This window comes from Kordia sp. (assembly GCF_050633145.1).
Taxonomy (GTDB): domain Bacteria; phylum Bacteroidota; class Bacteroidia; order Flavobacteriales; family Flavobacteriaceae; genus Kordia.
Window position 1 is genome coordinate 1 of record NZ_JBOEFY010000029.1, and the last position, 111,772, is coordinate 111,772.

The window sequence follows — 111,772 nt, forward strand, 5'->3', positions numbered from 1 at the left end:
CCAAACACCAAACACCAAACAATATGAGCTTATTTGCCTTTATAAAAGATGTAGGAGATAAAATATTTGGCAGGAAGTCTACTGAAGACACCTCTGATAATACAGTAGAAGTAACTGAATCTGCGGTTGATGAAAAAGCAAAAGCAGAAAGTGCAATTACTGAAACTATATATGATTTAGACTTGCAAGTCGAAAATTTATGTGTTTCTCTAGATGGAGATACGGCAATTATTTTTGGAAAAGCAATAGATCAATCTACCAAAGAAAAAGTAATATTAGTTGTCGGAAATACAATGGGAATCGCAATGGTAGAAGATCAAATGGATGTTGAAGTACAAGCGCCAGAAGCGCAATTTCATACAGTAGCGAAAGGCGATACACTTGGAAAAATCGCAAAGCAATATTATGGAAACGCCATGAAATACCCAGAAATCTTTGAAGCCAACAAACCCATGCTAAAAGATCCAGACCGAATTTATCCTGGACAAGTACTCCGAATTCCTACATTAGACGATTAACAAAGCTTAAAAACCATTTTTGTAAAGAATTTATAGGTAGACTTTAGTGAAAAAACTATAAAAAAGGGGAAAAGTCCCCTTGTGTCGTATCTTGAAAACTTCCTAATATTGCTGTCTAAATAGTCAGTACTATGAGAAGTTATCGCCCTTTAATAATTATTCCGCTCTCTATCTTATTATTGATATTAATGGTTGTTACATCTTTTGTGACGCCAAAAAAGGAAATTCTTGGCGCTTGGGTATCTCAAGAAAATCCAGCAAACAAATTGGAATTTCATCAAAATGGTATAGGTACATTGTACTCCGAAAACAAAGAAAGCAAACCTTATCATTACACCGTTTCTACACAATGTGATGAGAACAGCGAATACAGCTCGTTATTTGTAAAGATTGTTGATGATGAAGCAAATTCTTCAAAATGTTATGAAGTTAAAGATGCCGACAATCAAGATGATGACATTTTAGTGTTGGTAGATATGGAAAATAACGAAGAGCATTTGTACACGAAAGTGTATTAGTTTTTAATTGAAAAATTACTCGAAATAACGTTTATAAACTTTTCAAGAGCTTATAATTCAAAAAACATCTCGCAATAGTAAGAAAAGTTTAAAAGAGCAACAGCACGTTCTAGCAGCATTCACACTGAGCCTGCCGAAGTGAAGCGAGTCTATTTCTTATAAAAATTCATTTCATCCACATATTTCCAAACATCGTTTGGTAACAAAGGCTTGATATTCTTTTTATCTTTAATCGCATTACGAATAAACGTAGAAGAAATCTCCATAATTGGTGCGGCAACTTTATGAATTTTCGGGTGATCCGTAAATTGATGTTCCGCCGTTCCTTCTGAAATACGCGGATATACATATACATCATGGTTTGCTAAAATCACTTCGTAATTTTTCCACTTGTGCAAACTCTTCAAGTTATCTTCACCCATAATAAGGCAAAACTCATCTTTCGGATACTTTTCTTTTAAATGCGCTAAGGTATTTACAGTATAATTTGGCTGCGGTAAGTTAAACTCTATTTTACTAGGTTTAATTTTTGGATACTCTTCAGTAGCTATCATCACCATTTCATAGCGATGATGATTGTCTAGCAAAGAACTTTTCTTCTTAAATGGATTATGTGGCGTAACAACCATCCAAATAGCGTCTAAGTCACTATATTCTGCCATGTGGTTGGCAATTGATAAATGTCCAATATGAATAGGATTGAACGTGCCAAAATACAAACCAACTTTCATCCGTATACCTTTATTTAGTTACTTTTTTCGAGTCCAATAAAATGAGCAACTACTTTTTCAGCTTCAGCTTTTGCTGTTTCCAAATCGTCATTCATAATTCTAACATCAAACTGTGGTGCGTTTGCCATTTCTGCAGGAGCTTTGGCAATGCGCATATTAATTTTTTCTTGACTTTCCGTTTTTCTGTTTTTTAGGCGAACAATCAATTCATTGATATGTGGCGGTTCAACAAAAACAGTTAAAGTTTCTTCTGGAAATTTTCCTTTAATTCGTAAAGCGCCAACGACATCAATATCAAAAATGACATTCTTTCCAGAATCACAAATACGATCTACTTCTGTTTGTAACGTTCCATAATAATTTTCAGGATACACTTCTTCCCACTCTAAAAACTCTTTATTTTTAATTTTCTGTCTAAAATCTTTCGGAGACAAAAAATAATAATCTTTTCCATCAACTTCCTCTCCTCGTCTTTCGCGAGAAGCTGCCGAAATAGAAAACTCTAAATTTAATTCAGGAATACCTAATAAATGGTGAACAATAGTGGTTTTTCCTGCGCCAGAAGGTGCAGCGAATACAATTAACTTCCCTCTTTTCATTTTACAACACGTTTAAAAGTTGTTCCTTAATTTTCTCCAACTCGTCTTTCATTTGCACAACCAATTGCTGCATAGGTGCGTAATTAGATTTAGAACCAATGGTATTGATTTCACGACCAATTTCTTGTGTGATGAAACCAAGCTTTTTTCCATTAGAATCTGAAGAATTTATAGATTTTGAAAAATAATCTAAGTGATTTGCTAGACGTACTTTTTCTTCTGTGATATCAAATTTTTCTAAGTAGTAAATTAATTCTTGCTCAAAACGATTTTCGTCTACTTGCTCTTTCAAATCATCTAAGGCACGACGCAAACGTACTTTCACAGAAGTCATACGCTCATCATCCATATCAATTACTTTTTGAAGCAATGTAGAAATATTTTCTATGCGAAATAAAAAGTCTTTCTCTAGTACTTTTCCTTCTGCAAGTCGGTATTCGTCCAATTGTGAGATAGCGTGTTGCAATGCTTTTGAAATTACATCAAATTCTTTTTCGTCAATCTCTTCACGCTCAGTTTTTAATGAATCTGGCATTCGTACCACCATTTTCAACAATTCTACATCATCTGCATTAGGTTCAATTTCACGAAGCTGATTCATGTATTCTTTCACAACAGCTTTATTAATTACCGTTGAGGTTTCTTCTGCGGTCATTTCCAAATACAAAGAAAAATCTACCTTTCCACGTAATAACGTCTTGGCAATTGTTTTGCGCATCATCAATTCTTTTTCTCGATAATACGAAGGAATTCGCGCATTCAAATCCAAACTCTTGCTGTTGAGTGATTTTAACTCAATCGTTATTTTTTTAGTCGGAAGTTGTTCTACAGACTTTCCGAATCCTGTCATAGATTTTATCATACGGCAAAAATAGTAAAATTAGTGACAAAGCTTGAATTTGTGAGTTGCTATTCTGTGTGTTTTCAAGACATTTATCAAAATTATTTGTTGGATTCCGCCAAATTTTTCAGTTGTAATTTATATGATTTGCCAATAGAAACGCATCATTTTTTAAGTTAAGCTTTCTCTTGAGCTTTCATATCTTTTATTTTTTTATTTTTGACAAAACTGCCTAATGCCATTAATATTAATATCCATTGCACCTGCGCTGTTAATTATACTCTATATTTATTATAGTGATAAATATGATAAAGAACCGCGACACCTCCTAATGATCTGTTTTTTATTAGGAGCTATTGGTAGTATTTTAATATCATCAGTTTCCCACTTTGTTACATCACGATATTTTCCAGAATTGGAAATGAAGATTTGGTGGGTTCAATTCTGTAAAGCATTTATAGTAGTAGCGTTGGTAGAAGAATTTAGTAAATATATTTTTGTACGTTATTTTGCGCAGCGACATAAGGAGTTTGATGAGCCGTATGATGGTATCATGTACGCAATTATGGTTTCCATGGGCTTTGCAGTAACCGAAAACTTAGCATACGCATTTCAAGACGGAATTGAAATTGCTATATACAGAGCATTTACAGCAGTTCCTGCGCATGCTACTTTTGGAATTATTATGGGATATTATATGGGGAAAGCCAAATTTTCCAGAAATCGTGTAAAATACAATCTTTTAGGATTGGCATTGGCTACTTGTTTCCACGGAACCTATGATTTCTTTCTCTTTATCAAGTATATTCCAGGTATTTCTATTGGTGCATTCGTGTCATTGGCAATTGGAATATTGCTATCACAAAAAGCCATATGGATTCATCAACGAAATTCACATTTTAAGCCAAAGTAGCAAAATCAAAGGCTCTTTTTTCGGTATAATAGACGTCGCCTCTATTAAAAAAACCAACATGTCCGCCGTATTTAGGCATTTCAAAATAAAAGTTTTCATTTTGTTCGGCTTCCTCTATAGGATAGCAGCTTTTAGATAAAAATGAATCGTTTTTTGCGCTGATTAATAAGGTTGGAATCTTAATATTTGGAATAAACTGTTTGGATGAACACTTTTTATAATAATCGGCAGCATCTTTATAACCATGCGCTTTAGAGGTGTACAAATTGTCAATGCGTAACATCGAATTTGCGTTTTTAATATCTTCTAATTTAATCAAACTAGGAAAAGCACTATGTTTATCTACTAATTTCTCTCGTAAACTTTTAACAAACATTCGGTTATACATATAGTTTTCTACACGTCCCATCTGCTTCAAAGAACCTTCTAATTGACATGGAACAGAAATCGCAATGGCAGCTTTTACTTCTTTCGGAACTCGAATAGGTTCACCCAAATACTTCAATAACAGGTTTCCACCCATACTAAATCCTTTCAAAACAATATGAGAATATTGTGGGTAGTTGGTCAAAATATATTCAATAACTTCTCTTAAATCTTCGGAAGCACCTGCATTGTAAGCTCTGTATAATCGGTTTGGTTCTCCGCTACAACTTCTAAGATTTATTCCAATGGCATCATATCCATTACGATTAAAAATCTTTGCGGTTCCTTTAATATACGAGCGTTGTGCATTGCCTTCCAAACCATGTAAAATAATAATAAGTTTAGATACATTTTTATGGTAGGCAGCGTAACTCCAATCTAAATCTAAAAAATCTTGATCACTTAACGTAATGCGTTCCCGCTTCTGATACACACCTGAAACATTTCTGTAAAGACCAGAGTGAATAGTAGAAAAATGACCATTTTTAAAAATAAGAGGTGGATTGTAATGACTTTTAACTATTGGCATGCTATTTTTGAAAATAAAAAATAAATATAATGTATTTTAAAGAATTTGACATCCGTTGGAGCGATTTAGATGCAAATCGTCATTTAGCAAACTCTGCATATATCAATTTTATGAGCCATACACGTATGGGATTTTTGATTGAAAACGGATTCACACAGAGAGAATTAGCTAAAAATAATATTGGCCCTGTAGTGTTTTATGAGCACATGTATTATTTTAAAGAAGCATTTTCAGGGAAGCCTGTAAAAGTCTCGTTAGAAGTTGCCGGATTAAGTGAAGATGGAATGTTCTTTGAATTTCTTCATAATTTTTATGATGCGAACGGAAAAAACTTTGCAAGCTGTGAAATGATGGGCGCTTGGATCGATTTAAAAACACGTCAATTAATAGGTTTGCCAGCACAATTCAATGAAGCTTTACGCAATGTACCACGAGCAAAAACGTTCAAAATATTAACCAAAGAAGACACGCGCCGATTTGGTAAAAAACCTGAAAATTTAGAGTAACTATTTGATTGTTAGTGAAAAAAAGGTACATTTAAGACACCTAAAAAACTTTATTAACTAACATCAAAATTATGGAAAACGTTAATTGGATTGCGCTCATTGTAGCTGCATTATCTACACTTGTCATTGGATTTCTATGGTATGGACCGTTATTCGGAAAAGCTTGGATGAAAGAAACAGGAATTACTGAAGAAAAGGCACAAAAAGGAATGATATTACGTTTTAGTATAAGCGTTGTATTAGCTTTTATAGCGGTATTCTTTATCTACGCAAATTCAGTAATAAGCGGAGGAATGCCTCCAGATTTACACGGCGTTGAAGTCACTAAATTTCACACATTTGGTCATGGTGTTGTACACGGAATCATGACTGCTTTATTTGTTGCAATGCCAGTTTTAGTAACCAATGCACTCTTTGAGCAAAAATCATTCAAATATATACTGATTAATGTCGGTTATTGGATTGTTACTTTTGCCATTATGGGCGGAATTGTCAATGCTTGGGTCTAAAAATAAAATATAAAAACACAAAAAAGAGGTTCAACTGAACCTCTTTTTTTATTTCATAAAAGTATCTAATTATCCTTTCCAAACAGAGCCCTGGAGTCCAATAATAAATGGAATACCCTGATGCACTGTAATATCTAATCCTTTTCCGCCACCACGATATTCAACCCAACGATTATATCTGTAGCGAAAGATTCCATTATTAACTCCAATAACCCAAACGGTTCCATCTCGGTCGGTCGCTATTTTTTGTCCAATTCCTCCTCCGCGAAGTTGCATCCAGCCCATTCCATTTCCACGCCAAATACTTCCATCTTCTCCTATGATATATGGAACTCCTCGATGTGCTGCAATATCAACTGCTTTTCCGCCACCAGGATATAAATTCCAGTTGCGACCATCAAACGAAAACACATTATTATTAACTCCAATTATCCACAACTGACCGTTGTCACTGTAAATCTTTTTTCCGAGTCCATTGCCAGGCATCGGAACCCAACCTGAGCCAGTTCCTTTCCAAATTCCGTTATTCAACCCAATAATATAAGGTGTTCCATTGTGTACGGCAATATCTAAGGCTTTTCCTCCACCAGGATATTCTCTCCATAAACGACCATTATGCGAGAAAACACTATTTCCTATACCAATCACCCAAACGGTTCCGTTGTCATTAGAAATAGCTTGTCCTTTTCCGCCACCGCGAAGTTGTTTCCAAGATTGTGCATTTACAGCAGTAAAACAAAACAATGATAAAACGAGTAGACACGTAATTTTTTTCATTATAAAATTATTAAAGGTTGCATCTAAAAATACAAATTTAATGCCATTCATGAACGATTGACGAATTACAATGTAAAAAAAGCCTTTGAAATACGTATTTCAAAGGCTTTTTTGTAGTTGTTATACTATAAATTGAACAATGATTCTTAATGTTCGTTCAATCTAAAATCTGGATAAGCATCCATTCTATGTTCGTGTGCATCAAGACCTTCTAATTCTTCTTTTTCGGAAACTCGAATACCTATTGTTTTTTTCAAGACAAATATGATTAAAAAGGAAGAAACCAAACATATTCCTGCATACGATGCTACACCAATTAATTGACTTAAAAATTGTGCGCCACCTGCTAAGTTTCCAAAGATTCCAACAGCTAAAGTTCCCCATATTCCACAAACTAAATGTACAGCAATAGCTCCAACAGGGTCATCTAACTTTAATCGATCAATAAGCGATACTGCAAATACAATAATTGCACCCGCTATTGCTCCAATAATAATAGCGTCAGTTGGACTCATTTGGTCAGCACCAGCAGTAATTCCTACCAATCCTCCTAAAATACCATTTAAAAACATAGTTAAGTCTAGGTTCTTAAACTTTAAGGTAGATACTAAAGCTGCCACAACACCACCAGCTGCAGCTGCCAAACAAGTTGTTGTTAAAGTTAAAGATGTAGCAGCAGGATCTGCAGATAAAACAGAACCGCCATTAAACCCAAACCAACCTAACCAAAGAATTAACACTCCGGCAGTTGCTAATGGAATATTATGTCCAGGAATAGCTTGTATTTTCCCTTCTTTAAATTTCCCAATTCTGGAGCCTAATAAACAAACTGCTACCAAAGCAGCCCAGCCACCAACAGAATGTACTAAAGTTGAACCAGCAAAATCATAAAATGGAGTATCTAAAGTTTGTAAAAATCCACCGCCCCATTTCCACGAACCAGCAATTGGATAAATAAATCCTACATATAAAATTGTAAAAATCATAAAAGGACCAATTTTCATTCGCTCAGCAACTGCACCAGAAACAATAGTAGCTGCTGTGGCTGCAAACATTCCTTGAAATAAAAAGTCAGTCCAATATGTATATCCTTGATTGTATGCAAGGTCTAAAGTGCCTTCGGTTAAAGGAGCATCTAATCCAAAACCAGCAAAACCAATGAATCCATTAAACTCTCCAGGGTACATTAAGTTAAACCCAACTATATAGTAGAGTAATAAACCAATCGTAATGATAAATATGTTTTTGAATAGAATGTTTATTGTGTTTTTTTGTCTTGTCAATCCTATCTCTAAAAATGCAAATCCTAAATGCATAAAGAAAACAAGTGCTGTACAGATCATCATCCATACATTATTGATAGTTAATAATTCCATAATTCTAATTTTGTAATTTATTTTAGTGTGTTTCCGCCCTTTTCTCCTGTTCGTATTCTGTAAACTTCTTCGATGTGTGAAACGAATATTTTACCATCACCAACTTCACCTGTAGCGGCAGCTTCTAGAATAGCTTTTATGGTAACTTCTTCAAAATCGTTGTTAACAACTATGGATAAATAGCGCCTTTGTATGTCGCTAGTGCTATAAGAAACACCTCTGTATACATGACCTTCTTTTTCATTTCCTAAGCCTGTAACATCCCAATAGGTAAAGAAATTCACACCTACTTCGTGCAGTGCTTTTTTTACTTTAGAAAATTTAGATTTTCTAATAATGGCTTCAATTTTTTTCATTGTATTTATGATTAGTTATTGCTTAATTAAAATTTGTAGATAGCGGCTAAAACGAAAGAACCTAAGCTTTTAGTAGCCATTAAATCTGTGTCAATAAAGATGTCTTCTGACCCACTATCAAATCGAAATTCAGGTTTGATAATTAAATCTTCGTCAACAACATAACTTCCTGTAAGTGTTACTGAAAAGACACTAGGATCATCACTTACAGCATCGCTTTGTGTTTGAAAATATTCTCCTCGCAAACCGATTGTTAGGGATTCGTTTGCACTATATTGAGGATAAATGTCTACGCCATAAAATCCTTCACCTTCATTGTCTGCGAAAGCGGCATTAATTCCAATGTAGAAATCTGCGGAAGCGTCAAAACCACCTGTGTAATCTATTTCAAAACCCAATCCAGCTTTGTCATAAAGGAGATTTAAGAATTGACTTTTATAACCTACTTGTGCACCAACAGCATAACTTCCGTCAGGATTAAACTCTGTAACATCTGTTTGATTAAAAACACCTAACATCAAGCTAAAATCTTCCGAAAGTGTAAAATCAGCTTTCAAACCAGTATGTGAAAAAGGACCGTTTGAAAACAAATAAGAAGTACTGTAATTGAAGTTTCCAGTTGGAGAAATAACTTCATACCCTAAAAAGGTGTTGAATTTACCAATAGTTAGTTTTGTGTTTTCGCTTATGTTGTAATAGGCAAATAACTGATTTAGTACTGTAGCACTTGCGGCTTCTCCTCTTGGACCGAAAACTAAATCGGCAACACCACCAACTTTGCCTTTCTCATAAGCAGCTATAATATTAGCCATGCCCAGTGAAAAACCAGCTGTGTCTGCAAAAGAAGTTGCAGGTGCAATTTGATCTGCGTCATTAGGGGCAGTAAGGTTTGTTCTGTGGTACGCATCAACGCTTCCTTCAAAAGAGAATTTTTTTTGAGGAACATCGGAGTTTTCTTGTGAACTCATAACTAAAGTTGTTAGAAGTAATGTTAGTGTAAAAAAACGTTTCATAAAGTTTATTGTTTTTGATTAGTCACCATCAAATCTATGTAAACTTTATCTAGACCCTAAAAAAAACAGGGGTAAAAAGTAAATTTTTATCAATATGAAAATTTACACCCTTATTTTTTTAGGGTATACTCTTTTTTTTATGTTTTTTTAATAATTCGATAATACGAATTTTGAGGAATCATCATTATTTTAAGAAAATCAATAATGTATTTTTAATAAAACAGTTTTTTCGCAAACGTTTTCGTAATTTTTACCATTTTACGGAGCGATTATTTTAAATGTATTATTGGTAGTTTTTGTGCTAAAAATTGCTAATTTTTCATTTAGAGAGCCTTTAATTATCGATTTGTGAAAAGTGTTTCTTCTTTTTTTATTATAAAATTCTTGATCCTATATTAGACAATAAATAAGGTGTAAAAAACCCCGAAAATTATTTGATAATGTTGAAGAAACAAGGACTCTATTTACCAGAATTTGAACATGACAATTGCGGAGCAGGATTTATATGTAGTTTAACAGGAAAACGTTCAAACGATATTATTCATAAAGCACTTGAGATTTTAGTGAAACTAGAACATCGTGGAGCTGTAAGTTCCGATGGTGTCACTGGTGATGGCGCAGGTATTTTAATAGACATTCCACATACATTTTTTGAGAAATCGTGTGATTTTAAATTACCAAACTCAGGTGAGTATGCGGTAAGTAATGTATTTCTTCCGCAAAAAGACAATCAACGTGCGTATTGTATCGATGTTTTTGAAAAGGAAATAAAAAACCAAGGTCTTACACTTATTGGATGGAGAAATGTACCTGTAAATAGTAAAATACTAGGTGAAATAGCAAAAGAAACAGAACCTTTTGTAAAACAACTATTTATAGGGAAATCTAATGCAAAACAATCGGATCAAGATTTCAACCTAAAACTATTTGCAGCTCGTAAAATAACGGAACACACAATATATAATTCTAAACTATCGGAATCAAAGTTCTTTTATGTGCCGAGCTTATCCACAAAGATTATCATTTTTAAAGGATTGCTAAAACCAGAACACATCAATGAATATTACTTAGATTTATTTGATACTGATTTAGATACGCGTTTGGCGTTAGTGCATCAGCGTTTTTCAACCAACACATTTCCAACCTGGGATTTAGCACAACCTTTCAGATACATCTGTCATAATGGAGAAATAAATACACTTCGTGGAAATGTTTCACGTATGTTTTCTCGCGAAGAAATCATGGAAAGTCCTTTATTCGGCGAAGACATTAAAAAAATAATTCCAACAATCTTAAAAGGAAAATCAGATTCAGCAACCTTAGATATGGTCGTGGAATTATTACTCATGACAGGTCGCTCATTGCCAGAAACAATGATGATGTTAGTGCCAGAAGCTTGGGAGAAAAACCCAAACATGTCTGATGCTAAAAAAGCGTTTTACGAATACAATTCTTGTTTAATGGAACCTTGGGACGGACCAGCTTCAATTCCGTTTACAGATGGTAATTATATTGGAGCCGTTTTGGATAGAAACGGATTGCGTCCATCACGATATACAGTAACAAAGCATGGAAATGTAATCATGTCTTCGGAAACTGGTGTTGTGGATATAAAACCAGAAAATGTAGCATTTCACGGGCGATTAGAACCTGGGAAAATGTTCTTAGTAAATATGAATGAAGGACGAATTGTAAACGATGAAGAACTTAAAGAATCCATCGCAGCAAAACATCCGTACAGAAAATGGTTGAATGAAAACTTGGTTCACTTACGAGATATTTCAGCAAAAAAAGGACCGATCAAATATGACGAAATTGAACTCAAAAAACGTGAAGTAGTTTTTGGCTATACGCAAGAAGATTTAAACACCATCATTCGCCCAATGGCACAATTGGCAAAAGAACCAATTGGATCTATGGGAAGCGACACGCCAATTGCCATTCTGTCGGAAAGACCGCAATTAATCTATAACTACTTCAAGCAACTATTCGCGCAGGTGACAAATCCGCCGTTAGATGGTGTTCGAGAAGAATTAATTACAGATATCAGTCTTACTTTAGGAAGCGATGTAAATCTTTTCGATATCAATGCGGAACACTGTAAAAAACTAAAAATTCAAAACCCAGTCATTTCAAAACACGATTTAGACAAAATTAGAAACTATGATAGCAATCCTAATTTCAAGGTAGAATCTATTTCGATGTTATATGAAGTAAATAGAGGGTTGAACGAATTAGAAATTGCGCTAGAAAACTTGAAGCACAAAGCGTCAAAAGCAATTGATAATGGTGCTAATATTATTATCCTTTCGGATAGATATGTAGATGAAAAGCATGCGCCAATTCCAGCATTATTGGCATGTTCGTATTTAAATCATGCGTTGCACAAACTCAAAAAACGTTCAAAAATAAGTCTGATCATTGAATCTGCTGAACCACGTGAAGTACATCATTTTGCCTTACTATTTGGTTTTGGAGCAAGTGCGGTAAATCCGTATATCGTAAATGAAATTGTTGAAAAGCAAGTGTTAGATGGTGATATTACAGAGTTAGAATATTTAGCCGCAATCAAAAACTACAACAAAGCGGTTGGAAAAGGGATTCTAAAAGTGATGAACAAAATCGGAATCTCAACACTAAATTCCTATCGCGGATCACAACTATTTGAATGTATCGGAATCAATTCGAACACAGTCAAAAAATATTTTCCAAACACACCAACACGAATTCAAGGAATTGGCTTGCGCGAAATAGAACAAGAAATTGTAAAACGTCACAAAAAAGCATTCCAAGTAAACGAAGTCAATGCAGATATTGAAGTTGGTGGTGAATACAGATGGCGACGCGGACAAGAAAAACATGTGTTCAATCCGTTAACGGTAGCAAAATTGCAAGAATCGGTAAGAACCAATAAAGCCTCTACTTTTAAGGAATATTCGGCATTAGTAAACAATCAATCTAAAAGTTTAATGACAATTAGAGGTTTGTTTGAATTCGATCAATACGATCCAATTCCGCTAGAAGAAGTAGAGCCTTGGACAGCAATTGTAAAACGTTTCAAAACGGGCGCCATGTCGTACGGTTCTATCAGTAAAGAAGCGCATGAAAATTTAGCCATTGCGATGAACAGAATTGGAGGAAAATCGAATTCTGGTGAAGGTGGAGAAGATCAAGAGCGTTTCTATAAAAGTTCGCAAGGTGACTGGAAAAATTCAGCTATCAAACAAGTGGCTTCTGGACGTTTTGGTGTGACTTCAAACTATCTCACAAGCGCAAACGAAATTCAAATCAAAATAGCACAAGGTGCAAAACCTGGTGAAGGTGGACAATTACCAGGTCCAAAAGTAAATCCGCAAATAGCAAAAACACGAAACTCAACGCCGTATGTCGGACTCATTTCGCCACCACCACATCACGATATTTATTCCATTGAAGATTTATCGCAATTGATTTATGATGTAAAATCTGCCAATCGAGAAGCGCGAATCAATGTAAAATTGGTTTCTGAAGTTGGTGTCGGAACAGTCGCGGCTGGAGTTGCCAAAGCAAAAGCCGATGTCGTTTTAATTTCTGGTTTTGATGGCGGAACAGGAGCTTCTCCGTTAACATCATTAAAACATGCAGGATTGCCTTGGGAGTTAGGAATCGCAGAAGCGCAACAAACCTTAGTCATGAACGATTTGCGTAACCGAATTGTCTTAGAATGTGACGGACAATTAAAAACAGGTCGCGATGTTGCGATTGCCTGTTTGCTTGGCGCAGAAGAATTCGGTTTTGCAACGGCACCGTTAGTGGCTTCGGGTTGTATTATGATGCGTGTGTGTCACTTAAATACCTGTCCTGTCGGAATTGCAACGCAGAATCCTGAATTGCGAAAAAAATTCAAAGGAAAGCCAGAACATGTAGTGAATTACATGTATTTCGTAGCGCAAGAATTACGAGAAATTATGGCAAAACTCGGATTCAAAACGGTGAACGAAATGGTTGGACAAGTGCAAAAACTCAACAGAAACAAAGCGATCGAACATTACAAAGCTTCGGGAATCGATTTAACACCAATTCTACACAAAGTAGAAGTTTCAGACGATGTCAAGCTATACAATACGGAAAAACAAGATCATAACTTAGAAACACATTTAGATTTCAAAATAATCAAGCAAGCGCATCAAGCATTGTTCAGAAGACAACGAACGGATTTGCAAATGAATATTACTAATATTGATAGAGCTGTTGGCGCAATTGTAAGTAACGAAATTTCAAAAATATATGGCGCAGAAGGTTTGCCTGAAGATACGATCAACATAGACTTTAAAGGTGCTGCAGGACAAAGTTTTGGTGCATTTGCCACAAAAGGAATCAGCATGACAGTCCACGGAAACACAAACGATTACTTGGGCAAAGGATTATCGGGCGCAAAGCTAATAATCAAAGTTCCATCTGCATCGACCATTATTCCAGAAGACAATGTTATCACAGGAAATGTAACCTTATATGGAGCAACTTCAGGAGAAGTATACATCAATGGAAAAGCTGGTGAGCGTTTTTGTGTGCGAAACTCAGGTGCAAAAGCGGTTGTAGAAGGAATTGGCGATCACGGATGCGAATATATGACTGGCGGAGTTGCAGTAATTCTTGGAAAAGTAGGGCGTAATTTTGGCGCAGGAATGAGTGGAGGAATCGCATATGTTTTAGCAGAAGACAATACATTTTTCAAAAACTGTAATTCGGAGAGCTTAAACGTTGATTTGATAGAATTGGAAGAAGACAAAACACAGTTAAAACAACTTATTGAAAATCATTATAAAGCTACGTCAAGTCCATTGGCAAAACGAATCCTAGAAAATTGGGAAGACTATCTACCAAAATTCATAAAAGTATTGCCAGAAGAATATAGAAAAGCATTAGTACGATTAGAACAAGAAAAACTTCAAACAGCGTAACACATGGGAAAAGTAACAGGATTTTTAGAACACAAACGTCAGGATGAAGCCTATGAAGTTCCAGCTGAACGTATCAAAAATTACAAAGAATTTACAATTGCACTTAAAACAGAGAAACTTCAAGAACAAGGTGCGCGCTGTATGGATTGCGGAATTCCGTTTTGTCACAGTGGTTGTCCGCTCGGAAACCTAATTCCAGATTTTAATGATAAAGTCTATCGAGGAAAATGGAAAGAAGCGGCAGAAATATTACATTCCACCAATAACTTTCCAGAGTTCACAGGTCGTTTATGTCCTGCTCCATGTGAAGAAGCTTGTGTATTAGGAATCAATGAAGATCCGGTAAGTATTGAAAACATTGAAAAAAATATTGTGGAAACCGCTTTTGCGGAAGGATGGATAGTAGCAAAACCACCAAAAGTACGAACCGAAAAATCAGTTGCTGTCATTGGTTCTGGACCAGCAGGTTTAGCAGCAGCACAACAACTCAATCGCGCAGGTCATACTGTAACTGTTTTTGAACGTGATGGAAAAGTTGGTGGTTTACTACGCTACGGAATTCCAGATTTCAAAATGGAAAAACAGGTTATAGACAGGCGTGTAGAAGTTCTAGAAAAAGAAGGAATTACATTCAAAACAAATGCACATGTTGGTGTAAATGTAAAAGCGAATCAACTAAAAGAAGACTTTGATGCGATTTTGCTTTGCGGCGGTGCAACTGTTCGAAGAAGCATTCCTATTGATGGTGCAGATGCAAAAGGTGTACATCAAGCAATGGATTTCTTAAAACAAAACAATCAATATGTAGATGGTTTGTTGAATTTTGATGAAATCATTTCAGCGAAAGACAAAAAAGTAATTGTCATTGGTGGTGGTGATACAGGTTCAGATTGTATCGGAACCAGCAATCGTCATGGTGCAACTTCGGTCACAAATTTTGAAATATTAAGCAAACCAACTATTGGTCGTCCTGCACATCAACCGTGGCCGTATTGGCCGATGAAACTCAAAGAAACATCATCACATCAAGAAGGTGTGGAGCGTTTTTTTAGTATCTCTACAAAGAAATTTATAAGTGATGCCAACGGAAATCTCACAGGTTTAAAAACGGTGGAAGTAGAATGGATTTTTAAAGAAGGAGAACGTCCACAACTCAAAGAAATTCCAAACACAGAAAAACATTGGGATTGCGATTTAGTATTGCTCGCGTTAGGTTTTACAGGTGCAGAAAAAACATTGGCAGAAGCATTTGAACTCGAAATGGATTTCAGAAGTAATATCAAAGCAACCACAAAAAACTATGCAACCAACCAATCGGGAATTTTTACGGCTGGTGATATGCGTAGAGGACAATCATTAATTGTTTGGGCAATCTCAGAAGGTCGCCAAGCGGCACATCATGTAGATGCGTATTTAATGGGGAAATCAAGTCTTCCATTAAAAGATGATAGCGATTTGCCGAGAGTGTAGGTTAAAATTCTCAAAACATACAGCAAGTATTAAAAATTAGATTAACACTTTGATTTCACATAAGATTCATTTAGCTTTAACTTCGGACAAGTTTACTTAAAAACGATCTAATACATATGGAACTCAGCAAGGAGAATTTTGATAAAGCGAGAGATTTTATCTTAGCAAATGCAAGAATGATAGAACGAAGACTGTATGATTTCCACTTTAATGGAGGTTCTGCAACTGGAGTTTTTCATTCAGTGTACGCATATCGAAATAATGATGGAGGTTTTGGTTTTGGAATGGAACCTGATACAGCTTCGCCCGAAAGTCAACCTCTTTTTAGCATTATGGCACTCGAAATCTTAGATGAAGTCAACTATCTAAATCAAGAATTAATCCTAAAAGATTTCATGCCGTATTTTGAAAGTATAACAACTGATAAAGGGGGAATTCCTTGGATGTTTAGACCTAAAAGCGAATATCCATGCGGCGGACACTTTAAAACAGTCAAAGAATGGGCGGCTTTAAGTACAACTTCATCACTATTAGGAATACTTGAAAAACACAAAATAGACATTCCTTGGATGAAAAATGCTGAAAAATTTGTTTGGTCAGAAATTGACAGAATACAAGAAAAACATGTTTTTTGTCACCTCTGTATTCCTAGGCGATTGCACTTTTTAGAACACACAAAAAATAGAAAAAAAGCAGCAATAGCCATTAACAATTTAAAAACATGGATAGCTGCTGACGGAGTATTAAGTCAAGACAGATTGGATGATGGTTGGGGACTTTATGGAAAACCTCACAGTTTAAGCTATTTTCCATATACTGAAAATATCTTGAATCCTATCTTTTCTAAAGAAACGATTGAGTCAGATATAAAAGGTTTAATTGATAAACAAAAAAATGATGGAAGGTGGGACACTTGGTATGGAATTAGTGAAGGGACAAAATTAGAATGGGCTGGTATACAGACGCTCTGGACGTTAAAAATCTTAAAATCATACGGAAGAATTAAACACTAAAAACAAACCCATTTCTCTGCAAAGACAGAAAACAACAACAACATTTTTCAATATTAAATTAGGATTCTAAAAAAACTTTTATAATATTTGATCTAACAAATGAACAAACAAATTATAAATATCATTTCTATCAATGTCATTGTGATTCGCTCACAACGATAAGGAACGCTATTTAAAATTTCACTATAAAATTTACAAGCCTTCCTTCATCGGGAAGGCTTTTTTTATTTAGTGAAACTCTGTTTTGACAAATCCGAAGGATGCAGTCAAAACAACAAACAACAAACAACAAACAACAAACAACAAACAACAAACAACAAACAACAAACAACAAACAACAATGAACCAAACTAGCATTATCATCATCGTCATTATTATTATGAACTCCTCCTGAGTTGATACGATTTGCTATATAAAAACAAAAAGCCTGTATCAATCGTGATACAGGCTTTTTTTTGTGAAACTCGGTTTTGAGAAGCCAGAATGGTGAACACAAAACTGTAAGCTGAATTAATTCTGATGAAGATCAAAATCTCATTATATGAAAACTAGGAGGTGAAATCAAAAAAATGGGTGCAAATCACAAATAAAAATGAGGTGTTGAGTGTTGTATTTGATAACATGTAAAATACTGAAAAACAATAATTTAAATCAAAAATTTAACAATTGGTTTTAGTGAAATAACCAAAACTGAACATAGAAAACAATACAATAAAATTAATTTCGAATCATAATAACTATAAAAATGTATTACAAAGAAGACAGTATCATCTACCATAACGGTACATACATGCATCCAGAAAAGGCTTCTGGAAACATGTACAGTCAAGCATTGCACTACGGGAATGGTGTTTTTGAAGGGATCAGAGCATACAAAACCAAATTTGGTGCAAAAATCTTCAAAGCAGAAGCCCATTACAAACGTCTAAAATATGGCGCTGAGGTCATGGGAATTTCGTGCGACTATCCTATCGAAGAACTCGTTGATATCACATACAAACTACTAGAAAAAAACAACTTACAAGACGCATACATAAGACCTATTATAACCACAGGCGCAAACATGAGTTTATTGACATCTGATGAATCAATACTTACAATCCAATGTTGGGAATGGGGAAAATATATGGGAGACAAACTCTTAAAAGTAAAGACATCTCAATTTCAAAGACCAAATCCAAAATCGTGTTTTGTAGAAGCAAAAGTTACAGGGCATTACATCAACTCAATCCTATCTACCAACGAAGCTAAAAATGCAGGATATGATGAAGCCTTATTGTTAGACATGAACGGAAATGTAGCAGAATGTTCTGGTGCTAACATATTCATGGAAAAAGATGGCAAGCTCTATACGCCAAAACGCGGACACATCATGGCAGGAATTACGCGTTCTACGATTATTGAAATCTGTAAAGAAGCAGGATTTTCAATAGAAGAAAAACATTTTACACTAGACGAATTAAAGCAAGCAGACAGCGCATTCTTTACAGGAACTGCCGCTGAAGTTGTTGGTTTGGAATCGTTGGACGAATATAAATTTCCACTTTCGTGGGAATCGTCACTTGGTTACAAACTGATGAAACTATATAAGCAAGAAGTGCTTTGTGAGCGCTCTAAAAATTTATCAAAAGCAGGATGAACAACTTAAATAAATACAGCAAAACAGTCACGCAAGATCCTACGCAACCAGCGGCGCAAGCCATGCTACATGCAATTGGATTAACGAAAGAAGACTTTTTTAAACCCATTATCGGAATTGCAAGTACTGGATACGAAGGAAATCCATGTAACATGCACTTAAACGATTTGGCAAAGCTGGCAAAACAAGGAACAAAAAACGAAGATGTAATTGGATTAATATTCAACACAATTGGCGTAAGTGACGGAATCTCTATGGGAACACCTGGAATGCGTTATTCGTTGCCTTCACGTGATATCATTGCCGATTCTATGGAAACGGTGGTGCAAGCAATGAGTTATGATGGACTCATCACGGTTGTTGGTTGTGATAAAAATATGCCTGGTGCATTAATGGCAATGATTCGCCTAAATCGTCCAAGCATTCTCGTATATGGAGGAACCATTGATTCTGGTTGTCACAATGGAAAAAAACTAGATGTCGTTTCAGCATTTGAAGCATGGGGAAGTAAAGTTGCTGGCACGATGGACGAAACAGAATACCAAAACATTGTTGAAAAAGCATGTCCTGGTGCTGGCGCTTGTGGCGGAATGTACACAGCAAACACAATGGCATCTGCAATAGAAGCATTGGGAATGACATTACCATTCAATTCGTCAAATCCTGCGTTGAGTGATGCAAAAAAGCAAGAATCAATTGCGGCTGGTGAAGCAATGCGTGTATTACTAGAAAAAGATATCAAACCATCGGATATCATCACGCGTAAATCTTTAGAAAATGCAGTGCGTTTGGTAACGATTCTTGGCGGATCAACCAATGCAGTATTACACTTCTTAGCAATTGCAAGAGCTGCACAAATAGACTTTACACTAAAAGACTTTCAAAAAATAAGTGACACAACACCATTCTTAGCAGACTTAAAACCAAGTGGAAAATATCTTATGGAAGATGTGCATGCGGTTGGAGGAATTCCTGCAGTATTAAAATATCTATTAAAAAAAGGATTGTTACATGGCGATTGTATGACTGTAACAGGAAAAACAATTGCAGAAAACTTATTAGATGTTGATGATTTAACGGAAGGTCAAGATGTCATCAAGCCAATTGAAAATCCAATAAAAATATCAGGACACTTGCGCATGTTATACGGAAACTTAGCAAGTGATGGAAGTGTTGCGAAAATCACAGGAAAAGAAGGCTTAAAATTCTCTGGAAAAGCAAAAGTATTTGAAGGTGAATACGAAGCAAATGATGGAATTCGTGATGGTAAAGTAGAAAAAGGAGATGTTGTCGTCATTCGTTATGAAGGACCAAAAGGCGGACCAGGAATGCCAGAAATGCTAAAGCCAACTGCCGCAATTATGGGTGCTGGTTTAGGAAAAGATGTTGCACTAATTACAGATGGACGTTTTTCAGGCGGAACACATGGTTTTGTCGTCGGACACATTACTCCAGAAGCACAAGAAGGCGGAACGCTAGCATTGGTAAAAGATGGTGATATCATCACAATTGATGCAGAAACGAACACAATACGATTGGAAGTCTATGAAGAAGAACTTCAAGAACGTAGAAAACAATGGAAAGCACCAGAACTCAAATTTGAACGCGGTGTATTATATAAATATGCAAAAACTGTTTCATCCGCATCAAAAGGTTGCGTAACGGATGAATTCTAAATAATCCTTTTTCGTTCCTGCACGCTCATTAAGCGGAGTCGAAATGAAAACGGGAACCTTATAAACACACAATTATGGAAACAAAAACCATACAAAAAACAAAACAAACACTTCAACAAACAGATCGTATCTCAGGAAGCGAAGCTATTGTACGTTGCTTATTAGCTGAAGGCGTAAACACATTATACGGATATCCTGGCGGAGCAATTATGCCAGTATATGACGAATTATACAAGTATCAAGATCAAATTCATCATGTATTAACACGTCACGAGCAAGGTGCTACACATGCCGCTCAAGGATATGCACGAATCTCTGGAGAAGTTGGTGTCGCAATTGCAACATCTGGTCCAGGAGCTACCAACTTAATTACAGGAATTGCTGATGCGCAAATCGATTCAACACCAATGGTGTGTATTACTGGACAAGTAGGTTCACATTTACTAGGAAGTGATGCATTTCAAGAAACGGATATTGTTGGAATTTCTACACCAGTAACAAAGTGGAATCATCAAATAACGAAAGCTTCTGAAATTCCAGAAGTCATGGCAAAAGCATTTTACATTGCCAGAAGTGGTCGTCCAGGTCCTGTGTTGATTGACATTACAAAAGATGCGCAATTTGAAGAATTTGACTTTGCATACGAAAAATGCACAGGAGTTCGCAGTTACAAAGCTGTGCCTGAAACGGATAAAAATGCTATTAGCGCTGCTGCAGAATTGATCAATAACGCTAAAAAACCAATGGTAGTTTGGGGACAAGGCGTGATTTTGAGTCAAGCTGAAGCTGAATTTAAAGCATTCATTGAAAAAGCAGGAATTCCATCAGCATGGACAATTTTAGGAGCTTCTGCAATTCCAACAGAGCATCCATTAAATGTAGGAATGGTTGGTATGCACGGAAACTATGCACCAAATGTATTAACAAACGAATGCGACTTGTTAATTGCTATCGGAATGCGTTTTGATGATCGTGTAACAGGTAATCTAGAAACGTATGCCAAACAAGCAAAAGTGATTCACTTCGAAATTGATCCTGCGGAAATTGATAAAAATGTAAAAACAGATGTGGCGGTTTTAGGTGATGCAAAAGCAAGCTTAGAAACAATTCTTCCATTCATACATAAAAATTCACATACAGAATGGCATCAAAAATTCAAGGATTTATATGCGATTGAGTATGAAAAAGTCATCAAAAATGATTTGCACCCAACGAAAGAAGGATTGACAATGGGTGAAGTGATGAAAGAAATCAACACGCAAAGCAAAGGTGAAGCAGCCATTGTTTCAGATGTTGGTCAACATCAAATGATTGCCTGTCGTTATGCAAACTTCAATCAGACTAAAAGTAACATTACTTCTGGCGGATTAGGAACGATGGGATTTGGTTTACCTGCTGCAATTGGTGCAAAAATGGCTGCGCCAGAACGCGAAGTAGTTTGTGTTTGTGGTGATGGTGGTTATCAAATGACAATTCAGGAATTAGGAACCATTTTTCAGCAAAAAGCAGCAGTTAAAATTGTGGTGTTAAACAATGATTTCTTAGGAATGGTACGTCAATGGCAACAATTATTTTTTGACAAGCGTTACGCTTCAACAGAAATGACCAATCCCGATTTTGTAGCAATTGCAAAAGGATATCACTTAAACGCTCGACGTGTAACAAAACGTTCAGAGTTAGCGGAAGCGATAAAAGAAATGATGGAAAGTAAAGAAGCATACTTCCTAGAAGTTTGTGTAGAAAAAGAAGATAACGTATTTCCAATGATTCCAACAGGAGCATCGGTTTCAGACATAAGATTAGCGTAATTATGGAACAAGAAAGCAAACAATTTACGATTTCGGTATATACCGAAAATAACATCGGATTGTTGAATAGAATTTCAGCGATCTTTCAGCGAAGGCATATCAATATCGAAAGCATGAATATCTCTGTTTCCGAAATTGAAGGTGTTTCTAGATTTACCATTGTTGTAATTATGACCGAAGAAAAGGTTAAGAAAATCATTGGGCAAATCGAAAAACAAGTAGAAGTTATCAAAGCGTATTATCACACAGAAGAAGAAATCATTTATCAAGAATCTTGCATCTTTAAAATGAAATCCGATTTACTGTTTGATGAGCGTCAAATTCAAAATATTATAAAAGATAGCAATGCCCGAATTGTGACAGTAAACAAGCAGTTTTTTGTCATAGAAAAATCAGGACGAAAAGAAGAAATAGAATTATTACATAGAGAACTTAGTGCCTTTGGAATCATGCAATTTACGCGTTCAGGAAGAATTGCAGTTTCCAAAGAAGAAATGAAAATATCAAACATGCTTAAAGCAATCAACAACTAAAAAAGATATTAGATGCTAGAATTTTGATTCTAGAGAAATTTAATTAAAACAAACAACAAACATAAGAGTAAGAAAGTCTTGACTCTTACTTCAAAAAAAAGGAAATCATGTCAAATTACTTTAATACATTACCATTAAGAGAACAACTAGCACAATTAGGAAAATGTAGATTTATGAATGCTTCAGAGTTTGAAGATGGCGTAAATGCATTGAAAGGAAAGAAAATTGTAATTGTTGGTTGTGGAGCCCAAGGTCTGAACCAAGGATTAAATATGCGCGATTCAGGATTGGATATCTCGTACGCATTACGTCAAGCTGCAATCGATGAAGAGCGCAATTCATATAAAAACGCAACATCTCATGGTTTCAAAGTAGGAACGTATGCTAATTTGATTCCAACGGCAGATTTAGTATTAAATCTTACGCCAGACAAACAACATACAAACGTTGTAAAATCAGTGATGCCTTTAATGAAAGAAGGCGCAACTTTAAGTTATTCACATGGTTTTAATATCGTAGAAGAAGGTACACAAATTCGTGAAGATATCACCGTAATCATGGTAGCGCCAAAATGCCCAGGAACGGAAGTTCGTGAAGAATATAAGCGTGGTTTTGGAGTACCAACATTAATTGCAGTACACCCAGAAAATGATCCAGAAAACAAAGGTTGGGATCAAGCAAAAGCCTATGCTGTTGCAACAGGAGGACACAAAGCAGGTGTATTAGAATCGTCATTTATTGCAGAAGTAAAAAGTGATTTAATGGGCGAGCAAACTATTTTATGTGGTGTGTTGCAAACAGGTTCTATTTTGGCTTTTGATAAAATGGTCGCAGATGGAGTTGATGCAAATTATGCTGCAAAACTCATTCAATTAGGTTGGGAAACAATTACAGAAGCCTTAAAACATGGAGGAATTACCAACATGATGGATCGTTTGTCAAACCCTGCAAAAATTAAAGCATTTGGATTGTCAGAACAATTAAAAGGTATCATGAAGCCATTATTTGAGAAGCACATGGACGATATTATTTCGGGACATTTTTCAAAAACAATGATGGAAGATTGGGCAAACGATGATAAAAACTTACTAACATGGCGTGCAGCAACAGGCGAAACTGCTTTTGAAAAAACTGCCTTAACAACGGATCATATTTCAGAACAAGAGTATTTTGATCATGGTGTGTTATTGGTCGCTTTTGTAAAATCGGGTGTAGAATTGGCGTTTGAAACAATGGTAAATGCTGGAATTATTGAAGATTCTGCTTATTACGAATCATTACACGAATTACCATTAATCGCAAATACGGTTGCTAGAAAAAAACTGTTTGAAATGAATCGAGTAATTTCTGACACTGCTGAATACGGTTGTTACTTATTTGACCATGCATGCAAACCATTGTTAACAAGCTTTATGGAAACGGTTGATACTTCTGTGATCGGAAAATCATTTTCAGCATCAAATGGAGTAGACAATCTAGATTTAATTGCAGTAAATGATTCCATAAGAAATCACCCAATTGAAGCGGTTGGAAAACGACTCAGAGCTGCAATGACGGCAATGAAAACGATCAAAACAACGGCTAAAAATGAAAAACCAGTTGCGGTTTAGTCAAAAAAAATACTAGTATCAAAGAGCTTCTCGATACTAAATTCTTCCAGGATTTCACTCGAAGTGACGCTTAGATATTCAAAATACGTAAACGTCAGTTCGAGTGGTTTTTGTCAGATTGACAAGGTCAAGAAGATAAAAATTGTATCGAGAACAGCTCAGAAAACTTAATTAAAAAAACATTTTGCAAACACCCACAAAAACATACGCTCCAACGTTAGCAGCAATTAAAACGGCTGCGAAAACACTCAAAGGCATTGCTTCGGTAACGCCTTTGAGTTACAATGATTATTATTCAAAACAATGGAATTGTAATGTCTACTTAAAACGAGAAGATTTACAACAAGTGCGTTCCTATAAAATTCGTGGTGCGTATAATAAAATTTCATCACTAACTGCTACACAAATAGAAAATGAAATTGTGTGTGCAAGTGCTGGAAATCATGCGCAAGGTGTAGCTTTGTCGTGTAAACTTTTACAAATAAAAGGCACGATATTTATGCCAACTCCAACGCCAAACCAAAAGATTGAACAAGTCAAAATGTTTGGTGAAGAATATGTTGAGGTTGTATTAATTGGCGATACTTTTGACGATGCGTATCATGCAGCAATAGAGCAATCAGAACGTTTAAACAAAACATTCATCCATCCATTTAATGACGAAAAAGTCATTGAAGGACAAGCAACCATCGGATTGGAAATTTTAAATCAACTTGAAACTCCAATTGATTATGTATTTGTGCCTGTTGGCGGTGGCGGATTGTCCGCAGGATTGTCTTCTGTGTTCAAAATGTTGTCTCCAACAACAAAGATTATTGGTGTAGAACCAAAAGGTGCGCCTTCTATGTCAACATCTATTCAAAAAGAAAGAAATACAACCTTAAAAAGTATTGAAAACTTTGTGGATGGTGCGGCGGTAAAACGTGTTGGTGATTTAAACTTTGCCATCTGTAAAGAAAATTTACACCAAATGATTACGGTAGATGAAGGCAATGTATGTCAAACTATTTTAGATTTATACAACCGACAGGCAATTGTGGTTGAACCTGCAGGAGCTCTAAGTATTAGTGCATTATCGCAATATGCAACTGAAATACAAGGAAAAAATGTAGTATGTGTAGTAAGTGGAAGTAACAATGACATTACACGAACTGCAGAAATTAAAGAACGTGCATTATTATATGCAAATTTAAAACACTACTTCATTATCAAATTTCCACAACGTGCAGGAGCTTTGCGCGAATTTGTAGCGGAAATTTTAGGACCTACAGATGATATTACTCATTTTGAATATACCAAAAAAACCAATCGTGAAAACGGTGCAGCAGTCGTAGGATTGCAATTAAAAAATGCTGAAGATTTAGAAGCATTGATTACTAAAATGAAATTAAGGAACTTTTATGGCGACTACCTAAATGATAAACCTGATTTATTTCAATTTTTAGTTTAAATAAAACATATTATGAAGATTCCCGAACAGTATCAAATTAAAAAAACAATAACTCAAAATACATATTTAGTAGGTGGCGAATTAAAAGAATGGAAAGGACAAACATCCGAAGTATATTCTACTATTTCTTCCACAGAAACATATCAACCAACATTACTAGGAACCATTCCAACGCTAGGCGAAACAGAAGCTATAGAAGCTTTAGATTCTGCTGTACTTGCGTATAACAAAGGGCAAGGTTCGTGGCCAACGATGAAAGTTGTTGACCGAATTGCGTGTATGGAAAAGTTTGTAACACAAATGAAAACCAAGCGTGATGAAGTAGTAAAATTATTGATGTGGGAAATAGGTAAAAACTTAGCAGATTCTGAAAAAGAATTTGACAGAACAGTCGAATATATTTACGATACCATTGAAGATTATACACAAATGGATCGTGATAGCGCGAAGTTTGAAAAATACGGCGGCGTAAATGCACATATTCGTCGTGGACCTCTTGGTGTAATTCTATGCCTCGGACCGTATAATTATCCGCTAAACGAAACATTTGCTTTGTTAATTCCAGCATTAATCATGGGAAATACGGCAATTTTCAAACCTGCAAAATTTGGCGTTTTATTACTATCGCCATTACTAGAAGCATTTCAAAATAGCTTTCCAAAAGGTGTTGTAAACATTATCTACGGACGTGGAAGAACCATTGCTACACCAATTATGAAAGATGGTAGAGTTGATGTGTTGGCTTTGATTGGAAATAGTAAATCTGCCAATGCGTTACAAAGTGTGCATCCAAAAAGTAACCGTTTGCGAATGGTATTAGGTTTGGAAGCTAAAAATCCAGCTATTGTGTTGAAAGATGCAGACTTAGACTTGGCGATTAACGAATGTATTGCAGGATCAACTTCTTTTAATGGTCAACGTTGTACAGCACTGAAAGTATTATATGTGCATGAGGATGTTGTGGACGAATTTAACAAACGTTTCTCTGAAAAAGTAGATGCGTTACAATTTGGAAACCCTTGGGAAGCTGGTGCAAAATTAACGCCATTACCTGAACCAGATAAGCCGGCATATATTCAGGAATTGATAGATGATGCTTCTGAAAAAGGTGCAAAAATCATCAATAAAAAAGGTGGAGAAACGACCGATAATTATATTTTCCCAGCAGTTTTATATCCTGTAACGAAAGATATGCGTGTATATAAAGAAGAGCAATTTGGACCAGTAATTCCAATAATTCCATTCTCAGATATTGAAGAGCCTTTGGATGATATGGCAGCTTCAAATTATGGACAACAAGTAAGTTTGTTTGGAAAAGACATCAATACCTTAGCGCCATTAATTGATACGTTGGTAAATTTAGTATGTCGTGTAAACCTAAACAGTTCGTGTCAACGTGGACCAGATGTATATCCGTTTACGGGAAGAAAAGATTCTGCAGTGGCAACTTTAAGTGTGCATGATGCATTGCGTTCGTTCTCTATAAGAACGTTTGTCGCTTCTAAAGACAATGATTATAACAATGCAATCTTAACGGAATTATTACAAGCCAGAGCTTCTAATTTCGTGAGTACAGATTATATTTTATAAAGACTTTTTATGTTGTAAAGTTTCCTTCAAGGTTAGTTCTTTGAAGGAAACTTTTACATTTAATTACTAAAACTTTTGCGTTTTTAATTATCTGTGATAGTGATTATCATTTGAAAATCTAAATAATTTTGATCTCCTCCATCTTCTGCCATAATTGTAATTACAGTGAGATCATCATTTACATTATCTGTATCAATATTTAGCTTGTCTGTTAATATAGTTTTTGAAGGATCTTTTTGATGCGTAAAGGCCAACTCCATACTTGTCATATTTGCTGTTGAAGGATTTGTACCTGTTGTTATAGTTCCATGTTTGGTTGTACTATTGATCAATTTAAAATGGTTTGATACTATATCTAGAGTTGTTTGATGCGCATACCATTCCCCAAGTGGATGATGATGAGGTGTAGCAGTAGGTTCGGATAGACTCCATTTCCCAGTCCAAACACAATAATTTGTCCACTGTGTTGTGCCACTTGTTTTCGGTTGTAAAACTATGTTTGATACATTTGAAGGTAATGTAATAGTGCATACTCCATCTTTAGATGATGCGGTTGCATTTGCCATGATATTTGTTGTTAAATAATTCCTACTCTATTTAATAATGGCTTTTCGGATTGCGCCTAAAAAACAAAAACAATAGGTAGCTACTAAATCGAATTGTTTGTTTTTGATTTCAATTCAAAATTGAGGAAATAATGCATTGATTTTTAAGAAAATACCATGAAGCAAATATATTTTGCTATGAGAGCAATTTTTAAGTGCATAACGATAAAGTGTAGATAAGAAGAATTTTAAGAACTCAAATCGTCTGATCGAGTGGAAAATGTGAACACATTTTTTGTATCGAGATCTCCTATGAAAAAACACTCGAAATAATGCTTTTGATGCACAAGAGACAGATTGCCACGCGTTTTTATCAAAACGCTCGCAAAGACGTTTCTAATAAATCTAAGAAGTCTAAGAGTGAAGCGAATCTAATTCAATTTGGTAATTCGTTAATTTGAAAAAGAAGTTTCATGCAAAAGTTTGCTTATCAAAATACCAAGAGCGAAGCGATCTAAAAGCATCAGCGATCCAAGCGCAAAGCGCGTCTAAATCAAAGTAGTTCTCGATACATTTTATCTCCATTTTATTTCGATAAAACACTCGAAGTGACGTTTGGGAAATTGAAGCTGAACTTGAAATTGAATTCGAAATACTAAGAGGCAAAGCCGCGTCTAACAGCAAAGCGCGTCTAATAATCTAAGAAGTCTAAGAGTGAAGCAAGTATAAATTATTTCTTAAAAGGAGCATGTTCTTTAAAAGACTTAATTTTAATTTTGCCAATAAAAGGTTTCAGTATACTGTTTAGAAACGGTCTTTTGTGTCGTGTATAGCAAGTTAGATCTTGTGGTTTGGCGCCTAATGTACTTTTAATTTCGGAAGCAGTTCTTCCTAAGTTGATGCGCTTTGCTCCGTATAAAATTCCGAAACGAACATAATCATTTAAAATTCGAGGGTAAATAGAATAGTCTTTATTTAAACCATAATTTAAACCGATAAAATGTGCATCTAAATTACCTCCGTTGCGCATGGCAGATAAAAATCCAACCAATTGATCATTTAAAAAATACCCTTTCACAATAAACTGATCGCCAAAGGTTTTTTTAAGTATTATATACGTGTCTAAATCGAGAATTTGTGCATTAAAATTTGCATTGGCAATAGTGTTTTCATACAAAGCCTGTAACTCACTTTTATGCTGATCAATTTCTTGATACGTAAATTCTTTTGCAACTAAATCGGAGCTCTTGCTATCCGCTCTATTTGCCTTCACTCTGTATTTAGATTTGAGCGCGTCTTTATAATCATCGAAGGATTTCCATTCGGGTTTGAGCGTAATAATCATATTTGGCTCTACCTTCATAGGTGCATATTGATAGTCTTTCAATTGATCGGTTAGCGGAAGCGACTTTTCTTTAAAATCTTTCACAAAAACGGCATGCAGCTTTTTTGTTTCTTTCATTACAATTTTCAATGCTGCTACCAATTCATGAAATACAGCATTTGTGTCTTCTCCTTCTTTAATGAATGTTCCGTATTCACCACTTAAAAAGATATTTCCGCAAAACATAATTTTAAGTGAGTTATTACAGAATAAACGGTTGATCATTTTTTTAAGTCGCTCCGAAATTTTGATATTTTGTGTGATGGTTTCTATCGGAATTGTCACCACTTGTGTCGCAGCAAATGCAACGGCTTCTTTCTGGGCATTTACAATCACAATATATCGAAACACAATATCATCATTGGCTACTTCATAAGCGCGTAAAAATTCGGGTGTATAATATGTATTTGTTCCACAACCTAACTGTTCCCAATATGTAGAAGGAATATCGTTTATAGTATTATAAAAAATAGGCGGAGCATAACTCATGCGCTTTTTTTGACTTTATTTAATGTAACCAGATATACTCCGGCAAAAATTAGAATTGCAGCTACAATTTTAATCAAATCAAGTGAATCACTACCTACGATCATAGCAAAAATCCCTGCAATTACAGGTTGAAGATATAAAAATGTGGTTACAGTTGAAGCTTTTAGTTCGCGCAATGCAAAAAGGTTTAGTAAATAAGTAGTAAAAGTGGCACCTACAATTACAAATCCAGCTTCAAAAAATACATAAGGTGTAAAAGTGCCCCAATCTACAGTTTCTAATTGTGGAAATCCGAACGGAAAAACTAAGATTGCTCCAAACAAAAACAACCATTTAATAAATGTAAAAGGATGATATTTAGAAGTTAATTTTTTAGTGATAATGATGTAAATACTATAAGAGACCGCATTGATAAACACTAATAAGTTTCCAAGCGGAATGTTTGCCGAATTTTCAGTAGGTTTCCCATAAAGACTGAGTACAACTGCGCCCGAAAGTCCTAAAATAATTCCAATAATTTTGGTGGGAATTACTTTTTCTTTCAAAAAAATGGTAGACAATATTAGTACTATAATTGGTACAACCACCATAATTACCGAAGCGTGAATTGGAGTTGTATATTCGAATCCTTTAAAAAAACAAAGCATGTTGATGGCAATACCAAAAACGGCTCCCAAAAAGATTGTAAAAAAATCTTTGCGTTCAATCTTTTCTTTCGGTCCTAAAAAGCTAAATAGCCAAAATAACAAACCAGCTCCAGCTACACGTAGTAATATAAATCCGAAAGGTTTTACGTAGCCACCTTTTATTACATCAGATGCAAATGTAAAAGTAACGCCATAAAAAACTTGCACCATAAAGGCAGCAATAAACGCATAGGTTTTTTTAGACATGATTAAGCGATTGCTTCTTTAGCAGCAGCGACTGTTTTTTTAGAATTTCCAATAAAAATTTGATCATCTACAATAATTACAGGACGTTTTAAAAACGTGTAATGTTCTAAAATATACTGTTTGTAATCTTGCTCGCTCAACTCCTGGTTTTTTAAATCCATTTCTTTGTAAAGCTTTGCGCGCTTACTAAACAATGCTTCATAACTTCCTGAAAGTGCATGCATTTCTTCCAGTTGCTTTACGGTAATTTCCTCTTCTTTAATTCCTTGTAAAATAAAATCGGGAGTTGGTTGAATCTCTTTAATAATTCGTTGACACGTATTACAAGTCTTTAAATGATATATTTTTTTCACGGGTTTCGAGTTTTAAAAAGAAGTTAGTTTATATTCGTTGTTATAAGTTTTACAAAGAAAATTCATTTCCATCAAAAATGAATACTTTTAATGAAAATATAGTGAAATATAGAAAATGAATTTTACAAGAACCGTTACTCAGAATAACAGAAATGTTATAAAACGAATTTTAAAAGAAACAAGTTTAAAAGATTTAAACACAGTTCCAGCAGGGTTTTCAAACAACATTATTTGGAATATTGGACACATTGTGGTTATACAACAATTGTTAGTATATAAATTGTCAGGTTTGCCTATGCATATTTCGGACGAACTCGTTTCAAAATATAGAAACAAAACAAAACCAGAAGGCGATGTTACGCAACAAGAAGTAGACGAAATATATGGTTTACTAGATAGCTTATTGGTAAAAACAGAAGAAGATTTAACTGCAGAAGTTTTTAAAAACTATACTGAATACACACTCAGTTTAGGAACTACGTTAAGTAATGTGCATGAAGCAATAGAATTTAATAACATACATGAAGGTATTCATTACGGATATATTTTAGCATTAAAAAAAGCAATTTAAGACATGGACTATTTTTTAATAATTACAATACTTGTATCCTTAGCGGCTGTTTTTGGATATATAAATGTGCGATTTTTAAAATTGCCAAACACAATTGGCTTAATGCTCATTACAATTGTTTTTACGCTTGCTGTTTTTGCATTGAGTTATGTAGATGCTACCTTGCTAAATGCCGAAAAATATATCATTACACAAATTGATTTTAGAAGTGTATTACTCGATATTATGCTGAGTTTTTTACTTTTTGCAGGTGCATTGCATACAAACTTTGAACAGCTCAAAGTACAACGTTGGCCAGTATTGGTCTTTGCAACTTTTGGCGTGTTACTCTCTACGTTTTTAGTCGGAATTGTAATGTATTATGTATTACAACTAACAGGATTAAATGTAGACTTTATTTATTGTTTACTCTTTGGAGCGTTGATTTCTCCAACAGATCCAATTGCGGTATTAGGAATCTTAAAAAAAGCAGGAGTTCCTAAAAAGCTAGAAGCCAAAATTGTAGGCGAATCTTTGTTTAATGATGGAGTTGGCGTTGTAATTTTCTTGACCATATTTCAAATTGCAAATTCAGGTTCTGAAAATACAGGCATCGCAGGCATTGCAAAACTATTCGGATTGGAAGTTATTGGCGGAATTGCACTTGGTGCTTTACTTGGTTGGATTACCTATAGGCTATTAAAATCAATTGATGATTATGATATTGAAGTCATCATCACATTGGCGGCGGTTATGGCAGGAACGGCTATTGCGCACAAACTACATGTATCGGCACCATTAGCGGTGGTAACTGCGGGATTAATTGTTGGAAATGATACCGTACGTGGAACTGCAATGTCTAAAGTCACAGAAACCTATGTAGATAAATTTTGGGAACTGATTGATATATTATTAAACACAATTTTATTTGTATTGATCGGAATGGAAATGCTTGTCATTGCCTTTGAAGTAAAATACATTGTTGCAGGATTAATAGCAATTCCTATTGTGCTTGCTTGTAGATACATATCCTTATTGCTCCCAATTAAATTCTTTGAAAAACGACTCGATTTTGTGCCTAAAACCAATCTTATTATGACTTGGGGTGGATTGCGTGGCGGAATTTCTATTGCACTTGCGCTAGGATTAACTGCTGAAATGCACCGCGATTTATTCTTGGTAATTACTTATGTTGTAGTTATATTTTCAATTTTGATTCAAGGATTAACTGTTGGAAAATTGGTAAAAAAATTGAAGAAAGAATAACTATTGAATACCATTGATTATAACTTAAAATGTTGAGTGTTTTTTAACATCACTTTTAGAAAGTATACAAACTTTAAAGCGACTCATATTATCTTAAAAAAAATCAATTATCGTATATTTACGAGCTATTTAAAGTAAAAATAATGGAAGGCAAGAAAGCACTCACATATATACAAAATGTCTTAGAAAACATGCCCGCTAGTTGGTTGCGCTTAACTACGCATCGATTAGATATTTACATTGAAAAACTGGCGAAAGTTCAATTTTTAGAACAGTTTAAAAATTTATATAACGACAATAATTTCGAAAAATCTGCATTGAGCGAATTGCCAACTGCGTACGATTATATCCGTTTAGGACATCCATTATCATGTGTGTTGGAATGGGGAATTGCAAAATTGAACGATCTAAAACCAGAAAATGTAATTAGTTTTCAATCGGCTACCATTCCTGTGATGGGAATTTTACGAAAAAACTTGATAGCAAATAGAAATACACGAATTGTGTATACAGACGAATTACCAGAAATTTTTAATTCAGATATATTAAAACGTGTCTACAATTATAATTTTGAATTGCAAAAGGTTGAAAAAATAACAGACGTTTCAGCATTTGACGGAAGCACTGTTTTTGTATCACAAGAAGATGAAATTCACATTGTAGATTTTACGTCAAATATTGATTTTATTGTCAATATGCATTCGAAATTAGGAAGTGTCTTAGCTGCAAATAATCAACAAGACGAAAGCTATATTTCAGAAATACAACACGTACGAAGAAGAGAAACGGTAGCAATGACGCCAGCCAATTGCTTGGTGGTTTTGAATGAATTGACAGCTATTTCTTCAGAAGAAAAGGAAAGTGCCAGAGCAAACGATAAAAAAATAGTTACAGATACCATTCGAGAAATTACCAATGTAAACACAAAAGCATTGGCAGGTTCTAGCGGATTGTCCATTCAATATGCTATTATGATGGGACTTGTGGACGATGCACTTGAAAACCATCCTGGAAAAGCAATCAAATTTGTGGTGCCGCCAAACTGTTATGGTGGAACAAACGATCAAGCAAGACGTGTAGCTGCTTGTATTGACAATGTTGAAGTAGTAGATTTACCTGTAGATGGTGATAATGATATGGTAAAAAGTGTGGAATTGGTTTTAAGTAAAATCGCTCAGGAAGATGCTATTCCTTATATCATTGCTGAAATTCCAACAAATCCACGAGTGGAAGTTCCCGATTTAATTCAACTAAAAGAAACCTTAGGTAAAAAACGTACAACGGTAACTGGTGAAACAGCAATTGCTCCTGTTTTTATTTTAGATCAAACTTTTTGTCCGAATGTGCACTTTTTAGGTGAAGGCGAAACGCTATCAACGGTACGCGCAATTTCGTATTCGAGCGGATCGAAATTTCCAAGTGGCGGTTTATGTACTGCCGGATACTGTATAGGAAATGAAAAAGCAGCAACATTGTTAGATGCAATAGAAAAGCACTTGATTCTTTGCGACAATGAAGCGACCGATTTGCAATATGAAATTCTAGCGCAACAAATGCCTTCTATGAACCAAAGAATTGCAGATGCATATAAAAACACACGTCAATTTGTAAGCTTTATAGAAACTACTTTGCCAACTGCAAAAATCAATTTTGTTTCAGAAGAATTGGCAGCACAAGGATTTACGCCATCAGTATTTTCATTAGATCTTCCGACAAAAGGAGAAACAGATGAAGAGCGAGAAACATACAAACGCGAATTAAATCACAAGCTCATCAAAATGATGATTACCGAAATTCCAGACGAAAGCAAATACTGTGTAAGTTACGGACAATTAAAAGGTTGTTATTGGACGATTCCTGCGACATCTACGCAAGGAACGACCAAAGAAGGTGACAAGGATTATATTGCACGTGTAGCGCTTTCTCCAAACATGGATTTGGAAAAACATGAAGAGGTTTTCTTAGATTTTGTTGAGGAGATTTAGTTTCGCTTTGCTCAGGTTTTTTGTCAATTTGTTTTTTGTTGATTCGTTAGAAACTCCAAACGTCACTTCGAGTCATTTTTCTGATATTGAGCTTGTCGAAATGTAGAAAAATAGTATCGAGAAGTACTTAGAAAATCAAAGTAGATCTCGATACAAAATTCTTTCAGAATTCCACTCGATCAGACGTGAGTTGATCAAATTTCGATATGTACTAAAATACCAACAGTATTTGCATTGAGTATTATTGAGACTAAAATATTTTTTAGTTGAAAATACCTAGCGAAGCTATCGAAATGAAGTGTGTCTAAAAATCTAAAAGCAAAGCAAGTCTAACGATCTAAAAACCTATTTCCCTTCCTTCAAAGTCACATAAAAATTAGGATCTAGTTGAATAGTAGAAACTGTATCCTTCATTTTTTTGGTTTGCCAATCAGTTGTGGGTGCAATCCATACGAATTCTCCATTAATTGCAACTCTAACTGGCATGTCAAAAGTAGCTATTGAATTTTCCCAGCGAAACGCAAACGTATTACCATCTTTCTTATAACGTAGTGCTGGAATATCTGTAGTTCGTAAATATTGATCAAACACAGCAGACAAATCAATTCCCGATTTCTCACTAATATAACTTTCAATCTGTTGTGTATTCACCGTTTGATGGTAAAAATCTTTATTCAAGCCTCGTAAAATACTGCGCCATTTTGCATCATCATCAATCAACTGACGAATGGTATGTAACATGTTTGCACCTTTATAATACATATCGCCCGAACCTTCATGGTTTACATCATAAATTCCAATAATTGGACGGTCGTTTGCAACACTGCTACGCGTTCCAATTACATATTCGGCACTTGCTTGTTTTCCGTAGAAATAATTCAAAAATAAATTCTCAGAATAGGCTGTAAAGCTTTCATGAATCCACATATCGGCAATGTCAATATTGGTAATATTATTGGCAAACCATTCATGTCCTGATTCGTGAATAATGATAAAATCAAACTTCATTCCCCAGCCAGTGCGACTCAAATCTCTACCGCGATAACCATTTTTATAACCGTTTCCATACGTAACCGAACTTTGGTGTTCCATGCCCAAATAAGGAGCTTCTACAAGCTTATAACTATCTTCATAAAACGGATACGGTCCAAACCAATGCTCAAAAGCTTCCATAGTTCGTGTGGCATCTTTAAACTGTTTTTTTGCTTTGTCTAAATTATCTCGCAACACATAATAATCCATATCCAGTTCGCCATTTTCTCCAGCGTACTTTTCGCCAAAATGCACATAATCGCCAATATTAATATTTACGCCATAATTATTAATCGGATTCACAACATTCCAATGATACGTTTTTGTATCGTTATCTTTTTCTTCTACTTTAACTAAGCGTCCGTTAGAAACATTCATCAAATTCTTAGGAACATTCACGCTAATTTTCATGCTATCTACTTCGTCGTACATATGATCTTTGCACGGCCACCAAACACTTGCACCAAGTCCTTGACAGGAAGAAGCTATAAAAGGCAATCCGTTATCGTCTTTAGACCACGTAATTCCGCCATCCCATGGTGGACGTTTTGCTACTTTTGGTTTTCCTTCGTAAAAAACCTGTACACTATATGTTTCTCCTAATCGTTGTCTTTTTTTGAGTTGAATAAAATGTGCATTTCCTTCATGTACAATTTCCAATTCGGCACCGTCTTGAACTGCTTTCGTCATTTGTAATGGCGGCTGCAAATCTATTTGAAGCGTTTGTTGTCCTTTTTTAACTACTCTATATTGAATTGTATTGCTTCCCGCGATTGTTTTTTCGCTCGGATCAACCGTAATATCCAAATGATAATGTGTCAAATCCCACCAAGCACGTTCTGGTGTGATGGAACCACGTAAACTATCTTGCTTTGTAAAATTTTGAGAAAAGGCTTGCAAACTGGTAAACGCAAACACAAGAAGAAGACATGCTGAGAAATTGTTATTTTTATGCTTCATTTCGACTAAAAAGTTAAGTACCGATAAAGGTACAGCTATAATCTGAAAACTAATAAATGAAAAGTTAAATTTGTAGAAGCGATAGAGAAGGTCACATGTGACCAACATCTGAAAATAAAACGAGCACATGAAATTCAACACTAAAACCATACATGGCGGACAAGAACCAGACAAAGCTTATGGAGCTGTAATGCCGCCAATATACCAAACATCAACCTTTGCACAAAGTACACCAGGCGGACACAAAGGATATGAATATGGACGAACGCACAATCCAACACGAAATGCACTAGAAAATGGTTTGGCAAGCTTAGAAAATGGAAATTACGGTTTGGCTTTTGGCTCTGGTTTGGCGGCGATTGATGCTGTATTAAAATTATTAAAATCGGGTGATGAGGTCATTTCTACAAATGATTTGTATGGCGGAACTTATCGATTGTTTACAAAGATATTTGAAGGGTATGGAATCAAGTTTCACTTCATTGGAATGGAAAATGCTGCCAATATTGAATCGTATATTAATGAAAACACGAAGCTTATTTGGGTTGAAACACCAACCAATCCGATGATGAATATTATTGATATTGAAGCAACTGCAGCAATTGCCAAAAAACACAAAGTGCTAGTGGCGGTTGACAATACGTTTGCAACACCTTATTTGCAAAGACCATTGGATTTAGGTGCTGATATTGTGATGCATTCTGCTACCAAATACATTGGCGGACATAGTGATTTGGTGATGGGAGCTTTGGTCGTAAAAGACAAAACAATTGCAGATAAATTATATTTTATACAAAATGCAAGTGGCGCTATTTGCGGTCCAATGGATAGTTTTTTGGCATTAAGAGGGATTAAAACCTTACATGTGCGTATGCAACGACATTGCGAAAACGGAAAAGCAATTGCTGAGTATTTAGCAAAGCATCCAAAAGTAGAAAAAGTATATTGGCCTGGGTTTTCAAGCCATCCAAATCATGACATAGCCAAAAAACAAATGAATGATTTTGGTGGTATGATTTCTTTTGTAGCAAAAGGAAACGATTATAATCAAGCAATTAAAATTGTAGAAAATTTAAAAATATTCACCTTGGCAGAATCCTTAGGAGGTGTAGAATCATTGGCTGGTCATCCTGCAAGTATGACGCATGCAAGTATTCCGAAAGCTACTAGGGAAAAAGTTGGTGTTGTTGATGCGTTAATCCGCCTAAGCGTAGGAATTGAAGATGTTGATGATTTAATAGCAGATTTAGCGCAAGCACTAGAAAAATAATAGATATCTAAAACGTAGTCATAAAAAAAGCCATTCCTGAAAGAATGGCTTTTACTATATATGATTGTTATCTCTTAAAAATTTAAATAATAAATATATCCTACACTAATTACAAAACTCCAATCGTTGGCTTTGTTTTCTGGATATAGATTTTCATCTGGATTCAATCCATCGACCCAGTTAGAAAAATAATATCTCCAACGTAAATCAAATAATAAATCGGATGTTTCTGTAAACTTATATCGTGTACCAACACTTGCTACAACTGACCATGTAGAGCCAGATTCGTTTCTATAAGCATCTTGATATTTTACAGGCAATACACCAGGATCAGTCAATCGTCCTAAATCAGATTCTACTGTTGGTATATAATAGTGGTATTGGACTCCTAAAGCTGCATAAGGGGCTAATAAATAACCGCCACTTTCAAACGAACGAATACTTCTTGGAAAATATTCCAACTGTGTTCCTAGGTTTAGCACACGCGTGTTTCCATTCATTGCGCGCAACTGATCGGCTGTTAAAGAAACCTTATCATCGCCTACATATCGACCAAAATGTTCAAGTTTTACAGTTGTGTACGTTAACTCATTTCTTACTTTAAAGTGATCGTTGAAGAAAGTATATCGTGTAAAACAGTTACACTCTGCACGATAAGAGAAATTTAGATAATGAACAATACCGAATTCGAGTCCAACGTTTCCTATATTGGTTTCAAAGTCGTTACGTTCACCGTAATCAGACTGGAATGCATTCGGTCCAACAATAAAGCCAATTTCGTGAGAAAATCCGAATTGAGCATTAACGGTTCCGACACACATCAGCATGAAAAGTAGGAAGATAGGGCTAATTCTATTTAACATGTTATATACCAGTATTTATATGAGGCTATACAGCAAATATATAAAAACCCTCAATACAAAAAAATAAAAAGTGTATTAACTATTCTTTATCAATGTAAGTTGTAAGATGTTTGTATGAATAACGTCATATTTAACCGAAAACGTATTCGTATTATCAAATTATAAAAAAAAGAACATTTTTTTTTAATTAAATGTATATTTGTACGGTCAAATAATGATATTAATAAAAAATTGTTAATAAAACTTCGTTTATGGAAGCAAAAGTAAAAGACTTTTTAGACTTGGTAAAGCAAACAAACGGACATGAATCGGAATTTTTACAAGCGGTTCAAGAAGTTGCGGAAGCTGTAATCCCTTATATAGAAGGTAAGGAAAAATATAACGGAACAAAGATTCTTGAGAGAATGGTAGAACCTGAGCGTGTACTTATGTTTAGAGTTCCATGGGTAGATGATAGTGGAGAAACTCAAGTAAATCGTGGATACAGAATTGAAATGAATTCTGCTATTGGACCTTATAAAGGAGGATTGCGTTTTCATCCAAGTGTAAACCTAAGTATTCTTAAATTCTTAGCATTTGAACAAGTATTTAAAAATAGCTTAACAACACTTCCTATGGGTGGTGGAAAAGGAGGATCGGATTTTAATCCAAAAGGAAAATCTGATGTAGAAATTATGCGTTTCTGTCAAGCTTTCATGTCAGAGTTGTTTAGACATATTGGACCAAATACTGATGTTCCTGCGGGAGACATCGGAGTTGGTGGTCGCGAGATTGGATATATGTTTGGAATGTACAAGAAATTAAGAAACGAATTTACTGGAGTTCTTACTGGAAAAGGAATCACTTGGGGAGGATCGTTAATTCGTCCTGAAGCTACTGGATACGGAAATGTATATTTTGCACAAAGTATGTTAGGAACAACAGGAACTTCTTTTGAAGGAAAAACAGTTTCAATCTCTGGTGCTGGAAACGTAGCGCAATACGCTGCTGAAAAAGCAACAGAATTAGGTGGAAAAGTTGTAACAATGTCTGATTCTTCAGGATACATTCACGATGCAGATGGAATTGACGCTGAGAAATTAGCCTTCATCATGGAGCTTAAAAATGTGAAAAGAGGAAGAATTAACGAATATGTTGATGCATATCCTTCTGCAACATTCCACAAAGGAGAAAGACCTTGGAGTGTAGCATGTGATGTAGCTTTACCATGTGCAACTCAAAATGAGTTAAACGGTTATGAAGCACAAACATTAGTTGGTAATGGTTGTATTTGTGTGAGTGAAGGAGCAAACATGCCTTCTACACCAGAAGCAATTGAAGTATTCTTAAATAATAAGATATTATTTGCTCCTGGAAAAGCGTCAAACGCTGGTGGAGTTGCAACTTCTGGATTAGAAATGACGCAAAACTCATTGCGTTACAACTGGACACGTGAAGAAGTAGATGCTAAATTAAAGCAAATCATGAGCGAAATTCACCAAGCTTGTGAAGAATACGGAAAAGATGAAAACGGATTTATCGACTATGTAAAAGGAGCCAACATTGCTGGTTTTGTAAAAGTAGCCGATGCAATGATTGCACAAGGAGTTGTGTAATTAAAAAAGATCTTAAAAATGATATCGAAAAGCTTCCTGCTAGTATAGTAGGAAGCTTTTTTTATGACAATAATATATGATAACCAATTCATTTACGTTATTATTAAATATATTTGGTGAAATATTCTAAAAACGAGAAGCTACCAAAACATTAGTTGTGGTAAATTATTTAGAAATAAATGCGTAAGTTCTATTAAAACAGCATTAAAAATAAAAATAGACAGATGAAGAAAAGTTTGTATTTACTACTACTTATATGTTATATTTCGGTACATGGACAATCTGCTAACAATACATGGTTAGGTCATTATTCCTATAATAATGTGATTGATATATCGCAGAGCTCAGATAAAATTTATGGAGCTTGTGATAATTCATTTTTTACATACGACTTGCAAACAAATGAAATTGCTAAGTATTCTACAATAAACGGCCTTGCAGGAGAAGAAATAAGTACTGCTTTTTACAGTCAATCAGGTGATAAATATGTACTTGGTTACAATAATGGGCTTTTGGAAGTATTTGATCCAACTACGGAGGAAATAAACAAAGTAGTAGATATTGTAGATAAACCAACAATTCCGCCAAACGAAAAAAAAATTAATCACATCTTAGAGTACAATAACATCTTATACCTTTCTACCGATTTTGGGATTTCACTATACGATGTCAATGCTTTGGAGTTTGGAGACACGTATTTTATTGGACCTAATGGAAGTCAAATAGAAGTACGTCAAACCACTATTTTTGGAGAATATATATACGCAGCTACCGAAATAGGTGTATTTAGAGCTGTTGTTGATAATGACAATTTAATTGATTTTGCAGAATGGGAACGTCTCAACTCGTCTAACTGGCGAGGAATAATTGCTTTTGGAGAAGAATTATACGCGATTTCTTTGACAAGAAGAGTCTTCAGATTTAATGGAACTGGTTTTTCGTTTGTATCTCAAGTCCCACAATTTGCAACGTTTATAGAAGATTTGAAAGTAACGGATAACTACATGATTGTTGCACACGATCAAGAAGTACACATATACGATGCAGAACTCAATGAAGTTGTTGGTATTCAATCTTTAGAAGAATATCCAGAACTTGAATTCAATTCAGCATTGCTCTTAGGAGACAAATTATACTTAGGTACGGAAACAGAAGGAATTTTAGAAACATCATTTCCTATGCCAAGTGCTGCAAATCAAATATTACCAGATGGTCCTTTATTAAATGATACTTTTTCTATTACGGCAGCGCCAAATCAACTTTGGGTTGTATATGGAGATTATACCGCAGGATATGATCCGTATCCATTAGATAATAGAGGTGTAAGTCACTTGGAAGATATGGCTTGGACAAACATTCCGTACTCGCCAGATTTTGACGCAAAAAGTATTGTACATGCTACAATAAATCCATCAAACGTAAACGAAGTATTATTAAGTTCATTCTTCTCAGGAATATTAAAAATAGAAAATAATGAAGCTGTCGAAATTTTAAATACAACGAATAGCGATCTTGAATCATTAGATATTGGAATTCCAACCTATATTGACATTCGAATCGGAGAAACAAAATATGATGACAATGGTGATCTTTGGGTGTTAAATTCAAAAATTGAACATGGAATCAAAGTACTAAGAAGTAGTGGGCAATGGGAATCATATTCAGTATTGGAAGTAATTAGTGATTTTGTCTTTGGTGAAAATGCGCTCTCTAAAGTGGAAATAAGTGACAATAATATAAAATTTATTGCAACACAATCTCATGGAGTATTAGCCTTTGATGAAACACGAAGTGACGGTTCTCGTTTTACTTCTATTAGTGAAGAAGAATCAGGAAACTTACCAACAACAGATGTACGAGCAGTACGTATCGATAAATCAGGAAATCTTTGGATTGGAACGGTAAAAGGAATTCGAGTATACTTTGGTGCAGCAGGTATTTTTGATGATGATGACCCGCAATCAGATGATATTATTATTGTAGATGAAGACGGCGTGCCAAAAGAATTGCTATTTGAGCAAACAGTGACTGATATTGAAGTAGATGGATCTAACAACAAATGGATTGCAACTTCAGCTTCGGGAGTATTTTACATGTCGCCAGATGCTACCGAAACACTAGCGCACTTTACAAAAGATAATTCGCCACTGCCAACAAATACAGTCAACAATATAGAAATTGATTCAGAGTCTGGGCGTGTATACATTGCTACAGCTAAAGGATTACTATCTTTTCAAGGAACAGCAACTGCTCCAAAAGAAACGTTGGAAAACGTATTTGCATATCCAAACCCTGTACGACCAGGATTTAATGGAAACCTAACAATTACAGGTTTAACAAACAATGCAAACGTAAAAATAACAGATATCGAAGGAAATCTAGTGTTTGAAACAACTACAGAAGGTGGAACCTTACTTTGGGATTTAACTGCTTTTGGAAGACATAAAGTTGCTTCGGGTGTATATCTTATTTTAATTGCAAGCGAGGATGGAACAGAAACCAAAGTCACAAAAGTGATGATAGTTCGCTAAATGCTAGTTACAACAAAAGCCATTGTAATATCAACCATAAAATATGGTGATGCAGGTGTTATTGCAAAATGTTTTACAGCTTCTGATGGAATAAAAAGTTATTTACTTCGCGGAATTCTTAAGTCAAAAAAAGGAAAGCTAAAAATTGCATACTTTCAACCCTTGATGCAGCTTGAAATAGTTGCCAATCATAAAAACAAAGGCAGTTTAGAGTATATAAAAGATGTGAAAACGGTATATCCGTATACTTCAATTCATACACAAATTGCCAAAAGTGCTATTGTATTATTCTTATCGGAAATATTAAACTACTCCATTCAAGAAGAAGAAAAAAATGATGCGTTATTCCAATTTATAGAAAATGCATTGCAATGGCTTGATATGAATGATGAAATTGCGAACTTTCATCTTGTCTTTTTGACTAATTTGACAAAGTATTTTGGGTTTTACCCAGAAACAAAACACATACACAAAGAACATTTTGATTTGCAAGAAGGTCAGTTTTTTGATCATAGTACCATGAACGAATGTATTACAGGTGAAAATTTAACGTATTTTAAACAGCTATTAGGCATAAAATTTGATGAGCAAAATACTATAATGTTATCTTCGTTAAGAAGAAATGAAATTCTTGCAATATTCATTCAATATTTTAAATTACATTTGCAAGGATTTAGGGAACCAAAATCAATGGAAGTGTTACATGAAGTATTCAAATAAAATAAAAGGCATTCTCGGTATAATTTCTTTTATTTTTACCCAAGTTCTTTTTAGTCAAGAAATTCAAGTAAAAGATATTGTTAATGATAGAAATATTTCTAATGTTAATGTATACAATTCAGACCAATCTAAAGGCGGAATTACAAATGCGAGAGGTAAAATAAATATATCGATCTTCGAAGAAGGCGAAAAAATTACGTTTCGTCATATCTCGTATTTACCAGTTACACTGACCAAGCAACAAATTCTAGAAAACAAGAACATAGTTTACTTAGACAAAATAACTTCTGAGTTATCTGAAATTGTGATTTCGGTCTTCAAATGGCAACAGAATAAAAAAGAAGTGCCTAAAAAAATTGTAAGTATAGATAGCAAAGAAATTGCATTTACTTCTCCGCAAACAGCTGCTGACTTACTAGAAAAAAGTGGAAAAGTATTTGTGCAAAAAAGCCAATTAGGTGGCGGAAGTCCTATAATTAGGGGGTTTTCTACAAATAGATTGCTACTTTCGGTAGATGGTGTACGTATGAACAATGCTATTTTTCGTGGAGGAAATGTTCAAAGTGTTATATCTATCGATCCATTCAATATAAATAATACAGAAATAATATTAGGCCCAGGTTCAGTTATCTACGGAAGTGATGCTATTGGAGGTGTAATGAATTTTTATACAAAAACACCAAAGCTCTCTTGGAACGAAAAAAAGATTGTCTCAGGAAATGCAAACATACGTTATGCATCTGCAAATACTGAAAAAACAGGACATTTTGATATTAATGTTGGACTAAAAAAATGGGCATTTCTCACAAGTGTAAGTTACAGTGATTTTGATGATTTACGTATGGGAAAAAGAGGTAATGATACGTATTTACGACCAGAATTTGTGTCTGTGATCAACGGAGAAGATGCTGTAGTTACCAATGCAAATCCAATCAATCAACGCTTTACAGGATACAGTCAAATAAACTTAGCACAGCGAATAAAACTAGTGTCAGATGATATATGGGAATTTGACTTAGGTCTGCACTATTCAGCTACTTCAGATGTACCGCGTTACGATCGTCTAATACAATACAGAAATGGATCTTTGCGTTATGGAGACTGGTTTTATGGTCCGCAAAAATGGTTCATGGGGAACTTTCAAATACAGAAAAAAGGAAACAATACGTATTATGATAATGTGAAATTTACCAATGCGTACCAACGATCTGAAGAAAGTAGAAACAAACGTAACTTTCAAGATGTAATTCTAAATGTTACAAAAGAAAAAGTAGATGCTATTTCTTCAAGTTTGGATTTTGAAAAAAGATTCAACCCAAAAATAAAAACATTTTACGGCTTAGAATATGTGTACAATAAGGTACACTCAGACGGATTTGATAGAAACATTAGTACTGGCGAAATTACTGATGCCGCTTCTCGTTATCCAGATGGTGCTACATGGCAATCAATGGCAGCGTATGCAAGTTTAGAATACAAACCAAATCCTAGGTTTACGGTTCAATCAGGATTGCGCTATAATCATATTCTGATAGATACAGATTTTGACACCACATTTTTTCCATTTCCATTTACGGAAGCAAGTACAAATACAGGAGCATTTACAGGAAGTATTGGTTTTAGCTGGTTGCCTAACAAATGGCAAATTACCGCAAATATTGGAACTGCCTTTAGAGCGCCAAACATTGATGATATTGGAAAAGTATTCGATTCTGAGCCAGGTTCGGTCGTTGTGCCAAATCCTAATCTAACTCCAGAACATGCGTATAGTGCAGAATTTGGAATTCAAAAAAACATTGGAAGTAGTTTTGACATAAACTTTACAGCTTTTTATACATTATTGGATGATGCACTTATTCGTGAAGATTTTAACCTAAATGGAGAAACCGAAATTATATATAATGGCGAGTTGAGCAATGTGCAAGCAATTCAAAATGCTTCAAAAGTATTCACTTATGGGTTTGAATTTGGTTTTGCAGCAAAATTTGACAAGAAAACAAAAATTACGGCCGATTTAACGATTCCTCGTGGCGAAGAAGAACAAGCTGATGGGACAACAGTTCCTTTACGACATATATCGCCTATTTTTGGAAATTTCCACTTTATTTATAAAACTGAAAGATTAAAATTTGATCTTTTTGCGAACTTTAATGGATCAATAACGTATGATAATTTAGCGCCATCCGAACGTAGCAAAGCTTACTTATATGCAACGGATGCAGATGGAAATCCATATTCACCTTCTTGGTTCACAATCAATGCAAAATCAAACTTTGAAATTACAGAAAAAATTAATTTAACAGCTTCACTTGAAAACATCACAGATCAACGCTACAGAGTGTATTCGTCTGGAATTTCTGCGCCAGGTAGAAATGTAATTTTAGGATTAAACTACAACTTTTAAGATTAAAAAATAAAGAAAATAACTACGAAATTTAAAGGCTTTAGAAATTTTACGATATTTATATCGACTAATTCATAGTTTTCATCTAAATTAAGGGATTATTATACCATGAAACTATAAAAAAAGTTAACATTGAATAAATTTACCTTGCCTTAAATGCTTTAAGATTATGAAAAAAACCTACTCACTATTAGCTTTGTTGCTATCCTTTACCTATGCAAGTGCGCAATATTGTACTTCTGCGGGTGGCGATCCTAGCGCAGAATTTATAAGTAGAGTCCAGTTAAATACCTTGGACAATTCGAGTGCCACAGCTCCAGTAACTGGATACACAGATTTTACAGGAGTTACTCCAACAGATTTAGAAATAAGTACTTCGTATTCAATAACAATCACAAAATTTTGGCCAGCAGGTGGTGGTGGTCCTTACAATGAAGGAATTGGAGTTTGGATTGATTATAATCAAGATGGAGACTTCTTTGATGCTGGAGAATTTGTTTACAACGATACACCCAATACAACTACACCTGTAACAGGAAACTTTACTATACCACTTGGAGCAACTCTTGGAAATACACGAATGCGTGTACAAATGCAAGGAGATAACTCAGTAAATGACCCTTGTGACGTGGTAGGAACTGGATATGACTATGGAGAAGTTGAAGATTATACGGTTAACATTACAAGTTCTTCGTTACCGCCAGATATCTTTGTATCTGGTAACTCAGTAGAAATACTTGATGGCTCTGTAAATGTACCTTCAACAACAGATCATACAGACTTTGGAAATGCTACAATATCTAGTGGAATGGTTGTCCGCACATTCACTATACAAAATGTAGGAACCACAACCGACTTAACATTACCAAGTAATCCTGTTAGTTTTGGTGTGGGTACCGATGCTGCCTTTACAATACTAACACAACCAGCAGATTTATCTCTTGCGCCTAGTGAAACAACAACGTTTACTGTGCAATATGCACCTACAGTAGCAGGCGCTTCTTCTGGTGAAATCATTATTTCAAATAATGACCCCGACATAGCAGAACAATTATATAGTTTCAATATAGCAGGAACAGGAATTGTTCCTGTACCGAGTCCAGGAAACATATCTACAAATTTACAATTGTGGATGAAAGCAAATGTAGGAACTACGCTTACAGGATCAGATGTAGATAGTTGGGCAGATCAATCGCCAAACGGATTTACAGCAACATCCGGAGGTGTAACAGATGCACAACTCATTACAAATGGTTTAAACTTTAATCCTATAATACGTTTTGCAGGAGCTGAGTATTTAAGCTTAGGAAACCCTGCAGCATTAGATATCGACCCATTAACAGAAGAAATGACTATAATGTCTGTAATTATTTCAGGAGGAGGAAGTACAGGGACTGTAATTTCGAAAGGAACTAATAGTATACGAAACTATCAATTATGGTTAGGAACTACTGACAGAGTTATACATTACACATTGGGAAGACCTGATAATGTTTTAACCTCAGAAAGATTTGGTACAGTTTACGCCTTAAATGAACCTAAAATCACAACAGGTGTTGTTGCTACAAATGCAGACCCTTTGTTGCGTTTATCAACGAATGTAAATGGTATTAATGATCCAGCATTTGCTAATAACGGAATCAATAGTGGTAGTAATAATGTAGATGTCTTAATTGGTGCACGTAGAGATGAAGATACTTTTGGAAATGCAGGGTATAATGCAGATTCTGGATATCTGTATAATGGAGATATAGCAGAAGTTATCATGTATGACAGAGCATTAACAGCAACGGAAATTCAAAGAGTTGAGTCGTATTTAGCATTAAAATATGGAATTACTTTAGGGTTTAATGATGCAAATTGGGATAGTAATACAAATACTTCATCACCATTTGGATATGCAGGAACTAGTGAAGATTATATAGATTCAAATGGAAGTGTTATTTGGGATGGTTCTGTAAATGCAGGATATGGATATAATGTATTTGGAATAGCAAGAGACGATAACTCTCAATTGTCACAAACAGAATCAAGTAGTGTAAATGTTACACCTGCAGATGTATTGACGATGCGAAAAGAATCAGGATCATTTGCTTCAAATTTAAGCTACTTAATCGTTGGAAATAACGGATTAGCAGAAACAATTCAAACAACAACATTGCCTCAGCGTACTGTAGGAATGTTAAATAAAATATGGACGGCTCGTGAAAGTGCTACAGATGTTGGTACTGTCGAATTAGAATTCGATATGAGTAGTAGCGGATTGTCAAATCTTAACGATATAGAATTATATATTGCCGATGATGCTACTTTTGCAGCATACGAAAACTTTCAAGGAACAAATGTTGGTGGTGTACTAACTTTTACAGGAATAAACCTAGAAGATGGACAGTTTTTTACATTGGCAGAACCGCAAACAGTAACAGGAACAAGTGCACTATTTTTTGATGGTGTTGATGACTATGCTGAAGAAAAATCATCTACAACACTTGGATTAACAGATTATACTGTAATGGGGTGGATTAGAAATCCAGGTCAATCTATTCCAACTGCAGATAGAGATATATTAGGAGTTGAAGGTCAATTTAGATTTTACTTGAGTGGTGGACTACTTGCAATTCAAGAAGGACAAACTGGAGGAGTTCCAAGAGCAGGAACAGGTACACTTACTGATTGGGTACATTATGCTATAGTTGTAGATACAGGAGCAGGAAGAGCAAATTTCTACCTTAATGGTTTCCTAATTGGTGGTGGAGGAATAGATCCATTAGGATCAAATCCAAATCCATTTCGAATGGGAACATTTGATGATCTCAACTTTTTTACAGGATTCATTGATGAGGTTAGAGTATTTGATATTGCGCTAACTGAAGATCAACTTAGAGAAATGGTACATCAAGAAATTGAACAAAATGGATCAAATGTTAGAGGTTCAGTAATTCCGAAAGATATTGAAGATTTTACATCTGGAGCTAATGTTGCTTGGTCATCATTGACTGCATACTACGATATGTCTTCTATTGAAGGTAACCGTGTTCTCGATCAAACAGGTAATAATAATACCTTGTACATAAAAAATATGTCTACCATTGCGCCGCAAACAGCACCAATGCCATACATAAGTGTTGCTGACGGTAGTTGGACAGATGATGCTACATGGGAGTTTGGAACAGTTTGGGACACACCTTCTGCAAACAGTATCAATTGGTCTATTGTTCAAATACGAAACAATGTAACTGCAAGCGCGCACTATTCTACATTAGGATTAACGGTTGATAGTGGAGCTAGACTAACATTTACAGGAACCAATCCTGTAGTAACAGTAGGACCTTTATCAATAACTAATGGTACAGGGTTTGAACTCATAAACACGTGGTACACAGAATTAGATGGAATTATCGATCTGCAAGGAGAAAGTCAGTTCCGACAAACTGAACGTAGTGATTTAGCAGTTACAAGTGCTGGTTATTTAGAAAGAGATCAGCAAGGAACAGCAAACAATTTTACATACAATTATTGGTCATCTCCAGTAGGAGATATAAATGCAACTGCAAATAATCAAAATTTTGCTTTACAAGATATATTGTTAGATGGAACAAGCGTAGCTTCTCCAGGACCAATTGCATGGACAGTTCTTGCCGATGCTGATGGATCTACATCGCCGTTTACAATTAGTACACGTTGGTTGTACAAATATGTAAATGGAGCAGATGAAGATTATGAGGCTTGGGTATATACAGGAAATACAGGGACTATATCTCCAGGAGAAGGATATACGATGAAAGGTGTTGATGCTGGAGGAGATGTATTAGAAGAACAAAACTATGTGTTTAGAGGAAAGCCAAATAATGGAGTTATTACAGTTGGTCCTTTAGATGATGGAAATCTATACTTGGTAGGAAATCCATATCCAACTTCTTTAGATGCTAATGAGTTTATCAATGATAATATTGCAAACGATGCTACTTCAGGAACTTTATTTTTCTGGGAACACTGGGGTGGAGGAACGCATGCACTTTTAGATTATCAAGGAGGATATGCTACTTATACCTTAAGTGGAGGAACACCAGCAATGTCACACCCAACAGTAGATCAAACAGGATCGGGTACAAAAACACCTAGACGATTTGTTCCTGTAGGACAAGGTTTCTTTGTGCAAGGAGATTCTAACGCAGGGAACGGAGTAACGACAACGGTAGAATTTAACAATACACAACGTGGAAACTCAGCTGGGTTAGTAGCTGAAAATCCAAGCTCTACCTTATCTATCTTTCTAAGAGATGATGGAGATGAAACAATAGATCCAGGAATGTTTGAGAGTACTACAGAATTTATAAATGTAGAAAATGATCAAAATCCTATACCAGGGAACATTCGAAAAGATAACAGAAAAAAGATTCGTTTAGGATACACAACTCCAGAAGGATTCCACCGCCAAATCCTATTAACATTCGACAGAAAAACAACTGACGGAATAGACTTAGGATACGAAGGGAAATCAATTGGAGTTACAGAAGATGATATGTACTGGGCACTAGAAAGTGAAAAATATGTAATTCAAGCAGTAGAAAATCTATATGACGATAGAGAAGTTGCAATCGGTTTAGTTTCAGATGTAGCTGGTGGAGGAATGATTACGCTAGATGCGCTTGAAAACATAGGAGACGATATAGGTATATATATTAAAAACAACATTACAGGAGCAACTCATAATATAAGAGAAAGTAATTTCCAAGTAGATATTCCTTCTGGAGAAACAAATGACAAATACTCATTAGTATTCAAGCCAGAAAATATATTAAGCACTAACAGTGCTGTCTTGGAAGATGGTATTATAATGTACTCAGATACAAAAACAGAAGAAATTGTAATTACAAACAATACAAACTTCAAACTCGAAGGTATTGATATGCATACCATTCTTGGTCAACAAATAATTACGATCAAAGAAGGTATCGAGGAAAAGACCATTCGAATTCCTATTGACAATGTAGCAAGTGGTATATACGTCATAAGTATTTATTCTGAAAAAGGAAAAATTAGTAAAAAACTAGTAATTCAATAACACAGAATCACATACAATACAAAGACCACTTGAAAACCAAGTGGTCTTTTTTTATTTAAAACATTACAATTCAATGAAATTCACTAATTTCGCAAATTCAATATACAGCAGAAAAAATGGCTCATAAATTTACAGAATATAAAGGACTAGATTTACCTGTAGTAGCAGAAGAAATACTTAACTACTGGGAAGAAAACGACATCTTTGAAAAAAGTATAACCTCACGTGAAGGTGCTGAATCATTCGTGTTTTTTGAAGGACCACCTTCAGCAAACGGATTACCAGGTATTCACCATGTATTAGGTAGGGCTATTAAAGATATTTTTTGCCGTTACAAAACACAAAAAGGATATCTAGTAAAGCGTAAAGCAGGTTGGGATACACACGGACTTCCTGTAGAACTTAAAGTTGAAACAGAACTTGGTATTACCAAAGAAGATATTGGCGGAAAAATATCTGTAGATGAGTATAATGAAGCTTGTAAAGAAGCAGTAATGCGTTATACTGATATCTGGAACAATATGACCAGAAAAGCTGGGTATTGGGTAAATATGGACGATCCATACATTACCTACAAGCCTAAATACATGGAAAGTGTTTGGTGGTTACTAAAACAAATCTATGACAAAGGCTTAATGTACAAAGGCTACACAATTCAGCCATATTCGCCAAAAGCAGGAACTGGGTTAAGTTCGCATGAAGTAAATCAGCCTGGAGCATATCAAGATGTAACAGATACAACTATAGTTGCGCAGTTTAAAGCAATCAAAGAAACCTTGCCAGAAACACTACAAAACGTAGATGGCGATGTACATTTCTTAGCATGGACAACAACTCCTTGGACATTGCCTTCAAACACAGCATTAACGGTTGGACCAAAAATCGATTATGTCGTTGTAAAATCATACAATCAATACACATTTGAACCAATCAATGTAGTATTGGCAAAAAACTTAGTTGGGAAACAATTCGCTGGTAAAAAATCTACGGAAGTAAAAACACAAGAAGAATTAGCAGCATACAAACAAGGAGATAAAAAAATACCATACTTAATAGCTAGTGAGCATAAAGGAAAAGACTTAGTAGGAATCAAGTATGAACAGTTATTAGATTACGCATTACCGTATCAAAATCCTGAAAATGCATTTAGAGTAATTTCTGGAGATTTTGTGACAACAGAAGATGGAACAGGAATCGTACATACATCACCAACATTTGGAGCAGATGATGCCAAGGTTGCCAAAGAAGCAACACCAGAAGTTCCGCCATTATTAGTCTTAGATGAAGAAGGAAACCCTGCACCTCTAGTAGATTTGCAAGGACGTTTTAGACCTGAAATGGGCGAGTTTGGAGGAAAATATGTAAAAAATGAATACTATGCAGATGGTGAAGCTCCAGAAAAATCGATAGATGTAGAATTGGCCATCAAGCTAAAAACAGAAAACAAAGCATTTAAAGTTGAAAAATATGTCCATAGTTATCCACACTGTTGGCGTACAGACAAACCAATATTATACTATCCATTAGATTCATGGTTTATAAAAATCACGGATGTAAAAGGTAGAATGCACGAATTAAACCAAACCATTAACTGGAAACCAAAATCGACAGGAGAAGGTCGTTTTGGAAACTGGATTGCTGGCGCGAATGATTGGAACTTATCCAGGTCACGTTTTTGGGGAATTCCATTACCAATATGGCGTACAGAAGACGGAAAAGAAGAACTAATGGTTGGTTCTTTGGCGGAATTAAAAGCTGAAATCAAAAAAGCAATAGATGCTGGCGTAGAAACAAAAGATGTATACGCTTCTTTTGAAGCTGGAAACATGTCTGAAGAAAACTATGACAAAGTAGACTTGCATAAACACATTGTTGATACAATTACTTTAGTATCGCCATCAGGGAAACCGATGAAGCGTGAAAGTGACTTAATTGATGTGTGGTTTGACTCAGGTTCTATGCCGTATGCACAATGGCATTATCCCTTTGAAAACAAAGAACTAATAGACACTAATGAAAACTATCCAGCAAACTTTATTGCGGAAGGAGTCGATCAAACTCGTGGTTGGTTCTATACGCTTCACGCGATAGGTTCAATGGTATTTGATTCGGTTGCCTACAAAAATGTAGTATCAAATGGTTTAGTACTAGACAAAGAAGGTCAAAAAATGTCAAAACGTTTGGGCAACACAGTTGATCCATTTTATACGCTAGAAAAATATGGACCAGATGCAACACGTTGGTACATGATTTCGAATGCGAATCCTTGGGATAACTTAAAATTCTCTTGGGAAAAGCCAGATCTTGAAAAAGGAGAAGACTTTGCAGAATATTCCCCAGGAATAGAAGAAGTACGTCGTAAATTCTTTGGAACCTTATACAACACGTATTCATTCTTCTGTTTATATGCGAATATTGACAACTTTAGCTATAGCGAAGATGAAATTCCATTAACGGATCGTCCAGAAATAGATCGTTGGATACTTTCTGAGCTACATACGTTGATCAAAAACGTAGATCAGTTCTATGCAGAATATGAGCCAACAAGAGCTGCAAGAGCCATCTCAGAGTTTGTACAAGAAAACCTAAGTAACTGGTTTGTGCGTTTAAGTAGAAGAAGATTTTGGAAAGGCGATTATCAGCACGATAAAATATCTGCATACCAAACATTATATACATGTATGTTAAATGTTGCCAAGTTAGGAGCGCCAATTGCACCTTTCTTTATGGACAGACTTTACAAAGATTTAACAAAAGCTACAGGTAAAGAAAACTTTGAAAGTGTACATTTAGCACAATTTCCAGTGTATGACGAATCGTTCATTGACAAGTCGTTAGAACGCAAAATGGAAAAGGCGCAAACAATATCTTCCTTAGTATTATCGTTAAGAGCTAAAGAAAAGATAAAAGTACGCCAACCGTTACAACGCATTATGATTCCTGTATTGGATGCAGAAACAAAAGCTGAAATTATAGCTGTTGCGGAATTAATCAAATCGGAAGTAAACGTAAAAGAAGTAGAACTCTTAGACGATGCTTCAGGGATATTAGTCAAGCAAATAAAGCCAAATTTCAAAGTCTTAGGCCCAAAATTTGGGAAAGATATGAAGGCGGCTGCGGCAGTAATAATGCAGTTTGGACAAGAAGAAATTGCAGAAATTGAAAAAACAGGAAAAATCCCTGTAGAAATTAACGGAAAAAGTAGTACATTAGAGATTACAGAAGTGGAAATCACTTCTCAAGATATAGAAGGTTGGTTAGTAGCCAATTCGGGAGGAATTACCGTAGCGTTAGACGTTACCATAACTGAAGACTTGCGAAAAGAAGGAATTACAAGAGAACTTGTAAACAGAATTCAAAATGTACGTAAAGATTCAGGGTTTGAAGTCACGGACAAAATCCATGTAACACTACAAAAAGACGAACATTTAGTTGATGCTATCAATACGAATTTAGACTATCTGACAGCAGAAACGTTGACAGCTAAATTAGAATTTGTAGACAAACTTGAAAATGGAACGGAAATTGCTTTCGATGAAGTGAATACCGTATTGTTTATTAAAAAAATGTAGAAACATGGAAGACACAAAAATAAGATACTCTGACAAGCAACTTGAAGAATTCAAAGTAATCATTCAAGATAAAATTGAGCAAGCACAAAAAGATTTAGCATTATTAAAAAGTGCTTATATGAACGACCATAATAATGGTACTGATGATACTTCGCCAACATTCAAAGCATTTGAAGAAGGATCGGCGACAATGTCTAAAGAAAAGAATATGCAATTAGCAATTCGTCAAGAAAAGTTCATTCGAGATCTTAAAAATGCTACTATTCGTATTGAAAACAAAACATACGGAATATGTAGAATTACTGGAAAATTAATCAATCCAGAGCGTTTAAAACTTGTTCCACATGCTACATTAAGTATTGAGGCAAAAAACATGCAAAAATAAAAACACAAATAATTCACTAAAAGCGCTCATTGAGCGCTTTTTTTAGTTTTACCAATCAAAATATGATAGCAAGAATTTGGCACGGAAAAACGAAGCTAGAACATTATGAAGAATATACCGATTTCATGAAAAGTCGAGCGATTCCTGATTATGAAAAAACAGAAGGCTTTGTAAAACTAACTTTTCTAAGACGTATAGAAGGAGATGTTGCTCACTTCAATTTAATAACCTTTTGGAAAAATATAGAAGTCATCAAAAACTTTGCAGGGAATACCTATGAAACTGCTAAATATTATCCTGAAGATGAAAAATATTTGCTTGAATTTGAAGAAAAAGTAACTCACTATGAGGTGTTTGCTGAATAAAAAACGATCAACAAATCAAGCAACAACTGTCATATCGAACGCAGTCGAGATGCAAACCTTTAGCGGTCATTACAAAATGCAAAAACCTATATACATAACCTATATTCTAGTACTGATGACTACAGTATGCTTTGCGCAAAAAATAACGCAACAAAGCATTGCTATCTATGAAGTAGAAGAAATTCGCATCGACACGGAAAAAATATTTCAACTGAATATTTATAGTACCAATGAAAATGTAATTAAGGTTGAAACCCGAATGGAAGGTGAATACTATCGGGATGTAAATGTGATTACTGCAACAAAAAACAAACAATTACAACTTTCTTGCGAGCTTGCCGAAGGTTTTGAGCTGCCAAATGACAAACTGAGCGCACACAAAGTATTTTCGATCACGATGAATTTGTACATTCCCAAACAACTCAAAGTACAATTAGAAGGCGACGAAACTCAAGTATATATCAAAGGAAATTATAAAAAATTCTGGGGAATATTAATCTCAGGAAACTTTACATTAAACGAATTGGAAGCTGAAGCCAAAATTCAAACCAAAAAAGGAAACATTCATTACAAAAAACAAAAATTGCCAACATTTGAAACCGTATCAGATCAACAAATCATATTCTATGAAAAAGGAAAAAAAGTAGAATTGAAAGCTGATAACGGAAAGATTACGTATTCTGCTAATAAAGGATAAAATATTCTTATTTTAGCGGGCAATTAATTTTCAAACGAAAATTGTACGACAAATGTCATTAAAAAAAGCTATTGGAATCATTGTTTTGGTCTTACTCATCGATCAAATCAGTAAAATATATATTAAAACAAATTTTCAACTAAGAGACAGTGTTGATGTTTTTGGTTGGTTCAAAATTCTATTTGTAGAAAACAAAGGAATGGCTTGGGGCGTGGAGCTTCCAGGTACTTACGGAAAACTATTCCTAACACTATTCCGCTTATTCGCGATTACTGCAATCGGGTATTGGTTATACGATGCCGTAAAAAAACACAGTTCACGTATTCTTATCGTATCTATCGCATTGATCTTTGCCGGCGCTTTAGGAAACATTATTGATTCTGTATTTTACGGAATCATTTTTAATGGAAGTGAAGGACAAGTAGCTACTTTTTTACCAGACGAAGGCGGATATGCGTCTGTATTTCACGGTCGCGTTGTAGACATGCTCTATTTTCCTATGGTCGATACAACTTGGCCAGAATGGGTGCCATGGCTTGGCGGAGATCGCTTAAGTTTCTTTGATCCTGTATTTAACATTGCCGATTCTGCAATTACTGTCGGGGTTGCCTTATTAATCATCTTCAACAAAAGAGCATTTCCTAAAAAGAAAAAGGAAAACAAAAGAGAAGTAGTCAAAGAAGTTGTGGAAGTAGACCCTAATAGAGCTTAATTTTTATTTACTGTATTGACACGTCATTTTGAATGATTTTTCATATTAGACGAAAATCAGGACATGAAAAATAGTATCGAGAAACATTCCTTATGTCATTGAGCGGAGTCAAAATGAAAAACATCATTAGGCGTCACACAAAAATCCAATCTAATATCAGTTGAATTTGTTTCAATATCAGTTGTTTCTGGTGGGAAAAAAGACAAGCCAATCTTAATCACATCTGGTTTGCATTCTGCTAAAAATCGGTCGTAAAAACCCTTTCCATAACCAATTCTATTTCCTTTAGAATCGTATGCTAACAAAGGCACAAAAACCACATCAATTTTGCTTGAAGGAACTTCAATGCCATCAACAGGTTCAGGAACATTATAAGTGCTCTTTTTAATTTTTGTGTTATCTGTAAGAAGAAAATGTGTTAGCGAACTATCTTTAAAATTAGTTTTAGGAATGATAATATCTTTATCTTTTCCTGCGAGAATATTTAAAATAAACTCAGTATCAATCTCTTTATATTCTGCAATAGTCAGAAACAAATGATAATAACGTTCTTCCCAAATAGGAAGTTTCAATAACTTATTGGCAATTGCTACGCTAAAATCGTCTAACTCTTGGTGTGTCAGGTTATTTCGTAACGCTTTGTACTTCTTTCGTAAAGCAGATTTTGACATGAATTCAATTTTAACACAAAAATAAAAATTGTAACTTAGATAAGCTTTTGTTTTTGGAATAATTGCGAGTAACTTTGTTTAGCAAAGAGTAAAAAATCCCAAAAGCGAAGCGACCTAAGAGCCAACACCCAACAATGACCGAAGCCCTAAAACTACAACTCAAAACAATTCCCACCAATCCTGGTGTCTATCAATACTATGATGTAGATGGAAAATTGTTGTATGTAGGAAAAGCTAAAAATCTGAAAAAACGGGTGTTGTCATACTTCAACAAAAATCATGACTATGGAAAAACGAGAGTACTCGTTAAAAAGATTGCTTCCATAAAACATATTGTTGTTGAGACGGAAACAGATGCATTGTTGCTAGAAAACAATCTCATCAAAAAATACCAACCGCGATACAACGTATTATTAAAAGACGACAAATCGTATCCATGGATTTGTATCAAAAAAGAACGTTTTCCAAGAGTATTTCAAACACGTAGAGTCATTAAAGATGGTTCGGAATACTTTGGTCCGTACACAAGTGTAAAAACGGTTCGAACACTATTAGATCTCATCAAAGGACTCTATCCGTTGCGAACCTGCAATTACGATTTATCACAAGAAAAAATAAACGCAGGCAAATACAAAGTCTGTCTCGAATATCACTTGGGCAACTGTTTAGGTCCGTGCGAAAGTTATCAAACAGTAAAAAGTTATGATGAGCAAATTGTTGCCATTCGCAAAATACTAAAAGGAAATTTCAAAGATTCTTTGCATCAATTCAAAACGCAAATGAAAGCGCATGCGGAAGCAATGGAATTCGAAGAAGCGCAAAAAGTCAAGGAAAAAGTAGAAATCTTAGAAAACTATCAAGCAAAATCGACCATTGTCAATCCGAAAATTAACAATGTAGATGTATTTTCAATAATCTCTGATGAAAGCTTTGGGTACATCAATTTCTTGCAACTTTCGTTAGGTTCAATTGTGCGTTCGCATACAATGGAAATTAAGAAAAAATTAGAAGAAACAGACAAAGAACTACTAGAATTGGCAATCACAGAAATTCACCAACGTTTCCAAACCAATTCCAAAGAACTCTATGTACCTTTTGAAGTTGAAGTTGGTGAAAAATTCAAAATTACCATTCCAAAACTAGGAGACAAAAAGCATATCTTAGACTTATCGTTACGAAACGCGAAATATCACAGAATGGAACGTTTCAAACAAATAAAATTGACTGATCCTGATAAACATGTAAACAGAATCATGTCACAAATGAAAAAGGATTTGCGTCTTTCTACAGAGCCAAGACATATTGAGTGTTTTGACAATTCCAACATTCAAGGAACCAATCCTGTGGCGGCTTGTGTAGTATTTAAGAACGGAAAACCGAGCAAAAAAGAATACCGCCATTTCAATATAAAAACCGTAGTTGGTCCAGACGATTTTGCTTCTATGGAAGAAGTTGTTTACCGTAGATACAAAAGATTATTAGACGAAAAGCAACCTTTACCACAATTAATTGTCATTGATGGTGGGAAGGGACAACTATCATCTTCGTTAAAAAGTTTAGATGCTTTAGGTTTACGAGGAAAAATAGCAATCATCGGAATTGCAAAACGTTTGGAGGAAATATACTATCCAGGCGATTCTATTCCGTTATATTTAGATAAAAAAAGTGAGTCGCTCAAAATTATACAGCATTTGCGAAATGAAGCACACCGATTCGGAATTACGTTCCATCGAAATAAAAGAAGCAATGCAGCGTTAAATTCAGAGTTAGAAACCATTGCTGGAATTGGTGAAAAAACAATCGTAGAACTTCTAAAAAAATTCAAATCGGTTAAGCGAATTTCAGAAGCATCACTCGAAGAAATTTCGACAGTTGTAGGCAATAGTAGAGCAAAAAAAATATACGATAACTTTCATAAAAAATAAGGAGTCAGCCATGAAGCGATGGATATTCATCTGCATAGCAATTTTTAGTATTAGTACGGTTTTCGCGCAAAATTCAGAAAAAAAGCGAGACCTAAGAGTCGGTTTGGTGCTTAGTGGTGGCGGTGCAAAAGGGTTGGCACACATTGGAGCGCTCAAAATAATTGATAGCTTAGGAATTCGTGTCGATTATGTAGGCGGAACAAGTATGGGTGCAATTGTTGGCTCATTATACGCTTCTGGTTACACGGGAAAACAAATTGATTCCATCTTTAATACGATAGACTTTGAAGTATTAATTCAGGATGAATTGCCGCGTTCAGCAAAAACGTTTTACGAAAAAGAAGATGCCGAACGTTATGCGATTACCTTACCATTTGATAGTTTTAAAGTTACTGTTCCTGCGTCAATCTCCAAAGGACAAAATGTATACAACAAATTAGCAGAAGTACTATTGCATGTAGAGCATGTAGATGATTTTAGCAAATTGCCAATTCCATTTCTCTGTATTGCATCCGATATAGAGAGAGGCGAACAAGTTGTGCTAGAAAAAGGATATTTACCTGATGCAATTACAGCTAGTGGTGCATTTCCATCACTATTTGAACCCATTCCTATGGGAGAACGTTTATTGATTGATGGTGGTGTAACAAACAACTATCCGATTGACGAAATAAAAGCAAAAAATATAGATATCATCATTGGTGTAGATGTCCAAGATGGTTTGGCAGATAGAGAAAAACTCCAATCTGCAACTGGGATTTTGGTGCAAATAAATAACTTTCGTACCATCAATGATATGAAAATAAAAAGCAAAAAAACGGATGTCTACATTCGTCCAAACATTAAAGGATATTCGGTAATTGCTTTCGACAAAGGACGCGAACTCATTGATAAAGGAGAAATTGGAGGAAGAGATCAGTTAAAAGCACTGCAGGAAATTGCCGCACAGCAACAACAAAAACGAAACTTGCAGCCTGTAAAAGCAAAAGATTCTATTGACATTAATTATATCCACTTACGTGGGACCAAAAATGTGCCGCGTTCGTATGTAAGAGGAAAACTGCGTTTTAAAACACCAACAAAAATACCGTTCAAAAAATTTACGGAAGGTATCGGAAACTTAGCGGCAACTGGAAACTTTACAGGAATTCGATACAAAAGAGTGAAAAGTAGTGAAGGCAAAGATGATATGATTCTCAACCTTAGAGAAAAACCCAATACCATGTTTTTACGTTTGGCTGCACATTACGATGATGTATACAAAACAGCAGGATTAATCAATGTAACGAAGAAAAAACTATTCTTTAAAAACGATGTTGCTTCATTCGATTTTATCATTGGCGACAACATTCGCTATAATTTTGAATACTATATTGACAAAGGATATTATTGGAGTATTGGAGTAAAATCACGTTTCAATACGTTTGAACGCGGTGTTAACTTTGACTCATTTACAGACGATACTTCCAATCCGAATATAAACAGAATTGATATTGAAGTTTCCGATTTTACCAATCAATTTTACATTCAAACAGTTGTTCGAGAAGAATTTGTATTTGGTATTGGAGCTGAACACAAACGTTTAACAATTGATTCAGAAACCATTGGTGAAAATGATGGAGAAGAAACTGTCTTTGAACGAAGTGACTTTCTAAGTCCGTTCGGATTTTTAAAATTAGATACATACAATAACAAATATTTCCCTTCAGATGGATTGTTCTTTTCAGGAGATTTTCACTGGTATCTGTATTCCTCAGATTACAACAAAAACTTTGAGCCATTCTCATTGGCAAGAGCTAAAATTGGCTACGCTACACCGTTATTTGATAATGTATCGTTAAATATTTCATCGGAAGGTGGTTTTAAAATTGGAGAACCTGGCACAAACTCTTTAGACTATGTTTTAGGTGGATATGGAAACAATTTTATCAACAATTATATTGCCTTTTTAGGGTATGACTTTCTAAGTTTTTCAGGTGATAGTTTTGTAAAAGGTACGCTTACGCTAGATTATAACTTCTTGATCAAACATCACTTAAACTTCACGGCAAACTACGCCAATGCTGGAAACAATATTTTTGATCATGGCGAATGGTTTTCTACTCCAGATTTTAATGGGTATGCAGTTGGTTACGGTTTAGAAACATTTTTTGGTCCACTGCAAGTCAAATATGCCTGGTCACCAGATGTAGAAAAAGACCAAATGTACTTTAGTTTTGGTTTTTGGTTTTAATATATGTAATTGTCTATTTATAAAAACGATAAAAATTAATTTTATATTGAAATAGACTTTTTAAATTGTTGAGGTGTCATCATTTCAATCTTCTTAAACTGTCGGTTAAAATAACTTGTATTATTAAATCCAGATTTAAACGCAATTTCAGACATTCTAAAATCTTGAGACTCTTTGATAAGTTTCTTTGAAAATTTAATCTTTTCAGAATTTATATAATCAATAGGAGAAACACCTAAGGTATTTTTAAACTGTTTATGAAAATGTGAAACACTCATATAAGCTTTCTTTGCCAACAAATCCACAGAAATATCTTTATTGGTTAAGTTATCTTTGATATACTTAATAACAGTTCCAATTCGTGTATCATTAAATATTTGGTGCGCATCGTTTATAATCAATGACTTGGCTTTGGTTTGTAAAAGCCTCACAATTAACTCTTGTATCATTAAATCTAACAATACATCTTTCGATTTATTATTATTCGTAAACGTATATGTCAATCGTTCAATTAAATGACTTACATCTGCATTATTAATTAAATGTGACGTTGTTTTCTCTAAATCCCAATTATTATTCTCGTTATCAATAGCAACATGTTGATTAAATTTTTCAACAACTTCATCAATCTTAAAAGCATCAATGCCAAGTGCTAAACATTGTGTAGGATTATCTTTTGTAGCCAAAGGGAAATCGATAACCATTTCCTTATTCGTTGGCATAACTACAGATTCGCCAGGGAAAAAATCAAAAGCTTCAAAATCCTCAAGATGCATAACTTTTTTCCCTGTTAACATACTGGCTATAATTGGAAAATTGAACGTTAATGAAACCTTTTCGGCAAAAGCATGCGTTTCGTAAATATTAAGTTCTGCGTAATCAGCACTATACGTCGTTCTGTTTTCCACCAAAGTGGTCAGTTTTCGGTTGTTTTTATGTTGATCTAATATAGACTTCATACTCAATATTACAAAAAATTAATACGCAAATGACTAAATAATAGATATGTTCATGAATATAATAAATATGTTCAAGAGAATTAGAATATGATAAAATACTTTTATAAAAATTGAATAGAATTTATTTTTTAGTTTAAAAAACTAACTAATTACTAATAAAATAAGAAATTATATGCGTTATTCGAAACCGAAATTTAAAGAGAAATATGGCAATTTTATAAACGGAAAATTTATTGAACCGTTAGGAGGACAATATTTTGACAATACATCGCCAATTGATAATAGCTTAATTGCAAAATATCCTCGTTCTCAAAAAGAAGATGTGGAATTGGCTTTAGATGCTGCAAATGTCGCAAAAGAGGCTTGGGGAAACACGTCAGCAACAGAAAGAGCAACACTACTAAACAAAGTTGCAGACATTATTGAAGCAAACCTAGAAGAATTTGCACTCGTTGAAACTTGCGATAATGGAAAACCCATTCGCGAAACCTTAAATGCAGACATTCCTTTAGCAGTAGATCATTGGCGTTACTTTGCAGCGTGTATTCGCTCAGAAGAAGGCAGCGCTACAGAACTAGATCAGCACACGCTATCCATGAATATAAAAGAACCGTTAGGTGTTATTGGTCAAATCATTCCATGGAATTTTCCATTACTAATGTTATCATGGAAATTACCACCAGCGTTGGTAACGGGTAACTGTGTGGTGTTAAAACCTGCCGAACAAACACCATCTTCAGCAACCTTACTCATGGAAAAAATTGCAGAAGTATTTCCTCCAGGAGTTGTAAACATTGTACATGGTTTTGGCCCAGAAGCAGGAAAACCATTAGCGTCAAGTGCTAAAGTAGATAAAGTTGCCTTTACTGGCGAAACGACAACAGGACAATTGATCATGCAATACGCGTCTAAAAACCTAAATCCAGTAACGATGGAATTAGGCGGAAAATCGCCCAATATTTTCTTTAACTCTGTAATGGATGCGGACGATGCATACTTAGACAAGGCTATAGAAGGAGCTGTTTTATTTGCTTTTAATCAAGGAGAAGTTTGTACTTGCCCTTCAAGAATTTTAGTGCAAGAAGATATTTACGATGCATTCATGAAGCGTGTCATTGAACGCACAAATGCTATCATTCAAGACAATCCTTATGATGTAGCTACCATGGTTGGCGCGCAAGCATCTAACGATCAATACGAAAAAATACAATCTTACTTCAAAATTGGGAAAGACGAAGGCGCCAAAGTACTAACTGGTGGAGAAGCCAATAAACTAAGCGGCAATCTGGCAAACGGTTTTTACATCAAACCAACAATACTTGAAGGTCACAACAAAATGAGAGTCTTTCAAGAAGAAATTTTTGGACCTGTTGCGTGTGTCACGAAATTTAAAGATGAAGCCGAAGCAGTAGAAATTGCAAACGACACACTTTACGGACTTGGAGCTGGAGTTTGGACACGAGATGCGCATCAATTATATCAAATACCAAGAGCTATAAAAGCTGGTCGTGTTTGGGTAAACTGTTACCATGCATATCCTGCACATGCACCATTTGGAGGTTACAAAAAATCTGGTTTTGGTAGAGAAAATCATGTAATGATGCTCAATTACTATCGTCAAACCAAAAACATGCTCATCTCGTATGATAAAAATAAATTAGGTTTCTTTTAATAGAAATCAAATAGAAAAAATCAAGAATAATTTAGTAAAAAGGCTGATTTACAATGTATTTCAGCCTTTTTTAATACCTTTAAAATTATGGAAAGAATTGCAATTACTCAAGAAGCTGCAAAAATTTTAGAACAACTAAAGGAGAAACATGGCGACTTAATTTTTCATCAAAGCGGTGGCTGTTGTGATGGTTCTGCACCGATGTTATTTGAAAAAGGCGATATGTATTTAGATGAAAGCGACATTCTCTTAGGAGCGCTTAATAATGTTAACTTTTACATGAATCAAGATCAATTTGAATATTGGAAACACACACATTTAACGGTTGATATTACAGAAGGTCGTGGTGCAAGTTTTTCTTTAGAAATTCCTTTAGGACTTCGTTTTCTAATTCATTCAAGGCTATTAACTAATGAAGAAAATGAAGTACTCAATAAATAATGAAATACAAATTTAAAACAACTTCAATCATAAAAAATTTATAAATAATTACGATATTTGTGTGCAGATGAAAAAAAATCATTTGCTAAATTTATACAAGTGAAACCTTTTTGGAACGACTTACTAGCGCATTTACACTATCTTATCAAGCGAAACCCTGAATAAGATAGCGTTGTTTTTTTGCTAAATGTGAGCTTAACTCTTCGCATTTTTCTATATCTTATCACATCATTTTTACGATTATAAAAAAATAACAATATGCCTTTTTATCATAAATTAGGAAATATTCCACCAAAACGTCACACAATATTCAGAAAGCCAAACGGCAATTTATACTACGAACAACTTTTTGGAACGATTGGTTTTGACGGAATGTCCACAAATAGTTACCACGAACACAGACCAACACAAGTAAAAGAAATACGTAAGCAATACAGCGTAAAACCTAAAATTGCTAAAGCTAATAATATGCAGTCGTATCGCTTCCGCGGATTTCAAGTGCCGCCAGAAGCAGACTATTTAGAAAGTAGAAAAGTAGTCTTAACTAACAGTGATTGCAACATCATCTTATCTGCGCCACAAGAATCTACTCGCGATTATTTCTATAAAAATACAGATGCAGACGAATTAATTTTTATCCATAAAGGAACAGGAAAACTCCGCACAATGCTCGGAAATCTTGATTTCAAATATGGTGACTATTTACTCATCCCACGAGGAATCATTTACAAACTGGATTTTGATACAGACGACAACCGATTATTCATCGTAGAATCGTACCGACCAATATATACGCCAAAACGCTATAGAAACTGGTTCGGGCAACTCTTAGAACATTCACCATTTTGCGAACGCGATCTAAGAAGGCCAGAAGAATTAGAAACCTATGACGAAAAAGGAGAATTCCTTATCAAGGTGAAAAAACAAGGTGACATTTTTGAAATGATCTACGCAACGCATCCTTTTGATGTTATTGGGTATGATGGGTACAACTATCCGTATGCATTTTCAATTCATGACTTTGAACCAATTACAGGACGAATTCACCAGCCACCACCAGTACATCAAACTTTTGAAACAGATGCTTTTGTAATCTGTTCATTTGTGCCAAGATTGTACGATTATCATCCACAAAGTATCCCAGCACCATACAATCATAGTAATATTGATAGCGATGAGGTTTTATACTATGTAGATGGAGACTTTATGAGTAGAAACGATATTGATGCAGGACATATTTCATTACATCCAGCAGGAATTCCACACGGACCACACCCTGGTGCAGCCGAAAGAAGTATTGGAAAAACAGAAACTGAAGAACTTGCGGTCATGGTAGATACATTCAAGCCATTGCAAGTAACAGAAGAAGCAATGAAAATTGCCGATGAAGATTATTATAAATCTTGGTTAGAATAAACACAAGACTGATGACACAACACACAACCAACATTGCAACGCAAATTCGCGCTATGTGGTAAATAATATTAATTATTTACACAATAAAAAACACAAAAACGAATTGCAAACGCATAAAAAACTTAAAAGATGGCAGCAGAAATAAAAAACTTAAAAGATTTACAAAATACAGAATACGGACTCAAAAAATTATTTGACGACGCACAAGATTTTCTTCCGTTACTAGGAACTGATTATGTAGAATTATATGTTGGGAATGCAAAACAATCAGCACACTTCTACAAAACAGCATTCGGTTTTCAATCGGAAGCGTATGCAGGGCTGGAAACAGGAATGAAAGACAGAGTTTCATACGTATTAAAACAAGATAAAATTCGATTGGTCTTAACAACTCCACTTGGTAAAGGTGGTGAACTGAATGAGCATATCGATTTACACGGTGATGGTGTAAAAGTAGTAGCACTTTGGGTAGATGATGCAACAAAAGCATTTGAAGAAACGACCAAAAGAGGCGCAAAACCATACATGGAACCTACAAAGGAAGAAGATGAAAATGGCTATGTAGTACGTTCAGGAATTTATACGTACGGAGAAACGGTTCACATCTTTGTAGAGCGTAAAAACTACAACGGAATCTTTTTACCAGGTTACAAAAAATGGGAGTCTCACTACAATCCAGAGCCAGTTGGTTTAAAATTCATCGATCACATGGTAGGAAATGTTGGTTGGGGAGAAATGAAAGAATGGTGTGAATTCTATGCAAGAGTAATGGGCTTTGCACAAATTATTTCCTTTACGGATGATGATATCTCTACTGAGTTTACTGCATTAATGAGTAAAGTAATGAGTAATGGGAATGGTAGAATTAAATTTCCAATCAACGAGCCAGCAGAAGGGAAAAAGAAATCGCAAATAGAAGAGTATTTAGACTTTTACAATGGTCCAGGTGTGCAACATATCGCTGTTGCTACCGATAATATCATTGAAACGGTTTCGCAAATGCGCAAACGCGGAGTTGAATTCTTATATGTTCCAGAAACCTATTATGATGACTTACTAGAAAGAGTTGGTGACATTGATGAAGATGTAGAAGAACTTAGAAAACACGGAATCTTAATTGACCGTGATGAAGAAGGATATTTATTGCAAATCTTTACAAAAACGATTGTAGACAGACCAACAATGTTCTTTGAAGTCATTCAGCGTAAAGGAGCACAATCATTCGGTGTAGGAAACTTTAAAGCTTTATTTGAAGCGATTGAAAGAGAGCAAGCTGCACGCGGAACTTTATAAATCTTTTGATAAAATATAATATGTCACATTGAGCGCAGTCGAAATGCTTATTAAACAGATAAGTTTTTTAGTTCTCGACTGCGCTCGAAATGACAATCTGAATTATAATAAAATCATTCTCTCCAAAAAACAACAACATGACCAGAGAAGAATTACTCGCCGCCATAGATAAAAAATATTTAGATATGGGACAAGATCCTGATGTACATCTTTCAGGATTATTGCATGCCGAACCTATGAAGTATTGGGATTTTGTTCAGGTAGATGCACTCTTAGGGTTGCAAACGCAACGTACGCAATTGCCTGATGAAATGGTGTTTTTAATATATCATCAAGTAAATGAATTGATCTTTAAAATGATTCTGTGGGAAATGCAACAAATAGCATTCACAGAAAGCATTTTGCCAGAAAAATTTATCATGCACCTAATGCGTATCAGTCGTTATTTTGATTTGCTTTCCAACTCTTTCGATATTATGGGCGATGGAATGGAAGTAGAACAATACATGAAATTCCGTGACACCTTAACACCTGCCAGCGGTTTTCAATCGGCGCAATACCGAAAAATAGAAATTGCTTCTACAGAACTCATCAACCTAATTGATTATAGGTTTAGAGCCACAATTGATCGTGAAACACCATATCTACATGCGTATAACAATATGTACTGGCAAGTGGCTGGACATGACCATAAAACTGGAAAACGCAGTAAATTGATGGTGAATTTCGATGGTAAGTATAAAAAAGAACTCATCGCATGGATGAAGGAATACAATACCATCAATCTTTGGACAAAATTCAAACAATTGCCTAGAGACTATCAAAATGATACAGATTTAATCAATGCGATGCGTCATTACGATCATACCGTAAATATTAGTTGGGTAATGCATCATTATCACGCTGCAGCGAAATATATAAACTCAGAAAAAGGCAATGCGGAAGCTACAGGTGGAAGCGATTGGCAAAAGTATATGCATCCAAAATATCAAAAAAGAATCTTCTTTCCAGAACTTTGGAGCGAAGAGGAGCTTAAAAATTGGGGAATTACCAATTTGGAAGGCTATAAAACCTTAAAATAGCTAAAAATCCCAAAACTAAAAAGAGTCAAAATGTTGAGTATTTCTCAGTAAATGCAAAAAAAGATTGAATATTCAATAATGAACATCGATAAAGTGCAGCTGTGAATATAAAAATTGTGTTAAAGTCAAACACTGTGCTTGCATAACATCATTCTCGACATATATTTGCAGTGCAAAAGCGAGTGGTTTCCTTTTGCGACTTTAAGAAAAGAAATTTTCATAATTTAAAGTTTTGGTTGGTTAATAAATAAAGAGAAGCTCGATCCTATGATCGGGCTTTTTTTATGGGATCTTTTTAATTAGAATTGATAAAATATTAAGAATTTCACAATAGATAATGTGTTTTACTAAACATTTAATACTAAATATCAGCGAAGTACAGTTGTGAGTGTAAAAATACTGTTAAAGTAAAATACTATGCTTGCATAATAAAAATGTCGCTTTATATTTGCAGTGCAAAAGCGAGTGGTTTCCTTTTGCAACTTTAAACAAAGATTTTCATAATTTAAAGTTTTGGTTGGTTAATAATAAAAAGAACTCGGTCGTAAGATCGAGTTTTTTTATGCAATCTATTCTGTGTTTATTGTAGGATACAAAAAAGACTGCCAACATACATTGACAGTCTTTAAAAATCATTCAACCGTTATTAATAAATCAATTTATGGAAGTTGTATCGTCGGACAAATACATCTAGTTCGTCCTCCGGCAGTACAACCAGCTGTTGGTCCACAATCGTTTGTAACACCACAACCAGCAGCACATGTAGCAGCACAAGTGTTAGCACATGTAGCAGCTTCTGTTGGACAACACGAATTTCCATGACAGGTATTTGTTCCTCCTCCTTGTAATAAATTTTGAGTTAATTGAGAAACTGTAGACTTGTTAATGTCTAACTTTTGAATTTTTCGTTTTTTCATGATTGATAAATATTGAAAATTATTCCTACTCTATAAGCTTTTCGGATTCCGCTTTAAAGCAACTGTTCGTAATTTGATGTGTTTGATTGAAATAAAAAATTGACATAATTAAAACTATAGCATAGTCTTAACTCCTTTTTTATTTTTGATAAATTGCCTAAGCATTAAGCTGGACAATATCTACTTTCTGGGCAGATATCTGTAGGAGAGATTGTTCCACATAAAACATGACATGTATTGGCACACGTATTAGCACATGTTGGCGCTTCTGTTGGACAACACGAATGACCGTGACACGTATTTGTACCACCACCAGTCAATAAGTCTTGCGTTAGTTGAGAAACTGTTGCTTTGTTGATTCCCAATTTTTGAATTTTTCGTTTTTTCATGATTGATAAATATTAAAAACTATTCCTACTCTATAAGCTTTTCGGATTCCGCTATAAGGCAACTGTTCGTAATTTGATGATGAATTCGATTTTTGATTGATGTAAAAAATCTATTAATACTATCCAAATGTTATGGTAGACAGACAGTTCAGTTGCTGTTTTTTATCTTTTTTAAAAAGTACACTGATTTGCCGCGTTTGAACATTCTGTTGGAAATCCACTTTGTCTTGCTCTGAATTCTGGAGAATTTCCAATACCTCTAGCAACGTCAAGAATTCCTCTTGTATTTAAAATATTAGTCCAGTAAATTCCTCCATTTACATCAGGTTCTCTTAGTAATAAACCCCTGTATGCGATATATACCTTTTTATGAATTTGAGAACTCGTAATATTATTTCTGTTTAAAAAGCTGTGATATCTAGAGTTCCAACGTTGACTTGCTTCAGATGATGTAATGAATCCTTTAGCTAAACCTTCAAATCCTTGCGTTCTTCTAACATTAATCCAGTAAGCAACGACACTTGCGTTTTCTGGACAACGCTCCAAGTAAGATAAATATGCAAGCCTTACCACACAATGATCGTCAATAAATTGATTAGGTATTCTTGGAGGTCTAAAGTCTGGATTTAAAGGAATACTTTTACTAGTTGTACTTTCTGTATTGGTAATAATGTCTTCTTCAGAAGTAACTTCGTCGGTTTGACAACCAATTAAATATAAAGAACCTACAATTAATGAAAATGCAAGTATAAAATGGCGTGATTTAAAAATGAATTGTTTCATAGCATTTATAATTTTGAATTGTTTCCTACTCTATTTAGGTTTTTCGGATTCGACCTTATCTCGATCAAGAACAATTCAAAGTTATGTAGCTAAGTCTCTCAAAACAAACGAAGTATTTTCAGATTTATAAAATTGAATACATTTACATAAAAACAAAAGCATTTGTACAGATTACAGATAGGAATCTCTGTTAGAAATTAAAAAAGTCATTCTTTTTGGATGATTTTGACTTGGGTTTTGCCTTCACGAGAAAGTTGAAAGTAATATCGTCCTTTCTGTAAATGTGAAATATTTAAATTATAAGAGATGTTATTCGTCTTTGAACTAGTGCTAGTCAAGCTATATTGATTCATTTTAACTCCTTTATTATTAAAAATAATAACGTCAAGAGGAAGCTGTTTTGAAATTGAATTTCTATCAGATGTATTTGGATACTCAAAAACAATATGATTTGTACTAGGGTTTGGGTGTGTAGTTACAGAAAAAGAATCCGTAGAATCTTCAGGAGAAAATGAACTGTTGGTACTCGTAGTTAAGTGTATTGTTAAGGAAGGACCAGTTGTATAATTGTCAAAATCATTGATATAATCATGTTCATTATCATATTTTACCAAATCAATTTGTACCATGTAATTTGTTTCTGATGGTGTATAATTTGTAGTTATAATATGTGGATAATTATTAGCGTGATAACTTTCTAAACTAGCAGCTACTGAATCCTTTTTTATAGGGGGTATTATTACAGGCACGGTAATTCCTTGGTGTATAATTACAAATCCATTAGTTTGAGACTTAATTGTGTAAAATAATCTAAAATAACTGGTTCTGTCTAGATCGGATTTATACTCAAGGTTTATCCTTAAACTAATCCTGCTATTTTGGTTTGTCTCTTGATTTGTTGGAGCATCTAGATTAAATTTTGATTCACTTCTCGAGTACTAGAAGAATCTTTTACCACTATAGAGACATCTACGATATTGTCCGTAGAAAATGAGCTGGTTTGTGCCCTTGTGATTACTATGAAAAACAAGAATAATGTCGAAAATGTAATAGTTTTTATATTCATAACAATTGAGTTTAAAAAAAGCCATCTATATGAATCATACAGATGGCTTTCTGTTAAAAATTAAATAAGATTATTTTTTTAGAATCGTTTTGATCTGAGTTTTTCCTTCATGTAAAAGTTGAAAGTAATACCTTCCTTTTGGTAAATGAGAAATGTTTAAACTATAGGAAACTCTATTTGTTTTTGTGCTAGAACTAGCCAAACTATACTGACTCACCTTAATTCCTTTATCGTTAAAAATAGTAACATCAAGCGGACGTTGTTGTAAAACTGCATTTGCTGTTGTTTCGTATGTATAGTCAAACGTTACAAAATTTGTACTTGGATTGGGATATGTTAGAACGGAAAAAGAATCAGACGAATTTTCAAAAGCAGCAGAGCTAAAGCTTGCGTTTAAATAAAAAGTAATTCCTGGTAATAAACGATCATAACCATTGGTTTCATTCAGGTAATCATATCTTGATCGATACTTTACCAAATTCATTTTTACTTCATATCTTATATTTAATAATGTATGTTTTCCATGAATTAAAAACGGGTATTCTTCGGGTCTAATGCCTTCTCTTGCTTTCTTTTTTTTAACAGGAGGAATTAATACAGGAGCGGTAATACCTCTTAAAATTTCTCCTGGAGTTCCATCAGATAATAGTTTAGTAAGCGTATACTGTATTCCAAAATAATTAACAGAATCTTCAATAGACGAATTGTCAAGATTTATCCTGAATATAAAGTTTGATCCACTAGGTACATAATGCTCGTTTTCAGAAGTAATTTCATAATTTTGCCCACTAATACCATCGGTAACCAAAAAATTAATATCAACGATATTATCTGTAGACGCATAAGGGTTTTGCGCGTTTATTTTAATTAAGAAAAATAAGAACAGCGCTGTAAGTGTAAAAGTTTTTAATTTCATAGCAATTGTGTTTAAAAAAGTCACCTAATTAATAGATGACTTTCAGTTAGAAGTAAATAAGATTATTCTTTTATAATAGTTTTGACCTGAGTTTTGCTTCCATGTGAAAGTTGAAAGTAATAGGTTCCTTTTTGTAAATGTGAAGTATCTAAATTATAGGAAGTACTATTTGGTTTTACATTAGTACTCGTCAATGTATGCTGACTTAGCTGTACTCCTTTATCATTAAAAATAGTAACACCAAGTGGAAGCTGTTGTGAAATAGCATTTTCTGTGGCTTCACGTGTATATTCAAACGTTACATGATTTGTACTTGGGTTTGGAAATGTTAGTACGGAAAAAGAATTTGTAGTGGTACTTTCCATAACCGGAGTAGGAGTATTTTGCGCATGTATAATAAAAGTTGCTGTAGGACCAATCGTGAAATTAGGAGAGTTATTTATATAATCGGCAAACGTTTCATACTTTAATAACTCAACAGTAGCACGGTATATGGTTGGCCGTATAACATATTCTGCTTTTACTTTATAAGGGTAGATTCCAATAGGTCTATCTGTAAATGATTGAGGTTCAACAGAGCCTCCGTTTTTCTTTCTAACAGGAGGAATAATTACCGGATTGGTAATTCCAAAAAAAGCAGGATCTATAGGTTCACCGAAACCTGATGGGCTAAAATCACATCTCAATCTAAAGAAAGTAACATTATCGCTGTCAGGTAAGTAGGCGAGTTCTAAATTAAAAAAGAGATCATTATGCGGTAATACATAATACATGTCGTCTGCCAGTAAACTGATTTGTTGTTGTCCTCGCTCACCTTCTACCAATATCGTAAAGTCTAATTGATTACTTATTGGAATATTAGAAGTTGGAACTACAGGAGTTTGGGCACTTATTTTTACGACAAAAAATAAGAGCAGGGTCGTGAGTGTGAAAATTCTTGAATTCATAACAATATAGTTTTAAGTTATACTTAAGTAAAGTATGAATATTTCAATGTTCACTACAACAGGTACGTGTTCATATTTATAAATTTAAACAAAATAAACGCCTTAACTCTCAATTTTCTTGATGTAATACGATGGGTTTAAGCCAGTTTTGCTTTTAAACTCTTTAATGAAGGTCGTGGCACTTTTATAACCGATTTCTTTAGAAATTGCATGAATGGTATAAGATCTAAATACGGCATCTTCTTTCAATTTTACCAAAACATAGTCAATTCGAAGCTTATTTAAGTATTGACTAAACGACTGTTTTTTTACGGCATTTAATGCTTTGGATAAATAAGTGGTATTTGTATGAAGCAATTTTGCTGTGGTATGCAAAGTAACATCTGGCGAAAGATAAAAATGTGTACTTTCTAAAGTTTCCAACTCTTCTAAAATAGCATTCGATTTTTCATCTTTTATAGCAGAACTTTGAGAAGTTTTTTGTGGTTTTTTCGTTTTTTGTGGAATTGTCTTTTTAGAAATATCTTCAATAATTGCTAAAAACTTCTGTTCTTTCAATTTGGCTTTTCTGTGATAGGATAAGAAAATTAATAGCAAGATTGAAACCAATAATATAGAAACAGCCGTGATAATTTTCTTATCAACTAGACTTTGTGTATTCTCATTGGCTAATTTTTTATTTTCAATTGCAAAATCATTCAAATCATCTTTAAATAATAACTGTCTTGCTGCCGTCTCTTTTTCATTTTTTGCTGTAATGATTTTTTTTGATCTTCTTAAATACTCAACCTCTTGTGTAGTATTTTCTTGAATGCTCGAAATTTCAATTGCCAAATCATACATATCTTTAATTTTATCAGTATAGGTATCAAGACCTACACGTTCAAAAATGTCATCAAGTAATGATAAAGCTTCTTCGTATTTTTCCTGTTTCTTTAAACTTCGGGCAATATAAAAATCGGTAATGTATAAGTTGTTTTGCAAGCCAGCAGCTTTGAGCATATCTTTCCCTTGCTTAAAAAAACCTAAAGCAGTATGGTATTCACCTTTTTCATAATATACTTTTCCTAGGTTAATTTTAAAACGTCCCTGAGAAATTGTATCCTTTTTTGTTTCAGCAATATCATTACCTAAGCGAAAAGTTTCTTCAGCTTCATTAAATCGTTTCAATTCGGCAAGACATGATACTTTTCCAACAAGTGCACTTAAACGTGTTGCATTATCTTGTTTGGAGAGAGGTTTTTCTTTTTTATCAATTATTTCTAGGACAGAATTATAACTATTCAATGCATTTTCATATCGGTTTAGCTTAGCGCGAATATTGGCGATATTATTTAAACACAAAACTTCATGTGAAACATTTTGTGTCACTGTTGCTAATTCTTTGGCAACAAGAAAAGGTGTCAATGCATCGTCATACACACCTAATACATACCAAGTACTTCCTAACAGCACATTACTACTTATAATGCTTCCTGTATCTTTCATTTTCTCGGCAAGCTTGGTAGAAATATAGGCGCGCTTTAAGGTTTCGTTATGATTAGATTGTAGAAACGAAATGTAAGCCATTTGATAATTAGAGAAAAGTTGGATAGCGTCATTTTCTTCTTTCTTCCCTCTTTCAGAATATATTTTGCAATATGCTAAGCCTAAAACAGTGTCTTTTTCTTGATCGAAAGTATCTTGAATTAACTCTTCAATCTTATCGATAGAATCAGATTCTGAAATATACTGTCGCATCTTTTCTGAGATAATCGTATCGCGTGCTTTGTTGTTTTTTTGTGCTATTGCTAAATTAGAAGCAAGCAATAACAAACAAAACAAGCTTAAATATCGTGCCTGAATTCGTGTAATAGATAGTATGCAAACAATGCTTTTCATGATAGTGCTAGTTTGTAAGAAGTCGGCTCAAAAAGTGATCAGAAATATACAATATAAAATTGAATACAATTTATGTGTCGCCCGATATTTTTAATAGTTACAATTTGCTTCAACACAAACAGAAAATAAATAAAAAAATCAATAGTTTAAAAAGGGAAAACACTACTAAAAAGACAGTTTTATGATACTTCTATCTAAAAATTAAATTATTTTTTGGAATAGTAATTGTAATGCTAACATAAATTAACAAAAAGTAATAAAGTATTTTATTATTTTTACAAACCTTTACATCAAACATGAAACGTATACTTACTATAATCTTCCTACTAGCTTGCTTTGTAGGACAAGCACAAAAAAAAGAAGCCGCATTTGAAACGGGCGAATGGTTTAAATTTAGAATTCACTATGGAATTATAAATGCAAGCTATGCTACGCTCGAAGTAAAAGACGATTACCTAAACGGAAAAAGCGTATATCACGTGGTTGGAAATGGAAAAACTACGGGTTTTGCTAGTATCTTTTTCAAAGTAAACGACAACTACGAAAGTTATTTTGACAAAGAAACAGGAAAGCCATATAAATTTATTCGAAACATTGATGAAGGTGGACACACAAAGAATGTGGAAATCGATTTCAATTATAAAAAGAAGAAGGCGCTTGTAAACAACAAAAAGCACAACACAAAAACGGAGTACGACATTGAAAAAAATGTGCAAGACATGGTTTCTGCGTTTTACTATTTGCGTAACAACTATGATGTGTCAAATATCAAAGTAGGTGAAGAAGTTGTGTTAAATATGTTTTTTGATAAAGAAAACTTCAAATTCAAGTTAAAATTCTTAGGAAGAGAAACAATGAAAACGAAATTTGGTAAAGTTCCTTGTTTAAAATTCAGACCGTATGTGCAAGCAGGACGTGTATTCAAAGAAAGCGAAAGTCTAACATTATGGGTTTCTGATGATGAAAATAGAGTGCCAATTCGTATCAAAGCAAAATTAATGGTAGGTTCATTAAAAGCAGATTTAGATGCTTTCAAAGGACTCAAACATCCGTTTAAAATAATTGTAGACTAGTATGAAATAAGCCATAACAACTGATATAGTTATTGGCAAATTTCATCAGACAGAATTCTTAAAATAAAAATAAGAAGATGAAAATTCCCCCAGAAATTGCAGAACGAATTGAAAAATTAGACAAGAAATATACAAACTCTGGGCAAGATTTAGGTTCGTATCTCGACGGATTATTACACCAAAGATACCTTACCTATTGGGAATACATTCACCTAGATACGCTGCTAAGTTTACAAATACCACGTACTTTTTTTCCTGATGAAGAAATCTTCATCATGTATCATCAAATTACAGAACTATACTTTAAGCTCATCATACATGAGCAAAAGCAAATCATTGACGACAAAGATCAAACGGCAGCATTCTTTACGCAGCGCATTCATAGAATCAACAACTACTTTAAGGCATTGATTTCTTCTTTTGAAATCATGATTAACGGTATGGAAAGAAAACAATTCTTAAACTACCGAATGTCTTTATTGCCGGCAAGCGGATTTCAATCGGCACAATACAGAATGATTGAATTATATTCCACACCAATGGAAAACTTAGTGCATCATACAGTGCGCAATCAATTTTCTGCCAAAGACAGTTTAGACGACCTCTACGAAAATATCTACTGGAAAAAAGGCGCAACCGATAGCGAAACAGGTGAAAAAACCTTAACACTCAAACAATTTGAATATCGGTATACGCCGCGTTTCATGCGAATTGCCACAGAAGTACAACACAGTACAATATATCACCGCTATTTAGCGTTGCCTAAAGAAGTAAAACAAAACAAAAATCTTATTGAAGCGCTCAAAAGGCTCGATCTCAATGCAAATGTCAATTGGCCACTTATGCATATGGGTTCAGCATATCGCTATTTAAGACGTGAAAAAAAGGCGATAAAAGCGACTGGAGGAACAAATTGGAAAGAATACTTGCCTCCAAGTTTTCAGAAAGTGATCTTTTTTCCCGAGATTTGGAGCGAAAATGAAAAAAGTGAATGGGGAAAAGAATGGGTAGACCATATCTTTAACACAGAAAGAAAACAATGAGAATAGGGAAAATTATATTGCTTACACTACTATTAGTAGGTTTCTACGCATGTAACAGCGATGCAAAAAAAGAAAAAGAAACGGTACTAATACAAGCGCCTGCTCCAGATCCGATGGAATTTGGCTTTCATCTAAATGACTATGTAGTTATAAAAGACACGGTGAGAAATGGCGATAGCTTTGGTGAAATTCTACAAAAAAACAATATTGGCTACTCTAAAATCTTTCAAATTGCAGAAAAAACAAAAGATACGTTTGACATTCGTAGACTTGTAGCTGGAAAACCATACACCTTATTATGTACAAAAGGCGATTCGTTACAGCGACCAGAATGCTTTATCTATCAACCAAATAGTATTGATTATGTCGTGATAAAATTTAAAGATTCTATCAATGCATACACGGAAAGCAAACCTGTAAAAATTGTAGAAAGAGAAACGTCTGGTGTAATTACAAGTTCACTATCGGGCGCTATTGATGAAGCTGGGTTAAGTCAAAAATTAGTAGCAGATATGTCAGATATTTACGCTTGGACTATTGATTTCTTTCGTTTGCAAAAAGGCGATCAATACAAACTAGTTTTTACTGAAAAATATATAAACGATACCACTTTCGTGGGAGTTGACAAAATAAAAGCTGCATACTTCAAACACAATGGCGAACCGTTTTATGCCTTCGAGTTTGAAACCGATAGCGTAAAGCAAATTGTAGATTACTACGATGAAAATGCTAAAAACTTACGTCGTGCTTTCTTAAAAGCGCCAGTTGTATTTAAAAATGTACGCATCTCATCACGTTACAACTTACGAAGACGCATCAAACTATACGGAAACCGAATCAGAGCACACAAAGGAACCGATTTTGCTGCACCACGCGGAACAGCAATTATATCAACAGCCAATGGAGTTGTGGTTGAATCTGCCCGTAGAGGCGGAAACGGAAACTATGTCAAAATAAAGCACAACAGTACATATTCCACACAATACTTACACATGAAAAAACGTAAAGTAAAAGTGGGCGAATTTGTAAAACAAGGTGATGTCATTGGTTGGGTAGGAATGACAGGAAACACGTCTGGTCCGCACGTATGTTACCGTTTTTGGAAAAATGGGCGCCAGGTAGATCCTTTCAAACAAAAACTACCAGATGCCGATCCTATTGACTCGACATTAAAAGAATCTTATTTAAAACACATCAAACCATTAAAAATTCAAGTTGATGGTATTGAAGTAAAGCTTCCACAAGAAGAAGCACCAATAACTGCAATAAACTAACAAGACATGTTGACAAACATAAACCCTACAGAAACTGAAGTTTGGAAAAGACTTCAGGAGCATTTCTATGCAACGAAATCGTTTGCGCTACAAGATTATTTTACAACAGATTCAGAAAGAGCTGACCGTTTTACCATTCAATGGAAAAACTTCTATGTTGACTATTCAAAAAATAATATCTCTCAGGAAACCATGGATTTATTATTGGAATTGGCAGCTGAGGTAAATCTCAAAGAAAACATTGAAAAATACTTTGACGGCGATATCATCAATGAAACTGAAGGTAGAGCTGTATTACATACTGCTTTGCGCGAAAAAGAAAGTAGCAAAGTATATGTAGATGGAAAAAACATCATTCCAGAAGTATATGAAGTCAAGCAGAAAATAAAACAGTTTTCAGAAGCAATCATTTCTGGAGCTCAAAAAGGACATACAGGAAAAGCCTTTACTGATGTTGTTAATATTGGAATTGGTGGTTCCGACTTAGGGCCAGCCATGGTGACGGAAGCATTACAACATTACAAAAATCACTTAAATGTACATTTTGTATCTAATGTAGATGGCGATCATGTGCAAGAAGTAATTAAAAAATTAGATCCAGAAACTACATTATTTGTCATTGTTTCAAAAACATTTACAACGCAAGAAACGTTAACCAATGCAATGACCATTCGCGAATGGTTTTTAACACACGCGCCAGCAGAAGCTGTTGCAAAACATTTTGTAGCTGTTTCTACCAACTTGGAAAAAATTAACGAATTTGGTATTGCGTCAGAAAACGTATTTCCAATGTGGAATTGGGTTGGAGGACGTTTCTCATTATGGAGTGCCGTTGGTTTATCTATCAGTTTATCGACAGGTTATGACAATTTTGACAAATTATTAGTTGGCGCACATGAAATGGATACACATTTCAAAACAGCTCCACTTGATCAAAATATTCCTGTAGTGTTGGCATTACTAAGCGTATGGTACAATAATTTTTATGGTGCAGAAAGTGAGGCAATCATTCCATACACACAATACTTACATCGTTTTGCGGCATACTTGCAACAAGGTATCATGGAAAGTAATGGGAAAAGTGTTGATAGAAAAGGAAATCGTGTCAACTATCAAACCGGAACATTAATTTGGGGAGAACCAGGAACAAACTCACAACATGCCTTCTTTCAACTAATTCATCAAGGAACAAAATTAATTCCAGCCGATTTTATTGGTTATGTACATTCGTTAAATGGAAATGAAGAGCATCACGAAAAATTAATGGCAAACTTCTTTGCACAAACAGAAGCTTTATTAAACGGTAAAACAAACGAAGAAGTTATTGCAGAATTGACTGCTAAAGGAATGGAAACTTCTGAAATAGAAAAACTACTTCCGTATAAAATATTTGAAGGTAACAAACCAACAAACACTATTTTAATTGACAAACTAACTCCAGAAAGTTTAGGCGCATTAATAGCTTTATACGAACATAAAATATTTGTACAAGGTGTTATTTGGAACATATTTAGTTACGATCAATGGGGAGTTGAACTAGGAAAACAACTCGCAACAAAAATTTTAGCAGACATTAAAAATCCTGAGATTGCGAAACATGACGCTTCAACCTCAAATCTTTTAAAATATTTCAAAAAAAGCAGGAAATAGATGTTAATAATTCGGTTTATATCTTAATTCACTGCAAAACAAATAAATAGGTTAAAAACGTTAATTTGGTATAATGTTAAAACATTTAACATTCACTTAATATATGCATGCACAATAAACACGATTTTTGCGGCATTAAATAAACTAATAAAACTTATGAAGACGTTTAACAATTTGTTTTTTGTAGTGACTATGTTCTTTGTAACATCAGTTGCTTTCTCTCAGGGAACAATTACAGGTACAGTAGTGGATGCTGATTCAGGACCACTTCCCGGTGCTAGTGTAGTTGTAAAAGGGACAACCAATGGAACATCAACCGATTTTAATGGAAAATTTTCATTAAACGTAAATTCTGCATCAGGTAAACTCGAAATATCTTATGTAGGGTATGACACAAAAACCGTTTCTTTCCAAGTAAATGGAACAAAAGATCTAGGTACTATCACATTAACTTCTAACAACTCTCTTGATGAAGTCGTTATTGTAGGTAGTGGAATTATTGATTTAGCTGAAGATAGAAAAACTCCTATTGCAGCTACAACAATTAAGAAAAGAGAAATTCAAGAAAGAGCTGTTGGTAATGTTGAATTACCAGAGATTATTAAATTTACTCCTTCTGTATTCGTTTCTAGACAAACAGGATTTGGTGATGGACGATTATTAGTAAGAGGATTTGATGATACGAATACAGCGGTACTTTTAAATGGTCAGCCAATCAACGCGCAAGAAGATGGTCGTGTATTTTGGAGTAACTGGGCAGGAATGGCTGATATTGCAAACGCAGTTCAGGTACAACGTGGTTTAGGAGCTTCTAAATTAGCAATTTCTTCTGTAGGAGGAACTGTTAACATTGTGATGAAAGCTGCTGAAAAGAAAAAAGGTGGATCTATTCGTTTCTTAACTGGTAATGATAGTTACTTTAAAGGAACTGCAGAATACAATACAGGTGTAAACGAAAAAGGATGGGCATTCTCTGTTTTAATTGACCACTGGCAAGCACATAGAAAATGGGCAAGAGGTACTTTTGGACAAGGACAAAACTATTTCTTCGCTGCTGGATACAAACCAAATGACAGACATAGCTTTAACTTCTTAATTACTGGTGCGCCACAGTACCACGGTAACAAATGGTCTCAAAATGTTCAAACAACATTAGACGATCCTAAATTTAACCAACACTGGGGATTCACAGAAGGTTTATCTGGAGGACAATATAGAAATAACATTGATTCTGAAAGAAGAAACTTTTACCACAAACCAGTAATGAACATCAACTGGGATTGGACAATTAGTGAAAAATCAGAATTATCTACTGTATTATACGCATCATGGGGACGTGGTGGTGGAACTGGTCCTAGAGGTAGTAGAATTAGAACTGACGATGGTCAGTTAGATTACTTCGCTATTGAGCAGTCAAACGCAGCTATCGGAAACGGTGGATTTGATAACGCAACTAGCGGTTATATTCGTAGAGCTTCTATGAACAACCACGCTTGGTACGGAATTGTATCTAACTTCAACCATGAAGTAAATGAAAACTTCTCATTCAATGTAGGTACAGATTTAAGATATTATGTTGGAGATCACTTCCGTCAAGTAGCAAACTTATATGGTTTAACAGCTTGGCAAGAAGATGGACAATCATATACTACTGAATACAATCCAGATCCATGGGCAGCATTATTTAACTTTGCTGATGAAGGTGATAGATTGGATTATGACTACTCAGAAACAATTACATACCAAGGGTTATTTGCTCAAGGTGAGTACGCTACTGATAAATTTTCTGCATTCTTCCAAGGAGCAATTTCTAATCAATCGTACCAAAGAGAAGGTCGTTTTGCAGGAGATTTAGGAAAATCTGATAAATTAAGTAAAGTAGGATACAACTTAAAAGCTGGTTTAGGATATGAATTTGCTAAAGATCATAAAATTTATTTCAACACAGGTTACTACTCAAGACAACCTTATTTAGATAATGTATTTACAAACATTCGTAGATCTAACGAATTTGTACAGCCAGAAGTTGATAACGAAGAAATTACTGGATTTGAAGCTGGTTACCAATTCGAAGTTGATGGCGTATTTAGAGCAGTTTTTAACTTCTACCATACTGATTGGGATAACAGAGTATTATTATCTGGAGGTACATTAATAAGCGGTGGTGTAGAAACAAACATCAATATTTTTGATAGAGGTGTTCGTCAAGTACACAGAGGAGTTGAATTAGAATTAGATGCAAGACCAACTGATTGGTTAGATTTAAGAGGATTTGTTTCTGCAGGTAGCTGGGAATTTAAAGGAACTAGCAACAGACAAATATACAATGACGATACTAACGTATTGATCTCTTCAATTGAAGGAGTTAACAGAGATGGTGTTAAAATAACTACTGCACCTCAGTTTACAGCTGGTCTTACTGCTAAAGCTAGAATTATCAAAGGATTGTCTATTGATGCCAACGCTAAACACTACGGTAATCACTATACAAATGATAGAGATTTTGATGGAACACCACAAACTAGAAACTTCCCAACTTTAGATAGTTTTGAATTAGTTGACTTTGGTCTTACATACAATTTCACTATTGGAGATAACAAACTTACTTTTAGAGGAAACGTTTTCAATGTATTTGATAAGAGAGGAATTCAAGATACTGACGTATTTGGATCTTTCCCAATTACTGGACGTACATTCAATACATCTTTAAGATATAATTTCTAAAAGAGAAAAAAGAATACAATTCTATGTTCAACTTAGAATTGTCTCAATACTAAAAAAGTCAAACCATACATATTGGTTCGGCTTTTTTAGTGCTTTTAACTGATTTATAGTTAAAGGAATACATAAACTAAATTATTATATGAAAAAAAAGTACAATTTATTTTTTGCAGTAGCGATGTTCTTTATAACATCAGTTGCTTTTTCCCAAGGAACAATTACTGGAAAAATAGTAGATGAAACTGGTCCTTTACCAGGAGCAAGTATTGCAGTAAAAGGGACAACTAATGGAACATCAACCGATTTTAATGGGAATTTCAAATTAAATGTAAAAAGTGCTACAGGTACTATTGAAGTATCGTATGTTGGTTTTGGAACAAAGTCAATTGCATTTAATGTAAATGGAGGAACGCAAGATTTAGGAACAATTACCTTAGCTTCAGACAACTCTCTTGATGAGGTAGTAATTGTAGGTGTAGTTGATATTGCAAAAGAACGTGAAACTCCTGTTGCTGTATCTACCATTAGAGCAGAAGAAATCGTTGAAAGACTAGGAAACCAAGAACTTCCTGAATTATTAAACGCAACTCCATCTGTATATGCTACAAAATCTGGAGGTGGTTTTGGAGATTCAAGAATTAACATTCGTGGTTTTGACCAAAGAAATACTGCTGTATTAGTAAATGGTGTTCCAGTAAACGATATGGAAAACGGAGCTGTTTTCTGGAGTAACTGGACAGGTTTAGCCGATGTTGCTTCTGCAATTCAAGTACAAAGAGGATTAGGTTCTTCAAAATTAGCAATCTCTTCTGTAGGTGGTACATTAAATATTGTAACAAAAACTACAGAAAGAAACGAAGGTGGATTTGTAGGATCAACTGTTGGTAACGATAGTTACATTAAAACAATTGCGTCATATTCTACTGGAAGAATGGAAAACGGATTTGCATTTACAGGATTGTTCAGTAGAACAGCTGGAGATGGATATATTGATGGAACTGCTTTCGAAGGATACAACTATTTCGTAGGATTTGGTTGGGCTAACGAAAAAAGAACACATGACATTCAGTTTACATTAACAGGTGCACCACAAGTTCACAACCAAAGAACAACAAGTTTCTTTAATGCTGCAACTATTGCTGATTACCAACGATATGGTGACAAGTACAACTTTAACAATGGTACTTTAAACGGTGAAGAGTTCAACTGGAGAAGAAACTTTTATCACAAGCCAGTATTATCATTAAACTGGGATTGGGACATAACTGACAATACAAAATTATCATCTGTTGCTTACGCTTCTTTCGGACGTGGTGGTGGAACTGGAGACATTGGTAGAGGTAGAACAGGAGCTGGAAGATCTGCTTTTGCATCAAACTCAGCCTTTAGAGACCCTAACACAGGTTTGGTAAAATTCGACGAAATTGCACAATGGAATGCAGGACAATCAACTTCTTTTACAGGAACTGGAGACAATGATATCACTTTAACACAAGCAGATGGTAATGGAAACCATTTTGTAGAATCAAGAAGTAATGGTATTGTTCGTAGAGCTTCTGTAAACTCACACAACTGGTTTGGTTTATTAGCAAACTTAAACACAAGACTAAACGATAACTTAACGTTAGATCTTGGTTTTGATGCAAGAACATACAAAGGTTTTCACTACAGAAGACTAGACAACCTATTAGGAGCTGATGGATATATAGATAATAGCAATGTAAACAACCCTAACGTTGCATTAACAAACACATACTCTTCTGACTTTTCTTCTATTGTAAATGTATTTAAAGACATTGACAACGAAGACAAAATTAACTACTACAACATCGGATATGTGCGTTGGATTGGACTTTTTGGTCAATTAGAATACAAAAAAGACGCTATTTCTGCATTTGTTCAGTTCTCTGGAGCAAATCAATCATACAGTAGAGAAGACCTATTCTTACTAACGCCTGAGCAAGGACAACGTACAGATTGGGAAAACATCTTAGGTGGAACTATTAAAGGTGGATTAAACTATAACATTAATGAAAATCACAATGTATTTGGTAATGCAGGATACTACTCAAAACAACCTTTGTTTGATGCAATATACCTTAATAATACCAATGAATTGAATGATGATTACAGAAATGAAAAAGTATTTGGAATTGAATTAGGTTACGGATATCAATCTGAAAAACTAAGCGCAAACGTAAATGTATACAGAACTTCTTGGACAGATAGATTCCAAAGAATTACAGGAACATTCACTGATCCTGATGATCCTATGGAAGAAGTACAAGGACGTACAAATGTAGTAGGACTTGAGCAAATTCATACAGGACTTGAAATTGAAACTACATACCGTCCATTAGATATCTTAACTTTTAGAGGTATGTTATCTGTTGGTAACTGGGAATATGGAGGAACTGTAAGTGGACCTGCAATTGATATAAACAGTGATAACCAGCGTGTAGTTGGTGAAAACACATTATTCTTAGACGATGTAAAAGTTGGAAACGCTGCACAAACTACAATGCGTATTGCTGCTATTGTAGAGCCTGTTGAGCGTTTAAAATTTGATATTGCTTGGTTTAGAGCAGATGACTTATATGCAGACATTAGAGCAGAAGACTTTGATACTGCAGATAACAATGGTTCATTACAATTACCAGCGTATACCTTATTTGATGGTGGTGTATCTTACAAATTATTATTTGGAAAAGAACAAAGTCAGAAGATCAACTTCAGATTAAACATCAACAACTTATTCAACACTACATATCTTGCTGAATCGCAAACAAACATTTTTGCAGATCCAGGAGATGATACGTATGACGGAATCAATACAGCAAACAAAGCATTCTTCGGATTTGGAAGAACGTGGAACTTTAGCGTACGTTATTCATTCTAAGTAAAAAATCATATACTAAATAAGCCTCGTACATTATTGTACGAGGCTTATTTTTTCACCCTATTTTGTGAGTTCGATATAAGAAATCATCAATACAATCACTACAGTTTTTAAACTTTAGTAAAACAATAACACAATTAAAAAATAAGTACCTTTGTGTATCAACTAAAAAATAATACTTTCAAAACATGATAAAAGATTTACATTCATATTGGGCATTTTTAGTACTGTTAATACTAATCATAGCAGTAGCAAATGCAATAATGGGATTTACAACAAACAGAAAATTTACAGCTAAAGACTTACGCATCTCTTTATTTGCGCTCATCTTTACACACTTGCAACTGCTTATAGGAATTATTTTATACTTTACCTCTGGAAAAGGATGGGAAGTATTCAGTAGTACAAAAATTGGCGATATGGGACCTGCAAGATTAATGGCTTTAGAGCATCCAATTATAGGAATCTTAGCCATTGTTTTCATTACCATAGGATGGTCTAAACACAAAAAACAAGAAACAGCCAAAAGAGCTTTTGGAAAAATTGCACTTTTCTACGGAATAGGACTCGTATTAATCCTTTCAAGACTACCTTGGAAAATTTGGTTAGGTTTATAATCTAATTCAGTATAAAAAATAAGGAGTTATTTCCTGCTTTCCGTTATAGCTGTATTTTGCCATATAACAAAGCAAAAAAAGAATGCCACTGCAATCAGGACTAAAAAGCGTTGCAAACAGCATTTCAGAATGATAACAAACATCCTATAAACAAAAAAATCCTTATCAATTACGATAAGGATTTTTTTTGTATCTGTATTTTGTCGTTCCGAATGCACATTGAGCGGAGTCGAAATGCTACTTCACTTCTTTAATCAAATGTACATACACAGGGAAATGATCGCTATAACCACCTGTATACGAACCGCCAGCAAAGCTTCTAAAAGGATATCCTTTATAACGTCCACGTTTATTTGATAAATATGTTTTATTATAAATACCAGCTTTATAATAGCGATACTCAGAATAGTCTTTCTTTAACAATGGAGCAGACATTACAATTTGATCAAACAAATTCCAACCATCTCTATATGCCAAGGTTCCGTTTCCGCTTCTTGCCATTGCTTCCATTGGGTTAAATAAATCTTTTCCTTTAGCATCTTCACGCTTATCTTTTGTTCTAAGCACTTTCTTCATACTTTCGTTAAAAGGATCATCGTTCAAATCGCCAATAGTAAAAATCTTCGCTTTCTTATCAATATCTTGTAATGAATCAATAATACGCTTATTCAACTCGGCAGCTTTCACACGCTTTGGTCTACTTCTAGCTTCTCCACCACTACGCGATGGCCAGTGATTTACAATAATATGTACTTCATCTCCATCCAATACACCAGAAACCAATAACTGATCTCTTGTATAAACTCTCTTATCACCATTATATATATATAAAGGATGTTTTGAGAAACTGTGTGGTTGAAAAACATCTTGCTTATAAAGTAAACCTACATCAATTCCCCTTTTATCAGGAGAATCGAAATGGATAATACCATAATCAGAATCTTTCAGCTTAGGATGATTTACCAAATCCTCCAAAACTTTCTTATTTTCAATTTCAGCAACACCTAAAATTGCAGGTGAAGTTTTAGCAACATCATATCCAATATCAGATATAACACGTGCAAGTTTTGAAATTTTATCTTCATAAATCTTCGATCGATCTCTTTGAATTTCCATCATTGGACTCTTCTCATCATCTTTCAGTGGGTCGTTAATTGTATCAAACAAATTCTCTACATTATAGAAAGCAATTGTTTGTACTTTAAACTGCTTTTTTTTCTGTGCCCAACCATGGGTAAATGCCAGTAAAAATACAAGCAGTACTAGGGATTTAAGGTTTTTCATTTAGTGAATGTTATGTTATCTTAAATAATCTATGCAAAAGATAGACCAAAAGTAGTTATTAATTATAAATAATGTACATTTGCCCGTCGTTATTAAAGATTTTTTAAACTTAATAATAATTAATTGCAAATTACAGTATGAAAAAACTTATTTTTTTATTTGGATTGCTATCGGTTTGGTTTGTCAGTGGACAAAACTCAATTACAGGAATTGTACTTGATGCCAACACAGATGACGCAATTCAAAATGTTTTGGTTTCGGTTGCAGGTAACAAAGTAGAAGTTGTTACAGATGCATCTGGAGTCTTTAAGTTAACAAATGTTACAGCGGGAGAAGTGGATATTATATTCACTAAAGATGGGTACTCAATTTTGAGAATGCCAGTTACCGTTACCGACGGTCAAGCAATTGATCTAGGAACAATTTTGTTAAAAAGATTCGTTCAGGAAGATGTTACCCTTATTTCATTGACCGATGATGAATTAAATGATGATTCTACAGCAGCAGACAACATCTCAGGACTACTACAGTCATCAAGAGATATCTTTTTAAGAACTGCCGCGTTTGAATTTGGATCTACTTTCTTTAGAGTAAGAGGATTAGATTCAGAGAATGGAACAGTACTTATTAATGGTATTGAAATGAACAAACAGTTCAATGGAAGACCACAATGGAGTAATTGGGGAGGATTAAATGATGTTGTAAGAAATCAAGAACTTACAAACGGATTAAGTGCTTCAGATTATACTTTTGGTGGTATTTTAGGAACAACAAACATTAACACTAGAGCTTCACAATACAGAGAAGGTGGTAGAGTAACTTACTCTTCATCTGATAGAAGTTATACCAATAGACTTATGGGATCATATTCTTCTGGTTTACTTGAAAGTGGATGGGCGTATACGGTTTCGGCAGGAAGAAGATGGGGAGATGAAGGTTTTAACGACGGTACTTTCTACGACGCAAATTCTTTATTCGTTTCTGTTGAAAAAGTGTTAAACGACAAGCATAGCTTAAACTTTACAGGAATCTATGCACCAAACAGAAGAGGTCAATCTTCAGCAAATACGCAAGAAGTATTCGATTTAAAAGGTATCAAATACAATGATTTTTGGGGATACCAAGATGGTGAAAAACGTAACTCAAGAGTACGTAGAGTAGTAGAACCTATCTTAATGTTAAACCACTATTGGGACATTGCAGAAAATACTACATTAAACACAAACATAGCATACCAATTTGGTGAACAAGGAAGAAGTCGTTTAGATTTTGGAGGTACAGATTTAGATGCAAGTGGTTTCCCAGTTGGAAACGCAGCAAATCCAAGTCCTACGTATTACCAAAAATTACCAAGTTATTTCCAAAGAAACTTCCCAGACAATCCAGCATTAGCTGCCGGAGCAAGAGAAGATTTTGTAAACAACGGACAAATTGATTGGGTAGCTTTATATAGAGCAAACCAAAATAACTTAGTAGCAGGAGGAAATGCAATCAACATTTTATATGAAGATAGAACTGATGATAAGCAATTAACTGCAAATACAATCTTAAATACTGCAATCAACGATAATGTTACAGTAAATGCTGGAGCAACTTTCACTTCTTTAAAATCTGAAAACTTTGCAGAAGTTGTAGATTTATTAGGTGGACGTGGATACTTAGATGTAGATAACTTTGCTGATGATTTAGTAAACAATCCAGGAAGTGTACAAAACGATATAAACAATCCTAATAGATTAGTTGGAGAAGGAGATCGTTTCCGTTACAACTTCGAAATTCAATCAAATTCAGTTGGAGGTTTTGCACAAGCACAATTCAAATACAAAAAAATTGATTTCTTTGTATCAGGTAGTGTAAAAAATACAACATACCAACGTACAGGATTATACAGAAATGGTGGATTCCCAACAAACTCATTCGGAGAAGGTGAAAAATTATCTTTCACAGGAATCGGTGCAAAAGCTGGATTAACATATAAGTTAACAGGTCGTCACTTATTTGACTTCCACGGAGCATATATTACAAAAGCACCATCAATTCGTAACACATATTCTAACTCAAGAGAAAATCATAGCATTGTACCAAACATTACTGAAGAAAAAATTACTTCTTTTGATGCAAGTTATATTTTCAGATCTCCAATCATAAAAGCGAGATTAACGGGTTACTATACAAAGATGGAAGATGCAAACGAAATTTCTTTCTTCTTTGCAGATGGTATTGGTGGAGACAACCAAGCATTCGTTCAAGAAATCTTACAAGGTGTTGACAAAAGACACATTGGTGGAGAACTTGGAATTGAAGCACAAGTAACATCTACGATTAAACTAAAAGGTGTTGCATCACTTGGACAGTATACGTATGATAACAATCCTGACTTATACTTATCTTCAGAAGACTTTGAACAAACACAATACTTAGGTCAATCTTCATTAAAAGATTACCGAGTTGCTGGTGGACCACAAAGAGCGTTCTCAGCAGGATTTGAATATAGAGATCCAGATTACTGGTGGTTTGGAGCAACAACTAACTTCTTTTCAAATGCTTACATCGATGTAAGTCCATTACAAAGAAGTAGTAACTTCTACACAGATTTTGACGGACAAGTTTTCAATGATTACGATCCAGAATTGGCACGTGAATTATTAAGACAAGAACAATTTGATGATTACATGCTTGTAAACCTTGTAGGTGGAAAATCATGGAAATTAGGAGACTACTTTGTTGGTTTCTTTGCGAGTATCAGTAACGTATTTGATAAAGAATACAGAACTGGAGGTTTTGAGCAAGGAAGAAATGCAAACTTCAGAGAATTAAGAGATGACTCAGCACTACCAACAAGAGTATTTGGTAACAGATATTGGTACGGTAGAGGAAGAACATATTTCTTAAACTTATATTTTAGATTCTAAACAAAACAAAAAAATAAAGATTTGCGTATCTTTAGAGGACGCAGAAAAATAAAATCGAACAAATGAAAGCAAATAAAATTTTTAGTTTAATAGCTGTCTTAACTATGGGGTTAGTTATTACTTCTTGTGTTCAAGACGATGAATTTGCAATTCCAAACGGAACAACATCTGTTGATCCAGGATTAACTGCAAATGCTACTTTCCAAAATATGGTAGCAAGATATTTACAAGCTGTAGGTGATGGTGAAGATATCGCTGTTATTGCAACTGATGAAGCAGAAATTATTATTGAAGGATATGTAGTATCTAGTGACCAAGCTGGAAACTTCTTCGAAGAATTAGTAATTCAAAACAAAAGAGACGCTTCAAACCCTGATGCAGATCCAAGATTAGGTTTCCGTCTAGACATTAACCAATCTGGTTTATTCAACAGCTACGAATTTGGTAGAAAAGTATATATCAAAATGAATGGTTTAGCTATCGGATTAGAAAATGGTGTATATGCTATTGGAAAGCCAAATGGAAACGATATCGATCAAATTCAACCATTTGAATTAGAACAATTCTTAGTACGTGGTACGCAAGTAGCAGAAATTACTCCAAAAGTAACTACAGTTGGAGAATTAACTGAAGCAGACGAAAATACAGTAATTCAATTAAGTGATGTACAGTTTAGCAGAAATGATGTTGGTTTAACGTATGCTGGAGAAGCTTCTGATAACTTTGACGGATTTAGAAGTATTGAAGAATGTGTTGAAGGTGGAATCATTTCATTACAAACAAGTACATTTGCTGACTTCAAATCATTAACAGTTGACGAAAACAAAGGAACAATTCAAGGAGTTTTCACAAGAGACTTTGGTGACGATGCAAATGTTTTAGTAATAAACACACTAGCAGATGTTAACTTTACAGATACAGTTCGTTGCGATCCTAACGTATTAGAATGTACAGGACCAGTTTCAACTGCAGTAACTGTATTTGAAGAAGATTTCCAAGCAATTACAAACGAAGCGCAATTAGATGCTTTAGGATGGACTAACGTAAACGTTTCAGGAGGTTCTGAGCGTTTTGAAGACAGTTCTTTCTCTGGAGACAGATACATGAAGATTTCTGCTTTCGGAACAGGAGAAAGCCCATTAGAAGCTTGGTTGGTAACTCCAGCAATTAACTTAGATGGAACTACGCAAGAAGAATTAACATTCGAAGTTTCTGCAAACTTTGAAACAGGAACGATCTTAGAAGCATTCATTACTGATAACTATACAGGTGACCCAACAACAACTGAGTGGACATTAATCGACGCTAACATTCCAGTAGGAGGAAGCGGATTTGGAAGCTTTGTAGGATCAAACATCAACATTTCTTGTTTAGATGGAGACGTTCACGTAGCATTCAAATATTTAGGTGCTGATGGTGGAGCTGAAACAAGATACCACATTGACGATATCAAAGTAACAGGAATGTAAGATTCTTGAAACAATATATTTCATACAAAAAAGAGTGCTAGCAATAGCGCTCTTTTTTTGTTTAAATAGTTTTGAGAATTCAGTATTGAGAAATTTCAAAGCACAGTTCGAATTCTATTGAAAATGTATTGTTACTTAGTTTATAAAGTTTTAAACATCAATAATAGGAAAGCAAAGTATATTTTGAATTTTGTCATTACGAACAAAAGTGAAGTAATCTGTATCTTGAGGAAACTTTGTATAAACAAATTAACAAAAAAACAAATCCACAAAACAAAGAAGCAAAGCGACCCAACACCCAATACCAAAAAGCAAAGCAACCCAACACCCAAAACCATCACCTGTCACATCGAGCGCAGTCGAGATGTACTATGAAATTGTATTGAGAATTCAGTATTGAGAAGTTTCAAAGATCAATTTGATTTCTATTGAGAATGTATTGATGTTTAGATAGTTTATTAGTTTATAGGTTTAGGAGTTTATAAACTTCAAAGAACAGCCTGTAATTTCTAACATCAAATTGACGTATCAACAAAAAAACAAATCAACAAAAAGTATTTTTTCCAACAGCCAACAGCCAAAACCTACTCCACCCGATACTTCTCACTACCAGTTTGCCACAACGCAAAAGAAATAATATCAGCCAACTCTTCACGCTTACTTTTTTGCGTGCGATCAAAACCATGACCTTCCGAAAAATTGACCGACAATAAAATAGGATTTCCTGAACTTGTAGCTGCTTGCAATCGTGCTGCAAACTTTGCGGGTTGCCATGCAGCAACTCTCGAATCGTTGATTCCCGAAGTCAAAAACATCGCAGGATACGCTACATCTTTTTCAATATGATGATACGCATCCATTTTGAGTAAAGCTTCAAACTCTAAAGAATCCTTTACAGTGCCAAACTCTTTAATATTATTCTGTCCATTTGGTGCAATTTCTGAGCGTACCGTATTCAGTAAACCAACTCTAATCACCACGGCAGCGTACAAATCTGGGCGTTCCGTAATAGCGCGACCAATATTAATTCCGCCAGCGCTTCCGCCCCAAACAGCAAATCGTTTAGGAGAAGTATACCCTTCGTCAATCAAATATTCGGTGCAAGCAATAAAATCTTTCCAAGTATTCGGTTTCGTGCTTTTATAACCAGCTTTATGCCATTGCTCTCCTTTTTCGCCGCCGCCGCGTACGTGTGCAACTGCATAAATGCCACCTTCTGAAATCCAGTACAACAAATACGAATACAACATAGGCGCATTAATCCAATTATAACAGCCATAACCGTTAAGTAACATGCGGTTTTCACCATTTTTCTTCATTCCTTTCTTATATATAATAGACAAAGGAACCTGTACACCATCATGAGACGTAATTTCAATCTCTTCTATAACGACATCTTCCAATTCTGGATAATTCACCACAGGAGTTACATTCTCTTCCGTAAATCTCTTCTCTTGACTATCATAGCGATATCTATTTTTATGGCTAGTCCAGCCTTCAATCTCTATCCATAACTCAGGAGATTGTGTACCAATAGTAGACAAATTGATACTTCCAGATACTTTTGGTAATGTAATTTTTTTCCTTTCTTCCTTTTCTATATGATACAAACTAGCTTGTACACCATTTTTAGCTGTTGTATAAAACAATCCGTTTGTAGTAATGGTAAAATCTTTTACAATTTCATCTGTCGTAGCAGGAACGATCTCTGTTGGAGAATCAAAGTTCAATTGTGAAAAAGAAGTTTTAAAAATGCCAAAATTAGATGCTTTTTGCGCACTTGAAAAATAGACTTCATCTTTATAAGGTAAAAACTTCTCTACCTTGTGTCCCTTCTTAAAAAGTGGCTTCCAAGACACAGCTTCTTTTTCCAGTTCAGTTATAGGTGCATAATAATAATCTTTAAATCCTATGCCACCAACTCTGCCAAACATATACTTTTGGTCTTTCCCAAAAATATTAACAATAGGGAAATCGGCAGGTTTTAAATTTAACTCAGGATGTGTTTTTCGAGAAAAAATAACATGTAAATCTTTCGGGTTCGTTCCCAAACGGTACAAAACTGTAGCGGCATCTAAAATATAATTTGGCGATGTAGTATCAATATCAGGAATATGTAAATAGGTAAATCCAGAATTGTCATCCAACCAATTTACTCCACCTAACTCAGAAGGCCAGCAATGATCAATCACTTCTTCCTGAAATGTTTTTGTTTGAACATCATATACAATAATTTCCGAGAATTCTTCATCATTCTTCGTAAAACCAATGGCTATTTTTTGACCATTCCAGCTTGGCTGAAAATAATTAATAATATAGGTTGCTTCTGTATTTGATTTATATTGTTCCGAATTAAAAATTTCAATTTCTTCGCCATCAATTCCAGCTTTAAAATACAGCACATTAGCTTCGTGGTTTTCAGCGTACTTCAAATAATAATAAGCATTTGACGAAAGTACCTTTAAGCCAAAAACAGCTTGCGAACGCATTTCATCATGCACTTTAATCTTTTCTAAAAGTTGGTTGCGTCCAGAAATATGTTTAAGTGTTGTTTTGGTGTAATTATTTTGAGAGATAAGCCAGGAAAGTACAGCAGTATCTTTTAAATTCTCTAAGTATTGGTACGGATCATTAATAGTTGTAGAAAAATAAGTATTGTTTACAGGTTTTTTAGCAGCGAAAAGGGGATGTTTTTTGCTAGTATTACATTGTAAGCATAAGAGGAGGATGAATAAAAAAAGAGATAGTCGTTGTTTCATTAGGAGGTTTTTAGGATGCGCTGCTTCTCAAAAATATAAATGCTATTTCAAGAAGAGTGTGTTTAACAGCTTGAAATAGCATTTTTTAATTATAATAATGAGAAATATAAATTCTTTAATTATTGTGTGTCAATGGTGTCACTTCCACAAATTAATGTGCATACGTCTCTACTGTCACAATATTTTGAGACTTCAGGAGCTGATCCTCCAGATATTTTTGCAGGTTCTCCAATTTGAGCGATCATTAATTTAGATAATGTAAGTTTCCCTAAGTTTCTTCTTGATTTTTTCATGATGTTATAGTTATTTTGATTACGATGTAAATGTATATCAAAACACCCCTCAATTCTAATGAAGTATAGTGGGATTTATAAATATCACGATGAAAAATTAAAATTAAAATACTGAAAATCAGATACTTGAATTTGAGTTCTGATTTTCAAGCTGCTTAAGGAAGTAAGATGGATTTATGCCTGTTTTTTTGTGAAAAGCAATCGAAAATGACTGTGCATTGTTAAACCCAACTTCCAAAGCTATGGCCTTAATTGTGTATGATCTGAACACTTTATTTTCTTTCAATTGTTCAATTGCATAATCAATTCGTAGCTCGTTCATGTACTTTGCAAAGTTCATTCCTTTTGTCATATTTATAATTTTTGACAAGTAGGTACTATTGGTATCTAATTCTCTTGCAAGTTTAGTTTGGGTATAATTCTTTTTAGTAAATCGATATGTATCTTCAAATTTTTTGAGTTTCACCAAAATAGCATCGACAACTTCTTTTGGTAACCCGATAGTATCTTTTTCAGTAGTTGATGTAGTCTTTACTTTTTGGGTAACTGGAACATGCTTTTTCTCTGTTTTTTCTTTTTCTTTTTGAGCTTTTTTCTGTTCGTATTCTTCCATCAACGCATTGAATCGTTTTTTGTAAACGATGTTTCTTCTGGAGAAGTAAAAAATGATAACTAATAATATTACAGAAACAATGATAAGAATCACGACCATTTTTTGCGATAAGAAATTTTCATCTTTCAATTGATTGATCAATTCTTCTTTTTCACTCAATAACTCTTCCTTTTCAGAAATCATTAAAGGTGTTTCATATTTTTGAACAATCTCTTTTCCTAAATTTTGATATTTCTCCGTAATAATCTCATCAACAACCAATAGTTTTTCAATAGCAGTCAATTGTTTTTCCGGTTTTTTAGCGGCTTTAAGCTCTTTGTTTAAAAGTTCGTATGCTTCTCTTGCCTGAAAAATTACTTTTGGCTTTTCCTGATAAATAGAATCAACTTTATATAAATAGCCAATAGCTTCATCGTTTTTGCTTTGTTTCTCCAAACACTTATATATATACAAGTAATTTGAACATAACGATTTTTCATTATTCTTTAGAAACTCAGAAGCTTTCAACAAACTATCAATTCCCTTAACATAATCCTCTTTATAATAAGAAGTAATTCCATAAGAAGTCAAAAACCAAGGATATAAATATTTATTAGGATGTTGTAAACTTGCTTTAATTCCACGTCGATGAACAACTTCGGCAGAATCTAACACACGGTTTTTATTGTAAGAATCTGCTAAGGCAAATAACGATTTTAAATATTGCTCTGAATCTTTCTCTTCAAAATCGTTTTTATGAATAAAATCAATATTCTCTTGAAAAATCTTTAATGCTTCTTCACGCTCTTCACTCACATTTTTGAGCAAACCAATATAATGTTTAATAGAAATTTGCTGCTTTAAATTCTTATTAATCATTGCTAAGTCGTTGGCAGTTGCAAAATTTGTCAACGCATCATTATATCTAGAATTATAATATAACTGTATTCCTTTCAGTAAGTAACCTTCTGCTGGATAATGTTCTAGTTTCGTGTTTTTGGTTAACAAAATAATACTGTCTGTATACGAAATTGCCTTTTTTGTATGACTGTAATGTGAAACCAACAATTCATAACCAGCTACAATTTGTCCGACATCATTAGCTTCTTTAGCTTTTCTTAAATATGAAGTAGCAATCTCAAATGCTTTCGTAGGGTTTTCTACAGCAGCATAAAAATCTAATTTTAAATCTTCAAACGTACCCGAACTGACTTGTGAAAATACAAGATTTGTGCTAAAAATGGTCCAAATAATACTTACGACTAAGTAAGTATGAATCTTTCTATTATGGAAAGTTGTAGGTAAGGACAAAAAAGAAGATAGACTTCGAATATAATTTTTCACTTTTTTTCTGATTTTTTTGAATCAAATGTAAAAACTGCTTTTAAAAAATCGTTTTTATAATTAAAATTCATTTAAAATTGTAGGGGAATAAATACAATTAGGCTATATAGGTCAAAATGGTACTATAAAATGGTTACAAATATCTATAAATATAGCATTTTTTGAAAGAATAATAATACTTACTCTTAAAGCAAGTAATTATAACGTTTTGACATAAAAATATACAAGTGATATTTACAAATTCGTTGCATGGGATTTATAAACGTCAGTAATAACTTCTTGATAAATAGGGAATAACGTCATTATTTAGCGCTGTAAAACAAGAATAATCTACACAACAATTTAACTGAAAAAGAAAAAGAATCATGAAATTTAACCGAATAATATCAAATCACAACACGTAACAAGTTATAATGTTCAATTAGTAAGAACGAAAAATAGAGGTTGTATTAAGAGAAGTAGTTAGCTCTATAATACTGTAATTACAATACATGCTACCATTACTAGACATATGTGTAATTACGACTTCTATATTTTGATTACACTGCTAATGGTTATTTTAAAAAAGTGGCCATTAGCACAATCAAAAAAAAGAAGACAATTAATAATACAACCGCAATTCTTAAAAGTCAATTTTAAAGTGACAAGTATATTTCAATATAATATACAGAAACACACAACTATAAATTGCAATAGTTTATGTCTAGTATCTTAAATACTAGAGCTTTAATAAGGTGGTGATAAAAAGAGTACTGAAAACTGAAATCAGTACTCTTTTTTATAGACAAACCTTTCAACAATTTTCAAGATTATAAAATCGTTTATTTCAATTCCTCATTTTAAATTGATTGGAATGCAATAAAAAAACAATATACTGCCGTAATTGTAACATACTGCTGTTGTTTTTAACTTTTTAAGATGCAAATAAGCAGTAATACGCAACACTAATCTGACAGTAACGCATACATTCATCTACCAAAAGTATTCGTTCGTCGAAGGAATATAAGTTATTGTCTAATATATAGGGTTTTATGGATTAGAGATATTATATTTGGACTTAACTTTTTTTCATGGTTAAAGTAATTTATTGGTTATAAATTATTTCCCTTATTACCCTAAGACCCCAAATAAGAATAACCAATTTTTGGTAAGAGAAAAGAGCTTCCGTAAGGAGGCTCTTTTTGATTTAGCGAAACTCGGTTTTAAAAAGCTCTAAGAGTGTATTTAAAAACTGTAAGTTGAATTAGATTCCTTCGCAGAAAGAAATCCCAAAGTATTCTTCCCAACGTTTCTTTTTAGGATGAAATAATTCTTAGAAAAGCTTGAAAGGCGAATTTAATTTTTGCTACTTCGTTTTCATTATATACACTATACTTCATATAATTCGCGGAATTGTCAGATACATTACTAGTATCTGTCGCTGTGCTTTAATACTTTAGTTTCATTATAAATCATTTAAACTTATTTAGTATGAAAACAATACATCAATTAGAACAGTATCAAATCGAAAATGTACAACTGATTGTTGGTGGCTTCATTGTTGAAGAAACAGATATGATTTAATCTTTATAAGCAAACCGAAATTGAGTATGGTCAGGAGATATTTTCTTTCAACTATAACAGACTTCGTTTCGTTTTTAACTTTAGTATAAATTCTTAAAACATATTATTATGAAAACATTACATGAATTAACACACTACCAAATTGAAAACTCGCAACTCATTGTTGGTGGTTTTATCATTGAAGAAGGTGGAGCAGTTTAGTTTCTTTCAGTAGCATTAGCTTAATTATAAACTTTAAAACAAATTCAGATGAAAAGAATAGATCAATTAGCACAGTATCAAATTGAAAACACACAACTTATAATTGGCGGTTTTATCATTGAAGAAAATGATGGTATATAGTCTTAATTATAAATTTTAAAAACAAATTCAGATGCAAACAATAAATCAATTAACACAGTATCAAATTGAAAACGCACAACTTATTGTTGGCGGTTTTATTATTGAAGAAACCGGAGGTCTTTAACCTTATTTTATAAACTTTTAAAACACATACACATGAAAACAATACATCAATTAGAAGAGTATCAAATCGAAAATGCACAACTTATTGTTGGCGGTTCAATCGTTGAAGACTACGGAGGTATATAACCCTATTTTATAAACTTTAAAACACATTCACATGAAAACATTACATGAATTAGCGCAGTATCAAATTGAAAACACGCAACTCATTGTTGGTGGTTTCATTATTGAAGAAGTAGCTGGGCTTTAGGTTTTAAAAAAAAAGTTGTCTAAAAAGTGAAATTTTCGTCAAACCAAATCGAGTTTGGAATGATATTCTTCAAAACTTTTTAGACAACCTATTTACTTTTACTCAGAAACCAATACTAAATACTGCCAAGGTTGCAATGCAACATCTTGTCCTTCTCTAAATAGTATTGAGCCTCCATCTATAGCATTTGTAAAACTTCCTGTAAGATCAATTTTTGTGATCACAGCTTCGTTGGATAAGTTTCCAATATAATATACTTGTTTGCCACCTTTTTCACGTTTAAAAGCCAATACATTGTCCGCTTTACTCGTTTGTAATTTGGAGTAAGAAGCTGCATTTTTTCCGCCATGTAACGCTGCGTTTGTATTCTTTAAAGCTCCTAACTTTGCTAACAATGGCCACATGTTACCTTTTTCTTTCGGAATTTCATCTTTCTCAAAGAATTTCAAACGATGTTTCATATCATATTCCTGACCAGAATAAATTAATGGCATTCCTGGTGCTACAAAACTTAATGCAGTAAACGCTTCTGCACCTTTTCCCATGCGTTCTTCAATTGTTCCGTTCCATGAATTTTCATCGTGGTTGGTCACAAAATTCATCAAAATATCATCTTGTTCATATAAAGAATCAATTTGTTGCATACGTTTGTCCCAATTAACAACTGTTTCTTCACCTTTTGCAATATGATTCATCTTATGATGTGTGTCCCAACCATACGCCATATCAAACAATCTACCTTTCAATAATGCTGGTTCCCAAGCTTCTGCTAGCATAAAAATATCTTTGGTAGCACGCAATTTCGGAATTGCTTCTTCCCAAAAATCTGTAGGTACAGAACCTGCTACATCACAACGAAAACCATCTACATTTTCTTTGGTCAACCAATAGTGCATGTCAGTAATCATGGCTTTGCGCAATGCTGCATTCTCGTAATTCAGATCGGCAACATCTGCCCAACCAACTGGTGTTCCATCTTCATTTAACGGATCGGTAATTTCACCTTTTGCATTTTTTGTATAAAAATCAGGATTTGTTTTAATCCATGTATGATCCCAACCTGTATGATTTGGAACCCAATCCAAAATGACATACATGCCATTGTTGTGCGCAGTTTTAATCAATTCTCTAAAATCTTCAATGGTTCCGAATTCAGGATTAATCTTTGTAAAATCTGACACAGCATAATAGCTTCCTAAGTATTTTTTACGTTCCTCAGCATCTTCAATATCGCTTGCAAACTTGTCGCCTGTGGCTTTACGTTTGGTTTCCGAAATAGGAAAAATCGGCATTAGCCAAATAATTTTTACGCCCAATTCTTTTAACTGCGGAATATCTTTTGTGAACGCATCAAAAGAACCTTCTTTTGAATACTGCCGAATGTTTGCTTCATAAATCACGGCGCTTTCCATCATTCCATCAGAAACAGCTGCAATAGCAATTTCTTTCTTTTCCGGTGTTTTTTCAGTTTCTTTCTTTTCCGTTTTACACGAAATAAACAGCAGTGTTGAGATAAAAAATAGACTCAGTTTTTTCATTAGATATGGGTTTGTAAATAATTTTAAAAATTGATTTAGTATAGTTTTACGAATAGTTCTTTCGTTTTTTTAGTATTCCATTTAATGGGTATAGTCACTGTTCTTTCTAATGGATTCCATTCAAAATCGACTCTTCTTTTCGCAAATTTTATCTTCTTAGGTTTTGTATCAATATTGTGTAATATCACTTTGATTTCTTTTGTATTCGGAGAAAAGTTATTCCCGTTTTCTGCGGAAAAGTAAAAGTGAAAATGTGTAGTTCTATAATCACTTCTAAAGGATAACAATTCATAGTTCCCTTTCTCGTATGCGTTTTTGGTTTCACCATCATCATTATATAGCTGACTAATATGCTCACGCACACTGCCATCATGATAATAATGTAGGTCAAATCTATTTTGATCGTAATTTGCCGTTGTTTGTATTGGCTTTGCCATTGGAATAAATGCGCCACCGCGAACATAGGTTGGAATTGTATTTTCTCTAACACGAACTTCTTTTGTTTGACCGCCATCTATTTTTTCACCTGAATAGAAGTCAAACCAAACTGCCGTATCTGGAAAATATACTTTTTTAGTTTGTACGCTGTCTTTTACAATTGGCGTCACCAAGAAATCATTTCCCCATAAATAAGTTGATGAATTGGTATATAATCGCCTGTTATTTTCTTCTTCAAAAAACAACGGACGCATCAATGGAGTTCCTTTTTGATTGTTTTCAAAGGCAGCAGTGTAGTTGTAAGGCAATAATTTATAACGCAATTCAATAGCTTCTTTCGCTAATTTTTTCGCTCGTGCGGAACGAAACACGGGTTCACTCGGAACTTCTTCTTGCGCATGTGGTCTATAAATTGGTTGAAAAACGCCGTATTGCAACCAACGGATGTATAAATTATCGTTCAAATTCGCGCCAGCAAAACCACCTAAATCAGAGTGCATATATCCCAAACCTTGCATTGCCATTTGTAGTGCAATTTCTGTTTGCGATTGCAATCCGCCCCAAGTTCTATTTACATCGCCAGACCAAGGAATTAAACCGTAGCGTTGCGAACCTGAATAGCCTGCACGCATTAAAATAAATGGTCGTACGTTAGGAAAATCTTTGGCATAACCTTCATAAACCAATCGTGCCCAATCGTGTCCGTAAATATTATGTTTCTCGTTGGCTGTTCCTGTGTGATGAAGTAGTTTTTCAGGATGTACTTCTGGTTCTCCCAAATCGCCCCAAACGCCAGCAACGCCTAATTCGGCTAATTCTTTATAAATTGACCAAAACCATTCTTCCCCTTTCGGATTGTAAATATCAATCAAGCCCGTATTTCCAAAATAGAAGTCAAACTTATATGGATTTCCAATAGAATCTAGTGCTAACACATTTTTATTGACAGCTTCATTCCAACGATTGGAAGTTGTTAAAACAAAGGGTTCTGTGATGAAAATGGTTTTCACACCTTGATCGTTGAAATCCTTGATCATTTGCTTAGCATCGGGAAACGAATCTTTATAAACTTGCAAATTCCCCATGGTTCCTAAAATATCTTTTCCAAACCAATACAAATCTAAAATCACCGCATCCACAGGAATTTTTTCATCTTTAAAGGCTTTAATAGTTGCTTCAGTTTCTGCTTGTGAATGGTATCCAAATCGGCTCGAAAAATTTCCAAATGCCCAACGTGGCGGCAATGGTTGTTTTCCTGTCAAATCGGTATAATTATCAATCACATCAACCCAAGAATCTCCTGTAATAATTTGATAGGTTTTGCGCCCTGAAATGGTTTCGTAGCTTAGTGTATTATCTTTTTTACTGTCTAAATCCAAATAACCAATTGGCGCATTGTCAAAATGAATCATGTACTTATTGGATGAAATCACAATTGGTAAGGTAAAATTCATCAATTCCGAATGTGTTTCATACCCGTAATGTGCTCTATTGTATAGTTTCAAACGGTTTCCACGACGATTCATACCTAAAACGCGTGCGCCACCACCAAATAAAATTTCATCTTCTGTCAAATTGAATTGAATAGCTTCTCCATCGGGTATTTTTTGATAGCCATTTTTTTCAGAAATAACAGGTTTGAATTTGTATGTGTATGAAATTTGGAAAGGTGATTTTGTAATGTTTGCTGCAATTCCTGTAGTTCTAAATATAATTGTTTGCGCATTTTCCTCATATACAATTCTAGGAACTGTAGGCTGCATTACCACTGCATGAGATGTTTCAATTTCTTCTTCTCCCTTTGGAATAAAAGTAGTTTCTATAATATTGGAATCGTATGCTTTTAGCAGATACACTCCATCATTTACCTGAATCGTTACTATGTTTTTTCCATCAAACGAAACACTTTGAAATGTTCGATTTGCGTTTTGCGCCATCGAAAATTGCCAACAGATACATGTAATAAAAAATAGTTTTAAGGTCTTCATTGGTTTGGTTGTATTAATGAGCATTAACGTTGTCTATAAAATGCCCAATAATGGGCTACTTTTTTAATAGAAAGGTTAACGGAATATGCAATCGTTTCTGCCAAGAATCTTCTGAATGATCCGCGCCTTCGAATTTTAAATTTCGATAATTAATTTCAGAATATCCTTTTTTCTTAAAAATTGCGTCAATAATTTCTGCATATTGCACATAATGTCGATCTAATGTTTCGGTTCCATAATCAAAATAGAAGCTGTGTGTATTTGGCGAAGGGACTTTTTCGTTCATATATGCAAAAAATGCATTTGGAATCGGATTGTTTTCCATTGGTGTTAACATGCCAACCCAATGTGTAGAAATACACGCTGCAGCACCAAATATTTCTGGATACTCACACATGGCATACATAGAAATTAATCCGCCCATACTTGAACCTGCTACATGCGTATGTTCGCGATCAGTTTCAACGGAATAAGTTTTGTCAATGTACGGTTTCAATTCCTCCGTAAGGAACTTTAAATACTTATCGGCGTTAAAAGCAACTTTAAAATTGTTTTCTTTCGCTTTCGCCAGCAAGGACTTTTTTGCCGCATCATTCAGGTAATTAAATGCTTTTTGTGGAAAATAATCTTGCCAACGAATTTCGGAAATATTCCAAGGAGAAACGACAATAAAATCTTCAACTTTGCCTTCATTCATTATCGTTGAAGCTACTTCATCTACTTGCCATTCTTGCTTGTTCCACGTTGTAGAAGCATCGTATAACATTTGTCCGTCGTGCATGTATAACACACTGTATTTTTTGTCTTTTGAATAATTTTCAGGCAACCAAATATCTACATTTCGTGGGCGAATATAGTTTGATGGAAAGTCAGAAATACGCATGAGTTTTCCACTTGCTAGTTTTACAGTTTTCACTTCTTTTGGATGAATTGTATCTTTTGAAGTTGTATGTGCAACTGACGTTGTATGATTTTCTTTTTTAGCTGTTTCGCATGAAAAGAAAAGCACTGAAATTAGTATGAAGATGAATGTTGTTTTCATGATATTTTTAGTTTCAAAGTACTTCTCGATATTATTTTTTTTCAAAAAATCACTCGAAGTGATTTTTAGTATTGAGACAAGTTTTTTGACTATTCTACTTGCTTCAAAGCAAAACTTTACTCTAGAACAATAGGATTGCTTCGTCATACTTTCTCGCAATGACGTTTCAAAGCGATTACTCAATACTAACATCTCAATTCTCAATACTATATAATATAATACTTCCTTTTTCTTTTAATTCTATAGCATCATTCCAGATGAATTTCTCGTCTGTGATTACATTTTTCAAGGTTTTGCCTGTCAAATTCATTTCTGCATAACGTTTGAGGTCGATGGTAATTGGTTGTTCATTTTTATTGATGATATGAACTACGGTTTCGTCGCCCAAAGTTCTAAATAGAAAATAAGTTCCCATAAATGGTGCAAAATGCACTGTTTCTCCATCGTGAATGACTTTGCTCGTTTTGCGGAAATTCAATAGTTTTTTAAGATACGATTGCATATCTTTTTGATCGGCAGTCAAACCTTCGCCAGTAAATGCATTTACGGTATCACCTTGCCAACCGCCAGGGAAATCGGTTCGTATCAATCCGTGATCACCAGGTTTTTCAAAGTCGTTCATCAAGATTTCTGTTCCATAATAGATTTGTGGAATTCTTGGTAACACCAATTGATAACTCAGCGCCATTTTTGTGTTGACAACATCACCGTTGAGTTGTGTAAAGATGCGACTCATATCGTGATTGTCTGGGAAAATCATAATGTCTTTCGGATTTGCATAATGAAAGTCATTTGCCAAACCTTCATAGATTTTCACCAAACCTTTGTCCCACGATTCTTTTTCTGTCAAAGCTTCCACCGTTTTGCGTTGCATGGCAAAATCCATCGTAGATGTTAGATTACTTTTGTAACCATCTTTATTGTTTGCGCCTTTTTGCCAATAGCCAATTAACAACGGATTGTAACTCCATTCTTCGCCAACAATAGAAAAGTTTGGATATTCGGTCATAATTGCACCTGCCCATTTGCTCATAAATTCCTTGTCAGGATACGGATAGGTATCTTGACGAATTCCGCTTAACCCTAAAGACTCAATCCACCAAATACTGTTTTGAATGATGTAGTTTGCCATGTATGGATTTTGCTGATTGAGATCGGGCATGGTTTCTACAAACCAACCATTTGTCATTCCTTTTTGATCGCTTTTGGAAGCATAAATATCTTGATTGGAAGTGCGTCTATGATTTGAATAGGTAGTTTTTTCACCGTTTTCGAATTCCTTTTGATAGTTTACCCAATCATTAAATGGCAGGTCTTTCATCCACCAATGTTCCAAACCACAATGATTTGCTATTTGATCCATAATGAGTTTCATACCACGATTGTTGGCTTTGTCTGCGAGTTCTTTGTATTCGGCAAACGTTCCAAAACGTGGATCTACTTGATAGTAATCTGTGATGGCATAACCGTGATACGAACCGCGTTTCATATCGTTTGTGAGTAATGGACAGGACCAAATTGCGGTGAACCCTAAATCGTCTATATACTCTAAATGATTTGTAATTCCTTTGATATCACCACCGTGACGCGCATAATTATCTGAACGATTAATGGTCGTTTCGTTCATGCTTTCAAATCGATCGTTTTCGGGTTTTGCATTCGCAAATCGATCTGGAGTGATTAAGTACAAAACGTCTGAACTATCAAATCCGATATAGTCTGTTGCAGCTTTTGTACGTTTTTTGAGTTCGTAGGTTTGTGTGAGTTTGTTGCCGTTTTTAAATTCGAAAACAATGTTGAACTTCCCAGGTTTTGTATGTTTTGTTATATCTAAATCAATAAATAAATAGTTTGGACTGTCTCCTTTTTTCACGTTATCTATTTTGATCCCAGGATATATGATTGTGAATGTTGCTTTTGCAATTTCAGGATGTTTTACAAGTAGTTGGAGTTTGGTATTTTTAAAACCTGTCCACCAATGTGGCGGTTCTATACGTTCGATGTCGTTTTTGATTTCTGTGACTTCTGTAGATGAAATGCTAGTAATAGTTGTTGCTTTGTCTTCCTTGTTTTTACAAGAGAAGCAAAATGCTAATAGTGTAACTAAGATTATTTTTTTCATCTGGTTGTTTTTTAGAGTATTGAGATGTTAGTATTGAGAATTGAGACGAGTTTGTTTTGACATTTATGGTTTCAAAGTGTTCTCGACTGCGCTCGAACTGACGTTTTGAGTATTGAATTCCGATGGATTCCTGCCTTTGCAGGAATGACATTATGAAACGATCTCAATACTAACATCTCACTACTCACTACTATTTCCTAGCCCTGATTGCAGCGGCATCCTCCCGATTTTCTTGGGAGATACAGCGGAAAGCAGGAAATAGCTTCAAATTATGTTTAAACAGTGACCAAATCATTTGGTGAAACTGCTACTTTTTTTCCATCAACCAAGATCACTAAATCATCTCCTTTTTCAAGCTCGAATGAAGTGCCTTCATGCGTGACATTGATTTTGAGAATGTGATTTCGGTAGTTTACTTTGAACGAATAGCCTTTCCATTGCCATGGAATTCGAGGTTCAAAGGAAAGTGTGTCTTTTTTCATGCGCATACCGCCAAAACCTTCTACAATACTCATCCAAGTTCCTGCCATGGACGTGATGTGCAAGCCTTCTTCAACTTCTTTGTTGTAATCGTCTAAATCGAGTCGTGATGTTCTGAGATAGAACGTGTACGCCATGTCCATTTTGTCCAATTTTGCTGCTTGAATACTGTGTACACAAGGTGAAAGTGACGATTCGTGCACCGTAAATGGTTCGTAGAAGTTGAAGTGTTTTTCAAGTTCTTGTTTGGTGAAATGATCTTCAAAGAAGTAGAATCCTTGCAAGGTATCTGCCTGTTTGATGTATGGCGAACGTAAGATTCTGTCCCAACTCCATTTTTGATTTATTGGTCGTTGCGATGTGTCTAAATCTGCCACACTTATTAAATCTTTGTCTAAGAAACCATCTTGTTGTAAGTACACACCGTATTGCTCGCTGTATGGAAAATACATGTTTTCGGCAACTTCCATCCACGAAGAGATTTCTTGTTCGGATAAGCGCACTTTTTGCATGATGCGATCGTAATCGGATGCGTATTCTTGTTTTACTTTTTTGATGTGTTCTTGCGCAAATATGATACACCATTGTGCAATGTAGTTTGTGTACCAATTGTTGTTTACGTTGTTTTCGTATTCGTTTGGACCAGTAACTCCAAGAATTACATATTTGTCTTTTGCTGTAGAGAATGTTGCTCTTTGATGCCAAAAACGTGCAATTCCGATCATGACTTCGAGTCCCATTTCGGGAATGTAACTGTAATCGCCTGTGTAACGAATGTAGTTGTAGATGGCAAATGAGATGGCGCCATTTCGGTGAATTTCTTCAAAGGTGATTTCCCACTCATTGTGACATTCCTCACCGTTCATGGTAACCATTGGATATAAAGCTGCACCATTGTTGAAACCGAGTTTTTGTGCGTTTTCGATGGCTTTTTCTAAGTGATTGTAACGATATTGCAATAGGTTTCTAGCTACTTGCTGATCTTTCGTTGTCATGTAAAAAGGAATGCAATAGGCTTCCGTGTCCCAATAGGTGCTTCCGCCATATTTTTCGCCGGTGAATCCTTTTGGACCAATGTTGAGACGGGAATCTTTTCCAAGATAGGTTTGGTTGAGTTGAAAGATGTTGAAACGAATTCCTTGCTGTGCTTTTACATCACCTTCAATAGTAATGTCTGCCATTTCCCAAATTTTTGCCCAAGCTTCTTTTTGGTTTTCTAGCAATGCATCAAATCCTTGAGATGTAGCATTTTGTAATGCTTTTTTTGCGGCAGAAATTAATTCGTTTTTATCATGATTTGTGCAAACTGTGTATCCACCATATTTGTATATGCTAAGCGTTTCGTTTGCTTTTACGTTTTGTGTGTAATGAAACGAAATGTCTGTTGACTTTTCAGAAACATTCGTTGGCAAGTCAAGCAATTTGTCGTTTAACTTGAGTTCCGTTTGCATGAATGTACATGCGTGGAAATCAGTTTTTAGTGTTTTGGCAACGATAAATGCTTGATTGTTTTCTGCTTTTACTTGAATGGTTTCCCAGAATTTTTCTTCCCAGTTGGTATCTTCATTTTCAATTCCAGCATCTAAGTATGGCGAATATTGTATGGTAGCATCGTTGTTTAATGGTTTGATGCTGTATGCAATGGCTCCAACCTCATCAATGTCTAAACTTAGAAATCGTTTTGAAGAAACAGCGATTTCGATATCGTTTTGTAATGTAGCAATGAATGTACGTTCGTACCAACCTTCTTTCATGTTGAGTTCGCGGCGAAAATCTACTACTTTTTTACAAGTGTTTAAGTCTAAAGTTTCATCATTGATTTTTACATTGATTCCTATCCAATTTGGTGCATTGAGTACTTTGGCGAAATATTCAGGATATCCGTTTTTCCACCAACCAACTTTTGTTTTGTCTGGATAATATACTCCAGCAATATAACTTCCTTGGAATGTTGCTCCAGAGTAGTGTTCTTCAAAATTAGCGCGTTGTCCCATAGCGCCATTTCCGATGCTAAAGAGGCTTTCGGAAGATTTGACACTTTCGACATCAAATCCTTCTTCTATGATGGACCAGTTATCTGGTTGTATATAATTCTGATTCATTATTTTCTTTGGTATTAGCTGTTAGGTATTAGGTCGCTTCACTTCGGCTACGCTCAGTGCGAACGCTTTTGGGTTTAAGCGAGAAACGATCTGATTCCAAGCTATCTATTTATTAATTCGTTTATAAAACTGGTTTGTATTTCGGTAAAGTCTTTAAAGACATAATCTGCATGGCTCAATGTTTCTTGTGAACCGATTCCGATGGAAATCATTCCTGCGGTATTTGCGGCAGTAACGCCTGCAACAGAATCTTCAAATACAATACAGTTTTTTGGTGTTTTGTTTAGTTTTTCGGCAGCAATTAAGAATACTTCTGGATCGGGTTTTGCTTTGCTGACGTCGTTTCCATCAACAATGGCTTGAAAAACATCGAACAAACCTACTTTTTGTAGAATTTTACGAGCATTTTTACTTGCCGAACCTAGAGCAATTCCTTGCTGTGTTTCTTGTAAATAGTTTAGTGTTTTTGGAATGTCGGGAAGAATTTCTCCTGCATCCATTTGTGCAATATGCGATAAGTAATTATCGTTTTTCTCTGCCATGTATTTTGCGAACGCTTCTTCGGAAAGTGTTTTGTTTCCCCAACCTAAAATAATTTCTAGGGAACGTACTCTACTGACTCCTTTGAGTTGTTCGTTTTGTTCTAGCGTGATGTCAAAACCTAGTTCATTGGCAAGTGATTTCCAAGATAGGTAATGGTATTTTGCAGTATCTACAATGACACCATCTAAATCAAATATAAATCCTTTTTTGTTCATTGGTATATTTATGATTCTTCTGTTTGGTAACTAATAGCGTTTTTGTTTGTGATTAAGAAATTACACAATCCAGCAATTATTAAACTGACTCCAGCTAAGATCATCGCATTGATGGCACCTTCGCCAAAAAGCCCTGAGATAAAGTTGATTCCACCCAAAGCGGCAATAATTTGAGGAATTACAATAAACATGTTGAAGATTCCCATAATGACACCCATTTTCTTTGGATCAACTGAACTTGATAGCATTGCGTATGGCATGGATAGAATACTTCCCCAAGCAAAACCAATAAGTATGAAACTAATGAAAAGATAATCTGGAGAAGGAACAAAATACATCATGATGAATCCGATTCCACCAAGAATTAAGGAAACCATGTGTACAAGTTTTCTATTAATTCTCCTTCTAGCTGTATAAAATACAAGGATTAATGCAAATACCATAGATGATAATCCATATGTTCCCATGTACGAACCAACTAAGTTGGATGCTTTTTGAAATTTATCATTGCTTGTCCAATACCATACTTTCTTATCTTGAAAAGAGTTTGTTTTACTTTTTAAGTATGTTAGTTTTTCAGATTCACTCTGTAATGAAGTATACGTTGCCAGTATTTCTTTAGATATAGCTGTATCAACAATTAATGTGTCTTTGATTGCATTTTTTACAAATACACTGTCTTTTGCTGCAATTGCTAAAAAATCGTTTGTGTTTTGTTTTTTGAAACTATCATTCTTTTCTGCTTTTGCGTATAACTCTTTCGTTGGATTAGGATTATTGAATACATGCTCAGTTAATGCAGGATTCGCCATACTCCACATCGTGAAAAAAGCAAACCAACTAAAAAATTGAATGATGCCTAAACGTTTCATCGTTGTTGGCATGCTCCCAATATTTTCAATGATATCAGATATGAAATTACTTTTTTGTTTTTTCTCTCTTTCGAATTCCTCCATATCTTCAGGAGGATATTCTGAGGTTGTAAATATTGTATATAATATACTTATTAAGAATACGAAAGCTCCAATAGCAAATGCTACTTTTACGGACATAGGAACTACTCCTGTTGCAGCGGAATCACTGACACCGAGTTCGGAAATCATCCATGGTAAGTTACTGGCAACCCAAGTACCAATACCAATGATGAGTGTTTGCACTACAAAACCATACGATCGTTGCGATTCGGGTAGTTTATCTGCTACTAATGCCCTGAATGGTTCCATGGAAACATTGATAGATGCATCAAGAATCCATAAGAAACCTGCTGCCATCCATAATGCTGGTGAATGAGGTACAAAGAATAATGCAAGCGAACTTAAAATAGCTCCAATAAGGAAATAAGGTCTTCTTCTTCCTAATCTGGAATGCCAAGTTCGATCACTTAGATATCCTATAATTGGTTGTACTAGTAAACCCGTTAGCGGAGCAGCAATCCATAACATTGGAATGTCATCTTTAGCAGCACCGAGAGTTTGAAATATTCTAGACATGAATCCGCCTTGTAAGGCAAACCCGAATTGTATTCCTA

The 111,772-nt window shown here is 34.6% G+C and carries 79 protein-coding genes; 45 read left to right on the forward strand and 34 right to left on the reverse strand.

The window, feature by feature from the left end:
* The first annotated feature begins 23 nt into the window (after positions 1-23).
* Both lysM and ACRBBL_RS15390 read left to right on the forward strand, forming a co-directional pair.
* Positions 24-518, forward strand: coding sequence for a peptidoglycan-binding protein LysM (lysM, locus tag ACRBBL_RS15385; RefSeq protein WP_431370038.1), 495 nt, complete (start codon positions 24-26; stop codon positions 516-518).
* 131 nt (positions 519-649) lie between these two features.
* Positions 650-1,036, forward strand: coding sequence for a hypothetical protein (locus ACRBBL_RS15390; RefSeq protein ID WP_431369960.1), 387 nt, complete (start codon positions 650-652; stop codon positions 1,034-1,036).
* Between the two features lie 149 nt (positions 1,037-1,185).
* Here the strand turns inward: ACRBBL_RS15390 and nadD are convergent, their stop codons facing one another.
* Genes nadD through ACRBBL_RS15405 form a run of 3 tightly spaced genes read right to left on the reverse strand, consistent with a single transcriptional unit; the run spans position 1,186 to position 3,216 of the window.
* Positions 1,186-1,767: a nicotinate (nicotinamide) nucleotide adenylyltransferase gene (gene nadD, locus ACRBBL_RS15395; RefSeq protein WP_431369961.1), complete on the reverse strand. Its 582-nt coding sequence runs from the start codon at positions 1,765-1,767 to the stop codon at positions 1,186-1,188.
* A 14-nt stretch (positions 1,768-1,781) separates the two neighbouring features.
* Entirely contained in the window at positions 1,782-2,366 is a 585-nt protein-coding gene (gene gmk / locus ACRBBL_RS15400; protein WP_431369962.1) for a guanylate kinase, read from the reverse strand.
* Position 2,367: 1 nt separating this feature from the next.
* Positions 2,368-3,216: a YicC family protein gene (locus tag ACRBBL_RS15405; protein ID WP_431369963.1), complete on the reverse strand. Its 849-nt coding sequence runs from the start codon at positions 3,214-3,216 to the stop codon at positions 2,368-2,370.
* 226 nt (positions 3,217-3,442) lie between these two features.
* Between ACRBBL_RS15405 and ACRBBL_RS15410 the strand changes: the two genes are divergently transcribed.
* Positions 3,443-4,120 (forward strand): PrsW family intramembrane metalloprotease, encoded by a 678-nt coding sequence (locus ACRBBL_RS15410; protein WP_431369964.1) that lies wholly within the window; start codon positions 3,443-3,445, stop codon positions 4,118-4,120.
* On the opposite strand, the gene ACRBBL_RS15415 is transcribed toward ACRBBL_RS15410, so the two are convergent.
* On the reverse strand, positions 4,107-5,075 hold the full coding sequence (locus ACRBBL_RS15415) for a YheT family hydrolase (protein WP_431369965.1): 969 nt from the start codon (positions 5,073-5,075) through the stop codon (positions 4,107-4,109). The two genes, ACRBBL_RS15410 and ACRBBL_RS15415, sit on opposite strands and share 14 nt — an antisense overlap.
* A 29-nt stretch (positions 5,076-5,104) precedes the next feature.
* Here ACRBBL_RS15415 and ACRBBL_RS15420 point away from each other — a divergent pair, with 29 nt between their 5' ends.
* Together ACRBBL_RS15420 and ACRBBL_RS15425 are read left to right on the forward strand one after the other, a co-directional pair.
* Positions 5,105-5,581, forward strand: a complete 477-nt coding sequence (locus ACRBBL_RS15420; protein ID WP_431369966.1) for an acyl-CoA thioesterase — start codon at positions 5,105-5,107, stop codon at positions 5,579-5,581.
* 71 nt (positions 5,582-5,652) lie between these two features.
* Positions 5,653-6,090, forward strand: a complete 438-nt coding sequence (locus ACRBBL_RS15425; protein WP_431369967.1) for a DUF1761 domain-containing protein — start codon at positions 5,653-5,655, stop codon at positions 6,088-6,090.
* Between the two features lie 69 nt (positions 6,091-6,159).
* On the opposite strand, the gene ACRBBL_RS15430 is transcribed toward ACRBBL_RS15425, so the two are convergent.
* The 4 genes from ACRBBL_RS15430 to ACRBBL_RS15445 all read right to left on the reverse strand — a co-directional run bounded on the left by ACRBBL_RS15430 (position 6,160) and on the right by ACRBBL_RS15445 (position 9,612).
* Positions 6,160-6,867 carry a hypothetical protein gene (locus tag ACRBBL_RS15430; protein ID WP_431369968.1) on the reverse strand — a complete coding sequence of 236 codons (708 nt, stop codon included), beginning with the start codon at positions 6,865-6,867 and terminating at the stop codon, positions 6,160-6,162.
* Positions 6,868-7,013: 146 nt separating this feature from the next.
* Positions 7,014-8,243 carry an ammonium transporter gene (locus ACRBBL_RS15435; RefSeq protein ID WP_431369969.1) on the reverse strand — a complete coding sequence of 410 codons (1,230 nt, stop codon included), beginning with the start codon at positions 8,241-8,243 and terminating at the stop codon, positions 7,014-7,016.
* A 17-nt stretch (positions 8,244-8,260) separates the two neighbouring features.
* Complete coding sequence (locus ACRBBL_RS15440) at positions 8,261-8,599, reverse strand: P-II family nitrogen regulator (protein WP_431369970.1); 339 nt, start codon at positions 8,597-8,599, stop codon at positions 8,261-8,263.
* 26 nt (positions 8,600-8,625) lie between these two features.
* The gene (locus tag ACRBBL_RS15445; RefSeq protein WP_431369971.1) at positions 8,626-9,612 is read right to left on the reverse strand and encodes an outer membrane beta-barrel protein; all 987 of its coding nucleotides are present in this window, start codon (positions 9,610-9,612) and stop codon (positions 8,626-8,628) included.
* Positions 9,613-10,052: 440 nt separating this feature from the next.
* Between ACRBBL_RS15445 and gltB the strand changes: the two genes are divergently transcribed.
* From gltB to ACRBBL_RS15495, 10 genes are all read left to right on the forward strand, one after another.
* On the forward strand, positions 10,053-14,552 hold the full coding sequence (gene gltB / locus ACRBBL_RS15450; RefSeq protein WP_431369972.1) for a glutamate synthase large subunit: 4,500 nt from the start codon (positions 10,053-10,055) through the stop codon (positions 14,550-14,552).
* Between the two features lie 3 nt (positions 14,553-14,555).
* Complete coding sequence (locus ACRBBL_RS15455; protein WP_431369973.1) at positions 14,556-16,022, forward strand: glutamate synthase subunit beta; 1,467 nt, start codon at positions 14,556-14,558, stop codon at positions 16,020-16,022.
* A gap of 116 nt (positions 16,023-16,138) precedes the next feature.
* Complete coding sequence (locus ACRBBL_RS15460; protein WP_431369974.1) at positions 16,139-17,035, forward strand: hypothetical protein; 897 nt, start codon at positions 16,139-16,141, stop codon at positions 17,033-17,035.
* Positions 17,036-17,780: 745 nt separating this feature from the next.
* Positions 17,781-18,674: a branched-chain amino acid transaminase gene (locus ACRBBL_RS15465; RefSeq protein WP_431369975.1), complete on the forward strand. Its 894-nt coding sequence runs from the start codon at positions 17,781-17,783 to the stop codon at positions 18,672-18,674.
* On the forward strand, positions 18,671-20,350 hold the full coding sequence (ilvD, locus tag ACRBBL_RS15470) for a dihydroxy-acid dehydratase (protein WP_431369976.1): 1,680 nt from the start codon (positions 18,671-18,673) through the stop codon (positions 20,348-20,350). The genes ACRBBL_RS15465 and ilvD overlap by 4 nt, the downstream gene beginning before the upstream one ends.
* Positions 20,351-20,424: 74 nt before the next feature.
* Positions 20,425-22,158, forward strand: coding sequence for a biosynthetic-type acetolactate synthase large subunit (gene ilvB / locus ACRBBL_RS15475; protein WP_431369977.1), 1,734 nt, complete (start codon positions 20,425-20,427; stop codon positions 22,156-22,158).
* A gap of 2 nt (positions 22,159-22,160) precedes the next feature.
* Positions 22,161-22,691 (forward strand): acetolactate synthase small subunit, encoded by a 531-nt coding sequence (ilvN, locus tag ACRBBL_RS15480; RefSeq protein ID WP_431369978.1) that lies wholly within the window; start codon positions 22,161-22,163, stop codon positions 22,689-22,691.
* A 107-nt stretch (positions 22,692-22,798) separates the two neighbouring features.
* Positions 22,799-24,301, forward strand: coding sequence for a ketol-acid reductoisomerase (ilvC, locus tag ACRBBL_RS15485; protein WP_431369979.1), 1,503 nt, complete (start codon positions 22,799-22,801; stop codon positions 24,299-24,301).
* Between the two features lie 184 nt (positions 24,302-24,485).
* Positions 24,486-25,751, forward strand: a complete 1,266-nt coding sequence (ilvA, locus tag ACRBBL_RS15490; protein ID WP_431369980.1) for a threonine ammonia-lyase IlvA — start codon at positions 24,486-24,488, stop codon at positions 25,749-25,751.
* Positions 25,752-25,763: 12 nt separating this feature from the next.
* Positions 25,764-27,341, forward strand: coding sequence for an NADP-dependent glyceraldehyde-3-phosphate dehydrogenase (locus ACRBBL_RS15495; protein ID WP_431369981.1), 1,578 nt, complete (start codon positions 25,764-25,766; stop codon positions 27,339-27,341).
* 83 nt (positions 27,342-27,424) lie between these two features.
* On the opposite strand, the gene ACRBBL_RS15500 is transcribed toward ACRBBL_RS15495, so the two are convergent.
* The 4 genes from ACRBBL_RS15500 to ACRBBL_RS15515 all read right to left on the reverse strand — a co-directional run bounded on the left by ACRBBL_RS15500 (position 27,425) and on the right by ACRBBL_RS15515 (position 31,005).
* Positions 27,425-27,907 carry a hypothetical protein gene (locus ACRBBL_RS15500; RefSeq protein WP_431369982.1) on the reverse strand — a complete coding sequence of 161 codons (483 nt, stop codon included), beginning with the start codon at positions 27,905-27,907 and terminating at the stop codon, positions 27,425-27,427.
* Positions 27,908-28,616: 709 nt separating this feature from the next.
* A complete protein-coding gene (locus ACRBBL_RS15505) occupies positions 28,617-29,759 on the reverse strand; it encodes a hypothetical protein (protein WP_431369983.1) in 1,143 nt (380 codons plus the stop codon).
* Positions 29,756-30,652: a DMT family transporter gene (locus ACRBBL_RS15510; protein ID WP_431369984.1), complete on the reverse strand. Its 897-nt coding sequence runs from the start codon at positions 30,650-30,652 to the stop codon at positions 29,756-29,758. The genes ACRBBL_RS15505 and ACRBBL_RS15510 overlap by 4 nt, the downstream gene beginning before the upstream one ends.
* A gap of 2 nt (positions 30,653-30,654) precedes the next feature.
* On the reverse strand, positions 30,655-31,005 hold the full coding sequence (locus tag ACRBBL_RS15515; RefSeq protein ID WP_431369985.1) for an arsenate reductase family protein: 351 nt from the start codon (positions 31,003-31,005) through the stop codon (positions 30,655-30,657).
* 115 nt (positions 31,006-31,120) lie between these two features.
* Here ACRBBL_RS15515 and ACRBBL_RS15520 point away from each other — a divergent pair, with 115 nt between their 5' ends.
* The 3 genes from ACRBBL_RS15520 (at position 31,121) to ACRBBL_RS15530 (ending at position 34,806) form a co-directional block, all read left to right on the forward strand.
* Positions 31,121-31,576 carry a DinB family protein gene (locus tag ACRBBL_RS15520; protein WP_431369986.1) on the forward strand — a complete coding sequence of 152 codons (456 nt, stop codon included), beginning with the start codon at positions 31,121-31,123 and terminating at the stop codon, positions 31,574-31,576.
* 3 nt (positions 31,577-31,579) lie between these two features.
* Complete coding sequence (locus ACRBBL_RS15525) at positions 31,580-32,821, forward strand: cation:proton antiporter (RefSeq protein WP_431369987.1); 1,242 nt, start codon at positions 31,580-31,582, stop codon at positions 32,819-32,821.
* A gap of 143 nt (positions 32,822-32,964) precedes the next feature.
* Positions 32,965-34,806: a cystathionine beta-synthase gene (locus tag ACRBBL_RS15530; RefSeq protein WP_431369988.1), complete on the forward strand. Its 1,842-nt coding sequence runs from the start codon at positions 32,965-32,967 to the stop codon at positions 34,804-34,806.
* Positions 34,807-35,151: 345 nt separating this feature from the next.
* Here the strand turns inward: ACRBBL_RS15530 and ACRBBL_RS15535 are convergent, their stop codons facing one another.
* Positions 35,152-36,798, reverse strand: a complete 1,647-nt coding sequence (locus ACRBBL_RS15535; protein ID WP_431369989.1) for a M1 family metallopeptidase — start codon at positions 36,796-36,798, stop codon at positions 35,152-35,154.
* Positions 36,799-36,925: 127 nt separating this feature from the next.
* On the opposite strand from ACRBBL_RS15535, the gene ACRBBL_RS15540 reads away from it, so the two are divergent.
* Complete coding sequence (locus ACRBBL_RS15540; RefSeq protein WP_431369990.1) at positions 36,926-38,068, forward strand: cystathionine gamma-synthase; 1,143 nt, start codon at positions 36,926-36,928, stop codon at positions 38,066-38,068.
* A gap of 74 nt (positions 38,069-38,142) precedes the next feature.
* On the opposite strand, the gene ACRBBL_RS15545 is transcribed toward ACRBBL_RS15540, so the two are convergent.
* Positions 38,143-38,931, reverse strand: coding sequence for a THC0290_0291 family protein (locus tag ACRBBL_RS15545; RefSeq protein ID WP_431369991.1), 789 nt, complete (start codon positions 38,929-38,931; stop codon positions 38,143-38,145).
* 251 nt (positions 38,932-39,182) lie between these two features.
* On the opposite strand from ACRBBL_RS15545, the gene gdhA reads away from it, so the two are divergent.
* The 10 genes from gdhA to ACRBBL_RS15595 all read left to right on the forward strand — a co-directional run bounded on the left by gdhA (position 39,183) and on the right by ACRBBL_RS15595 (position 56,977).
* Positions 39,183-40,526 carry an NADP-specific glutamate dehydrogenase gene (gene gdhA / locus ACRBBL_RS15550; protein ID WP_431369992.1) on the forward strand — a complete coding sequence of 448 codons (1,344 nt, stop codon included), beginning with the start codon at positions 39,183-39,185 and terminating at the stop codon, positions 40,524-40,526.
* Between the two features lie 224 nt (positions 40,527-40,750).
* Entirely contained in the window at positions 40,751-43,057 is a 2,307-nt protein-coding gene (locus ACRBBL_RS15555; protein WP_431369993.1) for a T9SS type A sorting domain-containing protein, read from the forward strand.
* A complete protein-coding gene (gene recO / locus ACRBBL_RS15560) occupies positions 43,058-43,777 on the forward strand; it encodes a DNA repair protein RecO (protein WP_431369994.1) in 720 nt (239 codons plus the stop codon).
* Positions 43,761-46,181 carry a TonB-dependent receptor plug domain-containing protein gene (locus ACRBBL_RS15565; RefSeq protein ID WP_431369995.1) on the forward strand — a complete coding sequence of 807 codons (2,421 nt, stop codon included), beginning with the start codon at positions 43,761-43,763 and terminating at the stop codon, positions 46,179-46,181. Before recO ends, ACRBBL_RS15565 begins: the two co-directional genes overlap by 17 nt.
* 169 nt (positions 46,182-46,350) lie before the next feature.
* A complete protein-coding gene (locus ACRBBL_RS15570; protein WP_431369996.1) occupies positions 46,351-51,246 on the forward strand; it encodes a GEVED domain-containing protein in 4,896 nt (1,631 codons plus the stop codon).
* A gap of 116 nt (positions 51,247-51,362) precedes the next feature.
* On the forward strand, positions 51,363-54,818 hold the full coding sequence (ileS, locus tag ACRBBL_RS15575; RefSeq protein WP_431369997.1) for an isoleucine--tRNA ligase: 3,456 nt from the start codon (positions 51,363-51,365) through the stop codon (positions 54,816-54,818).
* A 4-nt stretch (positions 54,819-54,822) separates the two neighbouring features.
* Positions 54,823-55,203 (forward strand): TraR/DksA family transcriptional regulator, encoded by a 381-nt coding sequence (locus tag ACRBBL_RS15580; RefSeq protein WP_431369998.1) that lies wholly within the window; start codon positions 54,823-54,825, stop codon positions 55,201-55,203.
* A 62-nt stretch (positions 55,204-55,265) separates the two neighbouring features.
* Positions 55,266-55,568 carry an antibiotic biosynthesis monooxygenase family protein gene (locus ACRBBL_RS15585; RefSeq protein ID WP_431369999.1) on the forward strand — a complete coding sequence of 101 codons (303 nt, stop codon included), beginning with the start codon at positions 55,266-55,268 and terminating at the stop codon, positions 55,566-55,568.
* A 49-nt stretch (positions 55,569-55,617) separates the two neighbouring features.
* Positions 55,618-56,265, forward strand: a complete 648-nt coding sequence (locus ACRBBL_RS15590; RefSeq protein WP_431370000.1) for a hypothetical protein — start codon at positions 55,618-55,620, stop codon at positions 56,263-56,265.
* A gap of 52 nt (positions 56,266-56,317) precedes the next feature.
* Positions 56,318-56,977 carry a lipoprotein signal peptidase gene (locus ACRBBL_RS15595; protein ID WP_431370001.1) on the forward strand — a complete coding sequence of 220 codons (660 nt, stop codon included), beginning with the start codon at positions 56,318-56,320 and terminating at the stop codon, positions 56,975-56,977.
* A gap of 95 nt (positions 56,978-57,072) precedes the next feature.
* On the opposite strand, the gene ACRBBL_RS15600 is transcribed toward ACRBBL_RS15595, so the two are convergent.
* Positions 57,073-57,648, reverse strand: coding sequence for a 5-formyltetrahydrofolate cyclo-ligase (locus ACRBBL_RS15600; protein ID WP_431370002.1), 576 nt, complete (start codon positions 57,646-57,648; stop codon positions 57,073-57,075).
* Between the two features lie 134 nt (positions 57,649-57,782).
* On the opposite strand from ACRBBL_RS15600, the gene uvrC reads away from it, so the two are divergent.
* Both uvrC and ACRBBL_RS15610 read left to right on the forward strand, forming a co-directional pair.
* A complete protein-coding gene (uvrC, locus tag ACRBBL_RS15605) occupies positions 57,783-59,573 on the forward strand; it encodes an excinuclease ABC subunit UvrC (protein WP_431370003.1) in 1,791 nt (596 codons plus the stop codon).
* A 10-nt stretch (positions 59,574-59,583) separates the two neighbouring features.
* Positions 59,584-61,806, forward strand: a complete 2,223-nt coding sequence (locus ACRBBL_RS15610) for a patatin-like phospholipase family protein (protein ID WP_431370004.1) — start codon at positions 59,584-59,586, stop codon at positions 61,804-61,806.
* A gap of 41 nt (positions 61,807-61,847) precedes the next feature.
* Here ACRBBL_RS15610 and ACRBBL_RS15615 read toward each other — a convergent pair whose 3' ends face one another.
* Positions 61,848-62,765, reverse strand: a complete 918-nt coding sequence (locus ACRBBL_RS15615; RefSeq protein WP_431370005.1) for an AraC family transcriptional regulator — start codon at positions 62,763-62,765, stop codon at positions 61,848-61,850.
* A 172-nt stretch (positions 62,766-62,937) separates the two neighbouring features.
* Here ACRBBL_RS15615 and ACRBBL_RS15620 point away from each other — a divergent pair, with 172 nt between their 5' ends.
* The 5 genes from ACRBBL_RS15620 (at position 62,938) to ACRBBL_RS15640 (ending at position 68,669) form a co-directional block, all read left to right on the forward strand.
* Positions 62,938-64,437, forward strand: coding sequence for an aldehyde dehydrogenase family protein (locus ACRBBL_RS15620; protein WP_431370006.1), 1,500 nt, complete (start codon positions 62,938-62,940; stop codon positions 64,435-64,437).
* A gap of 87 nt (positions 64,438-64,524) precedes the next feature.
* Positions 64,525-64,878, forward strand: coding sequence for a DUF779 domain-containing protein (locus tag ACRBBL_RS15625; RefSeq protein ID WP_431370007.1), 354 nt, complete (start codon positions 64,525-64,527; stop codon positions 64,876-64,878).
* A 258-nt stretch (positions 64,879-65,136) separates the two neighbouring features.
* Positions 65,137-66,294 carry a homogentisate 1,2-dioxygenase gene (locus ACRBBL_RS15630; RefSeq protein WP_431370008.1) on the forward strand — a complete coding sequence of 386 codons (1,158 nt, stop codon included), beginning with the start codon at positions 65,137-65,139 and terminating at the stop codon, positions 66,292-66,294.
* 129 nt (positions 66,295-66,423) lie between these two features.
* The gene (hppD, locus tag ACRBBL_RS15635) at positions 66,424-67,587 is read left to right on the forward strand and encodes a 4-hydroxyphenylpyruvate dioxygenase (RefSeq protein ID WP_431370009.1); all 1,164 of its coding nucleotides are present in this window, start codon (positions 66,424-66,426) and stop codon (positions 67,585-67,587) included.
* A 137-nt stretch (positions 67,588-67,724) separates the two neighbouring features.
* On the forward strand, positions 67,725-68,669 hold the full coding sequence (locus ACRBBL_RS15640) for a tryptophan 2,3-dioxygenase family protein (protein WP_431370010.1): 945 nt from the start codon (positions 67,725-67,727) through the stop codon (positions 68,667-68,669).
* 659 nt (positions 68,670-69,328) lie between these two features.
* Here the strand turns inward: ACRBBL_RS15640 and ACRBBL_RS15645 are convergent.
* The 7 genes from ACRBBL_RS15645 to ACRBBL_RS15675 form a co-directional block, all read right to left on the reverse strand.
* Positions 69,329-69,586: a hypothetical protein gene (locus ACRBBL_RS15645; RefSeq protein WP_431370011.1), complete on the reverse strand. Its 258-nt coding sequence runs from the start codon at positions 69,584-69,586 to the stop codon at positions 69,329-69,331.
* A 164-nt stretch (positions 69,587-69,750) separates the two neighbouring features.
* Positions 69,751-69,975, reverse strand: a complete 225-nt coding sequence (locus tag ACRBBL_RS15650) for a hypothetical protein (protein ID WP_431370012.1) — start codon at positions 69,973-69,975, stop codon at positions 69,751-69,753.
* A gap of 171 nt (positions 69,976-70,146) precedes the next feature.
* Positions 70,147-70,758: a hypothetical protein gene (locus ACRBBL_RS15655; protein WP_431370013.1), complete on the reverse strand. Its 612-nt coding sequence runs from the start codon at positions 70,756-70,758 to the stop codon at positions 70,147-70,149.
* Positions 70,759-70,964: 206 nt separating this feature from the next.
* On the reverse strand, positions 70,965-71,507 hold the full coding sequence (locus tag ACRBBL_RS15660) for a T9SS type A sorting domain-containing protein (protein ID WP_431370014.1): 543 nt from the start codon (positions 71,505-71,507) through the stop codon (positions 70,965-70,967).
* Positions 71,508-71,894: 387 nt separating this feature from the next.
* On the reverse strand, positions 71,895-72,740 hold the full coding sequence (locus ACRBBL_RS15665; RefSeq protein ID WP_431370015.1) for a T9SS type A sorting domain-containing protein: 846 nt from the start codon (positions 72,738-72,740) through the stop codon (positions 71,895-71,897).
* 62 nt (positions 72,741-72,802) lie between these two features.
* Positions 72,803-73,687, reverse strand: a complete 885-nt coding sequence (locus ACRBBL_RS15670; RefSeq protein WP_431370016.1) for a T9SS type A sorting domain-containing protein — start codon at positions 73,685-73,687, stop codon at positions 72,803-72,805.
* A 102-nt stretch (positions 73,688-73,789) separates the two neighbouring features.
* On the reverse strand, positions 73,790-75,568 hold the full coding sequence (locus tag ACRBBL_RS15675) for a helix-turn-helix domain-containing protein (protein ID WP_431370017.1): 1,779 nt from the start codon (positions 75,566-75,568) through the stop codon (positions 73,790-73,792).
* 296 nt (positions 75,569-75,864) lie between these two features.
* Here ACRBBL_RS15675 and ACRBBL_RS15680 point away from each other — a divergent pair, with 296 nt between their 5' ends.
* The 7 genes from ACRBBL_RS15680 to ACRBBL_RS15710 all read left to right on the forward strand — a co-directional run bounded on the left by ACRBBL_RS15680 (position 75,865) and on the right by ACRBBL_RS15710 (position 86,845).
* Positions 75,865-76,641: a DUF3108 domain-containing protein gene (locus tag ACRBBL_RS15680; RefSeq protein ID WP_431370018.1), complete on the forward strand. Its 777-nt coding sequence runs from the start codon at positions 75,865-75,867 to the stop codon at positions 76,639-76,641.
* A 77-nt stretch (positions 76,642-76,718) separates the two neighbouring features.
* Positions 76,719-77,684 carry a tryptophan 2,3-dioxygenase family protein gene (locus ACRBBL_RS15685; protein ID WP_431370019.1) on the forward strand — a complete coding sequence of 322 codons (966 nt, stop codon included), beginning with the start codon at positions 76,719-76,721 and terminating at the stop codon, positions 77,682-77,684.
* On the forward strand, positions 77,681-78,958 hold the full coding sequence (locus ACRBBL_RS15690; RefSeq protein ID WP_431370020.1) for a peptidoglycan DD-metalloendopeptidase family protein: 1,278 nt from the start codon (positions 77,681-77,683) through the stop codon (positions 78,956-78,958). The genes ACRBBL_RS15685 and ACRBBL_RS15690 overlap by 4 nt, the downstream gene beginning before the upstream one ends.
* A 6-nt stretch (positions 78,959-78,964) precedes the next feature.
* Complete coding sequence (gene pgi / locus ACRBBL_RS15695) at positions 78,965-80,608, forward strand: glucose-6-phosphate isomerase (protein WP_431370021.1); 1,644 nt, start codon at positions 78,965-78,967, stop codon at positions 80,606-80,608.
* 156 nt (positions 80,609-80,764) lie between these two features.
* Positions 80,765-83,332 carry a carboxypeptidase-like regulatory domain-containing protein gene (locus tag ACRBBL_RS15700; protein WP_431370022.1) on the forward strand — a complete coding sequence of 856 codons (2,568 nt, stop codon included), beginning with the start codon at positions 80,765-80,767 and terminating at the stop codon, positions 83,330-83,332.
* Positions 83,333-83,471: 139 nt separating this feature from the next.
* Entirely contained in the window at positions 83,472-86,228 is a 2,757-nt protein-coding gene (locus tag ACRBBL_RS15705; protein ID WP_431370023.1) for a TonB-dependent receptor, read from the forward strand.
* A 188-nt stretch (positions 86,229-86,416) separates the two neighbouring features.
* The gene (locus tag ACRBBL_RS15710; protein WP_431370024.1) at positions 86,417-86,845 is read left to right on the forward strand and encodes a hypothetical protein; all 429 of its coding nucleotides are present in this window, start codon (positions 86,417-86,419) and stop codon (positions 86,843-86,845) included.
* Positions 86,846-87,082: 237 nt separating this feature from the next.
* Here ACRBBL_RS15710 and ACRBBL_RS15715 read toward each other — a convergent pair whose 3' ends face one another.
* Entirely contained in the window at positions 87,083-88,129 is a 1,047-nt protein-coding gene (locus ACRBBL_RS15715) for an endonuclease/exonuclease/phosphatase family protein (RefSeq protein ID WP_431370025.1), read from the reverse strand.
* A 137-nt stretch (positions 88,130-88,266) separates the two neighbouring features.
* On the opposite strand from ACRBBL_RS15715, the gene ACRBBL_RS15720 reads away from it, so the two are divergent.
* Together ACRBBL_RS15720 and ACRBBL_RS15725 are read left to right on the forward strand one after the other, a co-directional pair.
* On the forward strand, positions 88,267-91,041 hold the full coding sequence (locus ACRBBL_RS15720) for a carboxypeptidase-like regulatory domain-containing protein (RefSeq protein WP_431370026.1): 2,775 nt from the start codon (positions 88,267-88,269) through the stop codon (positions 91,039-91,041).
* A gap of 62 nt (positions 91,042-91,103) precedes the next feature.
* On the forward strand, positions 91,104-92,510 hold the full coding sequence (locus tag ACRBBL_RS15725) for a DUF5689 domain-containing protein (RefSeq protein ID WP_431370027.1): 1,407 nt from the start codon (positions 91,104-91,106) through the stop codon (positions 92,508-92,510).
* Positions 92,511-93,094: 584 nt separating this feature from the next.
* On the opposite strand, the gene ACRBBL_RS15730 is transcribed toward ACRBBL_RS15725, so the two are convergent.
* The 10 genes from ACRBBL_RS15730 to ACRBBL_RS15775 all read right to left on the reverse strand — a co-directional run.
* Positions 93,095-95,269 (reverse strand): prolyl oligopeptidase family serine peptidase, encoded by a 2,175-nt coding sequence (locus tag ACRBBL_RS15730; RefSeq protein ID WP_431370028.1) that lies wholly within the window; start codon positions 95,267-95,269, stop codon positions 93,095-93,097.
* Positions 95,270-95,388: 119 nt separating this feature from the next.
* Complete coding sequence (locus tag ACRBBL_RS15735) at positions 95,389-95,562, reverse strand: hypothetical protein (protein WP_431370029.1); 174 nt, start codon at positions 95,560-95,562, stop codon at positions 95,389-95,391.
* A 118-nt stretch (positions 95,563-95,680) separates the two neighbouring features.
* Complete coding sequence (locus ACRBBL_RS15740) at positions 95,681-97,498, reverse strand: helix-turn-helix domain-containing protein (RefSeq protein WP_431370030.1); 1,818 nt, start codon at positions 97,496-97,498, stop codon at positions 95,681-95,683.
* Positions 97,499-99,874: 2,376 nt separating this feature from the next.
* Complete coding sequence (locus ACRBBL_RS15745; protein WP_431370031.1) at positions 99,875-101,314, reverse strand: alpha-amylase family glycosyl hydrolase; 1,440 nt, start codon at positions 101,312-101,314, stop codon at positions 99,875-99,877.
* 35 nt (positions 101,315-101,349) lie between these two features.
* Positions 101,350-103,740, reverse strand: a complete 2,391-nt coding sequence (locus ACRBBL_RS15750; RefSeq protein WP_431370032.1) for a TIM-barrel domain-containing protein — start codon at positions 103,738-103,740, stop codon at positions 101,350-101,352.
* 55 nt (positions 103,741-103,795) lie between these two features.
* Positions 103,796-104,782 carry an alpha/beta hydrolase gene (locus ACRBBL_RS15755; protein WP_431370033.1) on the reverse strand — a complete coding sequence of 329 codons (987 nt, stop codon included), beginning with the start codon at positions 104,780-104,782 and terminating at the stop codon, positions 103,796-103,798.
* Positions 104,783-104,975: 193 nt separating this feature from the next.
* The gene (locus tag ACRBBL_RS15760) at positions 104,976-106,904 is read right to left on the reverse strand and encodes a glycoside hydrolase family 13 protein (protein ID WP_431370034.1); all 1,929 of its coding nucleotides are present in this window, start codon (positions 106,902-106,904) and stop codon (positions 104,976-104,978) included.
* 275 nt (positions 106,905-107,179) lie between these two features.
* Complete coding sequence (locus ACRBBL_RS15765; RefSeq protein ID WP_431370035.1) at positions 107,180-109,486, reverse strand: glycoside hydrolase family 65 protein; 2,307 nt, start codon at positions 109,484-109,486, stop codon at positions 107,180-107,182.
* Positions 109,487-109,587: 101 nt separating this feature from the next.
* Entirely contained in the window at positions 109,588-110,244 is a 657-nt protein-coding gene (gene pgmB / locus ACRBBL_RS15770) for a beta-phosphoglucomutase (RefSeq protein ID WP_431370036.1), read from the reverse strand.
* An 8-nt stretch (positions 110,245-110,252) separates the two neighbouring features.
* Positions 110,253-111,772, reverse strand: a 1,520-nt coding sequence (locus tag ACRBBL_RS15775) for an MFS transporter (RefSeq protein ID WP_431370037.1), incomplete at its 5' end; no start/stop codon positions are given.

What these genes read in the sequence shown, in the direction of transcription:
- lysM (WP_431370038.1), top strand. Translation starts at nt 24, where the DNA reads ATGAGCTTATTTGCCTTTATAAAAGATGTAGGAGATAAAATATTTGGC.
- ACRBBL_RS15390 (WP_431369960.1), top strand. Translation starts at nt 650, where the DNA reads ATGAGAAGTTATCGCCCTTTAATAATTATTCCGCTCTCTATCTTATTA.
- nadD (WP_431369961.1), bottom strand. Translation starts at nt 1,767, where the DNA reads ATGAAAGTTGGTTTGTATTTTGGCACGTTCAATCCTATTCATATTGGA.
- gmk (WP_431369962.1), bottom strand. Translation starts at nt 2,366, where the DNA reads ATGAAAAGAGGGAAGTTAATTGTATTCGCTGCACCTTCTGGCGCAGGA.
- ACRBBL_RS15405 (WP_431369963.1), bottom strand. Translation starts at nt 3,216, where the DNA reads ATGACAGGATTCGGAAAGTCTGTAGAACAACTTCCGACTAAAAAAATA.
- ACRBBL_RS15410 (WP_431369964.1), top strand. Translation starts at nt 3,443, where the DNA reads ATGCCATTAATATTAATATCCATTGCACCTGCGCTGTTAATTATACTC.
- ACRBBL_RS15415 (WP_431369965.1), bottom strand. Translation starts at nt 5,075, where the DNA reads ATGCCAATAGTTAAAAGTCATTACAATCCACCTCTTATTTTTAAAAAT.
- ACRBBL_RS15420 (WP_431369966.1), top strand. Translation starts at nt 5,105, where the DNA reads ATGTATTTTAAAGAATTTGACATCCGTTGGAGCGATTTAGATGCAAAT.
- ACRBBL_RS15425 (WP_431369967.1), top strand. Translation starts at nt 5,653, where the DNA reads ATGGAAAACGTTAATTGGATTGCGCTCATTGTAGCTGCATTATCTACA.
- ACRBBL_RS15430 (WP_431369968.1), bottom strand. Translation starts at nt 6,867, where the DNA reads ATGAAAAAAATTACGTGTCTACTCGTTTTATCATTGTTTTGTTTTACT.
- ACRBBL_RS15435 (WP_431369969.1), bottom strand. Translation starts at nt 8,243, where the DNA reads ATGGAATTATTAACTATCAATAATGTATGGATGATGATCTGTACAGCA.
- ACRBBL_RS15440 (WP_431369970.1), bottom strand. Translation starts at nt 8,599, where the DNA reads ATGAAAAAAATTGAAGCCATTATTAGAAAATCTAAATTTTCTAAAGTA.
- ACRBBL_RS15445 (WP_431369971.1), bottom strand. Translation starts at nt 9,612, where the DNA reads ATGAAACGTTTTTTTACACTAACATTACTTCTAACAACTTTAGTTATG.
- gltB (WP_431369972.1), top strand. Translation starts at nt 10,053, where the DNA reads ATGTTGAAGAAACAAGGACTCTATTTACCAGAATTTGAACATGACAAT.
- ACRBBL_RS15455 (WP_431369973.1), top strand. Translation starts at nt 14,556, where the DNA reads ATGGGAAAAGTAACAGGATTTTTAGAACACAAACGTCAGGATGAAGCC.
- ACRBBL_RS15460 (WP_431369974.1), top strand. Translation starts at nt 16,139, where the DNA reads ATGGAACTCAGCAAGGAGAATTTTGATAAAGCGAGAGATTTTATCTTA.
- ACRBBL_RS15465 (WP_431369975.1), top strand. Translation starts at nt 17,781, where the DNA reads ATGTATTACAAAGAAGACAGTATCATCTACCATAACGGTACATACATG.
- ilvD (WP_431369976.1), top strand. Translation starts at nt 18,671, where the DNA reads ATGAACAACTTAAATAAATACAGCAAAACAGTCACGCAAGATCCTACG.
- ilvB (WP_431369977.1), top strand. Translation starts at nt 20,425, where the DNA reads ATGGAAACAAAAACCATACAAAAAACAAAACAAACACTTCAACAAACA.
- ilvN (WP_431369978.1), top strand. Translation starts at nt 22,161, where the DNA reads ATGGAACAAGAAAGCAAACAATTTACGATTTCGGTATATACCGAAAAT.
- ilvC (WP_431369979.1), top strand. Translation starts at nt 22,799, where the DNA reads ATGTCAAATTACTTTAATACATTACCATTAAGAGAACAACTAGCACAA.
- ACRBBL_RS15495 (WP_431369981.1), top strand. Translation starts at nt 25,764, where the DNA reads ATGAAGATTCCCGAACAGTATCAAATTAAAAAAACAATAACTCAAAAT.
- ACRBBL_RS15500 (WP_431369982.1), bottom strand. Translation starts at nt 27,907, where the DNA reads ATGGCAAATGCAACCGCATCATCTAAAGATGGAGTATGCACTATTACA.
- ACRBBL_RS15505 (WP_431369983.1), bottom strand. Translation starts at nt 29,759, where the DNA reads ATGAGTTATGCTCCGCCTATTTTTTATAATACTATAAACGATATTCCT.
- ACRBBL_RS15510 (WP_431369984.1), bottom strand. Translation starts at nt 30,652, where the DNA reads ATGTCTAAAAAAACCTATGCGTTTATTGCTGCCTTTATGGTGCAAGTT.
- ACRBBL_RS15520 (WP_431369986.1), top strand. Translation starts at nt 31,121, where the DNA reads ATGAATTTTACAAGAACCGTTACTCAGAATAACAGAAATGTTATAAAA.
- ACRBBL_RS15525 (WP_431369987.1), top strand. Translation starts at nt 31,580, where the DNA reads ATGGACTATTTTTTAATAATTACAATACTTGTATCCTTAGCGGCTGTT.
- ACRBBL_RS15530 (WP_431369988.1), top strand. Translation starts at nt 32,965, where the DNA reads ATGGAAGGCAAGAAAGCACTCACATATATACAAAATGTCTTAGAAAAC.
- ACRBBL_RS15535 (WP_431369989.1), bottom strand. Translation starts at nt 36,798, where the DNA reads ATGAAGCATAAAAATAACAATTTCTCAGCATGTCTTCTTCTTGTGTTT.
- ACRBBL_RS15540 (WP_431369990.1), top strand. Translation starts at nt 36,926, where the DNA reads ATGAAATTCAACACTAAAACCATACATGGCGGACAAGAACCAGACAAA.
- ACRBBL_RS15545 (WP_431369991.1), bottom strand. Translation starts at nt 38,931, where the DNA reads ATGTTAAATAGAATTAGCCCTATCTTCCTACTTTTCATGCTGATGTGT.
- gdhA (WP_431369992.1), top strand. Translation starts at nt 39,183, where the DNA reads ATGGAAGCAAAAGTAAAAGACTTTTTAGACTTGGTAAAGCAAACAAAC.
- ACRBBL_RS15555 (WP_431369993.1), top strand. Translation starts at nt 40,751, where the DNA reads ATGAAGAAAAGTTTGTATTTACTACTACTTATATGTTATATTTCGGTA.
- recO (WP_431369994.1), top strand. Translation starts at nt 43,058, where the DNA reads ATGCTAGTTACAACAAAAGCCATTGTAATATCAACCATAAAATATGGT.
- ACRBBL_RS15565 (WP_431369995.1), top strand. Translation starts at nt 43,761, where the DNA reads ATGAAGTATTCAAATAAAATAAAAGGCATTCTCGGTATAATTTCTTTT.
- ACRBBL_RS15570 (WP_431369996.1), top strand. Translation starts at nt 46,351, where the DNA reads ATGAAAAAAACCTACTCACTATTAGCTTTGTTGCTATCCTTTACCTAT.
- ileS (WP_431369997.1), top strand. Translation starts at nt 51,363, where the DNA reads ATGGCTCATAAATTTACAGAATATAAAGGACTAGATTTACCTGTAGTA.
- ACRBBL_RS15580 (WP_431369998.1), top strand. Translation starts at nt 54,823, where the DNA reads ATGGAAGACACAAAAATAAGATACTCTGACAAGCAACTTGAAGAATTC.
- ACRBBL_RS15585 (WP_431369999.1), top strand. Translation starts at nt 55,266, where the DNA reads ATGATAGCAAGAATTTGGCACGGAAAAACGAAGCTAGAACATTATGAA.
- ACRBBL_RS15590 (WP_431370000.1), top strand. Translation starts at nt 55,618, where the DNA reads ATGCAAACCTTTAGCGGTCATTACAAAATGCAAAAACCTATATACATA.
- ACRBBL_RS15595 (WP_431370001.1), top strand. Translation starts at nt 56,318, where the DNA reads ATGTCATTAAAAAAAGCTATTGGAATCATTGTTTTGGTCTTACTCATC.
- ACRBBL_RS15600 (WP_431370002.1), bottom strand. Translation starts at nt 57,648, where the DNA reads ATGTCAAAATCTGCTTTACGAAAGAAGTACAAAGCGTTACGAAATAAC.
- uvrC (WP_431370003.1), top strand. Translation starts at nt 57,783, where the DNA reads ATGACCGAAGCCCTAAAACTACAACTCAAAACAATTCCCACCAATCCT.
- ACRBBL_RS15610 (WP_431370004.1), top strand. Translation starts at nt 59,584, where the DNA reads ATGAAGCGATGGATATTCATCTGCATAGCAATTTTTAGTATTAGTACG.
- ACRBBL_RS15615 (WP_431370005.1), bottom strand. Translation starts at nt 62,765, where the DNA reads ATGAAGTCTATATTAGATCAACATAAAAACAACCGAAAACTGACCACT.
- ACRBBL_RS15620 (WP_431370006.1), top strand. Translation starts at nt 62,938, where the DNA reads ATGCGTTATTCGAAACCGAAATTTAAAGAGAAATATGGCAATTTTATA.
- ACRBBL_RS15625 (WP_431370007.1), top strand. Translation starts at nt 64,525, where the DNA reads ATGGAAAGAATTGCAATTACTCAAGAAGCTGCAAAAATTTTAGAACAA.
- ACRBBL_RS15630 (WP_431370008.1), top strand. Translation starts at nt 65,137, where the DNA reads ATGCCTTTTTATCATAAATTAGGAAATATTCCACCAAAACGTCACACA.
- hppD (WP_431370009.1), top strand. Translation starts at nt 66,424, where the DNA reads ATGGCAGCAGAAATAAAAAACTTAAAAGATTTACAAAATACAGAATAC.
- ACRBBL_RS15640 (WP_431370010.1), top strand. Translation starts at nt 67,725, where the DNA reads ATGACCAGAGAAGAATTACTCGCCGCCATAGATAAAAAATATTTAGAT.
- ACRBBL_RS15645 (WP_431370011.1), bottom strand. Translation starts at nt 69,586, where the DNA reads ATGAAAAAACGAAAAATTCAAAAGTTAGACATTAACAAGTCTACAGTT.
- ACRBBL_RS15650 (WP_431370012.1), bottom strand. Translation starts at nt 69,975, where the DNA reads ATGAAAAAACGAAAAATTCAAAAATTGGGAATCAACAAAGCAACAGTT.
- ACRBBL_RS15655 (WP_431370013.1), bottom strand. Translation starts at nt 70,758, where the DNA reads ATGAAACAATTCATTTTTAAATCACGCCATTTTATACTTGCATTTTCA.
- ACRBBL_RS15665 (WP_431370015.1), bottom strand. Translation starts at nt 72,740, where the DNA reads ATGAAATTAAAAACTTTTACACTTACAGCGCTGTTCTTATTTTTCTTA.
- ACRBBL_RS15670 (WP_431370016.1), bottom strand. Translation starts at nt 73,687, where the DNA reads ATGAATTCAAGAATTTTCACACTCACGACCCTGCTCTTATTTTTTGTC.
- ACRBBL_RS15675 (WP_431370017.1), bottom strand. Translation starts at nt 75,568, where the DNA reads ATGAAAAGCATTGTTTGCATACTATCTATTACACGAATTCAGGCACGA.
- ACRBBL_RS15680 (WP_431370018.1), top strand. Translation starts at nt 75,865, where the DNA reads ATGAAACGTATACTTACTATAATCTTCCTACTAGCTTGCTTTGTAGGA.
- ACRBBL_RS15685 (WP_431370019.1), top strand. Translation starts at nt 76,719, where the DNA reads ATGAAAATTCCCCCAGAAATTGCAGAACGAATTGAAAAATTAGACAAG.
- ACRBBL_RS15690 (WP_431370020.1), top strand. Translation starts at nt 77,681, where the DNA reads ATGAGAATAGGGAAAATTATATTGCTTACACTACTATTAGTAGGTTTC.
- pgi (WP_431370021.1), top strand. Translation starts at nt 78,965, where the DNA reads ATGTTGACAAACATAAACCCTACAGAAACTGAAGTTTGGAAAAGACTT.
- ACRBBL_RS15700 (WP_431370022.1), top strand. Translation starts at nt 80,765, where the DNA reads ATGAAGACGTTTAACAATTTGTTTTTTGTAGTGACTATGTTCTTTGTA.
- ACRBBL_RS15705 (WP_431370023.1), top strand. Translation starts at nt 83,472, where the DNA reads ATGAAAAAAAAGTACAATTTATTTTTTGCAGTAGCGATGTTCTTTATA.
- ACRBBL_RS15710 (WP_431370024.1), top strand. Translation starts at nt 86,417, where the DNA reads ATGATAAAAGATTTACATTCATATTGGGCATTTTTAGTACTGTTAATA.
- ACRBBL_RS15715 (WP_431370025.1), bottom strand. Translation starts at nt 88,129, where the DNA reads ATGAAAAACCTTAAATCCCTAGTACTGCTTGTATTTTTACTGGCATTT.
- ACRBBL_RS15720 (WP_431370026.1), top strand. Translation starts at nt 88,267, where the DNA reads ATGAAAAAACTTATTTTTTTATTTGGATTGCTATCGGTTTGGTTTGTC.
- ACRBBL_RS15725 (WP_431370027.1), top strand. Translation starts at nt 91,104, where the DNA reads ATGAAAGCAAATAAAATTTTTAGTTTAATAGCTGTCTTAACTATGGGG.
- ACRBBL_RS15730 (WP_431370028.1), bottom strand. Translation starts at nt 95,269, where the DNA reads ATGAAACAACGACTATCTCTTTTTTTATTCATCCTCCTCTTATGCTTA.
- ACRBBL_RS15735 (WP_431370029.1), bottom strand. Translation starts at nt 95,562, where the DNA reads ATGAAAAAATCAAGAAGAAACTTAGGGAAACTTACATTATCTAAATTA.
- ACRBBL_RS15745 (WP_431370031.1), bottom strand. Translation starts at nt 101,314, where the DNA reads ATGAAAAAACTGAGTCTATTTTTTATCTCAACACTGCTGTTTATTTCG.
- ACRBBL_RS15750 (WP_431370032.1), bottom strand. Translation starts at nt 103,740, where the DNA reads ATGAAGACCTTAAAACTATTTTTTATTACATGTATCTGTTGGCAATTT.
- ACRBBL_RS15755 (WP_431370033.1), bottom strand. Translation starts at nt 104,782, where the DNA reads ATGAAAACAACATTCATCTTCATACTAATTTCAGTGCTTTTCTTTTCA.
- ACRBBL_RS15760 (WP_431370034.1), bottom strand. Translation starts at nt 106,904, where the DNA reads ATGAAAAAAATAATCTTAGTTACACTATTAGCATTTTGCTTCTCTTGT.
- ACRBBL_RS15765 (WP_431370035.1), bottom strand. Translation starts at nt 109,486, where the DNA reads ATGAATCAGAATTATATACAACCAGATAACTGGTCCATCATAGAAGAA.
- pgmB (WP_431370036.1), bottom strand. Translation starts at nt 110,244, where the DNA reads ATGAACAAAAAAGGATTTATATTTGATTTAGATGGTGTCATTGTAGAT.